97 protein-coding genes and 4 tRNA genes (1 of these 101 running past the window's edge) are annotated in these 115,343 nt (G+C 46.8%); 58 read left to right on the forward strand and 43 right to left on the reverse strand.

Translation table 11 applies throughout. The annotated features are described in order from the left end of the window. Nucleotides 1-128: 128 nt before the first annotated feature. Nucleotides 129-2,426 carry a ribonuclease R gene (gene rnr, locus DW657_RS01345; RefSeq protein ID WP_118311132.1) on the reverse strand — a complete coding sequence of 766 codons (2,298 nt, stop codon included), beginning with the start codon at nucleotides 2,424-2,426 and terminating at the stop codon, nucleotides 129-131. 343 nt (nucleotides 2,427-2,769) lie between these two features. On the opposite strand from rnr, the gene DW657_RS01350 reads away from it, so the two are divergent. Then, nucleotides 2,770-4,479, forward strand: a complete 1,710-nt coding sequence (locus DW657_RS01350) for a Na/Pi cotransporter family protein (RefSeq protein ID WP_118311133.1) — start codon at nucleotides 2,770-2,772, stop codon at nucleotides 4,477-4,479. Between the two features lie 199 nt (nucleotides 4,480-4,678). On the opposite strand, the gene DW657_RS01355 is transcribed toward DW657_RS01350, so the two are convergent. After that, nucleotides 4,679-5,377 carry an NAD-dependent deacylase gene (locus tag DW657_RS01355; protein ID WP_117663817.1) on the reverse strand — a complete coding sequence of 233 codons (699 nt, stop codon included), beginning with the start codon at nucleotides 5,375-5,377 and terminating at the stop codon, nucleotides 4,679-4,681. A 175-nt stretch (nucleotides 5,378-5,552) separates the two neighbouring features. On the opposite strand from DW657_RS01355, the gene DW657_RS01360 reads away from it, so the two are divergent. The 8 genes from DW657_RS01360 to DW657_RS01395 all read left to right on the forward strand — a co-directional run bounded on the left by DW657_RS01360 (nucleotide 5,553) and on the right by DW657_RS01395 (nucleotide 13,905). Continuing rightward, on the forward strand, nucleotides 5,553-6,155 hold the full coding sequence (locus tag DW657_RS01360; RefSeq protein WP_089544774.1) for an FKBP-type peptidyl-prolyl cis-trans isomerase: 603 nt from the start codon (nucleotides 5,553-5,555) through the stop codon (nucleotides 6,153-6,155). Nucleotides 6,156-6,193: 38 nt separating this feature from the next. Beyond that, a complete protein-coding gene (locus tag DW657_RS01365) occupies nucleotides 6,194-7,069 on the forward strand; it encodes an FKBP-type peptidyl-prolyl cis-trans isomerase (RefSeq protein WP_089544773.1) in 876 nt (291 codons plus the stop codon). A gap of 40 nt (nucleotides 7,070-7,109) precedes the next feature. Then, nucleotides 7,110-8,084 carry an FKBP-type peptidyl-prolyl cis-trans isomerase gene (locus DW657_RS01370; protein ID WP_117663816.1) on the forward strand — a complete coding sequence of 325 codons (975 nt, stop codon included), beginning with the start codon at nucleotides 7,110-7,112 and terminating at the stop codon, nucleotides 8,082-8,084. Nucleotides 8,085-8,259: 175 nt separating this feature from the next. After that, on the forward strand, nucleotides 8,260-8,727 hold the full coding sequence (locus tag DW657_RS01375; RefSeq protein WP_089544771.1) for an Lrp/AsnC family transcriptional regulator: 468 nt from the start codon (nucleotides 8,260-8,262) through the stop codon (nucleotides 8,725-8,727). A gap of 25 nt (nucleotides 8,728-8,752) precedes the next feature. Next, nucleotides 8,753-10,501 carry a membrane dipeptidase gene (locus DW657_RS01380; RefSeq protein ID WP_118311134.1) on the forward strand — a complete coding sequence of 583 codons (1,749 nt, stop codon included), beginning with the start codon at nucleotides 8,753-8,755 and terminating at the stop codon, nucleotides 10,499-10,501. Nucleotides 10,502-10,505: 4 nt separating this feature from the next. After that, nucleotides 10,506-11,537, forward strand: a complete 1,032-nt coding sequence (locus DW657_RS01385; protein WP_118311135.1) for a M28 family peptidase — start codon at nucleotides 10,506-10,508, stop codon at nucleotides 11,535-11,537. 8 nt (nucleotides 11,538-11,545) lie between these two features. After that, nucleotides 11,546-13,291: a hypothetical protein gene (locus tag DW657_RS01390; protein ID WP_118311136.1), complete on the forward strand. Its 1,746-nt coding sequence runs from the start codon at nucleotides 11,546-11,548 to the stop codon at nucleotides 13,289-13,291. Nucleotides 13,292-13,476: 185 nt separating this feature from the next. Beyond that, complete coding sequence (locus DW657_RS01395; RefSeq protein WP_117663812.1) at nucleotides 13,477-13,905, forward strand: hypothetical protein; 429 nt, start codon at nucleotides 13,477-13,479, stop codon at nucleotides 13,903-13,905. Nucleotides 13,906-15,212: 1,307 nt separating this feature from the next. Here the strand turns inward: DW657_RS01395 and DW657_RS01405 are convergent. After that, nucleotides 15,213-15,851 (reverse strand): DUF4294 domain-containing protein, encoded by a 639-nt coding sequence (locus DW657_RS01405; protein ID WP_117663810.1) that lies wholly within the window; start codon nucleotides 15,849-15,851, stop codon nucleotides 15,213-15,215. A gap of 208 nt (nucleotides 15,852-16,059) precedes the next feature. Here DW657_RS01405 and DW657_RS01410 point away from each other — a divergent pair, with 208 nt between their 5' ends. Then, nucleotides 16,060-18,132: a helix-hairpin-helix domain-containing protein gene (locus DW657_RS01410; RefSeq protein ID WP_118311137.1), complete on the forward strand. Its 2,073-nt coding sequence runs from the start codon at nucleotides 16,060-16,062 to the stop codon at nucleotides 18,130-18,132. Between the two features lie 166 nt (nucleotides 18,133-18,298). Then, the gene (locus tag DW657_RS01415; RefSeq protein ID WP_118311138.1) at nucleotides 18,299-19,228 is read left to right on the forward strand and encodes a glycosyltransferase family 2 protein; all 930 of its coding nucleotides are present in this window, start codon (nucleotides 18,299-18,301) and stop codon (nucleotides 19,226-19,228) included. A 95-nt stretch (nucleotides 19,229-19,323) separates the two neighbouring features. On the opposite strand, the gene DW657_RS01420 is transcribed toward DW657_RS01415, so the two are convergent. Next, the gene (locus DW657_RS01420; RefSeq protein ID WP_118311139.1) at nucleotides 19,324-21,030 is read right to left on the reverse strand and encodes a glycosyltransferase family 39 protein; all 1,707 of its coding nucleotides are present in this window, start codon (nucleotides 21,028-21,030) and stop codon (nucleotides 19,324-19,326) included. A gap of 141 nt (nucleotides 21,031-21,171) precedes the next feature. Between DW657_RS01420 and DW657_RS01425 the strand changes: the two genes are divergently transcribed. After that, on the forward strand, nucleotides 21,172-23,112 hold the full coding sequence (locus DW657_RS01425; protein ID WP_118311140.1) for an LTA synthase family protein: 1,941 nt from the start codon (nucleotides 21,172-21,174) through the stop codon (nucleotides 23,110-23,112). Nucleotides 23,113-23,197: 85 nt separating this feature from the next. Here the strand turns inward: DW657_RS01425 and DW657_RS18265 are convergent, their stop codons facing one another. Then, nucleotides 23,198-23,641, reverse strand: coding sequence for a hypothetical protein (locus DW657_RS18265; RefSeq protein ID WP_233546583.1), 444 nt, complete (start codon nucleotides 23,639-23,641; stop codon nucleotides 23,198-23,200). A gap of 373 nt (nucleotides 23,642-24,014) precedes the next feature. Here DW657_RS18265 and DW657_RS01435 point away from each other — a divergent pair, with 373 nt between their 5' ends. Both DW657_RS01435 and DW657_RS01440 read left to right on the forward strand, forming a co-directional pair. Then, the gene (locus DW657_RS01435) at nucleotides 24,015-24,563 is read left to right on the forward strand and encodes a hypothetical protein (RefSeq protein WP_233546584.1); all 549 of its coding nucleotides are present in this window, start codon (nucleotides 24,015-24,017) and stop codon (nucleotides 24,561-24,563) included. A 55-nt stretch (nucleotides 24,564-24,618) separates the two neighbouring features. Beyond that, a complete protein-coding gene (locus DW657_RS01440) occupies nucleotides 24,619-25,371 on the forward strand; it encodes a lipopolysaccharide kinase InaA family protein (protein ID WP_118311141.1) in 753 nt (250 codons plus the stop codon). Nucleotides 25,372-25,518: 147 nt separating this feature from the next. Here the strand turns inward: DW657_RS01440 and DW657_RS01445 are convergent, their stop codons facing one another. Beyond that, on the reverse strand, nucleotides 25,519-27,084 hold the full coding sequence (locus tag DW657_RS01445; protein WP_118311142.1) for a DUF6056 family protein: 1,566 nt from the start codon (nucleotides 27,082-27,084) through the stop codon (nucleotides 25,519-25,521). 243 nt (nucleotides 27,085-27,327) lie between these two features. Here DW657_RS01445 and DW657_RS01450 point away from each other — a divergent pair, with 243 nt between their 5' ends. Beyond that, on the forward strand, nucleotides 27,328-28,281 hold the full coding sequence (locus DW657_RS01450; RefSeq protein WP_118311143.1) for a glycosyltransferase family 8 protein: 954 nt from the start codon (nucleotides 27,328-27,330) through the stop codon (nucleotides 28,279-28,281). Nucleotides 28,282-28,299: 18 nt separating this feature from the next. Further along, the gene (locus DW657_RS01455) at nucleotides 28,300-29,001 is read left to right on the forward strand and encodes a glycosyltransferase family 32 protein (protein ID WP_118311144.1); all 702 of its coding nucleotides are present in this window, start codon (nucleotides 28,300-28,302) and stop codon (nucleotides 28,999-29,001) included. A gap of 43 nt (nucleotides 29,002-29,044) precedes the next feature. Here the strand turns inward: DW657_RS01455 and DW657_RS01460 are convergent, their stop codons facing one another. From DW657_RS01460 to DW657_RS01485, 6 genes are all read right to left on the reverse strand, one after another. Then, nucleotides 29,045-30,079, reverse strand: a complete 1,035-nt coding sequence (locus DW657_RS01460) for a galactofuranosyltransferase (RefSeq protein WP_118311145.1) — start codon at nucleotides 30,077-30,079, stop codon at nucleotides 29,045-29,047. 36 nt (nucleotides 30,080-30,115) lie between these two features. After that, nucleotides 30,116-31,042 (reverse strand): lysophospholipid acyltransferase family protein, encoded by a 927-nt coding sequence (locus DW657_RS01465; RefSeq protein WP_118311146.1) that lies wholly within the window; start codon nucleotides 31,040-31,042, stop codon nucleotides 30,116-30,118. 41 nt (nucleotides 31,043-31,083) lie between these two features. Next, a complete protein-coding gene (locus DW657_RS01470) occupies nucleotides 31,084-32,937 on the reverse strand; it encodes an ABC transporter ATP-binding protein (protein WP_118311147.1) in 1,854 nt (617 codons plus the stop codon). Between the two features lie 125 nt (nucleotides 32,938-33,062). Continuing rightward, entirely contained in the window at nucleotides 33,063-34,397 is a 1,335-nt protein-coding gene (gene miaB, locus DW657_RS01475; RefSeq protein ID WP_118311148.1) for a tRNA (N6-isopentenyl adenosine(37)-C2)-methylthiotransferase MiaB, read from the reverse strand. Nucleotides 34,398-34,471: 74 nt separating this feature from the next. Further along, a complete protein-coding gene (locus tag DW657_RS01480; RefSeq protein ID WP_233546585.1) occupies nucleotides 34,472-35,425 on the reverse strand; it encodes a phosphatase PAP2 family protein in 954 nt (317 codons plus the stop codon). A gap of 50 nt (nucleotides 35,426-35,475) precedes the next feature. Beyond that, the gene (locus DW657_RS01485; RefSeq protein ID WP_117663798.1) at nucleotides 35,476-36,471 is read right to left on the reverse strand and encodes an NAD(P)-dependent oxidoreductase; all 996 of its coding nucleotides are present in this window, start codon (nucleotides 36,469-36,471) and stop codon (nucleotides 35,476-35,478) included. A gap of 199 nt (nucleotides 36,472-36,670) precedes the next feature. On the opposite strand from DW657_RS01485, the gene DW657_RS01490 reads away from it, so the two are divergent. Beyond that, on the forward strand, nucleotides 36,671-37,870 hold the full coding sequence (locus DW657_RS01490; RefSeq protein ID WP_158577297.1) for a serine/threonine-protein kinase: 1,200 nt from the start codon (nucleotides 36,671-36,673) through the stop codon (nucleotides 37,868-37,870). A 55-nt stretch (nucleotides 37,871-37,925) separates the two neighbouring features. Here the strand turns inward: DW657_RS01490 and DW657_RS01495 are convergent, their stop codons facing one another. Continuing rightward, entirely contained in the window at nucleotides 37,926-39,641 is a 1,716-nt protein-coding gene (locus DW657_RS01495) for a hypothetical protein (RefSeq protein ID WP_118311151.1), read from the reverse strand. A gap of 194 nt (nucleotides 39,642-39,835) precedes the next feature. Here DW657_RS01495 and DW657_RS17550 point away from each other — a divergent pair, with 194 nt between their 5' ends. After that, nucleotides 39,836-40,033 (forward strand): hypothetical protein, encoded by a 198-nt coding sequence (locus tag DW657_RS17550; RefSeq protein WP_147381865.1) that lies wholly within the window; start codon nucleotides 39,836-39,838, stop codon nucleotides 40,031-40,033. Further along, a complete protein-coding gene (locus DW657_RS01500; RefSeq protein WP_118311152.1) occupies nucleotides 40,017-40,601 on the forward strand; it encodes a hypothetical protein in 585 nt (194 codons plus the stop codon). The genes DW657_RS17550 and DW657_RS01500 overlap by 17 nt, the downstream gene beginning before the upstream one ends. A gap of 105 nt (nucleotides 40,602-40,706) precedes the next feature. Here the strand turns inward: DW657_RS01500 and DW657_RS01505 are convergent, their stop codons facing one another. Further along, entirely contained in the window at nucleotides 40,707-42,416 is a 1,710-nt protein-coding gene (locus tag DW657_RS01505) for a Na/Pi cotransporter family protein (protein WP_117662605.1), read from the reverse strand. A 171-nt stretch (nucleotides 42,417-42,587) separates the two neighbouring features. Between DW657_RS01505 and DW657_RS01510 the strand changes: the two genes are divergently transcribed. After that, entirely contained in the window at nucleotides 42,588-44,249 is a 1,662-nt protein-coding gene (locus tag DW657_RS01510; protein ID WP_118311153.1) for a nucleoside kinase, read from the forward strand. A gap of 542 nt (nucleotides 44,250-44,791) precedes the next feature. Here DW657_RS01510 and upp read toward each other — a convergent pair. Beyond that, nucleotides 44,792-45,451, reverse strand: coding sequence for a uracil phosphoribosyltransferase (gene upp, locus DW657_RS01515; protein ID WP_089544740.1), 660 nt, complete (start codon nucleotides 45,449-45,451; stop codon nucleotides 44,792-44,794). Nucleotides 45,452-45,920: 469 nt separating this feature from the next. Between upp and pckA the strand changes: the two genes are divergently transcribed. From pckA to DW657_RS01570, 11 genes are all read left to right on the forward strand, one after another. Then, the gene (gene pckA / locus DW657_RS01520; protein WP_117662613.1) at nucleotides 45,921-47,522 is read left to right on the forward strand and encodes a phosphoenolpyruvate carboxykinase (ATP); all 1,602 of its coding nucleotides are present in this window, start codon (nucleotides 45,921-45,923) and stop codon (nucleotides 47,520-47,522) included. Nucleotides 47,523-47,723: 201 nt separating this feature from the next. Beyond that, nucleotides 47,724-49,109: a DUF6242 domain-containing protein gene (locus DW657_RS01525; protein ID WP_147381866.1), complete on the forward strand. Its 1,386-nt coding sequence runs from the start codon at nucleotides 47,724-47,726 to the stop codon at nucleotides 49,107-49,109. A gap of 43 nt (nucleotides 49,110-49,152) precedes the next feature. Beyond that, nucleotides 49,153-49,848: a DUF6089 family protein gene (locus DW657_RS01530; RefSeq protein WP_118311155.1), complete on the forward strand. Its 696-nt coding sequence runs from the start codon at nucleotides 49,153-49,155 to the stop codon at nucleotides 49,846-49,848. 24 nt (nucleotides 49,849-49,872) lie between these two features. Beyond that, complete coding sequence (locus tag DW657_RS01535) at nucleotides 49,873-50,625, forward strand: isoprenyl transferase (protein WP_118311156.1); 753 nt, start codon at nucleotides 49,873-49,875, stop codon at nucleotides 50,623-50,625. A gap of 50 nt (nucleotides 50,626-50,675) precedes the next feature. Next, nucleotides 50,676-53,312 carry an outer membrane protein assembly factor gene (locus DW657_RS01540; RefSeq protein WP_118311157.1) on the forward strand — a complete coding sequence of 879 codons (2,637 nt, stop codon included), beginning with the start codon at nucleotides 50,676-50,678 and terminating at the stop codon, nucleotides 53,310-53,312. An 11-nt stretch (nucleotides 53,313-53,323) separates the two neighbouring features. Then, nucleotides 53,324-53,839 carry an OmpH family outer membrane protein gene (locus tag DW657_RS01545; RefSeq protein ID WP_089544735.1) on the forward strand — a complete coding sequence of 172 codons (516 nt, stop codon included), beginning with the start codon at nucleotides 53,324-53,326 and terminating at the stop codon, nucleotides 53,837-53,839. 139 nt (nucleotides 53,840-53,978) lie between these two features. Continuing rightward, nucleotides 53,979-54,464: an OmpH family outer membrane protein gene (locus tag DW657_RS01550; protein WP_089544734.1), complete on the forward strand. Its 486-nt coding sequence runs from the start codon at nucleotides 53,979-53,981 to the stop codon at nucleotides 54,462-54,464. Nucleotides 54,465-54,568: 104 nt separating this feature from the next. Continuing rightward, the gene (locus tag DW657_RS01555; RefSeq protein WP_118311158.1) at nucleotides 54,569-55,120 is read left to right on the forward strand and encodes an OmpH family outer membrane protein; all 552 of its coding nucleotides are present in this window, start codon (nucleotides 54,569-54,571) and stop codon (nucleotides 55,118-55,120) included. Beyond that, nucleotides 55,117-55,953: a glutamate racemase gene (gene murI / locus DW657_RS01560; RefSeq protein WP_089544732.1), complete on the forward strand. Its 837-nt coding sequence runs from the start codon at nucleotides 55,117-55,119 to the stop codon at nucleotides 55,951-55,953. The genes DW657_RS01555 and murI overlap by 4 nt, the downstream gene beginning before the upstream one ends. Nucleotides 55,954-55,983: 30 nt before the next feature. Beyond that, complete coding sequence (gene rbfA, locus DW657_RS01565) at nucleotides 55,984-56,319, forward strand: 30S ribosome-binding factor RbfA (protein ID WP_089544731.1); 336 nt, start codon at nucleotides 55,984-55,986, stop codon at nucleotides 56,317-56,319. Between the two features lie 16 nt (nucleotides 56,320-56,335). After that, nucleotides 56,336-57,565, forward strand: a complete 1,230-nt coding sequence (locus tag DW657_RS01570; protein ID WP_117662622.1) for an FtsX-like permease family protein — start codon at nucleotides 56,336-56,338, stop codon at nucleotides 57,563-57,565. Between the two features lie 79 nt (nucleotides 57,566-57,644). On the opposite strand, the gene DW657_RS01575 is transcribed toward DW657_RS01570, so the two are convergent. From DW657_RS01575 to aroQ, 3 genes are read right to left on the reverse strand one after another with little or no spacing between them, the layout of a single operon-like run. Beyond that, nucleotides 57,645-57,824: a hypothetical protein gene (locus tag DW657_RS01575; RefSeq protein ID WP_118311159.1), complete on the reverse strand. Its 180-nt coding sequence runs from the start codon at nucleotides 57,822-57,824 to the stop codon at nucleotides 57,645-57,647. 28 nt (nucleotides 57,825-57,852) lie between these two features. After that, nucleotides 57,853-58,491 carry an O-methyltransferase gene (locus tag DW657_RS01580; protein ID WP_089545331.1) on the reverse strand — a complete coding sequence of 213 codons (639 nt, stop codon included), beginning with the start codon at nucleotides 58,489-58,491 and terminating at the stop codon, nucleotides 57,853-57,855. A gap of 1 nt (nucleotide 58,492) precedes the next feature. After that, a complete protein-coding gene (gene aroQ, locus DW657_RS01585; protein WP_118311160.1) occupies nucleotides 58,493-58,927 on the reverse strand; it encodes a type II 3-dehydroquinate dehydratase in 435 nt (144 codons plus the stop codon). A 133-nt stretch (nucleotides 58,928-59,060) separates the two neighbouring features. Between aroQ and DW657_RS01590 the strand changes: the two genes are divergently transcribed. From DW657_RS01590 to DW657_RS01650, 13 genes are all read left to right on the forward strand, one after another. Continuing rightward, a complete protein-coding gene (locus tag DW657_RS01590) occupies nucleotides 59,061-59,966 on the forward strand; it encodes a tyrosine recombinase (RefSeq protein WP_118311205.1) in 906 nt (301 codons plus the stop codon). Nucleotides 59,967-60,114: 148 nt separating this feature from the next. Further along, entirely contained in the window at nucleotides 60,115-61,389 is a 1,275-nt protein-coding gene (gene metK, locus DW657_RS01595) for a methionine adenosyltransferase (protein WP_118311161.1), read from the forward strand. A 50-nt stretch (nucleotides 61,390-61,439) separates the two neighbouring features. Continuing rightward, nucleotides 61,440-62,471 (forward strand): DUF4271 domain-containing protein, encoded by a 1,032-nt coding sequence (locus tag DW657_RS01600; RefSeq protein ID WP_118311162.1) that lies wholly within the window; start codon nucleotides 61,440-61,442, stop codon nucleotides 62,469-62,471. 6 nt (nucleotides 62,472-62,477) lie between these two features. Next, a complete protein-coding gene (locus tag DW657_RS01605; RefSeq protein WP_089545326.1) occupies nucleotides 62,478-63,227 on the forward strand; it encodes a uroporphyrinogen-III synthase in 750 nt (249 codons plus the stop codon). A gap of 8 nt (nucleotides 63,228-63,235) precedes the next feature. After that, nucleotides 63,236-63,640 (forward strand): ribonuclease P protein component, encoded by a 405-nt coding sequence (gene rnpA / locus DW657_RS01610; protein ID WP_233546586.1) that lies wholly within the window; start codon nucleotides 63,236-63,238, stop codon nucleotides 63,638-63,640. Then, the gene (yidD, locus tag DW657_RS01615) at nucleotides 63,637-63,888 is read left to right on the forward strand and encodes a membrane protein insertion efficiency factor YidD (protein ID WP_118311163.1); all 252 of its coding nucleotides are present in this window, start codon (nucleotides 63,637-63,639) and stop codon (nucleotides 63,886-63,888) included. The genes rnpA and yidD overlap by 4 nt, the downstream gene beginning before the upstream one ends. Before the next feature lie 63 nt (nucleotides 63,889-63,951). Beyond that, a complete protein-coding gene (gene tyrS, locus DW657_RS01620; RefSeq protein ID WP_118311164.1) occupies nucleotides 63,952-65,253 on the forward strand; it encodes a tyrosine--tRNA ligase in 1,302 nt (433 codons plus the stop codon). Nucleotides 65,254-65,319: 66 nt separating this feature from the next. Next, a tRNA-Gln gene (locus tag DW657_RS01625) sits at nucleotides 65,320-65,390 on the forward strand. A gap of 97 nt (nucleotides 65,391-65,487) precedes the next feature. Beyond that, nucleotides 65,488-66,009 carry an RNA polymerase sigma-70 factor gene (locus tag DW657_RS01630; RefSeq protein WP_118311165.1) on the forward strand — a complete coding sequence of 174 codons (522 nt, stop codon included), beginning with the start codon at nucleotides 65,488-65,490 and terminating at the stop codon, nucleotides 66,007-66,009. Nucleotides 66,010-66,033: 24 nt separating this feature from the next. Beyond that, nucleotides 66,034-68,784 (forward strand): TonB-dependent receptor, encoded by a 2,751-nt coding sequence (locus tag DW657_RS01635; protein ID WP_233546587.1) that lies wholly within the window; start codon nucleotides 66,034-66,036, stop codon nucleotides 68,782-68,784. Nucleotides 68,785-68,806: 22 nt separating this feature from the next. After that, complete coding sequence (locus DW657_RS01640; protein ID WP_118311166.1) at nucleotides 68,807-70,024, forward strand: DUF4249 domain-containing protein; 1,218 nt, start codon at nucleotides 68,807-68,809, stop codon at nucleotides 70,022-70,024. A 13-nt stretch (nucleotides 70,025-70,037) separates the two neighbouring features. Further along, complete coding sequence (locus tag DW657_RS01645; protein ID WP_118311167.1) at nucleotides 70,038-70,871, forward strand: hypothetical protein; 834 nt, start codon at nucleotides 70,038-70,040, stop codon at nucleotides 70,869-70,871. A 17-nt stretch (nucleotides 70,872-70,888) separates the two neighbouring features. Next, the gene (locus tag DW657_RS01650) at nucleotides 70,889-71,704 is read left to right on the forward strand and encodes a FecR family protein (protein ID WP_118311168.1); all 816 of its coding nucleotides are present in this window, start codon (nucleotides 70,889-70,891) and stop codon (nucleotides 71,702-71,704) included. A 103-nt stretch (nucleotides 71,705-71,807) separates the two neighbouring features. Here the strand turns inward: DW657_RS01650 and DW657_RS01655 are convergent, their stop codons facing one another. Continuing rightward, nucleotides 71,808-72,083 (reverse strand): HU family DNA-binding protein, encoded by a 276-nt coding sequence (locus tag DW657_RS01655; RefSeq protein ID WP_089545318.1) that lies wholly within the window; start codon nucleotides 72,081-72,083, stop codon nucleotides 71,808-71,810. A 227-nt stretch (nucleotides 72,084-72,310) separates the two neighbouring features. On the opposite strand from DW657_RS01655, the gene DW657_RS01660 reads away from it, so the two are divergent. The 3 genes from DW657_RS01660 (at nucleotide 72,311) to secDF (ending at nucleotide 77,521) form a co-directional block, all read left to right on the forward strand. Beyond that, the gene (locus tag DW657_RS01660) at nucleotides 72,311-73,285 is read left to right on the forward strand and encodes a rhomboid family intramembrane serine protease (protein WP_118311169.1); all 975 of its coding nucleotides are present in this window, start codon (nucleotides 72,311-72,313) and stop codon (nucleotides 73,283-73,285) included. Nucleotides 73,286-73,289: 4 nt separating this feature from the next. Continuing rightward, a complete protein-coding gene (locus DW657_RS01665; RefSeq protein WP_118311170.1) occupies nucleotides 73,290-74,387 on the forward strand; it encodes an endonuclease/exonuclease/phosphatase family protein in 1,098 nt (365 codons plus the stop codon). Nucleotides 74,388-74,497: 110 nt separating this feature from the next. Beyond that, nucleotides 74,498-77,521, forward strand: coding sequence for a protein translocase subunit SecDF (gene secDF, locus DW657_RS01670; RefSeq protein ID WP_118311171.1), 3,024 nt, complete (start codon nucleotides 74,498-74,500; stop codon nucleotides 77,519-77,521). Between the two features lie 129 nt (nucleotides 77,522-77,650). Here secDF and DW657_RS01675 read toward each other — a convergent pair. Further along, a tRNA-Arg gene (locus tag DW657_RS01675) sits at nucleotides 77,651-77,722 on the reverse strand. A gap of 56 nt (nucleotides 77,723-77,778) precedes the next feature. On the opposite strand from DW657_RS01675, the gene DW657_RS01680 reads away from it, so the two are divergent. The 3 genes from DW657_RS01680 to DW657_RS01690 all read left to right on the forward strand — a co-directional run bounded on the left by DW657_RS01680 (nucleotide 77,779) and on the right by DW657_RS01690 (nucleotide 80,923). Then, nucleotides 77,779-78,735, forward strand: a complete 957-nt coding sequence (locus DW657_RS01680) for an endonuclease/exonuclease/phosphatase family protein (protein WP_118311172.1) — start codon at nucleotides 77,779-77,781, stop codon at nucleotides 78,733-78,735. 129 nt (nucleotides 78,736-78,864) lie between these two features. Then, on the forward strand, nucleotides 78,865-79,722 hold the full coding sequence (locus DW657_RS01685) for an enoyl-ACP reductase (protein WP_118311173.1): 858 nt from the start codon (nucleotides 78,865-78,867) through the stop codon (nucleotides 79,720-79,722). Between the two features lie 469 nt (nucleotides 79,723-80,191). Continuing rightward, entirely contained in the window at nucleotides 80,192-80,923 is a 732-nt protein-coding gene (locus DW657_RS01690) for a porin family protein (protein ID WP_118311174.1), read from the forward strand. 86 nt (nucleotides 80,924-81,009) lie between these two features. Here DW657_RS01690 and metG read toward each other — a convergent pair whose 3' ends face one another. The 12 genes from metG to prmC all read right to left on the reverse strand — a co-directional run bounded on the left by metG (nucleotide 81,010) and on the right by prmC (nucleotide 92,109). After that, nucleotides 81,010-83,076 carry a methionine--tRNA ligase gene (gene metG / locus DW657_RS01695; RefSeq protein ID WP_118311175.1) on the reverse strand — a complete coding sequence of 689 codons (2,067 nt, stop codon included), beginning with the start codon at nucleotides 83,074-83,076 and terminating at the stop codon, nucleotides 81,010-81,012. Nucleotides 83,077-83,416: 340 nt separating this feature from the next. Then, nucleotides 83,417-84,967, reverse strand: a complete 1,551-nt coding sequence (locus tag DW657_RS01700; RefSeq protein ID WP_118311176.1) for a YifB family Mg chelatase-like AAA ATPase — start codon at nucleotides 84,965-84,967, stop codon at nucleotides 83,417-83,419. 33 nt (nucleotides 84,968-85,000) lie between these two features. Next, nucleotides 85,001-86,008, reverse strand: a complete 1,008-nt coding sequence (locus tag DW657_RS01705; RefSeq protein WP_118311177.1) for a DUF4369 domain-containing protein — start codon at nucleotides 86,006-86,008, stop codon at nucleotides 85,001-85,003. A gap of 22 nt (nucleotides 86,009-86,030) precedes the next feature. After that, nucleotides 86,031-86,116: transfer RNA gene (locus DW657_RS01710), tRNA-Leu, on the reverse strand. A gap of 20 nt (nucleotides 86,117-86,136) precedes the next feature. Further along, nucleotides 86,137-86,209: transfer RNA gene (locus DW657_RS01715), tRNA-Gly, on the reverse strand. A gap of 119 nt (nucleotides 86,210-86,328) precedes the next feature. Then, complete coding sequence (locus tag DW657_RS01720; RefSeq protein WP_158577298.1) at nucleotides 86,329-86,943, reverse strand: hypothetical protein; 615 nt, start codon at nucleotides 86,941-86,943, stop codon at nucleotides 86,329-86,331. A 132-nt stretch (nucleotides 86,944-87,075) separates the two neighbouring features. After that, a complete protein-coding gene (gene argH, locus DW657_RS01725) occupies nucleotides 87,076-88,413 on the reverse strand; it encodes an argininosuccinate lyase (RefSeq protein WP_118311179.1) in 1,338 nt (445 codons plus the stop codon). A 13-nt stretch (nucleotides 88,414-88,426) separates the two neighbouring features. After that, nucleotides 88,427-88,888 (reverse strand): polyketide cyclase, encoded by a 462-nt coding sequence (locus DW657_RS01730; protein ID WP_089543321.1) that lies wholly within the window; start codon nucleotides 88,886-88,888, stop codon nucleotides 88,427-88,429. A 17-nt stretch (nucleotides 88,889-88,905) separates the two neighbouring features. Further along, nucleotides 88,906-89,538 carry an orotate phosphoribosyltransferase gene (gene pyrE / locus DW657_RS01735; protein ID WP_089543320.1) on the reverse strand — a complete coding sequence of 211 codons (633 nt, stop codon included), beginning with the start codon at nucleotides 89,536-89,538 and terminating at the stop codon, nucleotides 88,906-88,908. 94 nt (nucleotides 89,539-89,632) lie between these two features. Beyond that, entirely contained in the window at nucleotides 89,633-90,361 is a 729-nt protein-coding gene (locus DW657_RS01740) for a ComF family protein (RefSeq protein ID WP_118311180.1), read from the reverse strand. A gap of 76 nt (nucleotides 90,362-90,437) precedes the next feature. Then, nucleotides 90,438-90,968 carry a regulatory protein RecX gene (locus tag DW657_RS01745; protein WP_118311181.1) on the reverse strand — a complete coding sequence of 177 codons (531 nt, stop codon included), beginning with the start codon at nucleotides 90,966-90,968 and terminating at the stop codon, nucleotides 90,438-90,440. Nucleotides 90,969-91,206: 238 nt separating this feature from the next. Further along, nucleotides 91,207-92,109, reverse strand: a complete 903-nt coding sequence (gene prmC, locus DW657_RS01750) for a peptide chain release factor N(5)-glutamine methyltransferase (RefSeq protein ID WP_118311182.1) — start codon at nucleotides 92,107-92,109, stop codon at nucleotides 91,207-91,209. An 87-nt stretch (nucleotides 92,110-92,196) separates the two neighbouring features. On the opposite strand from prmC, the gene ribD reads away from it, so the two are divergent. Further along, nucleotides 92,197-93,234: a bifunctional diaminohydroxyphosphoribosylaminopyrimidine deaminase/5-amino-6-(5-phosphoribosylamino)uracil reductase RibD gene (ribD, locus tag DW657_RS01755; protein WP_118311183.1), complete on the forward strand. Its 1,038-nt coding sequence runs from the start codon at nucleotides 92,197-92,199 to the stop codon at nucleotides 93,232-93,234. Nucleotides 93,235-93,300: 66 nt separating this feature from the next. Continuing rightward, a complete protein-coding gene (locus DW657_RS18110) occupies nucleotides 93,301-93,459 on the forward strand; it encodes a hypothetical protein (RefSeq protein ID WP_187360455.1) in 159 nt (52 codons plus the stop codon). A 240-nt stretch (nucleotides 93,460-93,699) separates the two neighbouring features. Here DW657_RS18110 and DW657_RS01760 read toward each other — a convergent pair whose 3' ends face one another. From DW657_RS01760 to DW657_RS01785, 6 genes are all read right to left on the reverse strand, one after another. After that, nucleotides 93,700-96,993, reverse strand: a complete 3,294-nt coding sequence (locus DW657_RS01760) for a glycoside hydrolase family 2 TIM barrel-domain containing protein (RefSeq protein WP_118311184.1) — start codon at nucleotides 96,991-96,993, stop codon at nucleotides 93,700-93,702. 498 nt (nucleotides 96,994-97,491) lie between these two features. Beyond that, nucleotides 97,492-97,965 (reverse strand): RNase H family protein, encoded by a 474-nt coding sequence (locus tag DW657_RS01765; protein WP_118311185.1) that lies wholly within the window; start codon nucleotides 97,963-97,965, stop codon nucleotides 97,492-97,494. Between the two features lie 238 nt (nucleotides 97,966-98,203). Continuing rightward, nucleotides 98,204-100,024 carry an arginine--tRNA ligase gene (gene argS / locus DW657_RS01770; protein WP_089543314.1) on the reverse strand — a complete coding sequence of 607 codons (1,821 nt, stop codon included), beginning with the start codon at nucleotides 100,022-100,024 and terminating at the stop codon, nucleotides 98,204-98,206. A 149-nt stretch (nucleotides 100,025-100,173) separates the two neighbouring features. Next, a complete protein-coding gene (locus tag DW657_RS01775) occupies nucleotides 100,174-100,365 on the reverse strand; it encodes a hypothetical protein (protein ID WP_117664046.1) in 192 nt (63 codons plus the stop codon). Between the two features lie 151 nt (nucleotides 100,366-100,516). Continuing rightward, nucleotides 100,517-101,392 carry a PAS domain-containing sensor histidine kinase gene (locus DW657_RS01780; protein ID WP_118311186.1) on the reverse strand — a complete coding sequence of 292 codons (876 nt, stop codon included), beginning with the start codon at nucleotides 101,390-101,392 and terminating at the stop codon, nucleotides 100,517-100,519. Between the two features lie 13 nt (nucleotides 101,393-101,405). Further along, a complete protein-coding gene (locus tag DW657_RS01785; protein WP_118311187.1) occupies nucleotides 101,406-101,924 on the reverse strand; it encodes a DNA-binding response regulator in 519 nt (172 codons plus the stop codon). A gap of 240 nt (nucleotides 101,925-102,164) precedes the next feature. On the opposite strand from DW657_RS01785, the gene DW657_RS01790 reads away from it, so the two are divergent. The 6 genes from DW657_RS01790 (at nucleotide 102,165) to DW657_RS01815 (ending at nucleotide 111,155) form a co-directional block, all read left to right on the forward strand. After that, nucleotides 102,165-104,507 (forward strand): ABC transporter permease, encoded by a 2,343-nt coding sequence (locus tag DW657_RS01790; RefSeq protein WP_158577299.1) that lies wholly within the window; start codon nucleotides 102,165-102,167, stop codon nucleotides 104,505-104,507. Between the two features lie 31 nt (nucleotides 104,508-104,538). Further along, nucleotides 104,539-105,219: an ABC transporter ATP-binding protein gene (locus tag DW657_RS01795; RefSeq protein ID WP_118311189.1), complete on the forward strand. Its 681-nt coding sequence runs from the start codon at nucleotides 104,539-104,541 to the stop codon at nucleotides 105,217-105,219. Between the two features lie 175 nt (nucleotides 105,220-105,394). After that, complete coding sequence (locus DW657_RS01800; RefSeq protein ID WP_118311208.1) at nucleotides 105,395-106,738, forward strand: TolC family protein; 1,344 nt, start codon at nucleotides 105,395-105,397, stop codon at nucleotides 106,736-106,738. Nucleotides 106,739-106,741: 3 nt separating this feature from the next. Further along, nucleotides 106,742-107,995 carry an efflux RND transporter periplasmic adaptor subunit gene (locus tag DW657_RS01805; protein ID WP_118311190.1) on the forward strand — a complete coding sequence of 418 codons (1,254 nt, stop codon included), beginning with the start codon at nucleotides 106,742-106,744 and terminating at the stop codon, nucleotides 107,993-107,995. Between the two features lie 50 nt (nucleotides 107,996-108,045). Next, nucleotides 108,046-110,442 carry an ABC transporter permease gene (locus tag DW657_RS01810; protein ID WP_117664040.1) on the forward strand — a complete coding sequence of 799 codons (2,397 nt, stop codon included), beginning with the start codon at nucleotides 108,046-108,048 and terminating at the stop codon, nucleotides 110,440-110,442. A gap of 32 nt (nucleotides 110,443-110,474) precedes the next feature. Then, complete coding sequence (locus tag DW657_RS01815; protein WP_118311191.1) at nucleotides 110,475-111,155, forward strand: ABC transporter ATP-binding protein; 681 nt, start codon at nucleotides 110,475-110,477, stop codon at nucleotides 111,153-111,155. A 36-nt stretch (nucleotides 111,156-111,191) separates the two neighbouring features. On the opposite strand, the gene DW657_RS01820 is transcribed toward DW657_RS01815, so the two are convergent. The 5 genes from DW657_RS01820 to DW657_RS01840 all read right to left on the reverse strand — a co-directional run. Beyond that, nucleotides 111,192-111,983, reverse strand: coding sequence for a Fic family protein (locus DW657_RS01820; protein ID WP_118311192.1), 792 nt, complete (start codon nucleotides 111,981-111,983; stop codon nucleotides 111,192-111,194). A 16-nt stretch (nucleotides 111,984-111,999) separates the two neighbouring features. Next, nucleotides 112,000-112,389, reverse strand: a complete 390-nt coding sequence (locus DW657_RS01825) for a HEPN domain-containing protein (RefSeq protein ID WP_089543306.1) — start codon at nucleotides 112,387-112,389, stop codon at nucleotides 112,000-112,002. A 5-nt stretch (nucleotides 112,390-112,394) separates the two neighbouring features. Next, a complete protein-coding gene (locus DW657_RS01830) occupies nucleotides 112,395-112,715 on the reverse strand; it encodes a nucleotidyltransferase domain-containing protein (RefSeq protein WP_118311193.1) in 321 nt (106 codons plus the stop codon). Nucleotides 112,716-112,793: 78 nt separating this feature from the next. Then, nucleotides 112,794-114,026 carry a PAS domain-containing sensor histidine kinase gene (locus tag DW657_RS01835; protein ID WP_118311194.1) on the reverse strand — a complete coding sequence of 411 codons (1,233 nt, stop codon included), beginning with the start codon at nucleotides 114,024-114,026 and terminating at the stop codon, nucleotides 112,794-112,796. 47 nt (nucleotides 114,027-114,073) lie between these two features. Beyond that, nucleotides 114,074-115,343 carry the 3' portion of a sigma-54 dependent transcriptional regulator gene (locus DW657_RS01840; protein WP_118311195.1) on the reverse strand. 95 nt of this gene lie beyond the right edge of the window, so only the last 1,270 of its 1,365 coding nucleotides appear in the window; its start codon lies beyond the right edge, outside the window; it ends in the stop codon at nucleotides 114,074-114,076.

Raw genomic sequence — 115,343 nt, forward strand, 5'->3', positions numbered from 1 at the left:
TGTACACAGATTTTAGACCTGTTCGGTCTGGAATGATGCAGATCTTTTTCTCTGCTTTTCCTTTTTCACAGAATCAAAATAAAAAACTGGACCAACCTTAAAGGTCAGCCCAGTTTGATATGGAGAGTTTATTTGTTTCTACGATGATTACGTGTCTTCTGCTTCGACTTCTTTGTTTTCTTGGAAGAAGTACTAGTTGCAGGTTTTTCCTTGCGTACAGGAGCAGAATCGCCGGCTAGGGCGAAATCCAACTGCTTCTTCTCCAGGTTGGCTTGCGCCACCTTGATGCGGATAGCATCACCTAATTGGTACTTGTTGTGATGACGACGACCAATCAGACAGAAGTTCTTTTCATCGAAGTCGTAGTAATCGTCTGCGATGTCTCGCATCGGAATCATACCTTCACAATGGTTCTCATCAATGGTTGCATAGATGCCGTAAGAAGTGATACCGCTGATGTGGGCATCGAATTCCTCACCTAGCTTATCGCCCATGAATTCTACCATCTTATATTTGATACTGTCTCGTTCTGCATTCTGTGCAATCTGCTCCATGTCGGAGCAATGCTCACAGAGTTCCTCGTAATGCTTCTCGTTGGCACTTCTGCCGCCTTGTGCATACTTGGTGAGCAAGCGGTGTACCATTGTATCCGGATAACGGCGGATCGGCGAGGTGAAGTGAGTGTAGTATTCGAATGCCAGGCCGAAGTGACCGATGTTGTGGACGGAATACTTTGCCTTCATCATTGCACGGAGAGCTACCATCTGGATGAGGTTGTTCTCAGGCTTGCCTTCGCAGTCAGCCATCAACTTGTTCAGGCTTCTGGCTGTGGCGCCCTTGGTGCCCTCAGTTTTCATCTTATAGCCGAACTTCACAACGAATTCACGCAGGGTCTCCAGCTTCTGTGGGTCTGGATTGTCGTGAATACGGTAAGGAAGCGTCTTTGGCTTCTTTCCCTTTTTCACCTTTCCGATACTTTCAGCCACCGTACGGTTGGCTAGGAGCATGAATTCCTCCACGAGTTTGTTGGCATCCTTGGAGCGCTTGTAGTAGCAGCTGATAGGCTTGCCTTTCTCGTCAATATCGAAATGCAGTTCCTCTCGGTCGAACTTCACGGCTCCATTCTTGAATCTTGCAGCACGAAGTTTCTTTGCCAGTCTATCAAGGGTGATAAGCTGGAGGGCATTTTCACCCTGGTATGGATGCTCTTTGGTTTCTGCCGGTGCAGGTTCGCCGGTACCATCAATCACGCCATTTGCTTCTAGGAGTTCCTGTACCTCTTCATATTTATATCGGCGGTCGCTCTCGATGACGGTATGCACGATGCGGTAGTTCTTGACCTCGGCATTGTTGTCGAGTTCAAAGATGACGCTGTATGCCAGTTTTTCCTCGTTAGGGCGAAGCGAACAGATGAAGTTGCAGAGACGCTCAGGGAGCATCGGGATGGTGCGATCTACGAGATAGACAGAAGTGGCACGCTTCACGGCTTCCTTGTCGATGATGCTGCCCTCCGTGACGTAGTGTGAAACATCAGCGATGTGGACACCCACCTGCCAGTTGCCGTTCTCCAATCTCTGAATACTCAAGGCATCGTCGAAGTCTTTGGCGTCTTTCGGGTCGATGGTGCAGGTGAAAACCTTTCTGAAGTCTTCTCGCTCCTTGTAGTCCTGCTCTGTGATTTCTCCTGAAATCTTGTTGGCAGCATCCTCTACGTTCTTCGGATACTTGTAAGGCAATCCATATTGGGCGAGGATAGAGTTCATCTCTACATCGTTGTCACCCTTCTGTCCGAGGATATCCACAACCTCACCGATAGGACTCTTGTTTTCTCCATCCGGCCATTCTATGATTCGTACCACCGCCTTGTCGTCGGTCTTTCCACCCTTCACCTTTCTTCTTGGAATGATGATGTTGTGAGCGAAGACATCGCTTGGTGTAACAAGGTAAGCCAGATCCTTGTCCACTTTCAATCTACCAACGAAGGTATCTTTTGCACGTTCCAGGATCTTGTTTACCTGTGCTTCCTTGATGTGGTTCTTTCGGCGTGCGAGGAAGGTGAATTCCACGCGGTCACCATTGAGCGCTCCCATAGAGTTGCGCTCAGAAACGAAGATAGGATTTTCTTCGCCGTCAGGAATGACGGAGTTCTTGCCATTTGCCTTTCTAACAAACTTACCCTCCATCACCTGCACGCTTTGGTTCAGGCGATACGAATTATCACTTACCTTTGCCAGATAGTCATCCCATGCCATTTCCTCCATGATGTCGATAGCCAGCATCTTGAGCGGATGCGTGGTGAGATGGAGGGAACGGAATATTTCTTTAAAGCTGAGCGTTTCGCCCGGCCTTTCGGCAAAGAATTGCTGCAGAATCTCAGTGAGCTGCGCCTTGTTCATTCTTTTGCCGCCTTTTTTACCTTTTCCCATAATTACGACTGTTATATGACTGTTTATAGTTTTATAAGGCAAAGAAACAAAAAAAATCGGAGAATACAAAGTTTCTTGGCATCTTTTTTTGTTTTTTATTAAATATGTAACAAAATAGGCCACTAATTTCTCCTTTCCTTCTATATCAAGAGTAGAAAAACGGTATATAATAAATAGTAGATAGAAAAGAGCGCTTTGTTTCTTTTTAAAGATGTTCATTGGTTTAGGATGTTACAATGCTGTTACAATTTGAAATATCCTTGCTTAATATTTCGTAATAAGCGGATTTCTTATTATATTTGCAATCGAAACGTAACAAACATTTCCACAAAAACAATTAATTATGGATACAAGTCAATATCTTGTGATTTTTTTTCAGATTCTCGGTTCTCTGGCATTGCTCATCTATGGTATGAAGGTGATGAGTGAGGCTTTGCAGAAGATGGCAGGATCCCAGTTGCGCCACATTTTAGGAGCGATGACTACCAACCGATTTACGGGAATGCTTACAGGTACCTTTATTACCTGTGCCGTTCAGAGTTCCTCTGCAACCACCGTGATGACGGTTTCTTTTGTGAATGCAGGTCTGCTCACCCTGGCCCAAGCCATTTCCGTGATTATGGGTGCCAACATCGGTACCACTTTTACGGCATGGATTATGTCGCTGGGTTATAATGTAGATTTAACCATCGTGGTTTTCCCTGCGTTCTTCCTCGGCATTATGCTGATATATAGCAAGAAACGCCGGTATTTTGGAGATTTTCTTTTCGGTATCGCCTTTCTCTTCTTCTCGCTCGTTCTGTTGAGCAGTGCAGGCAAGGCTCTCGATCTGGAGCATAATCCGGCAGTTATCGACTTCTTCGGTTCCTTCGATACGAAGAGTCATTTCACCATTGTCGTCTTCCTTTTGATAGGTACGCTTATTACCTGCATCGTACAGAGTTCTGCTGCGGTGATGGCGATTACCATCCTGCTCTGTTCTACGGGAGTGCTTCCTATCTATCTGGGTATTGCGCTGGTGATGGGTGAGAATATCGGAACCACTGCTACTGCCAACCTTGCTGCTTTGGGTGCCAATGCCCAGGCTCGTCGTGCGGCTTTGGCTCATCTGGTGTTCAATGTGTTTGGTGTCATCTGGGTTCTCTGCCTGTTTTATCCTTTCGTGGATTTCGTCTGCTCTATTGTGGGCTACGATCCTGATGGCGGTATGTCGGCTGCTCAGAAGGCGAAGTTGTTGCCTATCGTCCTGGCGATGTTCCACACCTGCTTCAATGTCTGCAATACGGGCGTACTCATCTGGTTTATTCCACAGTTGGAAAAGGTGGTCTGCAAGCTTATCAAGCCTAAGGCAGACAAGGAGGAGGAGGATTTCCGCCTGCGCTTTATCCAGGCTGGTATCATGAAGACACCGGAGCTTTCAGTTTTCGAGGCACAGCAGGAAATCGGCAGTTTCGGCGAGCGCATTCATCGTATGTTTGGTATGGTGAGAGAGTTGATGGATACCCAGGATGCCAAGACTTTCGATAAGCTCTATGAGCGCATCGAGAAGTATGAGGGCATATCGGATAATATGGAGATTGAGATAGCCAAGTATCTGGATCAGGTGAGCGATGCCCATCTGAGTGATGATACCAAGGCGAAGATTCGTTCGATGCTGCGTGCGATTTCCGAGATAGAGAGTATTGGTGACAGCTGTTACAACCTCGCCCGCACCATCAAGCGCAAGGGAGAGAACAAGGAGGAGTTCACTGCCAAGCAGAATGAGAATATCCATCAGATGTTCAAGCTGGTAGATGAGTCGCTTACTCAGATGAACTTCATGTTTGCTCACGACCGCCAGACGATCAATATGAACCATACCTATAATATAGAGACGGAAATCAACAACTTCCGTACTCAGTTGAGAAACCAGAACCTGGATGATGTGGACAACCATCTCTATACCTATGGTGTAGGAACCCTGTATATGGATATCATTCAGGAGTGCGAGAAGCTCGGCGATTATGTGGTAAACGTAGCCGAGGCACGTATGGGAACGAGAGCATCGGCATAATCAGCATTTCGATATAAAACAAAGTCGCCCTGTAAGGGCAAAAGCTTCTCTTTTTTAAAGCTTTTGCCCTTACAGGGCGACTTCCTTGCTTATACGTAACCCAGGGCGCAGCCCTGGGCTAGGAGCTTCTGCCCTTTCAGGGCGTGTGGAGCTTACTTGTGAAAGTTTAGCGTCTTATAATTATATCCTCTTCTGCGTTTTATTTCTCCAGGATCTCCTTCAGCTGCTTCATTCCTTCAGAAGCCCCCTTCATGATATGCTCAATCTTGTAGTAGCCGTTGGTGTTTACGGCACCTGGGTCTATCAGATAGATAGGAATGTTCGGCTTGGTGTATGCTATCAGGCCAGCGGCAGGATACACGTTGAGCGAAGTGCCGATGATGACGAAGATGTCGGCTTGCTGTACCGCCTCGGCAGCAGGCTCTATCATCGGAACACTCTCGCCGAAGAAGACGATGAATGGTCGCAGCAAGCTGCCATCGCCCGCCTTGGTTCCAGGTTCCACCTCACAGTCATTCTCCGGCAACTCCTTGATGTATCGATAGTCGTAAGGGTCGCGCGAAGAGCAGACCTTGGAGAGTTCTCCATGCAGGTGGATCACGTTCTTGGATCCCGCCTTCTCGTGCAGGTTATCCACATTCTGTGTAATCACCGTTACGTCGAAATCCTTCTCCAGATCCTTGATAAGTTTATGTCCCTCGTTAGGTTGAGCGGCATAGAGCTTATGGCGCAACATATTATAGAAGTTAGTTACTAGGGTAGGGTCAGCTTCCCATCCCTCGTGGGTAGCTATCTGTTCTACAGGATAGTTCTCCCACAAGCCATCATTTCCACGGAAAGTTTTGAAACCACTCTCCACAGACATTCCAGCGCCGGTTAAAAATACGAGTTTCTTCATCTTATCGCGTTTTATTTATTCATATTTTCTTAATCTTCTTATTAAGAATGCACAAATTTACACTTTTTTCTTTAAATATCATCGTTATCAGCGAGAAAAATGTTATCTTTGCACTCGTTTTAAGGACAATAAGTACAAAATAAAGAATATTAATACAAAGTTATAAGATAAATTTATGGATAAAGTAAGTTATGCTTTAGGCATTGGCATCGGTCGCCAGTTGGCTTCTATGGGTGCAGAGAGTTTGAACATTGATGATTTTGCACAGGCTGTAAAGGATGCGATTGCAGGCAAGCTTCAGCTTGATGAGCAGGAAGCACAGGAGTTGGTACAGAACTTCTTCGCAGAGCAGGAGGCTAAGGCTCAGGCTGCAGCTGCAGAGAAGGGCAAGGTTGCCAAGGAGGCTGGTGAGCAGTTCCTCGCAGAGAACGCTAAGAAGGATGGTATCATCACTACCAAGAGCGGTTTGCAGTATCAGATCCTGCGCGAGGGTAACGGCAAGGCTCCTAAGGCTACAGATCAGGTAGAGTGCCACTACGAGGGTACACTCATCGATGGTACTAAGTTTGATAGCTCTTACGACCGTGGTCAGACAGCTACCTTCCCATTGAACCAGGTAATCGCTGGTTGGACAGAGGGTCTTCAGTTGATGACCGAGGGTGCTAAGTACCGTTTCTTCATCCCTTATCAGCTGGGTTACGGCGAGCGTGGCGCAGGTGCAGCCATTCCTCCATTCTCAGCATTGATCTTCGATGTAGAGCTTGTTGCGGTAAAGTAATATATAGAGAGAACAAAGAATAAAACATAAAGTAAAAAATGAAAAAGTTATTTTTCGGAGCCCTCGTGGCTTGTGTTGCCGCTACATTCGTAGCTTGTGGCAATTCTACTCCAAAGGCAGATCTCAAGAATGATGTAGATACAATGAGCTATGCCATGGGTATGTCTCAGACTCAGGGTCTGAAGGAGTTTATGGTAGAGCGCATGGGCGTGGATACCGCTTACATGGATGATTTCATCAAGGGTCTCAACGATGGTGCCAACGCTGGTGATGACAAGAAGAAGGCTGCTTACTATGCAGGTATTCAGATTGGTCAGCAGATTTCTAACCAGATGGTTAAGGGTATCAACCACGAGGTATTCGGTGACGATTCTACCAAGACTATCTCTTTGAAGAACTTCATGGCAGGTTTCATCACAGGTACTACCGGCAAGAAGGGTTTGATGACTGTAGAGCAGGCTGCTCAGGTGGCACAGACCAAGATGATGGCCATCAAGGCAAAGAACATGGAGAAGGAATATGGTCCTAACAAGGTGGCTGGTGAGAAGTTCCTCGCTGCCAACAAGAAGAAGCCAGGAGTGGTAACTCTTCCTTCAGGTGTTCAGTACAAGGTAATCAAGGAGGGTAACGGTCCTATGCCAAAGGATACATCTATGGTAAAGGTTAACTACGAGGGTAAGACAATCGACGGCAAGGTATTCGATTCTTCTTTCAAGCGTGGTCAGGCTGTAGATCTCCGTGCTAACCAGGTTATCAAGGGTTGGACTGAGGCTTTGGTTCACATGCCAGCCGGTTCTGTATGGGAGGTTTACATCCCTCAGCAGTTGGCTTACGGTGAGCGCGAGCAGGGTCAGATCAAGCCATTCTCTGTATTGATCTTCAAGATTGAGTTGATCTCTGTAGGTGGCAAGTAATTTTTGTGGGAACTCATTTTGAGTAGAGGACTTATAAGAAATGAAGAAATATTTAATGACAGCACTCGTCCTCGTGGCGAGTGCTTCTTTGTTTACAGCCAGTGCTGCAAGCAAGAAGAAGAATGTGAAGAAGGTAACTCCAGTGGTTCTTGCCAGCGAGGGTGATTCCTTGAGTTATGCGGCTGGTGTCTATGCCACCCGTGGTCTGGTTCCATTCATCCAGCAGAGTTATCAGGTGGATACTGCTTATATGGCAGACTTCATCCGTGGTTACGAGGAGGCTATCCAGCAGGCAAATACTCCTAAGGGTACTGCCTATATCGTAGGTATGCAGATTGCCCAGATGGTAAATCAGCGCATCCTGCCTGGAACCCGCGAGGAGCTGAAGAGCACCAAGGATTCTATCAATGCCGAACTCTTCAGCCGTGGTTTCGTGGCAGCTCTTGCCAATGATACCACTATCTTTACCGAGCACAAGGCTGGCGAGTTCAAGAAGGAAGCCTTGGCTGGTGCTGGCGAGAAATATCTGGCTGCCAATGCCAAGAAGCCAGGTGTCAAGGTTTTGCCTAGCGGTTTGCAGTATAAGGTAATCAAGGAAGGTCAGGGCGAGATTCCTCAGGCTTCTGATGAGGTAGAGGTTATCTACGAGGGCCGTCTCATTGATGGAACCGTATTCGATGCAACTTCCAAGCATGGTGGTGCTGCCACAGACAAGTTCCGTGCCGGCAGCCTGATCAAGGGTTGGACAGAGGCTCTCACCATGATGCCTGTAGGCAGCAAGTGGCAGCTTTACATCCCTTATGAGTTGGCATACGGCGAGCGTCAGGCTGGTCAGATTCCTCCATATTCTACATTGGTATTCGACCTGGAGCTCGTGAGCATCGTGAAGCCAGAGGTAAAGCCTGAGGCAGACAGCAAGCAGAAGGATGATGTAGCTGTAGGAGCAGAGAAGAAGGTGGCTAAGACTCCAGCTAAGTCTGCTGGCAGAAAGTCTGCTTCCAGAAAGAGAAAGTAACGACCAAATAGCAGGAAAAATCTGAAATTTTGGTTAAAATCAGTATAAAAAACAACAAAATGCACGGATATTGCAAAATATTCGTGCATTTTGTTGTCTGTTTCGATAGTTTTTATTAATTTTGCTATCTGGTATAGAAGAATACCTTAAAATAGAACATAATAATAGAGAAGAAATGGAGAAAATAGACAATCTTGACAGAAAGATTCTCGGCATCCTTTCCAAGAATGCCCGTATTCCTTTCAAGGACGTAGCTGCAGAATGCGGCGTGTCTCGTGCAGCCATCCATCAGCGTGTCCAGCACTTGATGGAGGATGGATTCATCACCGGTAGCGGCTTTGATGTAAACCCTAAGAGTCTGGGTTATTCTACATGTACATACGTAGGACTTAACCTGGAGCGTGGTAATATGTACAAGAAGGTGGTAGAGCGCCTTCAGAACATTCCTGAGATTGTGGAGTGCCACTTCACAACCGGTTCTTATACCATGCTTTTGAAGTTGTATGCCCGTGATAACGAGCAGTTGATGGACTTGCTGAACAACAAGCTCCAGGCTATTCCGGGTGTAGTATCTACCGAGACACTCATCTCGCTTGAGCAGAGCATCAAGCGCGAGGTTCCAGTCCTTTTGGAGGAAGAGTAATTTTTTTGTATTTAGAAATAAACAAATGGAAACATTTGACTTGGAGTCGCATCTCAAGGGTGCGTACTCTTCTTTTCCCGAAGCGAAGCATCAGCCCGTAATCGGTCTTACTGCCAATTACGAGAACATTGATGCTACGCTTCGTGACCGTTATTACAAGCAGGTGATTGCGGCAGGTGGAACGCCTGTCATCATCCCGCCAGTTGCCGACAGTACTGTCATCATCAATACCCTGGAGCATCTAGATGGTTTGATCCTGACGGGTGGGGGCGACCATAACCCTTTGTGGATGGGCGAGGAGCCGTCTCCCCGTCTTCACAATATCAATCAGGAGCGTGATGCTGCAGAACTGATGCTTGTCCGTCTGGCTTTCAACCGCCAGATACCGATGCTCGGCATCTGCCGAGGCATCCAGACCCTGGCGATAGCCTTGGGCGGAAAAGTGTATCAGGACATCAAGCAGATGGTGAAGCACAGTCAGGATGCCGACCGCTCCGAACCAACCCATAGTGTAGAAATCAAGAAGGATTCCACCTTATATCATATATATAATTCGGAAAAGATTCTCGTCAACTCGTTCCACCATCAGGCTGTGAGCGAGCCGGGCAAGCACATGCGCATCATCGCCAAATCTACCGATGGCATCATCGAGGCGATAGAGAGCAACGAGTATAAGCAGATACTCGGCGTGCAGTGGCATCCTGAGTGGCTGGGTGAGGAAGGCGGAAAGATCTTCCAGTGGCTGGTGAACCAGGCTGGCAATTTCCATGCTGCCAAGCAGTTGCACAAGCGTATCCTAACACTCGATACCCATTGCGATACCCCGATGTTCTTCCCACAGGGCGTGAAGTTCGATCATCGCGACTCCCGCATTCTCGTAGATCTGCACAAGATGACCGACGGACATCAGGATGCTACCACCATGGTGGCTTACCTGCCGCAGCCTAAGATAGGCGAGAGCTTCAGCAGCAAGGTGCCCTTCGATGTACAGGGGCCTCTGCAGTATGCCGATCTCATCTTCGACAAGATTGAGGAAATCGTGAGCAAGAACCGCGACTACCTGAGTATCGCCCGAACTCCTGCCGATCTTTACAGCGACAAGCGAAAGGGCAGAAAGAGCATCATGCTCGGTATTGAGAATGGTCTTGCCCTGGAGCACGATTTGAGCAATGTGAAGTACTTTGCCCAGCGAGGTGTGGTATATATCACCCTCTGCCATAACGGCGATAATGACATCTGCGACAGTGCACGTGGCTGCAATACCCACAATGGCGTGAGCAGTTTCGGAGCCAAGGTGATTCAGGAGATGAACCGCCACGGCATCATGGTGGACTTGAGCCATGCAGGCGAAAAGAGTTTCTATGATGCTTTGGAAATCAGTCAGACTCCTATCGTATGCAGCCATAGCAGCAGCCGTGCGCTCTGCGATGTGCCCCGTAATCTTACCGATGATCAGATGCGTGCCCTGGCAGCCCGTGGAGGTGTGGCTCATACTACGCTCTATCATGGATTCCTGCGCAAGGAGGGCGAGGCAGACATCATGGATGCCATTGCCCATCTGGAGCATGCCATCGAGGTGATGGGCATCGACCACGTAGGTCTGGGTACCGATTTCGATGGAGATGGAGGCATCCGCGGACTTGCTGACTCTTCCGAGCTGATTAATTTCACACTCCAGCTGTTGCGCCGCAAGTACAGCGAGCAGGATATCGCCAAGATCTGGGGAGGCAACTGGCTCAGAGTGATGACGCAGGTGCAGAACTTTAAACAATAATGTTATGACGAAAAAAATGAAGATTATATTAGGTGTGGTGGTAGCTGCCGGACTGGTGGCTGGTACCATCAGCTATAAGAATGCCAGCAGCGCAAGCTCGCCAGATGTTCAGGAGGTAGAGGAAGCGGAGAAGCTGAATCCCGTAGGTCCGGCTTTCAATGCCGATTCGGCATTGGCTTATTGTGCAGCGCAATGCGATTTCGGACCTCGCGTGATGAACAGCGAGGCGCACGATAAGTGCGGCGAATGGATTGTGAGCAAGTTCAAGCAGTTTGGCTGTGAGGTAGAGACCCAGAAGGCAGACCTGAAGGGCTATGATGGCACGATATTGAAGAATACCAATATCATTGCCCGTTACAACCCGAAGGCTGAAACCCGTATCTTGCTCTGTGCCCATTGGGACAGTCGCCCTTGGGCGGATAACGATCCCGACAGTACCAATTGGCGCAAGCCTGTAATGGCTGCCAACGATGGTGCCAGCGGAGTAGCCGTCATGTTGGAAATTGCACGCCAGTTGCAGGCAGACAAGAAGTTGAATCCAAGTATCGGCGTAGATTTCGTATGTTTCGATACCGAGGATTGGGGCGTACCTCAATGGTCTGATGCACAGGATGATGGCAACAGCTGGGCTTTGGGTGCGCAGTATTGGAGCGAGAACAAGCCAGAGGGTTACAATCCTCGCTATGGCATCCTCCTGGATATGGTAGGCGGTCAGGGAGCCCGCTTCTACCGCGAAGGAATGTCTATGCAGTATGCTGGTGGCATCGTGAAGCGAGTATGGGCTGCTGCCCGTCAGGCAGGTTACGGCAGTTTCTTCCCTAAGAGTGATGGCGGTATGATTACGGATGATCATATCCCGGTAAACGAGAAGGCGAAGATTCCTACTATCGACGTGATAGCCTACTATCCTGATTGCCAGCAGAGCAGTTTCGGTCCTACCTGGCATACCGTGAACGATGATATGGCTCATCTGGATAAGAACGTATTGAAGGCAGTGGGTCAGACTATGATCCAGGTGCTTTATACTGAAGAATAATTAGGTCAATGAAGAAAAGCAGTTTTTTAACTTTGTTAGTCCTTCTTATCTTGTTGTATTTTGGGATAAGCTGTACTGACAATCATATACAGTTAAGAAAATTACAGCGAATAGACAGCTTGATGGAGAAAGCTCCACAAGCTGCCTATGATAGTTTATGCCAACATCAAATGGAATTCACTCAGGGGCATGAACAAAGGGTAAAAATGCGCTATCAATTGTTGAAGGCTAAGGCTGAAAATAAATTATATCTCCCAATGCCATCAGACTCTTCGTTTCAAGATGTTGTAGATTATTACGATAGCAAAGGAACATCTAATGAAAAAATGGAAGCTTGTTATCTTATGGGGTGTATTTTTCGTGATCGAAAGGAAGCTCCTAAGGCAATGATGTGGTATAACAAGGCGATTGAATGTGCTGATACCTTGAGCAAAAAATGTGACTATGTTACTTTGTTTAGCATATATGGGCAAAAGGCAGAAGTTTATAGCCGTCAATATCTTCATCGAGAAGCGATAAATGCATATTTTTATTATAGTAATTATGCAGCTCGTATCAATGACAAGGAAAACTATATTCTGGGTTTTGCTAATAGAATTCCTGAATATTATGCTTTAGGAGATACTCTGCAAGCTATTAATTTAGTGAAAAAATGTTATGCTTTAAATAATAAATATGGATTTACCCAAAATGCAGCACAAGTTCTTCCTCTGCTTATTTATACATTGCTTTTTCGTGGACAATATCAGCAAGCTCATTTTTATATGAATGTTTTCGAAACCCAATCAGGGTTAATTGATAGAGATGGAAATATGCTGTGTGGATATGAGCATTATTATAAAGCTAAAGGGATGTATTATCTAGGGACAAATCAAATTAGTAAGGCAGAATTATATTTTCGAAAACTTGGAAATTATGGCTTTAAATATGAAGCGGCCCAAGGTTTATTGTCTTTATATCGCATTTGTCAAAACAATGATTCTATTAAGAAATATTCTAGTTTGTGCGAAAAAGAGATGGATAGTATATTGAATGGTACGCAAGCTAATGCTGTCATCCTTGCAAATTCATTGTACAATTATAAAAAATTACAGCAGGTGGTTGATGCAAAAAAAATGCAACAGGAAAGAAATGAATATATAATTACAATTATAACCCTAATAGCGATATTTGGTGTCATTTGTCTTTGCAATCATTACAAGCAAGTACGTAAAAGAATGAAGACGGAACTCCAAAAAGTAAGTAATAACTATATTCAAACATATAAAGAAATGCAGAAAGCTAATGAAGAATTAAATATTTTGCAAAAAAATGCAGATATTTTAATAAAGAAAAAAGAAAAAGAGATTAAGTCTTTGCAAGCAAGCTTTCAAATATACAAAGATAAATATAACGATTTGAATTTTGTTGAGAAAAAACAAGCATTAATTAATAGTAATATAGTACAAAACTTTAAGGCTCTGTCTGTGCCTCATAAGAGACGTAAGCAACCTCAACAAGAAGATTGGGAAGAATTATTTGCTATTTTCCAACAATGTCAGCCTCTTTTGTATGAAAATGCTAAGCGAAACAAGTTAAGTGAGCAAGAATTTCGAGTATGCATACTATCTTTTCTAGGCATGGATAATACAGAGATTGCCATGCTCGTAAATACAACTTCAAAAGCAGTCTGTAATGCAAAACAAAAGGCTAATAAAAAAATGTATAATGAAAATACGGCCTCTTCCCTATATGCTAATTTAAATAAAAAGTAATATTCATTCACCATAAATATGTATTAGTGTATTTATGGTGGATAAATGTTGCTACTGATTGTATAACAGAAAGTTATGGCAGATAAATCTTTCTGCGATGTATATTTGGTGGACGTTTCCTCTTCTTAAAATTTGATTATCTGCTTAACTATTTATAATTTTGCCAACCGAAAAATTTCAAAGTTATGAATAGAAAAATATGTTCAATTATTGTAATTAGGTTTATAGTTATGAAAAAAATATTATTGATATTTGTATGTTTGTGCAGCATGTTTATTTCTTGTAGTAAAGATGATTCTGTGCAGGAACCAGTATTTGTGGAGAACGAGTTGGTACAAACAACTTGGAGTGGTTGCCAGTATTTTTATAATGACAAGGATGAGATAAAAGAAACCATCGAAGACTTTAAAGTTGATTTTCAAAATGCAAATGAAGCAATTTATATTGATTCTGTAGGTTATTCATATTTCGATTACAAGCTGGTCAATCGGCGAATATGGTGTTCAGGAGGAATACCTGGATATTGGACACTTGTTGAAAAAACACGAAATAGAATGGTATTGCAAATCTATGCTCCAGAAAAGAGTACCTTAATTTTAACAAGGCTCCTATAATGTATTGGACACAATATACATTTTCCAATTAAGGGTATGAGGCTTGCTCTTAGCTGTTATGTAAGCCATCAGTAAACCCTGTCTTGCATAATCTCTGAAAACCTTGTGAAATTTTAAAAAGTTCTACAAGGTTTTCAGAGTTTTTCAAAGTTGTCTTGCAAAACTTTCCTAGTTTTTCAAAAAATATCAGACTAAGCCCTTCTTCTTCAAAATGTGAGGGAAAAAGTCCGTAAGGTCTTTTGAGTAGTCGTCATCATACTCATGGATGTGTTGTAAAAAGTACGTAGTACATTTGCGGAAGTCAACGTCAGCCAACTTGCAGCAGCCCATCATTGTGTACATGATCGCCTCCTCCTCTGCTGCGTTGTGATTTTCGCAGAACATGTAGTTCTTTCGTCCTATAGCTAAAGGTCGCACGCAATTCTCTATAGGATTATCCAAAAGTTGTGATAATTCTATGGACGATGCCGCAAAAGCTCTTTCTCATATCCGTAGGATAAGGGTTGGGGTAAAACGTATTGGAATCGCTGAGTGTGAACATAGGTTAATTAAAATTCATCAATAATACAAAATAATTCTGTAACTTTGTCCTTGGTATTCTCCATAATGATATCTTTTTATGTTTGTAACTAATTGAATTTCAACTATAAAGATACAAAAAATATCGGAGATCACCAACCTTTTTAGGCACTATTTCTTATCCCGAACAGAGGTGTTGAAGGCTAAGACTGAAAACAAACGACCTGCACGGTTGAAATTCCTCAATTCGCCTTGAACTAACGGTCACAGGCCGAAGGAAAAGGTAAAGGGCAGAAGCTCCTAGCCCAGGACGATGCCCTGGGCTAGGAGCTTTTGGATTTTCAGCCCGTTTCAACCGTACAGTTAGAAATCATTTTCGTTTTGTAGAGGAAAGATAGGCAAAAGTTTCATGCCTCACAATACGGGGTTAGCCGATGGTTTACTTTACACCGAGGAATAAAAAGGAATGTCCCTAGAGGAAAAAGCAGTTACCTCTAGGGGCATTTCTTTTTTTCATTAGGAGAAATCTCCGTTCAGCGTCGTTGAACGTATGTTCAACACTTTTGAACGTACATTCAACGACGCTGAACGCACATTCAACACTTATGAACGGAGATTTCTCCTAATAGTATAGACTTTTTCTTCTAATAGTATAGACAAATACTCCTAATAGTATCCACAACTTTCCCTTGTTTCATCAAAAAATACCCTTAGGAATGGAAGTCGTTTCCTGTTATCAGGAATGCTTCTTTCCCTAAGGGTATTGGTTTTCTTAATAAGGAGTATGATTATATCTGCCCTGATTCTACCTGTCTCACCACTCTTTCCGTGAGCCTATCCACTCCGTTCGGATCATATTTCTTGTTGAGGCTGGCACCGAAGAGGGCGGCGAAAGCCTGATAGAAGCCGGCACGGATAGGACCGAGGAATGCCTGGATAAGGTGATAGGAGGATGAATTGCACTCACGATACACCAGTTTGATGCAGAGCTTGCCCTGTGCATAGGTGAGTTTCTTCATTCTCGGTGTATATTCCTGCTTGATGCTTTTCTCCACCAGCTTCATGTGCGCATCCTTCGCCTTCTTGTTGGGCAGGGTTTCCAGATAGTCACCCGTTTCGATGATGATCTTTCTCACCTCCTTGGCTATCGGCAGAACTTTCTTGATGTTATATACCAGACGGTTGTACGCCATTCTTTCCTTGGCGTTCTTGAACACCGGCTGTGGATAAACATACACGTTGTTCACCTGTACATACTGTATGCTGTCGTGGTCCAGCAGCACCTTTCCCACCTTCACCATCGGTTCGAAGGTTGGAGCATCCATATCGACTTCCTTGTTTTCAGGCTTGTCGTCATCCGTCTGTGCCATTGTCTGCAGCGTGATGCAGAAGAGCATTGCCAGCAAAAAGAATATCTTCTGTTTCATAAAAATCTTCTTGATCCAATTTAAATAATCCGCTCCCTGTCCGGAGCATCTCTTATATATATAAAGAGGTGTAATCCTCTTCTATTCCTAATTATGCCGCAAAATTACAGATAATTTCCCATTTAGAGAAAGAAAGTTACTCTTTTCTTACTCATTTTCAGAATTTCGCAGTATCTTTGTGGAAATTTAATAATTCTTTTGCCTGTCTATGAAGTATTGGCAACCTATCATCCGCTTTTTGCTGAAACTGTTTCTCATAGGCAGCTCCCAGTTATTTTATGTCCCTACTGTTTGTGCCCAGGACTCCTCTTCCCTGCCGGAAGAAGATAGGGAGAAGCATGCCCCTTCGCAACCTTGGCAGGAATATCTGATGGAACTCTCGGAGATGGAGGATTTCGAACAGACTGCCTGGGAGGATTATGAGGAGGAACTGGAAGAGCTGGCGCAGCATCCGCTGAATCTGAACACGGCTACCCGCGAAGAGATGGAGCATCTGCCTTTCCTCACCCCTTCGCAGGTAGAGGATATCCAGGCATATCTCCATCGCTATCATGGGATGAAGACGATGGCAGAACTGGCTCTCATCCCCAGTATCAGCTGGTATCAGCGGCAGTTGATGAACAGCTTCTTCTATGTAGCCGACGAGACTCCCCGCCAGCAGTTCCCGAGCCTGAAGAATATCCTGAAGTATGGCAAGCATGAAGTGATGGGAATGGTGAAAGTGCCTTTCTATGAGCGCAAGGGCGATGGCAAGGGAGCCGATGGATACCTGGGATATAAGTATAAGCACGGGGTGCGCTATCAGTTCAGGTATGGCGACTATGTGAAGATGGGATTCGTTGGCGCCCAGGATGCGGGCGAACCTTTCGGAAGCGGCAGGAACAAGCTGGGATATGATTTCTATTCCTTCTATCTGCAAGTCAGGAAATTAGGCAGATGGAAGAATGTCACCCTGGGCAGGTATCGGCTGCACGAGGGAATGGGACTGATTCTCAACAACGACTTCAGCTTCGGCAAACTCTCGGTACTGTCCTCGCTGGGCAGAACCACCAGTCAGGTCAAAGTTCATTCCTCCCGCTCTTCTGCCAACTATCTGCAGGGAGCTGCAGCCACCTATACCTTGTTGAAGGGACTTGACCTTACCGGATTCCTCTCTTATCGCAAGATAGATGCCACACTGAGTGATGAAGGGGGCATCAAGACCATACTCAAGACCGGTCTGCACCGTACACGCAGGGAGATAGCCAGGCAGGATATAGCCTCCAATACGCTGGTGGGTGGCAACATCAACTATCGCCATCAGGGCTGGCATATCGGAGCCACCGGTTTCTATACCTCTTTCTCCCTTCCGCTGATGCCAGAAAAGGTGCAGTTGTACAAGCGGTTTGCTCCCGAAGGTGATGCCTTCTGGAATGTGAGTGTAGATTATGGCTATATTTCCCATCGCTGGACGATAGGGGGCGAAACGGCGACGGGTGATTGTGGAGCCGTCGCCACGCTCAATGCGGCATCTTATCTGGTTTCCGATCATTTCTCGCTCACGGCTGTGCAGCGGTTCTATTCTGCCAGATACTATTCCCTGTTCAGCAACAGTTTTGCCGAGGGAAGCAGCGTGCAGGATGAAAATGGTGTGTATGTGGGGGCTACGTGGTCGCCAGGCAGTCGTTGGACCCTTACCGCCTATAGCGACTTTACCTATTTTGCCTGGCCTAAGTATCATACCCGCCAGAGTACGCAGAGCTGGGATCATCTGCTGAATATCCTCTATCTTCCTGCCCGTTCCTGGACACTGGGAGCCCGGGTCCGCTATAAGGAAAAGGCGGGAAACGCTACCGGGCGTCTCCGTTTCTATGCCAGTGTTACCACGAAAAACTGGAGTTCCAAGACGAGTGTGGATTATACGAAGTACCGGAAAGGGAATGCGGGCAGCGGCACCCAGAATGCTTCCAGTAGTGGTTATCTGCTGAATGAAAACATCGGATATCATTGGCGGTGGCTGAGGCTGCAGGGCAGTTTCGGCTATTTTCATACCCAGGATTTCGCCAGTCGCATCTATGCCTATGAGCCGGGCTTGCTCTATCAGATGAGTTTTGGCAGTTACTTTGGCGAGGGCATCCGCTATGCCCTGGTGGCGCGTTCGGAGATCAGCCATCATCTGCTGGTTATAGCAAAGCTGGGCAGCACCGATTATTTCGACCGCACCCACATCTCTTCCGGCTTGCAGGAAATCGCCGGTTCTCATCAGATGGATCTAGAGGTACAGGTGAAGTGGAAGTGGTGAGGTGAAAGTGGTAAAATCTGGGGTTTATCCTGCTTTCCTAGTCCTTCTTTTCAGGAATATGATGCAAGATTATAAAAAAACTGGCGTTTTATTTGTGTATGTAAGAAAATCGGGGTATTTTTGCAATTGATAAGTATCCATGCTAACGACGAAAAAAAGAAAAGTGATGAAGATATTCATAGTGATTCCTTGCTATAACGAGGAAGCGGTATTGCCGAAGACCCTGGAGGTGCTTGGCAATCTGATCAAGAACATCAAGGTAAAAACAGATGCCGACACGGAGTTACTCCTTGTTGACGATGGTAGTCGTGACCGTACCTGGCAGATGATTTCCGATGCTGCCAAGGAGCACAAGTATGTACACGGCATCAAGTTATCTCATAACCGGGGACATCAGAATGCGCTCTGGGCAGGAATGGAAGCGGCGGTAGATCATTGTGATGCGATGGTAAGTATCGATGCCGACCTGCAGGATGATGAGAATGTCATCATCGATATGGCTCAGCAGGTGCAGGAAGGCAAGGATATCATCTATGGTGTGCGCAAGGAGCGTAAGACCGATACCTTCTTCAAGCGATTCACCGCCCAGGCTTTCTATAAGCTGATGCAGAGCGTGGATAAGGATACGGTGTATAACCATGCCGACTTCCGCATGATGACCAACCGCACCCTGAAGGCGCTGATGCAGTACTCCGAGCGCAATCTCTTTCTCAGAGCCATTGTCCGACAGTTGGGCTTCCGTGAAGGATTTGTCTATTACGACCGCAAGGCCCGTGAGGCAGGCGAGAGCAAGTATCCGCTCACCAAGATGCTGAGCTTCAGTATCGATGGCATCACTTCGTTCTCCGTGGCACCATTGAAGTTTATTACCTTCCTGGGTCTGGTGATGACTTTAGTAGCAATCATCATGATTATCTTTGCCTTGGTGGAGCATTTCCAGGGCAAGACCATCCAGGGCTGGACCTCCATGCTCGTTTCCATGTGGTTTATCGGTGGCATCATCACCACGGGTGTGGGTATCACAGGTGTCTATATCGGCAAAATCTATACCGAGGTGAAGCGCCGCCCACGATACTTTATCGAAGAAAGAGTATAATTTGAAGAAAGAAAATAAATTTGTTAGATACAAAAATAGCATCGGGTTGATGAATCCCGATGCTATTTTTGTATCTGATTATTTGTTTAGTGCGATTATCTGTTCTGTGCGATGTTGGCACTTGTCTTTACAAACCGATAGAAGCCTACCGGATGGTGACATTCTACGAGTTTCCTTACTTCCCAAACCTTCTGTAAGGTATAGTCCTTGCCGAATTTCTCCTTGAAGTCTGGCATATCTCCTTCCGGAATCATCAGCACGCCATCCTGCGGCAATACCTTGTCAAACTGCTGGATCTTATCGCCCAGATAGAAGTTGAGGCTGAAGAAATGCATCATCTCTATCGACATATAGGAGTAAAGCTTACCTGTATCAAACTTCTTTTCGATAACCGGCGCCAGATGCTTATCTGCCTTCGTGTTGAGCACGGCAGGCTGCAGGGTGGAGTCGAGAGTGATGAAAAGTGCAATAATCATTACCAATGTATATTTCATCATTTGGCTTGCCTCTTTTTTCTTGAGAGCCTTGAATATATGATAAGCCCCTATTATAAGAAACATATAGCATACATAGAATAGGATACCATGAGTAGATTCCCTTATGGCATGGAGCATGGCGATGTTGTCGGCAGCATGCTTGCTATGGAAAATGGTATCTGGTATGCCGCCTGCTCGTATAACAAGCGTAGCAATCACGAGGATAACTGCCAGCGAGGCAATCACCCCTGCATATACCTTGATGGCTCCCACCTTCTCCTTCATCATCCAGACGATGTATTCAGCTATGAGATAAGCCATGAACGGATAGCATGGCAGTAGATAGACGCTGCGCTTGCTCTTTGGGATGCAGTAGAAGAAGAGCACCAGGAGGAAGGCGAGCCAGGTGAACACCTGCAGCGGAGTAGCCTTCTTCGCATTCTCCAGGAATTGGGTCTTGGAGAACTTCTTCCAAGGCAGGATAAAGAGCGAGAACAGTAATAATAAGGTATAAGGAGCCCAACCCATCACGAGTGTGAGCAGGTTGTACCACGCCGGGTTCTCGTGCGATTCGTATGCCATCTTGCCCATGAATCGGTCGATGTTCTCTTCCTTCACCAGTCGCAGGAACTCGTCGCCACCTTGCAGATAGGCTGCATAGTACCAGCAGAACGGGATGATGAGCGAGAGCAGGGCAGTTAAAGCCATGCGCCATACGATGCCCCAGAAGTTCTCGCGCTGGGTAAGCATGAATACGCCCATCACGAAGCAAGGCAGGATGATGCCCACAGGACCCTTGGTCAGCGTGGCACCGCTCATGCAGAGGATGGCGAGCCAAGGCAGCTGGTGCTTTCCCTTCTCCCACCAGCGGTAGAGCAGATACATAGCTCCTACCATCAGGGCAGAGTTCACCATATCCACACGGCAGTTCATTCCGGCACGGTGCACCTCGAAGGCGGTGAGCGTGAGGATGGCAGCGATGAGGCTGGTCTGTGTATCCTTGCGCTTGGCATAGAATACGAAGCCGCCAATGGTCATCAAAACCAACGATACGGCGGATGGAAGACGTGAGGTATATTCATTTACGTGGCCGGCGATGAGGCTGAAGAATGCGATGCACCAGTGAAAGAAAGGTGGCTTGTAAGGGATGTCGCCACCATTGTTGATGGGCAGAATCCAATTGCCGTGTTCCAGCATGGTGTAGGCAACCACAGCTTCGCGAGGTTCTCCCTTGGTATTGAAATCAGAGAGTCCGAGGAATGGAATCATCATCACGATAGCCAGGATGATGATGAGCCATAGGGCTTTGTTGTACTTGATGTTCATGTCTTATCGAAGTCTTATTATGTTATTTTGGCTGCAAAGTTACATATAATTATTTGTTTATAGATAGAATAAGGTGGGAATTTTTGCTTTTATTGGGATATAATTATTAACTTTGCACCCGATTTCTAAAGTAGAATAAAGATGAAACGATATTTTAAGGCTTTGGGGTATCTCCTTTCGGTGCATGTATTGGCATTGCTGGTGATGACTCTTTTCAGATTGGTAGAATTCATAGCCCTGCATGGTATGATAGTAGATGCAGGGGCGAGTAGGGTGATGGCGTTTGTCAAGGGTGTATGGTTCGACAATGTCATTGCTTGTTATATTTCGGTATTGCCTGTGGCTGTGCTCCTTGTTGCTGCCAGCCTGGGGTGGTGTCATCGCCGTTTGCTGCGTGGCATCAACATCTGGTATGCGGCATGGTTTGCCATCGCCTTCATGCCTTCGGCAGCCAATACCCCTTATTTCCAGTATTTCTTCAAGAACATCAATTCCAGCATCTTCGGGTGGTTCGGCTATGTGGCCACTACATCGGGCATGCTCCTGCAGGAGTCTTCCTATTGGCTCTATATCGCCCTCTATTTCGTGTTCACGGGGGCATTTATCTATGCGCTCGTCCGTCTGCGCCGCTATTTCGAGGGGTTCTTCCAGTTGCCAAAGGACAATATGCACTTGGTGCTGGTGGTAAGCCGTTTCCTTATTTCTGCGGTGATGATTGGTGCCTGCCTTTTCGGCATCCGTGGCAGAATGGGCTATAATCCTATCAAGGTGAGCCAGGCTTACTATTGCGAGGATTCCTTCCTCAACCAGCTCGGCATCAATCCGGCATTCAATCTCCTTACTTCTGCGCTCGACGATATGCGCAAGGAGAACAAGGAGCTGCATCTCATGCCATACGCTGAGGCTATCACGAATACCCGCCAGTGGCTGGGTATCGCGGGAAAGGTGGATAGCACGAATATTCTGAAGCGTGAGGTGGTGAACGATTCCCTGATGATGAAGAAGAATCATCCTAATGTGGTGGTGATACTGATGGAGTCGATGTCGGCAAACCTGCTGGGCACTTTCGGCAATCAGCAGCCGCTCACCCCAACGCTCGATTCGCTCTATCATCATTCCTTGGCGTTCACCCACTTTTATAGTGCCGGCATCCATACCAACCACGGTATGACGGCTACGCTCTATAGTTTCCCTGCCCTTATGTTCCGCAACCTGATGAAGGGAACGGTAACTCCGCGCCGCAAGGGTATCGCCACGGTGTTGAAGCAGTATGGCTACGAGAATATGTTCTTCATGACCCACGAGGCGCAGTATGACAACATGAAGGCTTTCTTCCAGACCAATGGCTACGATGACATCTTCTCTCAGGAGAACTATCCTAAGAGTGAGGTGGTGAACAGCTTTGGCGTGAGCGACCATTTCGAGATGGGCTATGCCCTCAACACCATCAACCAGAAGGCAAAGACGGGCAAGCCTTTCATGGCTACCATCCTCACCGTGAGCAATCATCCGCCATATATCATTCCTGATTTCTTCAAGCCGAAGACCAAGGAGAAGGAAACGCAGATTGTGGAGTATGCCGACTGGGCGATAGGCGATTTCCTGAAGAAGGCAAGCCGGGAGCCTTGGTATAAGAACACGATATTCGTGATTCAGGCAGATCATGGCAAACTGGTGGGTAAGAGCGAGGGCGAGTTGCCTCAGTCGTACAACCACATTCCGCTCATCATCTTCGGTCCGGGTGTTCCGCAGCAGCAGTATGCGGGCTTGGGCATGCAGGTGGATGTAATGCCTACGCTTTTCGGCCTGATGAATCTGAATTATGAGTACGAGGGCTTCGGTGTGGATTTGCTCAAGCAGCAGCGCCCGATGGTATTCTATTCGGCTGATAACCAGATTGTGGCAAGAGATCATCAACGTTGCTTTGTTTATAATCCATCAATGAACCGCAGTTTCTGCTATGATGTGTTGCCGAATGGCAATCTGAAGGAAACCAAGCAGGAGTCTAAGTTCCAGGATTTGAAGAACTATGTCTTCTCGAATATCCAGGCGGCGGAGTATATCGAGCGACATCAGCAATAAAAAAACGATATTATCAGAAACAGTAATCCCTCACCACGCTATGGCTGCGTGATGGGGGATTAACTGTTTATATAGTTTTCTATTTTTATTGAGGTAAGATATTGCAGTATTCCCGTTTGAACCACAGTTCGAAGACGGGGTCAACCATTTTGAAGCCATCGCCCGATTTCTCAATGAAGTCTCTTTCTACAAGAGTCTTTTTGTTCTTGGTGATGGTGCGTGGAGCACCGAGTCCATATTCTGCTACAACCTGTTGGGCATTGAAATGAGTCTCTCCCATACAGACGGCACGCAGGAATGCTATTTGTGAGGCAGGCATTCCATCAATATCGGTAATGAACATATCGGCATTGGTATCCAGAAGCTTGGTGAGCTGTGACTGATAGATTTCCTCTGTCACCTCTGTTGCCGTACGAGTCCAGATGAGAAAGCAGAATTGCTGCATATACCAGGAATGGCATTGCATGGTATTGCAGATTCGCTCTATCATTTCATCGCTAGAACCATATTCGAATGGTATCTTGTTCATATACTTAAAGTCTTGATTCTCTGCAAAGTTACAAAATTATACCCAAAGGTATTATACCCTAGGGTATAATTTATGAAACTTTATGTTTTTATCAGACGAAGAATCGCTGTTTCTGCAAAAAAAGATGGCTTTAAACAACATTGTTTTAAACAACCTTGTTTAATTTGTTTTTTTTTGCTATCTTTGCAGAAGAAAAGCTGCACTCGGCAATTTGAAAGCCAGCTTTCATTGCGCTCGTTTGCATTTTCTTTGCAGAAGAAAAGCTGTATAGTATAAAATAAGGTGGTAATTATGAGAAAAAGTAAAGAAGCTCCGTAGCGTATGGCAATTACAGAGCCATGTATCTTACTGCCTTTATGGAAGCAAGAAACACATGATGGAACAAATGTTCCAGAATGCCAGTTACCCATTTTATCGCTTTGGAGATTTCTTCTATCTGAACAAGATAAGCGAGAAAGACTGGGTGGAGTATATCTGTCAGCGATTCGAATCTACCGGCAAGCATATCTCGGAAGAGTTGGCTCGTGAAATCTGTCAGGTAACAGATAGGTATTCTTCTTATGTACAACAGTTGGCATGGTTTGTATGGTTGCGTGTACTGGATGATTCTGTAGCTACAGAAGAGGACTTGAAATATGGAATAGACCGGTTGCTGGATGCCAGCGAGCCTTTGTTTATCCAGCAGACCGAAGACCTTTCTGCCTATCAGATGAATTTCCTGCATGCCATCACCAATGGAGTACATACCGGTTTCACCCAGACGGCAATATTGGAAACCTATCGCCTAGGTACTGCTGCCAATGTAACTCGCCTTAAGAAGTCCTTGATGGTGAAAGATCAGATTACGATATCAGCCCCTAAGCATCTGGAAATGAGTGTCCCCATCTTGGCGTTGTGGCTCAAGAGAAGAGTTCGGAAATGATGTTCCCTGGAGTTCAAAAGCGTCCTAGGCAAAAATATAAAAGTATAGTAAACAAATGAAGATAAAGATAAACCCAAAATACGAAGAGATGAGAAGTTTCATCGAACGCATCCCGGATGTGTTCGAGAAGGAAGGACGTGTGATTTACACGGGTCGCAATCTCATTAAGGTGATGGAGGCTCCTGATGGAACCATTATTAATGTAAAGCGCTATCATGTGCCAAAGGGACCTAACAGTCTGGTTTATTCCCTAGGCATCAGAAAGCCTAAGGGGGAGCGTGCCTTTGAATATCCGATGATATTGGAGAAGAAAGGCATCGGAACCCCTGCGCCTATTGCGCTCATTGAAGAGCGTAATGCCATCGGACTCCTGGGATATACCTATCTCATCACCCTGCAGTGTGACAACCTGCATACCCTTTACGAAGTGGGTGATGCAGCCCCTGGTACCTACGAAAAGCTGGCTAAGGCGTTGGCACGTTTTGCCGCAGATATGCACAACAAGAAAATTCTGCATAAGGATTTTACGCCAGGCAACGTATTGTGGAAACAGGATGATGAAGGCTTCCATTTCATCATCGTGGATATCAACCGCATGAAGTTTGGAGAAATCAGCGTCAAGGAAGGACTCTATAATCTCCGAAAGTTCTGGGGACCTAAGGAATTTATCCGAATCCTGGTCTCTGAATATGCCAAGGTAAGAGATTACAACGTGGATGAGGCTGTGGATTATGTGATGAAGGAACGCGCCAAGTTCTGGACCCGCTATGGCAAGAAGCATCCTATCAAGTTTAAGCTGGAGTTATAGGAAACGAATTAAGTTTAAGCCATAAGCAACTTCTCAAGTTTAAGCCTGAGCTATAAGTAGCTAAACTCTTGCAAGTAAATTCCATACGCCCTGGGCTAGGAGCTTCTGCCCTTTCAGGGCGTGTGGAGCTTACATGCGAAAGTTCAATTATTTTATATATACAAATTTCAAATTACCTGGTCCTACGTCTCTTTTGCAACGTGCAAGAAGCATGGTTGGAGATTCCTGCATGTTTGCGGCAGGTGAGGCAACAATCTTATCTTTGCCGTAGTATCGGGCCATTCCCTGATTGATCCAATATCCTGGATAAATCATGATGTCATTGAATGCATCCGAAGGCATTTTTACCGTAAGAGGCTTCAATGTTATGGCACTTTGGGTATTCGTCTTCAGTGCCAGTTCACGCTCGTTCATTTCCTTGTCAAATTTCACGGCAGTTCCTTTCAGCATAAGTGAAACGGTTCTGTTGGTTGTCCTTTCCTTGAGACTTACGGATAATATCAAGATGACAATGGCACAATATGGCGCATACTGCAGCGAGTTGGCATATTTCTTCTTAGATACCGTTACGAAATCTATAATGGCAGAGCTTAATGGCGCTTTTGCCTCAGCCTTTCTCAGAACAGCTCCAGAAAGATAATAAATGTTGATGCAGATGAACCACAGGTGTATATACGAATAGATATTCTGTACTCTGCCCGGTCCTCTTGTTCCCATGGCATAGCTGTGGGCGAAGAAGAATGAACTGTAAAGCGTAACGGTAATCAGGATGCATAGCCAGGGGTGAGAGAACTTGAATCTCGAGCTACTTGCCGCCTTAACAAGGGTAGGGCTAAGAAGCATCAACATCAGAATTTGAGCGATATTGATGGATTCTGATAAGAACTCGAAGCTCTTTCCTATTGCCATGAAGAATGCAACGACAACATTTGGCTTGCTTTCTATGGTAACTTGTCTGAACGCATTACCAGGAGCCAACACGCTGAAAAGGAAGGCGATGCCATAGATGGCGAGAATAGTAATATATAAACGTGGCCATCTTCTTTGTTCTATCTTCATGATGAGAATGGCTGCAAACAGAATCGCTCCCATGCCAAGTCCTGACACGAAGTTTCCGCCGGCAATGATGATGGATAGAACGATGGAAGCCCCTCCGATAAGGACTTTCTTGAACTTGGAACTACTTAATTGATATCCTATGAGCAGAGATGCTAAAAACAGAGACATGCTATAGAATAAAGTGTAGTACATCGCCCCGTTATACCAATAGAATGCATCGTAGTATGACCATGTAAACTGGATGGTCATCAGAACGAAGAGGGTAGATACGAAGAGATATTCCAATCTGGACGAATGGAGTAATTTTCGCATAACCATATATAATAAGGTGTAAGTGGAGGTCATCAAACTGGAAATCAAGATGAATGTTCCAAGCCAATATTGGCCGAATACTCCTGGTTGTAGAGCCATGAGAAAGCAGGCGGAATAGGTGCCCTGCCATGTATGATACATCGTCATAGCTACATTCCAGGCTGTCTGAACGCAAGCCGGAAATGAATGGGTCTCATTCCAAATCTTATATACTTCTGCACCGAAAACATAATCATCCGCAAATGGATGAAGATACTGGCTTATCCATAACATGGGAATGATGGATACGATAAGAACCGCAATAGCTACCCCTGTTACAATTTTCAACTGCTTTTTATTCATAATTGTTTTTATCCTTTTATATTACTTTCTTTTGACTTCTTGTTTTTTCTTTACTTCTTGCTTTCTATATGTTATAACATCCTTGTTGCCATAATCTTGCATGCAAGATAAACAATAAATGTTAAAGCCTTTATCGTGTAATGTTGCAAAGGTACTAAACATAATTGAGTATCACAAATATTTCTTGTATTTTTTGCTGTTTTACTGTTTTTTTCGTACCTTTGTGCAACAAATAAATTGCAAATGATACATATTGCGCTTACCATAGATGAAAATTATGTACGTTATTGTACTGTAGTGATGGCTTCTATTTTGGAAAATAACAAAATGGATGATATCACATTCCATATTGTAGCTAATGATTTAACGAGTAATAGTAAAACAATTATATCTGATCAGGTTAAAAACAGTAAAGCTTTGGTGAGTTTTTATACTGTGCCATCGCTTTTGCTCGAAGCTTATGAACTTAAATGGGGGCATAAGCGTCTTTCTATGACAGTCTTTTATAGATGTTTGTTAGCTACCATATTACCGGAAACTATAGAAAAAGTAGTCTATATGGATTGTGATGTGTTGGTGTTGCAATCATTAAGAGATTTGTGGAATACGCCAATGGAAAATATTGCAGTGGCAGGTGTACAAGACTTATTGGAAACTCCTAAGGAATATTTCAGTCGTTTAGAATATGATAGTAAATATGGATATTTTAATGGTGGTATGTTGTTAATCAATTTAGATTACTGGCGTAAACATAATGTAGAAAATCGTCTTAAAGAATATTTTAGAGCCAATTTAGATAAAGTTGTTCGTAACGATCAAGACATTATGAATGCGGTTTTATATAAAGAAAAACAGATGTTGGATATGAAATGGAATGTCCAGATTGATGTGTTCTTGACAAAACATTATTCAGATATAAACTTGAGGAATAAATGTCTTGCAGTTGCTGGTGATATCGGTATATTGCACTATTGCTACCGTAAAAAGCCATGGCATTATAATTGTATTCATCCGATGAGAGAATTATTTTTCAAATATCAGAACTTGACTCCATTCGATGATTATTCACGTTTGCAGAAACCATTATCTAAAATGCATCGTTTCTTGCATAATTTGCCTTATACTTTAGGTATTAAGGAGGCTAAAATCTTAGACAAGAAAAAGTTTGAGAGATATTTGGACGAAAAGAATAATTAGATATAAGCATAAAAAAATATGATACCAAAGGTAATACATTTGTGTTGGTTCAGTGATGACCCTTATCCTGTAGAGATAAAGGTTTGTTTGGATACATGGAAGCGCCTGATGCCCGATTATGTAGTTAAAGTTTGGGATTATGCTGCGGCAAAGTCTATTGGCAGTGCCTTTATTGATGAGGCTCTGGAGGCTCGAAAGTGGGCGTTTGCAGCCGATGTGGTGCGATTCTATGCCGTATATAAGGAAGGCGGCATCTATATGGATAGCGACATCTATCTGCTTCGCCGTTTCGACGAGATTCTTCCTGAGGATGGGTTTGTTACTTTTAGTGAGAAGGATAAGGAGGAGTTTGGCTTGCAGGCAGCCTTCTTTATGGGGACAGCTGGCAATGCGTTCTGCAAGAAGATGTTTAAGTATTATCAGAGTCGTCATTTCAAGAATCCTGACGGTTCTTTCAATGTTACGATTTCGCCTTATACGATGTCGGCTGTAGCGAAGTCCTTCGGCTGGCAGGTGAAGGATGAAAAGCAGGTGGTGCCTGGGTTGACGGTTTATCCTACGCATTTTGTTGCTCCCAACAATCATTATCCTGTGGATAGCGAGACGATTGGAGTGCATCGCGTAGCGGGTAGCTGGCGAAAGAGAAAATTGGGACGATTCATCGAGATTAAGGTCAAGCATTTATGGCATGTAGTAAAATATGCCCTTTTCAAAAAGTGAGAAGGGCATATCTTACTATGTGCAATTATTTGGAGAGTATAAACTATACTATTGAACATTCCTGAATAGCGTTTTTTAGATTCTCGCCATTGTTAATATCTATCGCCATCTGCTTTGTTTGGGCAAGCATACCGGCATATTCTTCTTCCGAAATGCCGGCTAGGCGCCCTGGAAGTTCTTTCAGGGAGTTGATGGCAAATCCCACTCCCCTCTCTTCTACAAGCGGAGCAATGGCAGATTCTTTCCATACGATGATAGGTAATCCGGCACGCAGGTAGAAGGATGCCTTGTGCGGGGTGTTGTATTTCAGATAGCTTCCGAAGTCGCCATGGCATTCTTCTAGGGAATCTCCATCCCATACCAAACCGAAGTTTCCATGCACTTGCTTGATGAAATCGTCGGCATTCATAAAGCCGTGCCATACGATGTTCTTGTCTTTTGCCACGGCATCATAATCTTCCATGTTTCCATAAAGATGAAACTTAAACTGGTAATCCAGTTCCTGCATCTTCAGGATAAAGGCGTTTTTGCGCAGGTTGAGTGAGCCAGCATATACGATATCCCAGGCCTCGTTGTTTTTGTGCTTTTGATCTGTAGCTATAGATGGTGACAGATAATCATGGAAGCCTAAAGCTCCAATAGGCTTCTTAAAGCCTTGCTGTTCAAGCCATCCCTTCATCGCTTGATTGGTGGCGATGACATAATCAGTGTGGCTCAGGCGCTTCAACTCCTGCTCAATAGTTAATTTCTTTCGTCTGAAGCTACCTAAATCATGAATCAGGGAAATGGTCTTGGCTCCTTTGAGGTGTGCCATCTTGCAGATGAAGGAAAAATATTTCTTTACAGGATATTGCAGTACGATGACATCTCCTTTCTGAATGCGAGAGCAGGCGATGAGGGTACTCGCCAGGTTATAGAAGAAGGCCAGGAATTTATTGTTGTCGATTTTGCAAGGCAAGCCGATGCTTGCTGCCCCCATCGAGTGCAGCACCTTTTCGTAATCTGTCTTTGCCTTGTTGCCAGCACTTGTCTGATTGTAATAAGTGCGGCTGATATAACATAATCTTCTTTCCTTCATATAGCCTATTGATTAGTTCCTTGTGATAGTATCGAATTACATCTCTTTCGGTACAACCTTCCCCTTCACCACTTCATATCGCTTGTCAAACTCCTCCCTGGTTCGCTTCCATCTGTTATGCGTCCATAAATAATAAGGTGGATTCTTGCGGATGGTTTCTTCCAACATCTGGAAGAAGCGACGGGTAATCTCGTGCTCCGGCAGAGTGTTTGGCTCACGGGTGATGAGCTTGTAGGTTGCCGTATAGTAGCCTCGCTTCGGGCGCGACATCTCTACATAGAACACGGCATCGTTCATCTTTTTCATGATTCTCTCGCCGCCAGTAAACACTGGGGTTTCGGGATGGTTGAGGAAAGGAAGCCACAGGTGGATGTTCTCCCACTTGGGTCCCTGGTCGCTGATGTAGCCGAAGATGCTCATGATGCCCTTGCGCTTGTAATCCACCAGATAGCGGAGGATTTCTTTCTTGGGCACCACCACGCCATTCTCCTCGTGAGAACGGATGCGCTTGAAGAGTTCGTCGAAGGCATGGTTACGCAGAGGGTGATAGATGAGGCCTATCTTGCGTGACTTGGGCAGTTCGATACCCACGCATGAGAGCCACTCCCAGTTGCAGTAATGGCCCAGGATAGCTGCCACGTTCTGACCTTCCAGGAAACATTGCTCCACTTCCTCACTGTTGATGACCTGGAATCGCTGGTGCAACTCCTTGTCACTGATGCTGAGCAGTTTGACAGCCTCGAAGAAGTAATCGCTGAACCAGCGATAGAACTTCTTCTCGATGTCGATAATCTCTTCTTCTGATTTCTCAGGAAAAGAGCTGGTGAGATTCTTACGCACAATACCCCTGCGGTACTTGATGACGCGATACATCATGAAGTACTCGAAATCGGCAATGCAGTAGAGCAGCCTGAATGGCAGCAGCGATATCGCATAAAAGAATGCATAAACAATCTTAACCATCTGTAAAACTATAAATTCTTAACTATTAACTCTTTACTCAATTACACCTGCTGCATGTCGTGCAACTTCTTGTAATATCCGTCTTTTCTAATCAGTTCATCGTGGGTACCACGCTCCACAATCCTGCCCTCGTGCAGTACGCAGATTTCATCGGCATGCTTGATGGTACTCAGTCGGTGGGCCACTGCCACGGTGGTACGGGTCTTCATCAATCTCTCCAGGGCATCCTGTACCAGACGCTCGCTCTCTGTATCAAGAGCCGATGTTGCCTCGTCGAGGATAAGGATAGGAGGATTCTTGAGGATGGCACGGGCGATGCTCACACGCTGGCGCTGACCGCCGGAGAGTCTGCCGCCACGATCACCGATTCCGGTATCGAAACCATGTTCCGACTTGGTAATGAACTCGTAGGCATTGGCTATCTTTGCCGCATTGGCGATATCTTCATCGGTAGCATCGGTCTTGCCGAAGCGGATATTATCCTTGAAGCTGGCATTGAAGAGGATTGCCTCCTGGTTTACATTACCTATCAGCTGGCGGAGATCGTGTACGGCAAGGTCTTTCACATTGATGCCGTCGATGAGCACCTCGCCCTCCTGTACATCGTAGTAGCGAGGAATTAGGTCGAGCATCGTACTCTTTCCGCTACCGCTCTGTCCCACCAGTGCGATGGTCTTTCCCTTAGGAATCACCAGGTTGATATCCTTCAATACATAAACCAGCTCATCGTTCTGATGATCGGTATAGGCGAAAGATACGTGGCGGAACTCTATCTGATGCTCGAAGCTGCTGATATGCTTCGGGTTCTCCTTGTCCTTGATTTCAATCTCTGCCTGTAGAATCTTGTCGATACGTTCCATGCTTGCCAATCCCTTTGGGATATTGTAACTCGCCTTGGAGAATTCCTTCAGCGGGTTGATGATGCTGTAGAGCATCACGAGGTAGAAGATGATGGTAGGACCATCGATTCTGCCGTAATCCAGAACCAGGATACCGCCAAACCACAATACTACCACGATGAGGATGGTTCCCAGGAACTCACTCATCGGGTGAGCCATTTGCTGACGGATGTTCACGCGCATGATGTTGTCGCGATAACTGCTATTCACCTGGTTGAAGCGCCAGTTCATCTTATCTTCAGCACAAAAAGCCTTGATGATGCGCAATCCGCCCAAGGTCTCCTCTACCATACTCATCGTATCACTCCAGAGCGACTGTGCCTCGGTACTTTGTGCCTTCAGTTTCTTTCCCACAACACCCATGAACCAGCCGAATGGTGGCACAAAGAGGATGGTGAAGAGGGTGAGCTGCCAGCTGATGCAGATGAGCGTAATGAAATAGAAGAGAATGAGGATAGGATTCTTGAAGAGCATATCGAGCGACGACATGATGCTGTTCTCCACTTCCTGCACGTCACCGCTCATTCGGGCGATGATATCGCCCTTGCGCTCTTCGCTGAAGAAGCCCAGCGAAAGCGAGGTAATCTTCTGGTAGAGCTGGTTGCGGATATCGCGAACAATACCCGTACGGATAGGGATGATGGTGGCTGAAGACAGGAAATAGGCTCCCGTCTTGAGGAATGTCATGAAGGCAAGGAACAAGCCGATAACCAGCAGAGCCAGTGATGCACTGTGCGCAACGATGAACTCCTGGATGTAATAATACAGGTTGTTGGTTGCCACTTCCTTGATGCTGCCCAGCGTTCCGTCCCATTCCATATAGTCGTTGGCACGGATTCCGCCATCTACCTGGAAGAGAATCTGCAGGATTGGTATCAAGGCTGCAAACGAAAAGATGTTCAATACCGCTGACAGGATATTGAACAGAACAGAGAGCCCCAGATATTTCTTGTAGGGAGGGACGAATCGTCGTAAGATTTGCAAAAATTCCTTCATAGGTGCAAATATAGTGTTTTTAAGGAAGACCGCCAAACTTTTGGCGGTCTTTCTTTTCTTTTATTCAGTTTTTTCTTATCGGAGAGTCTTTTTTGCTCCGTTTTTCTTCTTTTAAAGAGCAATTGTTATTCTTTAACTTCCTCTCCGAAGAGGGTAGCAGAGGTAGAACCGGTGATGCGGACCTTTACGAACTCTCCGATGTGGTGGTTACCCTTGTCGATGACCACTGCCTTGTTCTGCTCGGTGCGACCCATCATCTGCTCACGGCTGCGCTTGCTGAAGTTCTCGATGAGGATGGTGAATTCCTTGCCCTCGTCCTTCTTGTTCTGCTCGGCACTCACCTCGGTCTGCAGCTTGATGAGCTCGTTGAGGCGGGCTATCTTGGTTTCCTCAGAAACGTTGTCTGGCAGATGCTTGGCAGCGTAGGTGCCAGGGCGCTCTGAATACTTGAACATGAAGGCGCTGTCGAAGCCTACTTCCTTCACCAGCGAGAGGGTTTCCTGATGGTCTTCCTCGGTTTCGTCGTGATAACCCACGAAGATGTCGGTGGTGATGCCGCAGCCCGGGATGATGCGCTTGATGTCAGCGATGCGCTGCAGATATTCCTCACGGGTGTATTTGCGGTTCATCAGCTTCAAAATCTTGTTGCTTCCGCTCTGTGCAGGGAAGTGGATGTGCTTGCAGAGGTTTGGCTCTTCGGCAATGGCGTGGAGAATGTCCTCGGTCATATCCTCTGGGTTAGAGGTGGTGAAGCGTACACGCATATCCGGCACAGCCTGGGCTACCATGTGCAGGAGCTCGGCGAAGGAAAGGCTGCCTTCCTCGCGCTTGCCCGATGGAGAGAGACCGTAGCTGTTAACGTTCTGTCCCAGCAGGGTAACCTCCTTGAAGCCACGCTCGTGCAGGTCGCGCACCTCACGCAGGATGCTTTCGGCATCACGGCTGCGTTCACGTCCACGGGTATAAGGCACGATGCAGTAGTGGCAGAAGTTGTTGCAACCACGCATGATGCTTACGAAACCGCTCACTCTGTTGCCACCGATGCGCTGAGGCACGATGTCACGGTAGGTCTCTGTCTTTGAAAGTTCTATGTTGATGGCGTTTGTACCCATCTCGCACTGCGCAATCATATCCGGCAGATTGAGATAGCTGTCTGGTCCACAGACCAGGTTGGCATAGTGGTTCTGGATGAGGTCATCCTTTACTCGCTCTGCCATACAGCCCAATACGCCGAGAATCACCTTTCTTCCCTTCTTCTGCTCAGCATGGAGGGTGTCGAGGCGATGGTAAATCTTGTTTTCCGCATTCTCGCGGATACTGCAGGTGTTCAGGAAGATGGCATCAGCCTCTTCTTCTTTCTCACAAATCTCGTAGCCTGCCATCTGCATTACAGAGGCAACTACCTCACTGTCTGCCACGTTCATCTGGCAGCCATAAGTTTCAATAAACAGTTTCTTCATTGTTCTAGATGAATTCTAATTTATGTTTGATGTATTAATTAATATGATTTCTTTCCTGTATCTTCCATGCCGTATCATTTCATGTTCTTTGATACTGCCATCAGCAGGAAGTAGATGACTACGGCAGAAATCCATCCGGCGATGGCATCGATGAGATAATGTGCTTGGATATACACGGTAGCCATACACAGGAAGATGTAGAATGGCAGCATGGTGAAGAGCAGCTTGCGGTTTCTGCTGTGCCAGGCAAGGAGCATGCAGATGGTACTTACGCCCACGTGCGAACTCGGGAAGGCGGCGGTAGGTCGCTCTCCTGCTTCCTTGGCATCCTCTACGAGCTGGTAGAAGATTCCGTCGGTATAGCCTGGGGTTGTCAGACAGTTGGTATGGGTGCTGAAGTAATCGCCCATTGCCGGGAAGATGCCCTTGGCAATATCCTGCACTCCCACGGCGTCGAAGTAGAACGTTGGCCCTACTACCGGCACGTAAATGTAGATGAGATAGTAGATGAAGAAGCTGGCAAGCAGTACAAAGCTAACCCGTTCTGCCTCATAGTATCTGCAGAAGAAATAGTAGAGTACTACCGCTGCTATCATCGGATAATACATGAAGTATCCCATCGACATCAGTTCGCTCACCACCGCCCAGGGCAGTGCCTTGGCAAAGAGCAGGGCGGGCTGGCATCCGAAGAGATCCTGTTCCCATCCCGCAAAGAGATGGTCTAGGTTGGGGAACATGCGGTTGATCTCGTAAGTATCTGGATACCACCAGGCAAGCAGGGCAATCTGCGCCATGATGCGCACCATCTTCGTTATCCTGCATGGAATCATGCGATATACGCCCCAAAGGGCGAGGGTCATGACCAGAATTCTCAATCTGCCCCAAAGCATCGACTCCGGATTCACTACCTTGGTAAAGGTAAAGAGCATGGTGAAGATTGTTATCGCCATATAGCCCAGCATCACCCATTCCAGTGGCAGGAGTCCCTTCTTGGGGTTCTTTTCTATCTTAAAATAATCTTTTATCACGGTGTTACTTTGAACTTTGAGATTTGAACATTGAACTTTATGATATGCTTTTACAGCCATCCGTTATCCTTGTACCACTTGATGGCAAGCTTTACACCTCTTGACAGAGGGTAGTGGGGATGATAGCCCAGCTCATCCATGGCTGGCTCGATGTCACAACGCCAGTTGCGCTGTTTCAGGATGTTATACTTGTCATTGTTCAGTGCCGACATCCTACCGGTCATTCTGCCGAGATACTCGCCGAAGAAGGTTACGATGCGGAGCACCCAGATAGGAGCCTTGATGCGCAACATCCATGGATTGCCCAATTCCTTATGAATCAGGTCGCTGAAAGCTTCCGACTGGTAAACTTCGCCATCGCTGAGGAAGTATTTCCTGCCGTTCATACCATGGTCTAGGGCAAGGAAAACTGCCTGCACCACATCCTGAACATACACGAAGGTGATGTCCTGACGCTTGAATCCTACAGCAAAATCCACGTGCTGCCTGATGCTCTGCGCCATGAGGAAATAGTCTTTTTCTCTTGGACCATATACGCCGGTAGGGCGCAGGATGATATAAGGGAAGTTGTTGCCGATGCTGTCGAGATAGCGCTCTGCGGCAAGCTTGCTCTTGCCGTATGCCGTATTAGGCTTAGGCACATCGTTCTCGCAGATTTCCTGATAAGGCTGCTCCTCGCGGATGGCTCCGAAGATACTGAGCGAGCTGACGAAGACAAATCGCTTGATAGGCATTCCCAGATGCAGGATGGCATTCACCAGGTGCTTGGTGCCCTCGGTGTTTACCTTATAGAAATCCTCTGCATGCAAACACTTGGTAGCGCCAGCTGCATGCACAATATAGTCGAACTCGTGCGGAGCGAGTTCCTTCTCCAACTCTTCCTCTGAAGAAAGATTGAGATTGATGAAATGGATGCGCTCGTCTTGCAGGTATTTTCTGGAACTGGTAGGGCGTACTGCCGCCCAGGTTTCCATGCCTTGTCGCAAGGCTTCTTCTACGATGTAACTGCCGATAAAGCCCGACGCACCCGTTACTAGAATCTTCATGAATTATATATAAAATTGCAATTTCGGCTGCAAAGATACGACTTTTTGATGATTTATCACCATGATTCTGTTCAAAAAGGAGATAAAATTTGAAAAAATAGTGTGGGTTTCTATAAAATGTTGTATCTTTGCATGCATGGAGCAAGTATCGGGTTTTTATTTCCCTCCCTCAGAAACGACTTCTGCGCAGTTCTGCAACATGACAGAAATCTCGGCTAGTGGCTTTAATATCCTTATCCGTGCCAAGCGTGATGGCAGGTGGTGGATCTTGAAGGCGCTCGCTCCCGCTGTGCGCAATAGCGAGGTGTATCAGAGCTTGCTTCAGAAGGAATTCGATATCATGAAGCATGTCCAGCATCCCGGAGTTGCCGAGGTAATGGGTATCGAAGAAGTGGACGGATATGGCAAATGCCTTGTGATGGAATGGATAGATGGAGTGACTCTGGAAGAGTGGCTCCAGCAACATCATTCCAAGGCGGAAAGGGTGCATATCGCCAACCAGCTGCTCGTGGTGCTTGAGTTTGTACACGATATGCAGGTGGTGCATCGCGACCTGAAACCTTCCAACATGATGGTTACCCGTAATGGAAGCGTGCTGAAGCTGATAGATTTCGGATTGGCTGATGCCGACAGCTATGCCGTACTGAAGGAACCGGCGGGAACAGATGGATATGTTTCTCCCGAACAGCAGAAGGGCGGACCTACCGATGTACGCAATGATATCTACAGCGTGGGCGTTATCCTAGATAAGATGAGGCTGAATTTCTCTTATCGCCTGGGATTGAAGCGTTGCCTCCGTCCGTTGGAGGAACGATATCCCAACATGACCGCCATGCGCCAGCATATTCATTCTCTGCATCGCAACCTGCTTGCCTTCTGGATTTCTTCGGGAATATTGGCGGCATGTACTACGGGTGTGGTTATATATAATAAGGTGAACGAGCCTCCTCGTGGATACGATGTGGTGGCAGAGTTTAAGATAGGAAACCTGGCTTATAAGTCGTGGGGTGGTGGAGTCGTGTCGGTTAGGGCTGCCAATTCCAAGGATTCCTGCATCGAGGTACCTAAGACGGTGAACTTCCAGGGAATGACCTATAAGATAGATGAAATCGAAAAGAAGGCGTTTGCCGATCAGCCCGATCTGAGGAAACTGGTGTTTCCGGATACCAAGTTCCATGTGATGAAGCAGATGGTGGAGAACAGTCCGAATCTGCACAGCATCTGTTTCCGAAGCGCCTTGCCGCCAGTCATCGGCAATGCCATCTGGAAGACCAGGATTCAGGATGTCTTCAGTGAATCTGATTTCAAGCGTGTCATCCTGTATGTTCCAAAAGGCAGCTTCGATGCTTATCGCAATTCTGCATGGAATCAGTTTGAGAATATCATTGAATATGAATAATAATGCAAATAGCCGCATCTCATGTGAGATGCGGCTATTTGCATTATTATATGTATCAATACCATACTTCTATCTGTGGTGATTCCTTGGCATAGCTAGGCATGCACTTACCGATCTTGGCTCCGATGTAGGTAGGGTCGCAGATGTAGAACTTCTTGCCCTTGTACTCGTATGAGGTTCCGTTCTCTACCGGCTCGTGGAAGGCTACGGCTGTACATTCGTGTCCTGGGAACTGGATGAGATGTACATCGAGTCCGAGTATCTCGTGTACCAGATAGGCATAGAAGATGGCGCGGTCTTCGCAGTCGTTCTTAGGATAGTAGAGACTTTCCTCGAAGTAGAAATACTTCTCGCGATGGAACTGCTCATCATCGGTAGCGTATGGGAATCCCTTCTGTATGAATCGCAGGATGCGGTTGGCTGCTTCCTGTTCGCCGAGATCCTGTACCTGTGCTCTGATCTGCTTCACCACATCGTCGCGCAGACTCTTATCTACTACAGATGCGGCTACGGTAGGAATATCTATGATAGGATATTCATCGAGCAGCGGCATGACGCCGGTTGGTACTTCGCCCTGCAGGGTGATGCCCGCAGCTTCGTATCTGAACGGCTTGGCTTCATCGCCAATCACGGTCTTGCCGGTGAATCTCAGTCCCATATCCTTACCCAGCTCTGCGCCCTTAGGCAGTTCGCAGGAACGGAAGGATCCTTCATCCTCTACGTTCGGATAGATGTAGTAGCGCTTGCCGTCAATATTGAGGTACGACTTCTCGAATACGTGCTCCACGTAAGGGATGAGCATCACCACGTGGTTGCCGCACAGGGCAAGGCGTACGTTGTAGCCGCAGTTGGCAAGCACATACTGCGAAGCGATGATCTTCTCATTCTGGCTGGCGTTTGGCATGGCGGTATCGATGTATTTCTCTACGAGCATGGCAGAACCCCAGTCGCTGAGTCCCATCTTGCGTGATTCGGTGGCGAAAGCCTGGGTTACTTCCTTGAGGTCTGATTGCTTGAGATTCTTCCAGTAGTTCACCACATCATCGGTAGAGCTGATGCTCATGGAAGCGAGTCGGGTTGCCTTTTGCATCTGCAGGTTTGCACCATAGAAGTTGACGTCGATGGTCTGCTTGCTTGCCGGAATGCTGACGTGAGGCACGTTTGGCAGGGCAGGCATGACTGGCACGGCTGCTACGGCAGGCATCAGCGGCAGTTCGATACCCGAACCGGTGTATTCGATGTCTGGAATATCAGGCTTTACCTCTGGCAGTTTCGGCTTCTTCACCGGTTCTATTTTTGGACGGATGGTAGGAGCCTTTGGATCTGGCTTCTTCGGAGTTTCCGGAGTTACCGGAACGGCAGGAACCTTAGCCAGCGGATCGTCTGGCAGGGCTGGTACCTTCGAGAGGTCGGGTCTGTTTACGAGATCTCCGAATCCGCCTTCCGGAATCAGGATTGGGCTTACCGGCATCTTTGGCTTCACGGTAACCGGTTTCTCCGGCTGTTTCGGAGCTGTATATGTTGGTGGCGTCTTAGGCTTAGGCACCTGCGAGCGCACATCTCCCTTAAACTTCTTGTATTCTTTCCATACGCCTTGCATATACTTATCGTAGTCGGTAAGTATGGTGTTGCGGAACTTGTTGTAATCATCCAGCATCGCCTGTCTTGACTGCTGGAACTGTTTCACAAAGTCATCGTTCTGCGAAAAGCTTGGTGTTGCATGCAAACCGAGCAGCAATATGAAACTGAGAGTAGGATAAATTCTATTCATAATCTGTAATTTTAAGATTTCTACTTTCTGTGTTGATAGATTCGGGGCAAAGATACGATTTTTTTCTTAATCGCCCAACTTTTTTAAGGAAAAAGGCTCTCCTACCTTAAAATATTGGGAGGAGAGCCTATCTATGTACCGTTCTTAGCGAAGATTCTGTCCCGGAATAGGAGTTGTTTCCTATTTGGTTATGTTTGATAGATGGATTGTCATATCCTAGTTTTTCTATTTGTGCTGCAAAATTACGAAAAACTTTTGAGATAGCATTGGTTCAAATTGGTTCATTTTCAAAGACTGATGAAGAAAATGAAAAAAGAATGATTGAGAGTGGGAAAAAATGTGTATCTTTGCTGCAAAAAAAGAAAGGAATAGAAAATGATAGATACTTATAATCCTGAAGATTTCGAGCGCTTGAAGCAGGAAGTGGAAACCTTGGTGGGAAGATCCGTCAAGACACCTAAAGACTTTGAATTTCTCTCCCGCCAGATAGAGGGCTATACCAACGAGACCATCTCGGTGAGTACCCTGAAGCGTATGTGGGGATATGTGGCTTCGCCATGTAAACCGAGCAAGTATAATCTTAATTTGCTTTCCCGTATGATAGGTTATTCCGACTGGGAGGCTTTTTCGGGTGGAAACGAAGTTATGTCTTCCAGCCGCTTCTTCGTGAAGAGTAAGCTTATAGCGGATGCCTTGCAGAAGGGGGAACTGGTGAGATTGACCTGGTGCCCGGGCAGAGTGCTTTCCATCATGTACCGGGGCAATGATACCTTTGAGGTTGTGGATAGCATCAACAGCAAGCTGGCAAAGGGGGATACCTTCACCTGCCCGCAGTTTGTTGAGGATCAGCCGCTTTATCTTTCCAACCTCAGCCATCCCGGCATCCCGCTCTGTAACTATGTAGCAGGTCAGAATGGAGGAATCAAGTGGAATCTGGGGGGTGATTCTGGACCTTCCTGAAACATAAAGACAAAAAACAAAAAGCTTGGAATCACGAATGCGATTCCAAGCTTTTTTCATTAATTTCATTGGGGGTGAGCCTCATGCAGCTAATTTCATTGAGGGTTAAGCCTCATGCTGTCTTACACCCATACGAGCCTCTACTACGTTTACCACGTAGTCGCCGAGCTTCTCGCATTCCTGGATGATATCCATATACATGGTACCGATGGCATAGGTGTAGAGATGGTTGTTTACATCGTTGATGTTCTGACTCTTCAACTGGTTGCGATAGTTGTTGATCTCGTTCTCGATGTTGAAAGAGAGGTTGGCATCATTATCTACCTTATGCCCCACCAGGGTGATGTTCATCTGGGTGAGGGCATTATCTGTAAGCTCCATCATCTGGTGCATGTGCTCATACTGAGAAGGAATGAAGTCTTCCTTGCCACGGATGCGGCGGTTGAGGGTGCGGGCAATGTTGAAACAGCTGTCACCGATACTCTCAATCTCTGAAATCTCACGCAGCATGGCGCGGATCTTCGCCTTGGTCTCATCAGAAAGATGAGAATCGCTCACCTGGTCGAGATACTTCGCAATCTCAATCTCCATGTTGTCGGAGATTCCCTCGTATTTCTCGATGCGGGTATAGAGCTTGATGAACTTGTCGTCGTTGGTCTCGCCCAGGAGTTCCTTCACCATACCGAACATACGCTGGATGCGCTCGGCGAAACAGTGGATCTCCTTCTGAGCCTCCAATACTGAGATTTCCGGAGTCTTCATGATACCACTCTGGATGAAACGCAGACGGAAATCATCTTCGTCGGCATTCTTCTTAGGACGGATAATCTTGCATACCAGCTTCTCTATCTGTGGGATAAACCATACCAGGATAAAGGTGTTGGAGAGGTTGAACGTGGTATGGAAGGCGGCGAGCACGAACGACAGCTTGGCTGCATTGGCAACGAAGTGAGGATCGCTCTTCTCCATGGCATCGTCGAAACCTACCCAGCCGCAAACCAGATGGATGAACGGACGGAATACGCAGAGTATCCACAGCACACCGAAGATGTTGAATACCATGTGCGCCATCGCCGCTCTTCGCGCCTGCGTGTTGGCGGTGAGTGCTGCCACGTTGGAAGTTACGGTGGTACCGATGTTCTCACCCATTACGAGCGCAATACCCTGATAGATAGGCAGTACGCCGGTAGAACAGAGAATCATCGTAATCGCCATAACGGCTGCCGAACTCTGCACACACATGGTCAGGATACTACCAATGATCAGAAAGGTGATGGTAGTCTGGAAGCTGTGAGGGTCGAAGCTGGAGAAGAACTCCAGAACCGGCTGGTTATGAGCCAGATCCATGTCGATACCGGTTTGGCGAAGTGTACCCAAGCCGAGGAACATAAAGGAGATACCGAAGATGAAGTCGCCTATGATTTTGCGCTTCTTGCTATAGATGAGGATGATGGCGATGAAGAACGCCAGCCACACAAAGTCGGTGATGTTGAATGAGAATCCTGCACTCATGATCCAGGCGGTGAGCGTGGTACCGATATTGGCACCCATGATAACCGAAATAGCCTGGGCAAGGGTGAGGAGACCGGCATTTACGAATGATACCGTCATCACTGTCGTAGCAGTAGAAGACTGTACGGCAGCCGTGATGAGCGTACCCGAGAGTATGCCCGTCAAACGATTGGTGGTCATAGTTCCTAACACATGGCGGAGCTGTGGTCCGGCCATCTTCTGCAAACTGTCGCTCATGGTCTTCATACCAAACATCAGTAAGGCGAGTGCTCCGATAAGCCTAAAAAATATCCAAATCGACATATTATAACTTAATTAATGTTGTCAAAATCATCAAGTTTACGTTTTTTTTCGTAACTTTACGCTCTGTAAGCAATGCTCCGCTTGAGGGCTTGCTCAGGCCCGGTGAACGTCCTCCTGGGAGGTCTTCGTTAGGCTGTAGATTATTAACTTTGTAACATAGTTTTAACGCAAATGAAACAGAAGATACAAATCCGTTGCAAAAATAATAAAAAATCTCAGAAAGTCGAAATCGGAAGCACACTTTTTGATGTTTTTTCTTCATTTGACCTTAAAATGACCCATGGACCGGTGTCTGCGAGGGTAAATAACAAGGTGGAAGGCATGCATTACCGTGTTTATAACTCCAAGGATGTAGAATTCCTGGATATGAACTCTGCGTCGGGTTCACGTGCCTATACCCGGACGCTTTTCTTTGTACTGTGCAAGGCAGTGCAGGATATTTATCCGAATACGGATGTGGTCATCGATATTCCGGTATCCAACGGATTCTATGTGGATATCCGTCTGGGGCGCCCGGTAGTAGATGAGGATGTGAACATCCTCCGCCGCCGCATGCAGGAGATCATCGACTCCAAGATGCCGATACGCCGCTTCACGGTGCCTACCGAGGAGGCTATCGCCCTCTTCCAGGAAAAGGGCGATGTGGAGAAGGTGAAGCTTCTCAGAACTTCGGGTTCCATCTATACCACTTATTATAAAATAGGTGAATATGTGGATTATTATTATGGCACCCTACTCACCAATACCTCCCAGCTCTATCTCTTCGGGTTGGAGAAGTACTATGATGGCATGTTGCTGCGCATTCCTTCGGTCAGCAACCCGGATGAGCTGGGCGAAATGACCCGGCAGGACAAGATGTTTGATATCTTCAAGGAGCATCATCGCTGGCAGGAAATCCTGGGTATCAGAACCGTGGGTGACTTCAACCAGGCTATCGACGCGGGACATGCTACGGATATCATCAATATCAGCGAAGCGCTGCAGGAGAAGAAGCTGGCGAAGATTGCCGAGGAGATTGCCAGCCGCAAAGGGGTGAAGCTGGTGCTGCTGGCGGGTCCGTCTTCTTCGGGCAAGACTACTTCCTGCAAGCGTCTGAGCATCCAGCTTGCCGTAAACGGACTGAAGCCTCTGCAGATTTCGCTCGATGATTACTTCGTGGATAGGGATAAGACACCGAAGGATGAGAATGGTGAATTTGATTTTGAGAGTATCTATGCCCTGAACCTCGATTTGCTCAACGAGCAGTTTAATGCGCTCTTCCGTGGCGAGGAGGTGGAACTGCCGAAATACGATTTTCCTTCGGGCAAAAGTGTGAAGAGTGGTAAGAAGTTGAAGCTGGAGCCTAACAATGTTCTGGTGGTAGAGGGAATCCACGCCCTGAATCCGGAGCTTACGGCGCATGTTCCCGAAGAGCAGATCTTCCGTGTGTATGCTTCTGCGCTGACCACCATTCTGCTGGATAATCACAATTACATCCCTACAACGGATAATCGTCTGCTGCGCCGCATCATTCGCGACTATAAATATAGAGGTGTATCTGCCCAGGAAACCATCCGCCGCTGGCCATCGGTAAGATCCGGAGAGAACAAGTGGATTTTCCCATTCCAGGAGAATGCCGATGCCATGCTGAATACGGCGATGCTCTATGAGTTGTCGGTTCTCAAGATGCAGGCTGAACCGTTGCTCCAGCAGGTGCCGGAGAATTGTGAGGAATTTGCTGAGGCTTACCGCCTGCTGAAGTTCCTGAAGTATTTCAAGGGAATACCTTATAATAATCTGCCTCCAACCTCCCTCTTGCGAGAGTTCCTGGGCGGCAGTTCATTCCATTATTAGGAGTTAGTGTTTTTTGCCTCACTATGGCACAATATTGCCCTTTACCAGGGCAATATCTTGCCGTGGTGAGGCAAGATTCGTTATGTCGTGAAGGAGTTTTGAAGATAAGCGCTACTGCTTCATTTTCTTGCGTATCAAGCGCCACTCTCGCTTTTACTCTTCACTCTTCACATTTTGAGCGTAAGTTACTGATGTTCAATGAGTATTGTGGGTGAAGAGTAGGGGCTGACTCTTCACCACTCTTCACCACTCTTCACCCTGACTTTTTTTTGAGGGCGAAATCATTTCAGGAACAACGTCTGGTCTTCAATGATGACCAGCTCCGGGCTTCAATGATGACCACCTTCTGTCTTCAATGATGACCAGCTCCAGGCTTCAATGATGGCTGAGCTTCGTGATAAGGTGAAGAGAGGTGAAGAGTGGTGAAGAGTGAAGCTTGACTCTTCACCTGTTTAATGTATTGATAATTAATGGATTAATGCCAAAGCGTGAAGAGTGAAGAGTAAAAGCGAAAGTGGCTTTCTATACAGCCGTTTTTCGCTTTAGAGCTTGCTTCCGTAGCAGAGGTCTCCGGCATCGCCGAAGCCAGGAATGATGTATTTGTGCTCGTTCAGTCCCTCATCGATGGATGCACACCAGATGGTAGTCTTATCCTCCGGGAAAGTCTTCTTGACGTGCTCGATGCCCTGTGGAGCGGCAAGCACGCAGGCTACATGGATGTGCTTAGGGGTTCCCTTGGTAAGGAGCGCCTTCATACCCATCTCCATGCTGATGCCTGTGGCAAGCATAGGGTCTGCGATGATGAGCGTCTTGCCGGTAAGGTCTGGAGTAGCCAGATACTCGATATGAACCCCCACCTCGGTATGCTCCTTGTTGGTATATTCGCGATAGGCACTCACGAAAGCATTGCCGGAGTGGTCGAAGATATTGAGGAAACCCTCATGGAAAGGCAGGCCTGCACGGAAAATCGTACCGATGACTATCTTGTCGGTAGGGAAATTTACCTGGGCTACACCAAGAGGGGTAGTCACGTCTCTGTTCTCGTAATTGAGGGTCTTTGAAATTTCAAAAGCCTCATACTCGCCGATTCTCTTGATGTTGTTGCGGAAGAGGAGTCGGTTCTTTTGATACTCGCAGTCGCGCATCTCAGCCAGATAGCGGTTGATGATGCAGTTATGCTCGCTCAGATTATTAATTTTCATAAGTCGTAGTATTTATATTCTTGTTATTTCAATTGATGTTTATTCCTGCTGAAATCATCTGTCAAGATGCAGCAAAGGTGATGCAAAGATAAGGCAAAATCCGGAAACCGCAAAATGTTTTCCGTTATTTTTTCCATCCGGCTTCTTCTGGTGTCATCCATGGGCTTTTATGTGTCTTCTGAACCCCTATATATATAATAGGTGGAAAATGAATTTGGATGAAGCAGATTTGCGGCGAATATTTGCAAAGTCAATATGGCAAATTATAGATGAATGGGTCGATTTTTTAATTCTTTAACCTAAAAAGGTTTTAAAAAGCAAGAATATTATCTAAGAATCTTTGCCATAAAACATATTTTTTGTAACTTTGCGGCGGTTTTAGGAAAAAAGGGTTTTGGAAATCCCATTTTGAATATTAGGATAAAGTTTCAGAAAAAAATATTTCACAACTTAAATACATTTAGAAAAAATGGCAAAGTTAGATTTGACAAAGTACGGCATTACTGGTGCTACAGTAATCGCTCACAATCCTTCTTACGAGCAGTTGTTCGAGGAGGAGACAAAGGCTGGTCTCGAGGGTTACGAGAAGGGTCAGCAGACAGAGTTAGGTGCAGTTAACGTTATGACAGGTATCTACACTGGTCGCTCACCTAAGGATAAGTACATCGTAATGGACGAGAACTCTAAGGACACTGTATGGTGGACAACAGAGGAGTACAAGAACGATAACCACCCAATGTCTGAGCAGGTTTGGGGTACTGTTAAGGATCTCGCTGTTAAGGAGCTCTGCAACAAGAACCTCTATGTAGTAGATGGTTTCTGCGGTGCTAACAAGGATACACGTATGGCTGTTCGTTTCATCGTTGAGGTTGCTTGGCAGGCTCACTTCGTAACAAACATGTTCATCCGTCCTACAGCTGAGGAGCTTGAGGCATTCGAGCCAGACTTCGTTGTTTACAACGCTTCTAAGGCTAAGGTAGAGAACTACAAGGAGCTCGGCTTGAACTCAGAGACTTGCGTTGCTTTCAACGTAACATCTAAGGAGCAGGTTATCATCAACACATGGTATGGTGGTGAGATGAAGAAGGGTATGTTCTCTATGATGAACTACTTCTTGCCATTGAAGGGTATGGCTTCTATGCACTGCTCTGCTAACTGCGATATGAACGGTGAGAATACAGCTATCTTCTTCGGTCTTTCTGGTACAGGTAAGACTACATTGTCAACAGACCCTAAGCGTAAGTTGATCGGTGACGATGAGCACGGATGGGATGACAATGGTGTATTCAACTTCGAAGGTGGTTGCTACGCTAAGGTTATCAACCTTGACAAGGAGTCTGAGCCAGACATCTACAACGCTATCAAGCGCAACGCTCTCCTCGAGAACGTAACTGTAGCTGCTGATGGTAAGATTGATTTCGCTGATAAGAGCGTAACTGAGAACACTCGTGTTTCTTACCCAATCTTCCACATCAACAACATCCAGCCAGGTTCTTCTGCTCCAGCTGCTAAGCAGGTTATCTTCCTGTCAGCTGATGCATTCGGTGTATTGCCTCCAGTATCTATCCTGACTCCAGAGCAGACTCAGTACTACTTCCTCTCTGGCTTCACAGCTAAGTTGGCTGGTACAGAGCGCGGTATCACAGAGCCTACTCCAACATTCTCTGCTTGCTTCGGTCAGGCATTCTTGGAGTTGCACCCAACAAAGTACGCTCAGGAGTTGGTTAAGAAGATGAACAAGAACAATGCTAAGGCATACCTCGTTAACACAGGTTGGAACGGTACAGGCAAGCGTATCTCTATCCGCGATACACGTGGTATCATCGACGCTATCCTGAACGGTGACATCGACAAGGCTCCAACAAAGCAGATTCCTATGTTCGACTTCAAGGTTCCAACAGAGTTGCCAGGTGTAGCTACTGAGATTTTGGATCCACGCGATACATACGCTGATGCTTCTCAGTGGGAGGAGAAGGCTAAGGATTTGGCTGCTCGTTTCATCAAGAACTTCGCTAAGTACACAAACAACGAGGCTGGTAAGGCTCTCGTTGCTGCTGGTCCACAGCTCTAATTCGACATTTCGAATTTATACTAAATATGGAATCCCGTTTCTCGCAAGAGAGGCGGGATTTCTTCGTTTTTACGCCTCGAAATCACTAAAAAACTTAAAAAATGCGCCTAAAATGAATAATTTGCATAATAATAAGGAGAAAAGGTCGAGTTTTTAAAGAATTCTCAGTAAATTTGCAGCTAAAAAGAAAAATTGGATAGAATGAAAAGTAAATTTTTAGCTTTTATAGCACTTGTTGCAGCTACTTTGTCGCTCTCTTCATGCTTGAACAGCGACGAGACGGTAGTAGAATATACAAATGATACAGCCATCACGAGTTTCTCTTTGGGAAAGCTCGGTAGATACACGAAGACTACTGCAGGCAAGGATACTCTGATCGCTGATAAAGTGAATGGAGCTAACTATAAATTTTATATAGATCAGGTTAACCGCCAGATCTATAACGTAGATTCCTTGCCTACCAAGACAAGGACCGCTGCCGTATTGGCTACCATCAGTAGCAAGAACAGCAGCCCTATCTTCATCATGCACAAGAATTGCCCTGAGAAGATCGACTCGGCAAAGTATTATTCCAGCACCGATTCCATCGACTTCTCTCAGCCACGAATGGTTCGTGTATATAACAACTCGCTCAATGCCTACGTTACTTACACTGTAAAGGTGAACGTGCATCAGCAGGAAGGCAATGAGTTCAACTGGCAAGCCAAGGCTCAACTCAATGAGCAGCTCGCAGCACTCAGCGACTTGAAGGTGCTTGCCCTGGGAAGCCATATCTATGTATTCGGCAAGACCCTCGGGGGAATGAAGATATACAAGAGTGCTGCAAGCGACGGTAACAACTGGGCTGAGGTAACAGCCAACCAGACTTTCGCAGCTGCCGATTATCAGAACGCGGTGCAGATGGGCGATCAGCTCTACATCCTCTCTGATGGCAAGGTGTATGCTTCTGCCGATGCTGCAACCTGGAGTCTGGTAGGCGAGGATAGCCAGCTCAAGCAGTTGGTAGGTGCCAGCAGCAAGTATCTCTATGCCTTCACCGCTACAGGCATCGCCGTGTCTAAGGACAATGGCGCAACTTGGGCTGCCCAGAAGATGGATGCTGACCTCTCACTCCTGCCTACCCAGAACCTGAGCATGAATGTTTCTACCATCGCTTCTGTGAAGAATGTAGAGAATGTTCTCCTGCTCGGTACCCGTGATGCAAGCTATGGCGATACCATCGCTACACTCTGGAATCATGTGGCTGATTACTCTGCCAATGCTTCAGAAAGCGCATGGAACTATATAGAATATGATGCTTACCAGAGTGGCAAGATGCCAATGATGGATCAGGTGCTCGTCTGTGGTGCTGATTCTGGCTTCGTAGCTCTCGGCAGCAACGGCAAATGGTATAAGAGCAAGAACAACGGACTGACATGGGGTGTAGATACACTCGTAACTATGCCAGCCGGATTCTCTGCTGCCACCCAGCGCTTCGGCTTCTGCCGCGACAAGGACAACTTCTACTGGGTAGTAAGAAACGGCAGCGTATGGAAGGGCCGCTTCAACAAGGATGGCTGGATCAAGGATCAGACTATCTTCGAATAAGACCGTCGTCGGGAATCATATTCATATCGCGGAAGGTATAGACATGAGGAGAAACTTGTGTAAATGCTTGTTGCTGCCGGTCTTGTTCCTCTTGCCGTTGCAGGTGATGAGGGCACAGGACGATTACCAGTATCGTCTGGAGATGGGTGCCGGCGTGGGACTGGTTGCCTATGAGGGCGACCTGAACGGCAATATTCTTGCCCACCAGCAGCCGATGGCAGCCATCGTGGGAAGATACAACTTCGACCCCTACAAGGATCTGCGGTTCAACCTGGGGCTGGGCAAGCTGAAAGGCTCTAACGACAAGGTGAAGACCGATTATCCCGACCTGGATGGGAAAGCCTACTCCTTCAGCAATACCCTGGTGGATATGAGCTTCGTCTTCGAGTACAATTTCTGGCCTTACGGCACAGGCAGGGACTACAGAGGAGCCAGGAGGCTGGTGCCTTTCATCTTCGGAGGTCTGGGAGCCACCTTTGTGAAAGGAGAACAGAAGAATGTCTTTACCGCCAACGTGCCTTTGGGCATCGGGGCGAAATACAAGATAAACGAACGGATGAACGTAGGCGTAGATTGGAGCATCCATTTCTCGCTGAGCGATGAACTGGATGGGGTAAAAGACCCTTATGGCATCAAGAGCAGCGGACTCTGGAAAAACCAGGACTGCTACTCCATGCTGCAAGTCTCGTTCACCTACAGCTTCAGCGCAAAGTGTAAAACGTGTAATAAAGAAGAATAAGAACTCTTAATTAAAGAATAAGATATGAACAACTTGGATATGAACAGAATACCTGAGCACATCGCCATCATCATGGATGGCAATGGACGCTGGGCAACAGAAAGAGGTAAGGATCGCAGCTACGGCCATCAGGCTGGAGTTGACGCAGTGCGTTGCATTACATCAGAATGTACTCGCCTCGGTGTGAAGTACCTTACTCTCTATACTTTCTCTACTGAAAACTGGAATCGTCCTGCCGACGAGATTTCTGCCCTGATGGGACTGGTGCTGACTTCTCTGGAGGATGAAATCTTCATGAAGAACAATGTGCGATTCCGTGTCATCGGCGACTTGAAGCGTCTGCCACAGGCTGTGCAGGACAAGTTGCAGGAGACCATGGACCATACCGCCAAGAACGATGCCATGACCATGGTGGTAGCCCTGAGCTACTCTTCGCGCTGGGAAATCATGAATGCGATGAAGAAAACCGTGAAGGAGGCAATGGAGAATGGTGCCAGCTATGAGGAGGTTGAGAAGATGCTTACCGAGGAAAACTTCGAGAAGCACCTGGAGACCAACTTCATGCCAGACCCTGAGCTCCTGATCCGTACAGGTGGCGAGTTGCGTATCAGCAACTACCTGTTGTGGCAGATTGCCTATTCTGAGTTGTATTTCTGCGATACCTATTGGCCAGACTTCAACGAGGAGTGCCTGCACAAGGCTATCGAGAGCTACCAGTCGCGCCAGCGCCGTTTTGGCAAGACCGAGGCTCAGGTAGAAGCAGAGGAAGAGAAGTAAAAGGGGGAAAAAGGACGAAAAATAGATACTATATATATAATAAGGTATAAATGAACAAGCTAAGAAAGATTTTCATCCTGCTATTCGGCATCATGGCGAGTGTGCAGGTTATGGCACAAGACAAGATAGTACATCCAGATATCTCGTATGCCGGAACCCCTCGCACCTTGACCCTTGGAGGTATCAATGTGTCGGGTGTGGAAGGATACGAAGACTATGTGCTCACTGGTATCTCGGGCCTGACAGTGGGAGAAGAGATTGAAGTGCCAGGCGACGCTATTACCAATGCCGTCAAGCGCTATTGGAAACATGGACTTTTCTCTAAAGTCGCTATCGCTGCCGACTCTATCGTGGGTGAAAAACTTTATCTTCACATCTATCTCGCAGTAAGACCTCGTATCTCTGACATCCATTATGTGGGTTTGAAGAAGAGCGAGCGTGAGGATATGGAGCAGAAACTCGGTATGGTCAAGGGTACTCAGGTAACACCTAATATGCTCGACCGTGCCAAGATCCTTGCCAAGAAATACTTCGATGACAAGGGCTTCAAGAATGCTGAAATCCAGATCAACCAGCGCGACGATGTGGCTAACAAGGGCCAGGTAATCCTGGACGTGATCGTAGATAAGAAACAGAAAATCAAGGTTCACCAGATTACCATCGATGGTAACGAGAAACTCTCGGACAGAAAGATCAAGGGTGGACTCTTTTCGAAGGGTGCCTTTGCCAAGACCCACGAGGCTGGCAAGTTTGCTACTTTCTTTAAATCGAAGAAGTTTACTCCTGAGAGATGGAAGGAAGACAAGCAGAAACTCATCGACAAATACTACGAGTATGGTTATCGTGATGCGCAGATCCTGGAAGACAGCGTAAGCAACTTCGACGAGAAGCACGTCAACGTATATGTCAAGGTAGATGAGGGTAAGCGCTACTTTACCCGCAATATCAACTGGGTGGGCAACACCGTATATGCTACCGACTATCTGAATGCCGTGCTCGGCATGAAGAAGGGCGATGTGTATAACCAGAAACTCCTGGGCAAGCGATTGCAGGAAGATGAAGATGCTGTGGGCAACCTCTATTACAACAATGGTTACGTGTTCTCTAACATCAATCCTGCCGAAGTGAACATCGACGGCGATTCCATCGATCTGGAGATGCGCGTGACAGAGGGACCTCAGGCTTACCTGAGCCACGTACGTATCAATGGTAATACCCGTCTCTATGAGAACGTAGTACGCCGTGAGCTCCGTACCAAGCCAGGCGACCTCTTCTCTAAGGATGCCCTGATGCGTTCGGCTCGTGAGTTGGCTTCCATGGGTCACTTCGATGCTGAGAAGGTTTCACCAGATGTAAAGCCTAACTACGAGGACGGTACTGTGGATGTAAACTGGAACTTGGAGCAGAAGAGTAACGACCAGATTGAGTTCTCGCTCGGTTGGGGTCAGACCGGTGTCATCGGACGTGTGGGCTTGAAGCTCAATAACTTCTCTATGGCAAACCTCTTCAACAAGAACAAGGAACACCGTGGTATCATGCCTATCGGTGATGGTGAGGTGCTGAGCATCGGTGCACAGACCAATGGTACCTACTACCAGAGCTACAACGTAAGCTACTCTACCAACTGGTTTGGCGGCAAGCGCCCTATCCAGTTCAGCGTAGGTGCATACTACAGCAAGAGTACAGACGTGTCAAGTAACTATTACAATAATGCAGCCATGTACAACTATCAGAGTTATTTATATGGCTATGGTTCTAGTTACTATAACAACTACGAGAATTATTACGATCCAGACAAGTACATCCAGATGGTGGGTGTGAGCCTCGGTTGGGGTAAGCGCCTCCGTTGGCCGGATGATTACTTCACCTTGTCTGTGCAGTTGGCTTACCAGCGCTACATGATGAAGAACTGGAGCTATATGCTGATGACCAACGGTAATGCGAACAACTTGAACTTGACCATCGCATTGAACCGTACGTCAACCGACAACCAGCTCTTCCCACGTCGTGGTTCAGAGTTTGAGGCAAGTGTCAACCTTACTCCACCATGGAGTGCGTTCGACAACAAGGACTACAAGAACCTCGCCAACAGCTCCAAGTCTCCAACCTACTCTGCAGAGCAGCAGGAGAAATACCGCTGGATTGAGTATCACAAGTGGAAGTTCAAGGCAAAGACCTATACCGCACTTACAGAGGGTCAGAAGTGCTTCGTATTGATGACCCGTGTAGAACTCGGTTTGCTCGGTGCTTACAACAAGTACAAGAAGAGTCCATTCGAGACCTACTATGTGGGTGGTGACGGTATGAGCGGTTATTCATCCTATTATGGTGAGGAGACCATCGGACTCCGCGGTTATGAGAATGGTTCTGTATCTTACAGTCCTACAACCGGTTACTATGCTTATGCATACGACCGCTTCTCATTGGAGCTCCGTTATCCATTCCTCCTGGGCAATACCACTATCTATGGTTTGACCTTCGTAGAGGCAGGTAACGCCTGGTATGATACCAAGGACTTCAACCCATTCAGCATGAAGCGCAGTGCCGGTGTCGGTGTGCGTATCTTCCTGCCAATGGTGGGTCTGATGGGTATTGACTGGGCTTACGGTTTCGACAAGGTATGGAACGGTAGCCAGTATAAGAAGGGTGGAAGTCAGTTCCACTTCATCTTAGGTCAGGAATTCTAAAGACGGATTTTATGAAGAAAATAGTATTGATGCTGATGATGGCTGTAGCAGCCATCTCAGCACATGCACAGAAATATGCATTGGTGGATATGGAGTACATCCTGCGCAATATCCCAGCTTATGAGCGTGCCAACGAACAGTTGAACCAGGTGAGCCGCAAGTGGCAGGCCGAGGTTGAGGCGCTCAATCTGGAAGCAAGCACCATGTACAAGAACTATCAGAACGAGGTAGTATTCCTCTCACAGGAGCAGAAGAAGGCCAAGCAGGACTCCATTATGCAGAAGGAGAAGGAAGCCAGCGACCTGAAGAAGAAATACTTCGGTGCCGAGGGAGAGCTTTACAAGAAGCGCGAGGCACTGATGGGACCTATCCAGGAGGAGATTTACAATGCCGTGAAGGAGATTTCCAACCTGCGCGGCTACTCGCTTGTTCTTGATAGAGCCAGCAACAATGGCATCATTTTTGGTTCGCCAAAAATAGACATCAGCAACGAGGTACTCCAGAAATTAGGCTATTCTAACAAATAATAAGTGTTATTCCAGGAAATAATCTAGGTTATTTCAAGAAATAATTGTATATTTGCAGCCGATAAGAGAGGATGCGGCAGGAAAATACCGCCCTCGGCATAACCAATTAAGAATAATAATTAAAAAAGAATAAACAGAAATGAAAAAGCTTATTTTAATGTTGATGCTTTGCGCACCAATGACAATGATGGCACAGAAGTTCGGTAAGGTAAATACTCAGCAGATCATGCAGTCTTTGCCAGACGTAGCTAAGGCCAACGGCGAGTTGGAAGCTCTCCAGAAGCAGAAGGAGAACGACCTCAAGTCTATGCAGGATGAGTTCCAGCGCAAGGCAGACGAGTACCAGAAGGGCGCAAGCACAATGAATGCTACTGCCAAGCAGCAGAAGGAAACAGAATTGCAGGGTCTTCAGCAGAAGATTCAGCAGGCTTACCAGGATGGTCAGCAGGAGTTGCAGAAGAAGAGCAGTGAGCTCATGCAGCCTATCATCGCTAAGGTACGTACAGCTATCGAGGCTGTAGGTAAGGCTGGTAACTATACATACATCATGGAGGAAGGCACAGCTATCTATACTGGCGCCAACGTGGTAGATGTTACCAAGGAAGTACAGGCTAAGATCAAGTAATCAAACGTAAGTATTTCTATAAAAAAGCTAAGGGCAGGCACAAGTGCCTGCCCTTATTTATCATCTAGTATATTCATATCATATATAATAAGGTATCACGCATTATGAAAAAGAATCTCCTATTTTTGGCGCTCGCTCTTGTTGCCCTCTCGGCTTCTGCACAGCAGAACCAGACTCCGGCGGAACAACCAGCAGCCATCGTTGCACAGCCAGCATTGCGATTTGGCTACTTCAGCTTTGAGCAGGTTTTTCATACCATGCCTGGTTATGCAATAGCCAAGCATAATATGGATGAACTCCGCGCAAAGTATGATGAGGAAACCAAGCGCGTGGAAACTGAGTTTAATACCAAGTATGAGGAATTCCTTGACGGTCAGCGCTCGTATGCCAAGACTATCCTGGAGAAGCGCCAGGCTGAACTGCGTGAATTGATGGAGAAGAACATCGCCTTCAAGGCTGAGGCTGCCAAACTCCTGAATCAGGCAGAGACCGATGCGTATGCTCCTCTCAAGACCCAGATCAACGAGGCTGCCAAGCAGATTGGCAAGGAGAAGGGATTTGCCTTCATCATCAATACCGACAACAACGCCACACCTTATCTGAGTGAAGAAATGGGTGAGGATATTACAGCAGTGCTGGAGGAGAAACTGAAATGATTCTGCCATCCAATCCCGGACCTATCGGAATCTTTGATTCCGGATATGGTGGCTTGACCATCCTGCATGGCTTGCGCCAGATGTTGCCGCAGTATGACTATATGTATCTGGGCGACAATGCCCGTGCACCATACGGTTCGCGCTCCTTCGAGGTGGTGTATAAGTTTACGCGCCAGGCTGTGCTGAAGCTTTTTTCCATGGGTTGCCATCTGGTAATCCTGGGTTGCAATACGGCTTCGGCAAAGGCGCTGCGCTCTATCCAGCAGAGAGACATCCCGGAACTGGACCCTGACCGCCGCGTGCTGGGCATCATCCGTCCTACTGCCGAGGTGATAGGTACGCTGACCAAGAGTCGCCACGTGGGTATTCTTGCCACCGAGGGAACCATCAAGAGCGAGAGCTACAAGATGGAGATTGGCAAGCTCTGGCCGGATATCCAGGTAAGCGGAGTGGCTTGTCCACTCTGGGCTGCTATCGTAGAGGCTAACGAGGCAGATAGTCCTGGTGCTGATTATTTCGTCAAGAAGCGCATCGACCAATTGATGCGTATGGATGAGGACATCGATACCATCATCCTGGGTTGCACCCATTATCCACTGCTCATGAGCAGCATCGTGAAGAATCTTCCCGACGGCGTGAGAGTGGTGCCACAGGGACAGTATGTGGCCAACAGTCTGCAGGATTATCTGCAGCGACATCCGAATATGGAACAGATGGTGACAAAGGGTGGTAGCTGCAAGTATCTGACTACAGAAAGTGAGGAGAAATTCAAGGAGTCGGCGTTGATATTCCTGCATGAGCAGGTGGACGTTACACACGTGGACCTTGAATAGTTTATAATTAATAGTTTATAGTTAATAGTTATGCAAGAAACAAGACAAAACCGTATATCAAGACTGCTCCAGAAGGAGTTGAGTCTTATCTTCCAGTCACAGACCCGCATGATGCATGGTGTGATGGTAAGTGTTACTAAGGTAAGAGTAAGCCCGGATCTTAGCATCTGCACTGCTTACCTCAGCGTGTTCCCATCTGAAAAGGGTGAGGAGATTCTGAAGAATATCAATGCCAACGAGAAGACTATCCGCTTCGACTTGGGCAGAAAGGTGAGAAATCAGTTGCGCATCATTCCTGAGCTCCGTTTCTTCCTGGACGACAGCCTGGATTATCTGGAGCGCATTGATGAACTCTTGAAGAAGTAAAAAAGTAAAAAGACAAATGAATTTTCCATTCTTTATTGCTCGCAGGTATCTCTTTTCCAAGAAGAGTACACACGTTATCAATGTGATCAGCTCCATCTCTGTGATTGGTGTGGCTGTGGCAACGATGGCACTCGTCATCGTGCTGAGCGTATTTAATGGTTTCCACGACCTGGTGGCTACGCTCTTTACGAGCTTCGACCCGCAGTTGAAGGTGGTGCCGATGGAGGGAAAGACGGCGCCTGCCGATGACCCGATATTGACGCAGATACGTATGCTGCCACAGGTAGATGTGGCTACTGAAACTGTGGAAGACCAGGCGCTGGCAATCTATGACGACCGTCAGGCTATGGTGAGAATCAAGGGCGTGGACGACAACTTCTCTGAGTTGTCACATATCAACGACATCCTTTATGGTGATGGCAGTTTCTCGCTCCATGCTGCCAATCTGCAGTATGGAACCGTGGGTATTCGTCTGGCGCAGACCTTGGGTATCGGGGCAAAATGGGATGGTTTTATGAAGATTTATGCTCCACAGAAGGAAGGACAGTTGGATATGATGAATCCGGATGCCGGCTTCGTGGTTGATTCGCTGAATTCTCCGGGTGTGCTCTTCGCCGTCAAGCAGTCGAAATACGACAAGAATTATATCATCACCTCCATTGCCTTTGCGCGCAACCTCTTCGGGCAGCAGGGTATGCTCTCTGATTTGGAGATCCGCCTGAAGGAGGGTAGTGACCTGCAGGCAGTAAAGGCTGAGATGCAGAAGATTGCCGGCACCAAATATAAGGTGTTGGATAGATTTGAGCAGCAGGAAGATACTTTCAAGATCATGTCGATAGAGAAGCTGATGGCTTACATCTTCCTGACCTTTATCCTCGTAGTGGCATGTTTCAATATCATCGGTTCGCTCTCGATGCTCATCATCGACAAGAAGAACGATGTGGTGACGTTGCGGAATCTGGGTGCCAATGACAAGCAGATTACGCGTGTCTTCCTCTTCGAGGGAAGAATGATTGCAGTGATTGGTGCGGTGATTGGTATCGGACTGGGCCTGTTGCTCTGCTGGCTGCAGCAGCAGTATGGCTTCGTAAGACTGGGCGACTCCGAGGGTTCCTTCATCGTAAATGCCTATCCGGTAAGCGTTCACTATTCTGATGTAGCCATTATCTTTGTAACGGTTATCGCCGTAGGCTGGCTTGCCGTATGGTATCCGGTGAGAGCTTTGAGCAAAAGACTTTTGAGTTAGTACTGAACTTTCTTTTATTAAGGAGTTAAGAGGGTGTGTCATAAGCCACATCCCATACGCCCTGAAAGGGCAGAAGCTCTTAGCCCAGGGCATCGCCCTGGGTTTTAGAATAAATACAACAAAGTCGCCCTGAAAGGGCAAAAGCTTTCAAATTCAAAGCTTTTGCCCTTTCAGGGCGACCTTGTTTTTTGCCAACATTACCCAGGGCGCTGCCCTGGGCTAGGAGCTTTTGGGCTTTCAGCCCGTCCTCGTCTGCCATTATTTAGACTTGTGACACACCCTCTTATTTATTTCTTTCTGATGAGTGTCAAGCCATCGCGCAGCGGCAGGATGACTACTTCTACCCTAGGGTCGTTGGCAATCAGGTCATTGAATGCACGGATGCCCTTGGTCTGATGGTCACGGTCGTAGGCTGGGTCGATGACGTGCCCGTCCCACAGCGTATTGTCTGCCAGAATATATCCGCCAGGATTCAGAATCTTCATCACCATCTCGTATGTCTCGATATAGGTGCGCTTGTCGCCATCCACGAAAGCCAGGTCAAACATCACCCCCAGTTTGGGTGCTTCTTCGTTGGCATCGCCAATACGGAAATCAATCTTGTCGGCAACATCCGAACCCTCAATCCAGGGACGGGTGAAATCTTCCATCTCGTCATTGATTTCGAAAGTATAGAGCTTGCCTCCTTCCTGCAATCCCTGAGCCAGACAGATGGCGCTGTAGCCACTGAAGGTTCCCACCTCAAGAATATTCTTGGGGCGAATCATCTGAACCAGCATCTTGAGTAATCTGCCCTGGATGTGACCACTCGCCATACGTCCGTGAATGGTATGGATATTGGTGGCACGGTAGAGACGATAGAGGTAATCTCCCTCTGGCTCAATATGTTGGCAGATGTATTTGTCTATCAATTCTGTTTCGGTCATCTTACTCCCCGTTTTCCTTTTGTGATAAGATTCCTGCGACGGCAAGGTCGTAGGAAGCCAGACCGAATCCACAGATGACTCCCAGGCAGGCGCAGGAGATGTAAGAGTGATGGCGGAACTCCTCGCGCTTGTGCACATTGGAGATATGTACCTCTACGCAAGGGCATTTCATGCTGCGGATGCAATCCTGCAAGGCAATGCTGGTGTGGGTGTAGGCACCCGCATTGAGCACTACGCCATCGTAGGTGAAGCCTACTTCCTGCAACTTGTTGATAAGCTCGCCCTCGATGTTGCTCTGATAGTATTCTATCTCTACATCAGGGTATTTAGCCTTCAACTTAGGCAGATAGCTCTCGAAAGAATTGCTGCCATAAATGCCTGGCTCGCGAACGCCCAGGAGGTTCAAATTAGGACCATTGATAATCTGTATCTTCATAATCACATGATTTTTTAAGTCTGTATCATTAATTTTTTGTATCTTTGCAGATGCATAGGTTATCTATCTCATAGCTAACCCTGATGCAAAGGTAATAATAAAATTGGAAACTGACAAGAAATTAGATAAGAAAATGGCAAATGACATCATCAGGAATTATATGAGGTACCTCAAGCTGGAGCGAAACTATACGTATAATACGCTTGAGGCCTATCGCCACGACCTGGAATATCTCATAGAATATGCCCGCCAGAACGATGTGGCACTGGTGGATATGAAGCTGGAAAATCTGGAGAACTTCTCGGCAAGTCTTCACGACAAAGGCATCGTTGCCCGCTCGCAGGCTCGTATCCTCTGTGGTGTGCGCTCCTTCTACCGTTACCTGGTGACCGACGGCTATATCAAGGATGATCCTACCGAACTGTTGCCTTCACCGCAGATAGGCGAACATCTGCCGGAATATCTCTCCGTAGAGGAGGTGGATATGCTGGAGGCTGCCATTGATCTCTCGAAATGGGAAGGGCAGCGCAACAAGGCTATCATCGAAACCCTTTTCTCCTGCGGACTGCGTGTTACGGAACTGGTGAATCTCAAGATCAGTCAGATCTTTGAGGAGGATAAGTTTATCAGAGTTCTGGGAAAGGGAAGAAAGGAGAGGCTGGTGCCTATCTCTGACAGGGCATTGAAGGAAATTCACCTGTGGTACATCGATCGCAATCTCATGAAGATCAAGCCCGGAGAGGAAGATTATGTCTTTCTGAACCGCAGAGGTGCCCATCTTACCCGTGTAATGATTCTCATCATGATCAAGAATGCGGCACAGGATGCGGGTATCAAGAAAACCATTTCGCCCCATACGCTGAGACATAGTTTTGCCACCGCTCTGCTCAAGGGTGGAGCCGACCTGAGAGTGATTCAGGCACTGCTGGGACACGAGGACATCGGAACCACGGAAATCTATACGCATATCGAAACTTCCGACCTCAGGGATGCCATCTTATACCATCATCCACGCAATATCAGGCACAGGGAAGAGTAAATGGTTATGATTCAGCAACAAAAGGAGGATTATTCGGCTGTATTTGCTCTATTTTTCGGCTGAATATGGCAGAATCTGAAAAAAAATGTGTAACTTTGCAGCCGCAAAATAAAGAACATCAATTAATAACAGAAAATAAAGGAAAAATATGGCATATTTGTTTTCATCAGAATCAGTTTCTGAAGGACATCCAGATAAGGTGGCCGACCAGATTTCAGATGCTTTGCTCGATCAGTTCCTGGCATACGATGACCATGCTCACTGCGCTATCGAGAGCTTCTGTACTACTGGTCAGGTAGTAATCATGGGCGAGGTTCGCTCTAATGTATATGTTGACTTGCAGACTATCGCCCGCAAGACCATCAAGAAGATCGGTTATACCAAGAGCGAGTATCAGTTTGACGGTGACTCTTGTGGTGTGCTCACTGCCATCCACGAGCAGAGTGATGACATCAACCGCGGTGTAAGCCGTGAGGAGGATGAGAATCAGGGTGCTGGCGACCAGGGTATGATGTTCGGTTACGCTACAAACGAAACCGCTAACTACATGCCTGTATCACTCGACCTGGCACAGCTCATCATGCGTGTGCTTGCTGATATCCGCAAGGAGGGTAAGGTGATGACTTATCTCCGTCCAGACTCTAAGAGTCAGGTTACCATCGAGTACTCAGACGATAATATCCCACAGCGCATCGATACCATCGTGGTTTCTACCCAGCACGATGACTTCATCAAGAAGTCAAATGGCGAGGACGATGATGATGCCATGTTGGCAAAGATTCGTGAGGATGTGATCAATATCCTGATTCCAAGAGTAAAGACTCACTTGAGCGACAAGGTATTGGCTCTTTTCAACGACGACATCAAGTACTTCGTAAACCCTACCGGTAAGTTCGTGATTGGTGGTCCTCATGGAGATACAGGTCTTACCGGCCGTAAGATCATCGTAGATACATACGGTGGCAAGGGTGCTCACGGTGGTGGTGCCTTCTCTGGCAAGGATTCTAGTAAGGTGGACCGTTCTGCAGCTTATGCAACCCGTTACATCGCCAAGAACATGGTAGCTGCCGGCGTGGCAGACGAGATGTTGGTTCAGGTAAGTTACGCTATCGGCGTGGCAGAGCCTGTAAGCATCTACGTAAATACCTATGGCAGAAGCCATGTGAATATGGCCGACAGCGAGATTGCCAAGAAGATTGCCGAGACGTTTGATCTCCGTCCAAAGGCTATCGAGCGCCAGTTGAAGTTGCGTCAGCCAATGTTCTTTGAAACTGCAGCATACGGACACATGGGACGTAAGAACGAGGTTGTGGAGAAGACCTTCACTAGCCGTTATCACGAAGCAAAGACCATGAAGGTAGAGCTCTTCACATGGGAGAAGCTCGATAAGGTAGATGAAATCAAGAAGGCTTTCGGTCTTTAAGGAACGAATAACAATAAGAGAGCGGTTTCTTAGGAAATCGATAGAAAAGAATGGTGCAGCAAGCAGATTCGATACATACAGGTCTGGAGATTGAAGCTGAATTACAGCAGCAATCTGTCCAGCAAAAACATAGCAGCCAACTCACACCTAAACTGGTGCTGAGTTGGCTGCCTAAGAATGCGACCCCTGCCCAACAGGATTCCATGATCAGGGCGCACATCAAACCCTGTGAGATTACTCACTGGAGCAGGATGCCCGATACCCTGCATCTGCCCGGACATAAGGCCGGCAAGAGTTTCAGAGATGTGAGCTTGCCGCAATACTATCGTGAGTCGTTCTTCTCGAAAGACTCGCTCTTCCATCCTGAGCTAAGAGGTGGAAGACTGGGCGTGGCGGGTGACCCGGTGCCTTATACGGTGGCGGGCGATAACTTCATCACCTCGTTGCTGCTTTTGTGCTTTGTGTTGGCATGTATTGCATTCTCCAAGTCGAAGCATTTCGTTTTCCGCCAGGCAAAGGCCTTCTTCCGCGTTCAGCGAGAGGGTACTACGGTGATTACGGAGACGAGTTCGGAGGTTCGCTTCCAGTTCTTCTTTGTATTGCAGACCTGCCTGCTGGTGGCACTCGGATACTTCTTCTACTCGAAGGCATCCATCAGCGATACGTTTACCATCGAGCAGAATTGGGTAATCTGTATCTATGCCGGATATGTGATGAGCTATTGCCTGATCAAGGCTTTGCTCTATACCATAGCGGGTCTGGTATTCTTCGATAAGAAAAAAAATGAACAATGGCTCAAGGCGTATCTCTTCCTGTTATCCTGTGAGGGAGTACTGCTGTTCCCGGTAGTTATGCTCCTGTCTTACTTCGACTTATCGCTCCAGGTAGCAGTGATATATACCATTATAGTACTCGTATTGGTGAAAATGTTGTCATTTTATAAGAGTTATCTTATCTTTTTTAAAAGAAATGGCTTGTTTTTGCAGATAATTTTGTACTTTTGTGCCCTTGAAGTAGTACCTCTGTCTGCCCTTTGGGGTGGACTCGTATTAATCAGTCATTATTTGAAAATAAACTTTTAAGACAAGATGATTAAAAAAATTTTAGTTTCTCAGCCAAAACCGGCAAGTGAGAAATCTCCTTACTATGATATCGAGAAGGAGTACGGCGTAGAATGTGTGTTCCGCCCATTCTTTAAGGTTGAGGGACTTACAGCGAAAGAATTCCGTCAGCAGAAGATTAATCTGTTAGACTACACTGCAGTCGTTTTTACATCTCGCCATGCAGTGGACAATTACTTCAAATTAGCCAAGGAGATGCGTATTACCATTCCTGAGGATATGAAGTATTTCTGTGTTATTGAGACCATCGCACTCTATATCCAGAAGTATGTACAGTATCGTAAGCGCAAGGTCTTCTTCGGTGATACTGGTAAGATCGACGGATTGATGGCACAGATGAGTCGTCATAAAGGAGAGAAATATCTCGTTCCACTGAGTAGTGTGCACAATGATGATGTGAAGAACCTTCTCGACGAGAAGAAGCTGAATCATACTGAGTGCGTGATGTATCGCACGGTAAGCAATGACTTCACAGAGGAAGAAATCAAGTCGTTCGACTATGATATGATGATTTTCTTCAGTCCTACAGGAGTAAAAGCCCTGAAGAAGAACTTCCCTAAGTTTGAGCAGGGCAAGATTGCTCTCGGTGCTTTCGGTCCGGCAACCATGAAGACTGTAACTGACGAAGGTCTTCGCATTGACTTGGAGGCTCCTACCAAGGAGTTCCCATCCATGACTGGAGCGCTGAAGGATTATCTGAAGCGAAACAATAAATAAGAAACTATATGATGTTGACAGAAACAGATAACACTTTCGGAAAGAGAGAGCACCTATGCAAGCAGACGCTCATAGACCAGCTCTTTAGCGGTAAAGCCCATGCTATGACGGCTTGGCCCTTGAAGATGGTGTATCTTGTTGTTGACAAGACTGATGAGCAGAGTGCTTCTGTAGAACTGATGGTAAGCGTGTCGAAGCGATTCTTCAAGAGAGCCGTGAAGCGCAATCGGGTGAAAAGACAGATCCGTGAGGCTTACCGCACCCAGAAGCATGAGCTGATGGAGCGTATGGCACAGATGCCCGACAAGCAGCTGCTGCTTGCCGTCATCTGGCAGGATGGCAAACTGCACGATTCGGCTGAGCTGAATGCCAGGATGAACAAGAACCTGCAACGATTGGTAGAGAAACTATGAAGTATCTGCTTATCGTCTGGCATGGATTCGTAAAAGCACTGACCTGGCTGTTGTTGCTTCCTATCCTGTTCTATCAGAAGTGCATCACTCCCTATACACCGCCATCATGCCGCTTTCAGCCAACCTGCTCAGAATATGCCAGGCAAGCCATACGGAAGCATGGACCTTTCAAGGGGCTGGCTTTGGCAATATGGCGTATCTTGAGATGCAACCCTTGGGGTGGTTCGGGCTATGATCCCGTGCCGTAAGTTTCCGGCTGTTTTGCTGGGCCCCTTATACATATTATATAATATATAAAGAAATCACATTCGATGGCAAAAAATTTTGTTGAAGAATTGAAATGGCGTGGTATGCTGGCACAGATTATGCCAGGTACTGAGGAATACCTTAACACCCACATGGTGTCTGCCTATCTCGGAACAGACCCTACTGCAGACTCTCTGCACATCGGTCACCTTTGCGGTATCATGATGTTGCGTCACTTGCAGCGTTGTGGCCATAAGCCTTATCTCCTCGTGGGAGGTGCTACAGGTATGATTGGCGACCCTTCTGGCAAGAGCCAGGAGCGTAATCTGCTCGACTCTGAGACTCTCTATCATAATCAGGAAGCTATCAAGAAGCAGGTATCTAAGTTCCTCGACTTCGATGGCAATGAGCCTAACAAGGCTGAGTTGGTTAACAACTACGACTGGATGAAGGACTTCACCTTCCTCGACTTTGCTCGTGTGGTAGGTAAGCACATCACAGTTAACTATATGATGGCGAAGGATAGCGTGCAGAAGCGCTTGAACGGTGAGGCTCGTGACGGTTTGTCTTTCACAGAGTTCACCTATCAGTTGCTCCAGGGCTACGACTTCCTCTATCAGTATGAGAAGTATGGTGTCCGCCTCCAGTTGGGTGGTAATGACCAGTGGGGTAATATGACTACCGGTACTGAGTTGATTCACCGCACATTGGGTAACGACGCTGAGTGCTTCTGCCTCACTTGTCCTTTGATTACCAAGGCAGACGGCAAGAAGTTCGGTAAGACAGAGAGCGGTAACATCTGGTTGGATCGCAACCGCACAACTCCTTATGCTTTCTACCAGTTCTGGTTGAACGTAAGCGATGATGATGCTGAGAAGTATATCAAGATCTTCACAGACCTTGACAAGGAGACTATCGATGCCCTCGTAGAGGAGCACAAGCAGGATCCAGGTCGCCGTGTACTCCAGAAGCGTCTGGCTGAGGAGGTTACCGTGATGGTTCACTCTCAGGAGGATTTGGATATGGCTATCGCAGCCAGCAATATCCTCTTCGGTAAGGCTACTAAGGAGAATTTGGCACAGCTCGATGAGGCTACATTGAACGATGTATTCGCCAATGTTCCTCACTACGACCTCGACAAGAACCTGCTCGGTGGTACAGCCGTAGATCTCTTCAATCAGGAGGGTATGCAGATCTTCCCAAGTAAGAGCGAGATGCGCAAGCTCGTTAAGGGTGGTGGCGTTTCTCTCAACAAGGAGAAACTCGCTGCTTTCGACCAGGTTGTAACTGCTGGTGACCTGATTGACGGCAAGTATCTTTTGGTTCAGAAAGGTAAGAAGAACTACTTCTTGATTACCGTTAAGTAATCGTTAAAAGTATTGAAAATATTTGGTAGTGGAGAAAAAATCCACTACCTTTGCATCCGATTTGCTTGTCCTATGGTGTAATGGTAGCACTACAGTTTTTGGTTCTGTCAGTGGTGGTTCGAATCCGCCTGGGACAACAGATTATGAAATAACCCTTCAGGTCTTTGCGGATTTGGAGGGTTATTTTGTTATATGAGAGTTTATATAAGAGTTTAGTTTAGGTAGAGAAGGTTTATGCAAGAGATAGACTTGATATTTCAGCACTATTATCGTCCGCTATGTCTTTATGCCACTCATTATCTGCATGATATCGATGAGGCTGAAGACGTGGTGCAGGATTGTTTTGTGAAATTGATAAGTAGGAGCATCATGCCGGAAAACATCAAGGCTTTCTTATATACCTCTGTGCGCAATGCCTGCATCGACCGGTTGCGCCGCCAGTCTCCGATAGATACGGAGATTTCTCCTTCTGACTTGAGCGGCACAATCTCTGATAATCAGGCGCAGGAAAGTTCTTTCCAGGAGGCGGAGCTGTGGACGGCTATCGAGCTATTGCCCGAACGATGCAGGGAAATCTTCCTGATGAGCAAGCGTGACGGTATGACTTATCGGGAGATTGCCGAAGAACTCAACCTGTCGGAAAAGACCGTAGAACATCAGATTTCCAAGGCTTTAAAGACCTTACGAGGCAAGAAAGATGATTTTCTTGCAGATTTTTTCTATATTTTACCTTTCATCCATGGGGGTATTCTGTAATTCTTGCGTTATAGCAATAAAAGAATGAATAAAAGTACAGTTATGAAAGGTAAAGAGATTATTTTTGCGCTCTCAATTCTAGCCTTGCCAGCTCCAACGTTGGCAGGCACGCCGAAGATGATGGTGGAGGCTCAGACTTCTACCACCATCCGTCAGCAGATGGATTGGCTGCACCGTATCAGGAAAATCAACTTCGTCTATGATTCATCGCTTGATGGGGAATTGAACATCAAGTATTATGGACCAGACATTCAGCATCTTTCGGTGAAGAAGGCACTGAAGGCGCTTTTCGAGAAAACTCATATTCTATATAATATCAATGCGAACTATGTGATATTGAAGCGAAAACCCGTACAACAAATATCAACATCTTACACGAATATCAATCACAAAGTTCAGCAGGTTCAGCGTCGCCATACTCTCAGCGGATACGTCCGTGACGAGAGTGGCGAATCGCTGATTAATGCCACCATCTATGATCTGACGGATGGCATCGGCACAACCACCAATGAGTATGGTTTCTTTTCGCTTACCCTGCCAGAAGGCGAGCACCAGCTTCGCTTTTCGTATGTGGGCTATGCCGACAAGGTGGAAAAATTGAATCTCTCGAAAGATATGCATCATAATATGGCACTCCGTGTTGATGGTAAACTGCCTGAGGTGGTGGTAGATGGCGACTTGAACTCTCCGCTTCTGACCACGCAAACCGGCAAGCGTTCCTTTTCGAACAAGGATATCAAGACTGAGTTTGCCCTGATGTCTTCGCCGGATGTGGTGAAGACCCTGCAGCGTGTGAGTGGTGTGGCAGAAGGACAGGAGTTGGCAAGTGGACTCTATGTGCATGGCGGCAATGGTGATGAGAACCTTTATCTGATAGATGGTACTCCGCTTTATGATACGAATCATGCGCTGGGGCTTTTCTCCAGTTTCAATGCCGATGTGGTGAAAAACGTGGATTTCTACAAGAGCGGCTTTCCTGCACGATATGGTGGAAGATTGTCGTCGGTGGTGGATGTGCGTACTGCTGATGGAAACATGAATCAGTTTCATGGTGCCTATCGCATCGGACTGCTCGATGCCAGTGTGCAGTTTGAAGGACCTATCCAGAAAGGCAAGACCTCTTATAATATAGGTATGCGCCGTTCCTGGATGGATCTGCTGTCCCGTCCCTTGACCAAGGCTTTCTCTGATCCAGACGATAAACTCTCGATAGGTTATTACTTCATGGACCTGAATGCCAAGGTAACCCATCGTTTCAACGACCGTTCGAAGATAGACTTGAGTCTCTATCACGGAAAAGACAGCTGGGATGTGAAGGATGATTTTGATCAAAGTAAGGCAGATGGGTATCAACCCAACCAAAGCTATGACAAGGACTTGACGAAGTCGCAGCTGGATTGGGGAAACTTTAATGTAGCACTCAACTGGAACTACCTGTTCTCTCCGAAGCTCTTCTCAAACTTTACAGCGGTGTATTCCCATAATCGTTCCAAGTTGTATTCCTTGGATGATGATCGCTACATCAATCCTTCGGGAGAGAATGACACTTCTGTCACTCACTTGGAGCATGGTTATACCTCAACGATTTATGATGCGGGCTATCGTCTGGCATTCGATTACCGTCCGAACCCTCGTCATCATTTCCGTTTTGGAAGCGACTATACGATGCATCTCTTTCGCCCCCAGACAGCTATGCAATTGGATTATACTGGATATGAGGGAAATGCATCAGCCCAAGTTGATACCATCCGAATGAATAGTAGTAATCGTCATGTGGCGCATGAGTGGACGGTATACGCAGAGGATGAAATCAATATCAACCGCAACTGGAGTATGAATGTTGGCTTCAATATGGGCCTTTTTCATATCAGTAACAAGAACTTCTTGAATATCGACCCACGTTTTGCCCTGAAATATCAACTGAGCAATGAGGTGTCGCTGAAGGCTTCCTTTACTCAGATGACCCAGTATGTGCATAAGGTCTCTAACAGCTACTTGTCCTTGCCTACGGATTATTGGGTACCGACTACCCGAAATCTGAAGCCAATGCGTTCTTATCAGTTTGCGGCAGGAATCTATGCCCAGCCCAACCGCCATTGGCTTCTGTCGCTCGAAGGGTATTGCAAGTTGTCCAAGCATCTGCTTCAATACAGCAGTTGGGTAGGCATAGAGCCGCCTGCTGAGCATTGGGATTCGCAAGTGATGGATGGCAAGGGGCTCTTCTATGGCGTTGAGGCTGATGCCACTTATCGCACCAATCATCTGACTTTGAGTGGTTCTTATACGCTCTCTTGGAACAAGCGAAAGTATGATGACTTCTATCAGGATTGGTATTACGACAAGTATGACAACCGCCATAAGCTGAATCTGTCCTTGCGGTATGCGTTTAACAAGAAGGTGAGTTGCTTTGCGGTCTGGAACTGTCACACGGGCAATCATGCCACGGTGCCAACCCAGTTGGCGGCATTGCCAAGCTTGCCAGATCAAGAAGGCAAGTATTACGGGAAGTGGTGGAATTCCGCCTCTTATGTCTATGCCATCCCCAATAATTTGACGCTTCCAGCTTATCATCGCTTGGACTTGGGATTCGATTTCCGTCATGTCACCAAGCATGGACATGAGCGCATTTGGAATTTGAGCATCTATAATGCTTATTGCCATCTCAACTCGATGTACGTCAAGGTGGACTATAATGAGGGTACGCAGCAGTTTGAGGCGAAAAACAAGGGATTTATTCCAATAATACCTTCATTTAGCTATACTATCAAGTTTTAAAACAAAAGAAATTTCATTGGATATGAATACAAATCATAGAAGAATAAAAATCAATGTAAGTTGGAGATGGGGACTGTTCTTCTTTTTGATGAGCGTGGTCTTTTCTTCTTGTATAGATGATTTTGATGTAAAGAAGCTGCAAGATACTCCCCGATTGGTACTTTATTGTTTTCCAACGGAGGGAGATACCACACTTATCGTTGTAACGAAAAGCTTGCCCGTTTCTTCTTTCAAAGGAGATATAGATACCCAATCACGTTTAACCGTGGATGCAAGTGTCGTATATAAGGTAAATGGAATGCCACAGGAGGTGAAACGTATCGAAAACATAAAGGAAGCGCAGTCCTTTTCTCAAGTTTCCGATAGTTGGTCTCTTTCTACCCTAATAGGACAGTATTATGCCGTAGGAAAGCAGAAGGCTGGAGATAAGATTGAGGTCCAGGTATCGGCAGATGGTCTCTCCGAGGTTTCTGCTTCGACTTCCATTCCCGAGAAGGTTGATGTAAATATAGGTGACATCCATTTGAAAGAGAAATCGTCGGATCATGATGTTTATTTCTCGGTAGATAAGTTGGAAGCGACTTTTAGTGACCCTGCTTCAACCACGGATTATTATTCTGTGAAGGTAACTCGCAAGCAGAAATATGGAAACTTGAAAGGTGTTCCCAAAGAAGGCAATAGATGGCAACATGATGTTTATGCTAATAATTACCAAGATTACCTTAATTATTTGGGTAGGGAGGATGAATATGAATGGTGTTTTGATAGTTTGGCATCAAATATCGATTGGCCTGAGATGGTGACCACCAGTGAGCCATTGATTAACAAGAATTCAGAGTTGGATAATGATTTCGGCTTTGACGAATACAAATACTTTGATGATGTTTATATCTTCAATGACCGGACGATAAATGGACAGACCTATACGATGCATTTGGAAGTGCGCAGTAATGATTCTTATTGGCACACGTATGATGGTTGGGACCGTTTGTTTGGCTTTACTTATAATGTACAACTTTGCAAGGTTACTCCAGAGTACTATCGCTTCTTGAAGAGCATTAACGATGCGCAGAGCAATAGTTGGGCGGACGCTGGATTGATGCAGGTGACACCTACTTATTCGAACGTAAAAGGTGGTTTCGGTGTAGTTGCAGGATTTAATGTCTGTGAAGCTTCGAAGTATATCGCCCCATTGCCATCGGCACCATCGGATAATCAAGGCGGAATATATACCAAATAAAAAAGTGAGGAGTATGAAAAGAAGTCTTTTTATCATTTTAGGTGCCTTGTGCTTTGCCATTGCCGGCAAGGCACAAGGTTCTGATGTTTCTGTTCAAAAGAAGAATACGGGTTATAGTTTTTTGAATGATACCGTGGAAGCGGTGAAGGATTCTATGACTTTTGAACAGCGTGTAGAGATGATCAATCGCATGAAGCGAAAGCAGGATACCAAACTGCTGCGCTATGTGGCAGGTATTACGGGCGGACTTTGTGATGCCAATGAATGTAGCTACATGGTTGAGTTGACATTTTCCTATTATCCCCTGACCTATGCAGGCATCTCCTGTGGAATAGAATGGAACGACAACCATGGGGATAGACCCTTGATAGAACGTTATGAGGATGATGAATATGATCCGAAGAGGGTGATAAAAATCAACCTGACACCAGGTTTGGCTTTTCGTACTCCTACCTTGTGGTTGAGCAAGCGTCGTACTGCGGGCTTGATGCTGCATTGCGAGCCGGGACTCTGCATCACGCCATTTTATAATGATAGGGTATCTTTTACCGAAATCAAGGACGCACAAGGTGTGGGGCATCCTGCATCTTATGAAGATGAGCTTTATGGTAATGCAACTATCCGAACCGTCAGTAATTATGGCGGAAAATGGCTGGCTTGGCGTATCAAGTCGGCTTTGACCTTCCGCTCGGGCGATGTATTTCTGTCTTTGGGATGGCTGACCAGCAACTTCAATATCGAAAATTGTAGAAACAATATCCGCTATACGAAGGGTAAGCGATATAATGGCATCGAGAAGTATAAGCATACCAATACGCTTTTTGCATCTATTACAGGACAATTTTAAACGAAGAAAGGAATTCTATGATGAAGATCAACAAGAATGAACAGGATTTTGTGCTGAAGTATTTTCAGCCGGGCAAGCTGGATACCCGGAAGGCCTTGCAGAAGGTGAAGGCTCGGGTTGGCATTGCTGATGAAGAGGTTTCGCATGCTGCAACTGTATCTTTACGAAAGCGTCGCATCCGTTGGATAGCTGTAGCTGCATCTATTCTGGTGCTTTTCACCATAGGAGCCTATACGCTTTTGCAGCCAAAGACAGTGACGCTTTCTGCCGAATCAGAAGTAGTGGCGTATCATCTGCCTGATGGAACGAAGGTGTCGTTGATGCCTCATTCTTCTCTTTCCTATCAGGAAGATGATTGCAGAAAGGTGGAGATGAAGGGCTGCATCTATTATCAGGTGAAGCATGATGAACAGCATTCTTTCGATGTGGTAGGAGAGCATGGACACGTAAGAGTGCTCGGTACCCAGTTTATGGTGGATGAAAGAACAGATGTTCCCGAAGTGATGGTAACCGGCGGAAAGGTGCTTTTTACGGCTCGCCATTCTGCTGAAGGCGTTTTCCTGACCAAGGGCAAGCGAGCCCGTTTACTGAAAGGTGCTGCCCAGCCGGAGTTGTTGGCAGATTATGATATCAACGATGTGGCATGGGCTACGCATCGTCTGCATTTCGACAAAACTCCATTATCCGAAGTATTGGAAGAACTATCTAAATTGTCAGGCACAAGATATACGGCTTCTGATGAGAGCAAGCGTCTGACGGGTGATTTTGAAACAGATTCCATCCCGCAGGTTATCCAGGTGATAGAAGAGACATTGGGTGTTCAGATACGATAAGTGTGTGAATAAAGCATCGTAAAAAGGCCAGCCAAAATAATATTATACAATAAAAGGGCATTCCGAGAGGAATGCCCTTTTATGTCGAAAATAATCTTAACAATTATTTGTTGAGTGCATCAGCGAGCTCAGCGCCAGCCTTAAACTTAGCCACCTTCTTAGCTGCAATCTGGATCTTCTCCTTGGTTGCTGGGTTGATACCCTCGCGAGCAGGACGCTCGTTTACGCTGAAGGTACCGAAGCCTACCAACTGGATTTTGTCACCTGCGATGAGAGCCTCCTTCAACGCATTAGTTGTTGCATCGAGAGCAGCCTTAGCCTGTGCCTTTGTGATCTCTGCACCTGCTGCAATCTTGTCGATCAATTCTGTCTTGTTCATAATTATACGTTATTAAATGATTAGTAATTTCTATCAATTATCGATTTTGCTTACAAATATAGTCTTTTCCTTTGAAAGTTCAAATAAAAAAAGCAGAAAAGTGATGAAAATAGTGAAATTTTATTGTAATCTACTCATTTTTTGGTGATTTCACGGATATTTTTAGTAATTTTGCCACCAAATTTCAAATTTTAATAAGATCATTAATAGTTAAGGCAAAAATTGTTATGCGCAATATTCCAATAGTTACAAAGAATCTGCTGATAGTGAATGTGGTGGCCTTTCTGGCCTGCCTGGTCATGGGAAAGAACGGAACCGATGGGTATGTTCTCAATGATATCTTGGGACTTCATTTCTTCCTGGCTTCCGATTTCCATTTTTATCAGCTGTTTACGTATATGTTCATGCATGGTGGTTTCGAGCATATTCTCTTCAATATGTTCGCCCTTTGGATGTTCGGATGTGTCGTAGAGAGAGTCTGGGGACCGAAGAAGTTCCTTTTTTATTACATAGCCTGCGGCGTAGGTGCCGGCCTCTTTCAGGAAGCAGCTCAGTATGTTACCTATATCGTCAAGGATATGTCTGCCTATGAGTTTGTAGTAAGTGGCGAGGGTGCCCGTATGGCTATGGGCGATTATCTCAACATGTGGACTACCGTAGGTGCATCGGGTGCCATCTATGCCATCCTGCTTGCATTCGGAATGATTTATCCTAATGAGCGAATATTCATCTTCCCGTTGCCTGTACCTATCAAGGCGAAGTATTTCGTGATTGGCTATGCTGCCATCGAGCTCTTCTCTGCCTTGGCTACCCGTGGCGATGGTGTGGCACATATTGCCCATCTCGGTGGTATGGTATTCGGTTTCTTCATGATCCGTTACTGGCGTAAGCAGATGGATGGAGGTTATCATAACTCTTCTGCTGCCGATTCTTTCGATAAGTTGCGTAATATGTTTGGGGGTAGAAACAAGAAGACCAAGCAACGTTTCGATTATACCCGCAATGAGAACTATACCCGCAACGATAATTATACCCGTAATGATACCTATACCACAGATTTCCAGCGTACAGATGAAGCCGAAGAGCGCAAGAAGGCTGCACAGAAGGAGATTGACCGTATCTTGGATAAGATACGCAAGAGTGGTTATGACAGTCTGACCCGAGAAGAGAAACAGACCCTTTTTGACCAGAGTAACAGATAGAGTCATGTTGAATGGATTAAGGGATTTTACGGTCAAGATGGTGGCAGGAGCCAATGTGGCTACTGTTGCCTTTATGTTATTGGTGGGATATTCCGATCTGCTGAATCCGGAACGTTTTCCCGCATTCTGCAATGCAGGACTGCTCTTTCCGGTCTTTCTTTCCCTCAATCTTGGCTTTCTGATATTCTGGGTCGTCTTCCGTGCCAGGTATGTTCTCATTCCTTTGTTGGGTTTTCTGGTCAGCTTCGTACCTGTCCGGCAGTATATGCCGGTCAATATGAAGGGAGATGCTCCGAAGGGAAGCATCAAGGTTCTCTCGTACAATACCTGGGGATTCGGAAATCAAACGGAAGATGAGGATGGTGTGAATATCTGCCTGTCTTATCTGTTGGAACAGAATGCTGATATTGTCTGTTTGCAGGAAGCACAGCCTACCGGCAGGAATGCAGAGCTGATAGACAGTATGCTGAAGCCGATTTATGCTTATCAGGACGTTACGGTTCATCCCCATGGCGGAAACGCCTTGATGCTGCTGAGTAAATATCCTATCCTTTCCAAGGAACTGATTCCCTATGAATCACAGGGGAATATGAGTGTGGCCTACCGTTTGAACATCAATGGAAAGCCTGTTCTGCTTATCAATAATCATCTGGAGACAACGGGTTTGAGTAAGGAAGACCGGCAGCAGTTCAAGAAACTTGTCGTAGGAAAACTGCAGGTAGATACTGCCGAGCAGACCTCCAAGCTCCTGGTGGTGAAGTTGGCAGAGGCAACGAAGAAGCGTGCGCCCCAAGCCGAAGCGGTGGCGAGATACATCAGGGAGCATCGGGGGATGAGCACAATCCTCTGCGGTGATTTCAATGACGGACCGATCTCTTACGTGCATCGCACGATAGCTAAGAATCTGGTAGATTGCTATGTAGAAAGCGGCAACGGACCGGGAATCAGCTATCATCGTGGTGGATTTTTCGTACGAATAGACAATATCATGTGTTCTGAGGATTGGGAGCCTTATGAGTGTAAAGTAGATGATAAAATAGCGGTTTCAGACCATTATCCTATCATCTGTAAGCTAAAAATGCACCCAAAAAAGCAAAAATAAGGCAATTTATTCTTATATAAGAAAAAAAATGCGTATTTTTGCACGTCATTATATATGTAATGATGAATTATAAAGCTGAAAATAAATAAATTAATAACAATAAAATAGAAATGCAAAACAAAGGAATTGTAATTTGTGTAGCCGTCTTACTGACTCTCGCAAGTATCTTCTATTTGTCATTCTCGTTTGCCACACGTTACTATGACAGCGAGGCTGCAAAGATCAAAGACCCTATTGCTCAGCAGGATTATAAGGATTCTGTAAAGTACCTGGGTGTTTATTCTTACCAGAACTGCTTGGAGACCCAGATTGGTCTTGGACTTGACCTGAAGGGCGGTATGAATGTAATTCTTGAGATTTCTGTACCTGAGGTAATTGAAAACCTTGCCGATCACAAGACCGACGCTGGTTTTACCAATGCCATGAAGGAAGCCAGAGCTCAGGAAGAAGCTAACGGTGGTGACTTCGTGTCACTTTTCATTAACGCTTATCACAAGAGCGCACCTGGTCATAAACTCGCAGAGGTATTTGCTACCCAGCAGTTGCAGGGCAAGGTTTCTCCTCAGAGCAGCGATGCAGAGGTAGAGAAGGCTATCCGCGCTTCTGTACAGGATGCTATCGACAACTCTTTCAACGTTGTCCGCACCCGTATCGATAAGTTCGGTGTTGTTCAGCCTAATATCCAGAAGTTGGAAGGTCAGCAGGGCCGTATCATGGTAGAAATGCCTGGTATCAGCCAGCCAGAGCGTATGCGTAAGATGCTTCAGGGTAGTGCTAACCTTGAGTTCTGGGAGACATATAACTCTGAGGAAATCGCTCCTTATCTCCAGCAGCTTGATACTCGTATTGCCAATGGCGATAACGGTGAGGAGAAGAATGATACTGTAGCTGCAGATTCTGCTGCCGCTAAGAAGGAAGTAGCTAAGGCCGAGCCTAAGAAGGCAGAAACTAAGTTCTCTATCAAGAAGAAGGACGATGCTGCTGCCAAGGTAGGCGAGGATGCTCAGAATGCTGCTGCCATCAAGGCTCACCCACTGTTGGCTCGCTTGCAGCTTGGTGGTGGTTTGAGTACTGTTGGTTACGCCAGCGTTCGCGATACTGCTGCTATCAACAAGATTATCTATTCTGCAGTGGCTAAGCGCCTGTTGCCTTCAGACTTGCGTTTGCTCTGGAGTGCTCAGCCTGCTGACAATATCAAGATGAAGAACATCTATGAGCTTCACGCTTTGAAGGTGACTACTACTACAGGTCGTGCTCCATTGGAGGGTGATGTTATCACAGACGCTAAGGATGAGTTCGACCAGATGGGTTCTCCTGTTGTAAGCATGAAGATGAATACAGAGGGTGCCCGCAAGTGGGCTCAGATGACCAAGGCTAACGTGGGCAAGGCTATTGCTATCGTTCTGGATGGTGTAGTTTACTCTGCTCCTCGTGTAAACGGTGAGATTGATGGTGGTAACTCACAGATTTCCGGTAACTTCACTATCGAAATGACCAAGGACTTGGCTAATACATTGAAGTCTGGTCGTATGCCAGCTCCTGCACGTATCGTTCAGGAGGAGGTTGTAGGTCCTACTCTCGGTGCACAGTCTATCCAGATGGGTATCATCTCATTCGTTGTAGCTTTCGTACTCTTGATGGTTTACATGGTGATGATGTACAACATCGTTCCTGGTATGATGGCTAACTTGGCATTGCTCGTCAATGTATTCTTCACACTCGGTATTCTGACGTCATTCCAGGCAGCCTTGACATTGCCAGGTCTTGCCGGTATGGTCTTGTCTCTGGGTACTGCCGTGGATGCCAACGTGCTTATCTATGAGCGTATCAAGGAGGAGCTTCGCTCTGGCAAGGGTATGAAGCAGGCTGTAGCTGCCGGTTATGGTAATGCTTTCTCAGCTATCTTCGACTCTAACTTGACTTCATTGATTACAGGTGTCATCCTGTTGACTACCGGTACAGGTCCTATCCGTGGTTTCGCTACTACTTGGATCATCGGTATCATCGTTTCATTCTTCACAGCCGTATTCTTGACTCGTCTGGTTTACGACTACAAGTTGAATCACGACAAGTGGATGCACTGCAAGTTTGATACTCCAGTTTCTCACAACCTGATGCAGGGTAAGAAGTACAAGTTCATGTCTATGTACAAGACTACCTTCACCGTAGCTATCGTTGCTGCTGTGGTATTCATCGGTAGCTTCTTTGTTCGTGGCTTGAGCAAGAGTATCGACTTCACTGGTGGTCGTAACTATGTAGTACAGTTCGAGAATCCTGTAGAGCCTGAGCAGATCCGTACCGTTCTTGGTGGTGCTTTCGTCAATGCAGATGGTACTAAGGCTACTACAAGTGCTATCGCTATCGGTACAGATGGTAAGACTATCCGTGTATCTACCAACTATATGATTGAGAGCAACAGTCCAACTGTTGACGATGAGGCTGAGACTATCCTTTACAACGCCTTGAAGAAGGCCAACCTGGTATCTCAGAAGAGTGTTGAGGCATTCAAGAACCCAGACGTTCGTCAGGGTGGTTCTATCATCAGTAGTACTAAGGTAGGTCCTTCTGTAGCTAAGGATATCACTATGGGTGCTATCTATAGTGTGCTCTTCGCTCTGATTGCCATCTTCCTCTACATCCTGATACGTTTCCGCAACGTTGCCTTCTCTGTAGGTTCTACTGTTGCGTTGGCATTCGATGCCTTGACAGTAATCGGTTTCTACTCACTCCTGTGGGGTCTCGTTCCATTCTCATTGGAGATTGACCAGACCTTCATCGGTGCTATCCTGACCGTGGTAGGTTACTCTATCAACGATAAGGTGGTAGTATTCGACCGTATCCGTGAGAACTTGAAGTTGCATCCAAAGGGCGACCGTCAGCAGCTCTTCAATGCATCTATCAATGAGACATTGGCTCGTACCATCAATACATCTACATCTACATTGATCGTGTTGCTCTGTATCTTCATCCTCGGTGGTGACAGCATCCGCAGCTTCTCATTCGCAATGATTCTGGGTGTTGTATTCGGTACTTTGTCTTCTATCTTCATCGCATCTCCAATGGCATACATCGTTCTTGGTCGTAAGATCAAGGAAGAGCCAGCAGAAGAGACTGCTGTTGCAGAGGTTAAGTAAAACGTAAACAATAAGAGATTCTTCTGTTTCTGTCCGGTGAATGCCGGATGGAAATAGGGAATCATCAAGACTATAAAACGATAAAAGGTCGCTTCCTAGTTAAATAGGAGCGACCTTTTATCGTTTACGTGGTCCCACCGAGAATCGAACTCGGATCAAAGGTTTAGGAAACCTCCGTTCTATCCGTTAAACTATGGGACCTTCGAAAACTGACTGCAAAGATACATTAAAACATTGACAATACAAAATAAATGACTATGTTTTTAACACTCATCCTATCAAGTTTGCTCACTTTTGTGGAGTTAAACTGCGAAAATCTCTTTGATACACGGCATGATTCGCTTAAGAATGATGTCGAGTTCCTGCCTGAAGGTAGTTATCACTGGACTCCCTACCGCTATTGGCATAAGGTGAACCATCTGGGGCAGGAGATTGTGGGGCTGGGGTATGAGGAGGCTTCCGGAGATGTGCAGCTTCCCGATCTGGTGGCTCTCTGTGAGGTGGAAAACGACAGTGTATTGTTTGACCTGACCAAGCGTTCAGTCATCCGTACGGCTGGTTATGAGTATGTGATGACCAATTCGCCCGATGAGCGAGGCATCGATGTAGCCTTGATGTATCAGCCGTTTTCCTTTTCATTGATACATTCCTGGTCTATCCGGGTGAAGCGTCTGCCGGATACCCGTCCTACAAGAGACATTCTCTATGTTTCAGGACGTATCATCACGGGCGATACGCTGCATGTGTTTGTGGTACATGCACCTAGTAGAAGAGGAGGAGAGCGTGAATCCCGTCCTTATCGTCTGCAGGTGGCGAGCCAGTTGGCAGAAGCTGTGGATTCCATTTATGCGCTTCAAAGTAGGGCAAAGATTATTGTGGCAGGAGATTTCAATGATTATCACGACTCTCCCGCTCTGGAATATCTCTATCAGCACCACCTTATTAATATATCTGCCGGAGCACAGGGTAGCCATGGGGCAAAGGCTACTTACCGTTGGCATGGAGAATGGCGCAGTCTTGACCAGATACTGCTGAGCGAATCGATGCAACATCAGGAAAATGCCTGCAGAATAGGAGATTTGCCTTTCCTGCTCGAAGATGATGAGAAATATGGCGGTAAAAAACCATATCGCACCTACCTGGGTCCGAGGTATTTAGGAGGTTACAGCGATCATCTTCCATTGGTGGCCCGCATCCGGATAGATGATAAATAAGGCACGATTTACTTGACTTTTCGCAAAAAAGGTGGTATAAACAGCACTTTTTTGCGAAAAAGCTTGCATATATTGCACAAATTTCGTAATTTTGCGCACGATTTACAAACATATAGTATTAAGATAACAATGACTCACAATTTGTTAAAAGGCAAGCGTGGCATCATCTTCGGTGCACTCAATGAGGAATCAATCGCTTGGAAAGTAGCCGTTAAGGCTGCTGAAGAGGGTGCTACCATCGCACTCAGTAACACAGCTATGGCTTTGCGTATGGGTACGCTGGATAAGCTCGCTGAACAGATCAACGCTCCTATCATCGCAGCGGATGCGACCAGCGTTGAGGATTTGGAAAAGGTATTCACTGAGGCTCAGGAGAAGCTCGGTGGCAAGATTGACTTCGTGCTCCACTCTGTTGCTATGAGCCCTAATGTTCGTAAGCATCGTACATACGATGATCTCGACTACAATTTCTTGAACAAGACTTTGGATATTTCTGCTATCTCTTTCCACAAGATGTTGCAGGTAGCCAAGAAGTTGGATGCTATCAATGAGTGGGGTTCTGTAGTAGCTCTCACTTACGTAGCTTCTCAGCGTACTTTCTTCGGTTACAACGATATGGCTGATGCCAAGAGCATGCTCGAGAGCATCGCACGCAGCTTCGGCTACATCTATGGTCGCGAGAAGCATGTCCGCATCAATACCATCTCTCAGAGCCCTACAGCTACAACAGCAGGTAAGGGTATCAAGGATATCGCGAATATGATGGACTTTGCTGACAAGATGTCTCCACTCGGAAATGCTGTAGCAGAGGATTGCGCTAACTATTGCGTAATGATGTTCTCTGACTTCACCCGCAAGGTAACTATGCAGAACCTCTTCCACGATGGTGGTTTCTCATCTATGGGTATGAGCCTCCGCGCCATGAACCAGTATGCTAAGGATATGGCTCCTTACGAGGATGAGAATGGTAAGGTTATCTACGGATAATAGAAAAACAAGGAAAGGATGATGTTATATACGTCATCATAGCTTATAATAATAGGCAATACAGGCTGATTCCTATAGGAAAAGCGGTGTATTGCCTATTTGTTTTTTGTCTCACACCGAACGGCGTGAACACGTGCGTCGAACGATGTGAGTGCGTGCGACGTTCGATGCACGTGCTTACACCGTTCGGTGCACGGCATATAATATACTTACTTTGCGCTATAAGAATACTTATCTTGCGCTGTTAGAATACACGTTTTACACAGTTCTTGCAGTATGATACATTAAAAAGCCCTATATCCGAGCAGGGATATAGAGCTTTACAATTTTCATTTATTAAAACGTATTATCTATAGAAATCTAACCTTATTCTGTATGGATGCAATATTCTTCGTGTTTTTGAGTTTATCTATATATAGAATTGAATTTGTCTCTCTATATATAATAAGGTGTAATTCAAAAAAAGAATATGATGAAAAAGAATATTGCTATCGTGATGATGCTGTTGCTTTCTGCTATGGGGGCAATGGCGCAAGGTGGGGAGAATCCTGTAGGTAAATTCTCGGTGATACCCCGAGTAGGTGTGGCTATTGCCAATCTGAGTGATAATTCCATCTATCTGCCAACGGAAAACAACCGGGAGGTGAAATCCAAGAGTAAGGCGGGATTCCTGGGTGGACTCGATGTGGAGTATCGTGCCACAGATTACCTGGGTGTTTCTCTGGGTGCTTATTATGTCCGTCAGGGTGCCCGCTGGGGTGATTATGAGATGGCAGTGAATGGGGATACGGGTAATAATGGAATCAAGAAATATACTGGCGTGAAGGATCATCGCCTGAATCTTGACTATGTTCAGGTGCCTTTGATGCTGAAGGCATACGTGGCTCCTCAGTTTGCCATTATGGCTGGTGCACAGGTGGGGTTCTTGTGTGGAGATGGCAAGATGCTGTCGGAAGAAACTGATTTGGAGAAGGATAGTAAGACGGGTTCAACTCTTTACAAGGAAAGCCGGGATGTGGAAAGCACATACGCAGCCAAGAAGGTGAATGTGTCTATTCCTGTAGGTTTATCGTATGAGTATATGAATGTGATTCTGGATGCCCGCTATCATATCGGCTTGACCAAGGTGAATAAGACTGATGCCGGCGATTCCAAGAACAAGGTATTTACCTTTACGGTAGGCTATCGCTTTGCGCTTTAGTTGATTATATCACTTTTACTCCTTTAGCTGAAAAGAAAAAGCTCTATATCCTCAGTGTTGAAGATATAGAGCTTTTTTCGAAACGATTATCCTACCTGGCTTCCTGGCTTAACCTGACCCAGGAGAGAGGTAACATTGAGTGAGCCGTCGAAGTTAACGGCAGAGAGAATCATACCCTGACTCTCAATACCCATCATCTTGCGAGGAGCAAAGTTGGCAACGAAGAGTACATCCTTGCCGATCAGCTGCTCAGGCTCATAGTATGCAGCGATTCCTGAACAGATAGTACGCTCTACGCCTGAACCATCATCGATGGTGAACTTCAGGAGCTTCTTAGACTTCTTCACCTTCTCGCAGTTCAGGATGTGACCTACGCGGATATCGAGCTTCTCGAAATCATCGAAGCTAACCTCAGGCTTGATAGGAGCTGCCTTGTAAGAAGCTTCCTCGTTAGCCTTCTTGGTGTCAGCGAGCTTCTGGAGCTGCTTCTCGATCACCTCATCCTCTATCTTTTCGAAGAGCAATTCTGGCTCACCAAGCTGTGTACCAGGCTTGAGGAGGTCTGTACTGCCAAGCTGAGTCCACTCGAAGGTTGGCATATTGATCATCTTGCGGAGCTTCTCTGATGAGAATGGCAGGAATGGCTCAAAGGCGATGGCAAGGTTGGCAACCAACTGGAGGGAGATGTTCAAGATGGTCTCCACACGCTTAGGATCGGTCTTCCAAACCTTCCAAGGCTCGCACTCTGTGATGTACTTGTTACCGATGCGTGCCAGGTTCATAGCCTCCTTCTGAGCCTCACGGAACTTGAATACGTCGAGATACTGCTCAACCTTCTCCTTCACATCCTTGAATTCAGCGATAGCCTTCTGGTCAACCTCCTGCAATTCGCCGCAGGCAGGAACCACGCCGCCCCAGTACTTCTTGGTGAGCTGGAGAGCACGGTTTACGAAGTTACCATAAACGGCAACCAACTCAGAGTTATTGCGCTCCTGGAAATCCTTCCAGGTAAAGTTGTTGTCCTTGGTCTCTGGAGCGTTGGCTGTCAATACATAGCGCAAGACATCCTGCTTGCCAGGGAGATCTACGAGATACTCGTGCAACCAAACTGCCCAGTTGCGAGAGGTAGAAATCTTATCATCCTCAAGATTCAGGAACTCATTGGCTGGTACGTTGTCCGGCAGGATATAGTCGCCGTGAGCCTTCAGCATGGTAGGGAAGATGATGCAGTGGAACACGATGTTGTCCTTTCCGATGAAGTGAACGAGACGTGTCTCTGGATCCTGCCACCACTTCTGCCATGTACCCCATTTCTCTGGCTGTGCATCGCAAAGCTCCTTGGTGTTGGAGATGTAGCCGATAGGAGCATCAAACCAAACATAGAGCACCTTGCCTTCTGCTCCCTCTACAGGAACAGGAATACCCCAATCCAGGTCGCGGGTCATTGCACGAGGCTGCAGGTCCATATCCAACCAGCTCTTGCACTGTCCGTAAACATTGGAACGCCACTCCTTGTGACCTTCCAGGATCCACTGCTTCAACCAGTCCTGATACTTGCCCAGTGGGAGATACCAGTTCTTGGTAGGCTTCTTGACGAGGCCATGACCAGGGTTGTTCTTATTGGTAGGGTTGATCAACTCTTCTGGAGAGAGGGTCGCACCACACTTCTCGCACTGGTCGCCGTATGCACCTTCTGCACCGCAGCGAGGGCAGGTACCCACGATGTTACGGTCGGTAAGGAACTCGCCGGTAACCTCATCGCAGAACTGCTCTTCTACTTTCTCTTCCAAAACACCCTTATCGTAAAGAGTACGGAAGAAATCAGAAGCAAACTTATTGTGAACCTTAGAAGTTGTGCGGCTGTAAACATCAAAGGAGATGCCGAAATCCTCGAAGCTCTTCTTGATGAGGTTGTGATAGCGATCCACTACTTCCTGTACGGTAATGCCTTCCTTCTTGGCACGGATGGTAACAGGTACACCATGCTCGTCGCTACCGCCGATGAAAACAACGTCTTGCTTTTTAAGGCGAAGATAGCGTACGTAGATATCGGCTGGCACATAAACACCTGCCAGGTGGCCGATATGCACACCACCATTAGCGTAAGGCAATGCTGCCGTAACAGTGGTACGTTTGAAATTCTTTTGTTCCATATTAGCTAATATATTTTTGTTATTTGGGTGCAAAATTACAAAAAAATGTTGGAAATGCGGAATAATTAGGTGTCCTTTTTCTCCTTTATATATATAATAAGGTGTAATTTGATAGTTTTAGATAGGAGGATTCTAAAACTCAGATACTAAAAAAGGCTCTAGCTTTCCAGCCCGAGCCTTTTTGTGCTTGCCCTTCAGGTCTTTCTGATAAGGGTAGCACAATCATTATCATTTACTATTGTATTGAGTATTGCTGTTTTAATAATCAATCTTCTTACTGTGCAATAAAGAATACCCCTTCTTTGGACGAAATTCTTATATGTTTTGGCTGATAATTGTCTTAGAAATGTCCTCTTTCTGCCCAATCTCCCCTATCTAGTGTCCGATATCCGATAGCTTCTGCCAGGTGTTGAGGTTCTATCTGCTGGCTTCCGGCAAGGTCGGCAATGGTGCGGGCAACTTTTAAGATACGGTTGTAGGCACGTGCAGAAAGGGATAGTTTCTCCATTGCCATTCTGAGGAGATTGATTCCTTCCTCTGTTGGTTCCGCAAATTGATGAATCATACGTTCCGTCATCTGGGCATTACAGTGTATTCCCTTGAAATCCTTGAATCTTTCTGCCTGAATCTCTCGGGCTCTGATTACTCTTTCCCTGATTTTGGCACTTGGTTCGCCAGGGGCTGCCTTGGAAATGTCCTTGAAAGGTACAGGACTGATTTCGCACTGGATATCGATGCGGTCGAGTAACGGACCGGAAATCTTGTTCATGTAGCGCTGTATCTGTCCCGGGGTACAGACACAATGATGCGTAGGGTCACCATAGTAGCCGCAAGGACATGGGTTCATGCTTGCTACAAACATGAACGAGCAAGGGTAATCAATGGCGTATTTGGCTCTGCTGATGTTGATGTGGCGGTCTTCCAGAGGTTGGCGCAAAACTTCCAAGGTGGTTTTGTTGAACTCTGGCAATTCGTCGCAGAAGAGCACACCATTATGGGCAAGAGATATTTCGCCGGGTTGTGGAGAGGTTCCTCCACCTACCAGTGCTACTTGTGAGATGGTATGATGAGGTGCTCTGAAAGGGCGCTGGGCAATGAGGGATACGTTCTTGCCTAATTTGCCAGCTATAGAATGTATCTGGGTAGTTTCCAGACTTTCTGAGAGGGTAAGGGGTGGAAGAATGGAGGGGAGTCGTTTTGCCATCATGGATTTTCCCGAGCCGGGAGGACCTACCATAATGAGATTATGACCGCCGGCTGCAGCTACCTCCAAGGCACGCTTCACGTTTTCCTGGCCCTTTACGTCTGCATAATCATAGTCGCAATGAACCTGGTTCTCGTAAAACTCCTTGCGAGTATCTACAATAGTTGGGGTGGGGGATGATTTATCACCAAGAAACTGGATAACATCAAAGAGGTTTTTCATTCCATAAACCTCCAGATTGTTCACAACGGCAGCTTCCCGGGCGTTTTGTTCTGGTACAATCAGACCTTTGTAGTGTTCAGATCTTGCCTTGATGGCGATAGGCAGGGCTCCCTTGATAGGCTGCAATGTGCCATCAAGGCTCAATTCGCCCACCATCATGTATTCTTTGAGATGATCTTCGGGGATGTTGCCATTGGCACCTAAAATGCCGATGGCTAGAGGAAGGTCGAAACTGCTGCCCTCCTTGCGCAGGTTGGCGGGTGCCAGGTTGATGGTAATGTCGGCTATCGGAAATTTATAGCCGCTATACTGCATGGCTGCTGCGATGCGGTCACGGCTTTCCCTGACCGCCTCGTCGCCTAAGCCTGTAAGGTGATACATTACGCCTTTGTTGAGGCTGACTTCTACAGTTACAGTCGTGACTTCCAGTCCGTTGACTGCTGCGCAATAGGTTTTTACTAACATAAGCTCTTTTTTAGGAGGTTAGAGCTCGCGGTATTATTTCAGCAGTTGGTCTAGTTTATTGTATAGATCTTGCTTGTTAAGGCCTCGGGCTGTTATTTTTCCATTTTGAAGTATGATGTTGTCGGGCATCGAAGTGAGTCCCAACTTCTTCAAAGTCTTGTCTTCCAGCATTTCTCCATTGCATACTACAGCCCAGTTGATAGAGTCGCGCTTCATGTTTTCCTCGCAGTTGTTCTTGCTTGCATCCAGGCAGAAGCCCATCAGCTTGAGTTTGCCTCGTGATGAGCGTTGGCGCTTCTTCAACTCTCTCTGTATGTCCTGGCTGTCATAATTGAATGTAGCCCAGGTATAGATGACTGCAACAGGTGAACTGGTCAGTTCTGTGCTGGAGATGAGCTTTCCTTTTGTGTCGTATGACGTGAAAGTTGGTAATTTGGCACCAACTCCTGCGTCTTTCATTGCAGAAATCTGCTGCTTCAGTTTACCTACCTGAATATTCTTAGGCTGTCCTTTCTCCAGCAGAGTAAGGAGAGAGAGGGCTTTCTTGTAATCTGGTTGAGAGGTGGCAATGAAGTATTTCTTGATGAGAAAGAGGCTTACTACCGACTTTGCGTTGTCTTCGATGAAGAGTTCTGCCTGTTTCTTTTCCTGTGGCGGAGTATTGCCAAGAATTGATTTGCGGAATTTGGTCATCAACTCATTGTTCTTGGTGCCCTTTACCTCCATTTCCTTCAAGTGGGAAGCATCGCCTTTCAGCTCCACAGATTCTCCTGATTCTGCGAAGATAGGTTGCTCAGAGAAATTCGGGAAAACGATCATCAGCGTACAATCGTCATGGCAGGGCATCTCGTATGTGAATCTACCGCCTACAACTTTGATGGTATCCATGCCTTCCATGCCGCCATCTGTGCTATAAACATAAAATTCACCTTGATTCATATTTAAAAATTTGCCCTCAAGTTTAAAGTGACCACTACTGACACCACACGATGTTAGTAAAATCGATGAAATAAGAAATATGATGTATGCAAATTTTTTCATAAGAAAAATTTTAAGGGAGGAGTGCCGCGAGCGGGACTCGAACCCGCACAGCCATTACTGGCCAAGGGATTTTAAGTCCCTCGTGTCTACCAATTCCACCATTGCGGCATGGTAAACGTTAGAGTTAGAGCGGAAAACGGGACTCGGACCCGCGACCCCAACCTTGGCAAGGTTGTGCTCTACCAACTGAGCTATTTCCGCGTTACTTAATTGCGAGTGCAAAGGTAATATAAATTGCTGGTTCCACCAAATGGATTTACAACTTTTAAGAAAAAATACGCCATTTTTCTTCAAAAAGGTGCATTTTTTCTCGTAGAAACCTAATTTCCTACTGTCAGCACGCTGCCAATACCTGTGTAGGTTACCCGATATTGCATCAGCATCTTGTCTTCTTTTCCCTGTCCACCGCTTGTGATGGTACCATTTTCAAGGCTATATACTCTTTTACACTTGTTGCAGATCACCGATTGTCTGTTGCCTGTCCACTCCAGCGGATAGTTGGTACCGCCATATTGCAGGATGCAGTTCAGGCATTGCCTGTCCCATGCTACATAGCCATTGAAGTTGGTTGTGCCGAGGATGAAACCATTCTTGGTGGCATCCTTCTGGTCGTTTCCTGCTCCTAGATAGCTATAGTTGGCATAGTTTTCCTTGGCTGTAGAGAGGACGATGGTTTCAGTATGGTTCTTGCCATCGTTCAGGGTGGAGTAGATATTCCAGGCACTATTTACCTTTTTGGCACTAATCATGGTGTAGGTGCCGGCTCCTTGGAGAGCAGTCTCTATGCTGCTTCCCGGATGGTAGATGGTTCGGAAGATAAACTGGCATGGGTATCGGGTGCTGATGCTGTTGTCTGCATCGCAGGATGCCAGAAGTGAGGAGGAAAGAATGAGACAGATACACAAAAAGGTGAAGAGCACAGCTTTTGCTGCCATTCTCTTCACCTTATTATATATATACACCTTATTATATATAGATGTTTTTTTCTTCATTGAGTTCAAAAAGATTCTAATGTATTAAGAGATTTCTTTGATTTCAAGATTCTCTTTGATTTCAAGGGATATCCTTTATTTCAAGAGATTCTTTTCTGCATTCTCCATGCGCTCGAAGTGGAACTCAGAGAGAGTCTGTTCCATAAGTGCCTGGATCTTGTCGTTGCAGAGATTGCCGATACTTCCCTCATGGGTATGATGGATATCCTTGTTTGGCTTGAATTCACCAGCTTCAATCTCCAGTCCCACAGTCTTGTAGGCATCACGGAATGGCATTCCGTTAGCGGCAAGCTGATTTACTTCCTCAACAGAGAACATCGGATCATAACGAGGATCATCGAGGATGTGCTCGTTAACCTCCATCTTGTTGATGATGTAGGCAGCCATCTGCAGACAGTCTTTCAACTCGTTGAAAGCTGGGAGGAATACTTCCTTGATAATCTGAAGATCACGGAAATAACCTACAGGCAGGTTGTTCATGATGAGCATAATCTGCTGTGGCAAGCTCTGGAGCTTGTTGCTCTTGGCACGAATCAGCTCGAATACGTCTGGGTTCTTCTTGTGAGGCATGATGCTTGAACCGGTGGTACACTCCTTAGGCAACTTCACGAAGCCGAAGTTCTGACAGTTGAACATGCAGGCATCGAAAGCCATCTTTGCCAGGGTTCCTGCCACGCTAGCCATTGCGAAAGCTACGTTGCGCTCCATCTTTCCTCTACCCATCTGGGCATAGACTACATTATAGTCCATGCTGTCGAAACCAAGCAGTTCGGTTGTCATGGTGCGGTTCAGAGGGAAAGAGCTGCCGTAGCCTGCTGCGCTACCCAATGGGTTGCGGTTGGTCATGCGATAGGCAGCCTGAAGGAAGAGCATATCGTCAGCAAGTCCTTCTGCATAAGCGCCAAACCAGAGTCCGAAAGATGAAGGCATAGCCACCTGCAGGTGGGTATAGCCAGGCATCAATACGTTCTTATATTGGTTGCTCTTCTGAATCAACTCATCGAAGAGAATCTTGACCGCATCAACAATCTCTTTCAACTCATGACGGGTGAAGAGCTTGAGATCTACCAAAACCTGGTCATTGCGTGAGCGTCCTGAATGAATCTTTTTGCCCATATCGCCCAGTTTCTGGGTGAGCATCAATTCTACTTGGGAATGAACATCCTCCACGCCGTCTTCGATGATAAACTCGCCTTTCTCGGCGATGGCGTAGATATTCTTCAATTCTGCGAGGAGCTGGGTAAGCTCATCCTTTTCCAAAAGTCCGATGCTTTCGAGCATGGTGATGTGTGCCATACTGCCAAGCACGTCGTATTTGGCGAGATAGAGGTCGAGCTCACGGTCTCTACCTACGGTGAATCGTTCGATTTCCTTGTTTACTTCAAAGTTCTTTTCCCAAAGTTTATGTGCCATAATTTCTTTATTTTTAATCCTGGTAAGGAATCATCGCCAGTGCATCTGCAATCTTCTCGATGCCTTCCTGCAATGGCTTCTTCACCATACCCTTGATAAACATATTGAGCTCAGCCTTGATGGTGAGCTTCATCTTGCAAGAGAATTCTCCTGTAGGGAGTAGCTGAATCCAGAAATTGAATGGGATAGGGCTGTTCTCTGTTTCAAACTTGATGGTTTTTGGAAAATCTCTGTCGATGATGCGCATCTTGAGGTCGCCCACCATAGGAGCGTTGATAGTGATGCTGTCGCTGTCGAATCTCAGGTCCTTGAGTTTCTCCATTTCCTTTCTCTTGTCCTCAGGAATCTGGTCTTTCACCTGCTCGAAGCGGTCTTTGAGCACCTGCAGGTTGTTGAGGTCGCTCAAAGTATTAAAAACAGATTCCTGCTTGTGAGGAATCTGTTTGATATTACTTTCGAATGTACTTGTACTCATTATTGATGGGTAAAAAATTACTTCTTCCAGTTAGCTGGGTCCTTGCGCCACTCGTGGAGCAACTCTACGTCTTCCTGCTTGATGTAACCAGTCTCGAGAGCCTCTTCTACCACGTGCTCGTAGTCTGTAAGAGTAACCAGCTTCACGTTAGCATCAGCGAAGGCCTTCTCTGCTACTGGGAAACCATAAGTGTAGCTAGCTACCATACCTACAATCTCGTTGCCGTTCTTGCGAAGAGCCTCTACAGCCTTGAGTGAGCTGCCGCCTGTAGAAATCAAATCCTCTACAACAACAACCTTAGCCTTAGGATCGAGCTCACCTTCGATGAGGTTCTGCATACCATGATCCTTTGGTTTAGAACGAACGTAAACGAAAGGCAAGTTCAATTCGTCAGCCACCAATGCACCCTGTGCGATAGCGCCAGTAGCTACACCTGCAACAGCGTCAGCCTCTGGGAACTGCTCCAGAATAGCGTGTACGAGTTCGAGCTTCACATAGTTGCGGAGTTCTGGGAAAGAGAGGGTCTTGCGGTTGTCACAATAGAAAGGAGACTTCCAACCAGAAGCCCAAGTGAAAGGATCGTTAGGCTGCAATTTGATAGCCTTAACCTTCAATAACTTAGATGCGAATTCTTTCTTTAGCTTGTCCATAATCATATAAGGATTAAATAATTATAATTTATATCTGCAAAGGTACGACAAAAAAATGATTAATCATCATAAATGGCTTATTAATTATAGATTTTTAATCGTGTGTCCATCCGATGGTGGTGATGCTGAATTTCATCTTGCCTGCCTTCTGTAGTTCTTCGCAGCAGGAGATGAGGGTGGCGCCTGTGGTGCAGACGTCATCGACGATAAGCAGATGCTTGCCGGCAAGATCGGTGATGGGATGTTTGCCGTCTTTGTCGTGATAGGTATCTGATAGCTGGAATACATGCTTTACGTTTTCCAGTCGCTGCCATCTGTCCTTTTGGGTTTGACTTTCGGTGAAGGTTACTCGTCGGATGGCATCTGTGATAATGGGGAGATGGGTTCTTTCCTGTATTCCCCTGGCTATTTCCTCGCTCTGATTATAGCCGCGGCTCTTCCTTCTTGACTTCGTGATGGGGATAGGGATGATGGCGTCTATATCCTTGAAGAAGTCTGATTCGATACCTTTGCTGGCGATGAGTCTTCCCAGATAGTTTCCGGTATCGGGACGATGATGGTATTTCAGTTTGTAGATGATGTAACTTGGATTGGAGTGGCTGTGATAATAGAAGAGGGCGGCGCATTTTTCGATAGGAATGCGCCCCCAGAACATCTTAGCCATATTGTTCTCATAGGGAGCTTCCCAGGTTGGGGTAATCGGGAGATCCTGGAGACAGGTGGCGCATAGCATCTCCTCTGTGCCCAGCAGTCGCTCATCGCAGATGGCACAGTAACGGGGAAAGAGAAAATCTATGATGTTTCCTAACAGGCTGAGCTTCATATTGTTACTTTGAACTTTGAGTTTTGAACATTGAACTTTATGATTAGCTTCTAATGTTTACTTTGAATTTAAACCTTTAGAAGTCGTCTTCGAAATCGATGTCTCCCAGATCTTCTTCTTTCATTTTGTCGATGCATTTGTGAATCACCTCCATACCATAGCCTCTGCCGAGGGCGAAGCGGATGAGTTTCATCGAGCGTTCGTAGTCGTTTTTGGCTTTGATGTTTTTGTATTTGTTTTTTAGGAGAGGGAGGAGGGTTTCCAAATACATGTCGTCCTCGATTTCTTCGAAGATTGGGTCGGAGATTTCCTTCGGGATGTGCTTCATCCAGAGAGCCTGTTCCACTTTCCTGCGGCCCCATTTGTTGTATTTTATCTTGTCGTTGATAAAGAAGCGAGTGAATCGCTCGTCATCAATGAATTTCTTCTGGGTCAGGAATTCCATATTTCGGGCGATGGCATCCTCTGGGAGTTCCCACTTCTTCATCTTGTCGAGCATTTCCTGCGAGCAATGTTCGGCTTGTGTGCAGAGAGTGGTGAGCTTCAGGAGTGCCTTCTGCTCTGTCATCGGCTTCTTGGGGCGCTTGGAGTTGTTATAATATTCCATAATGCATTTATGTTTTATTGGGAGGATTACAAATCCTCCGGTTTTGATAGGTCGAACCTTTTTTTACTGCGGATTGCAAATCCGCAGGGACGCCTGGCGGTGGACTTTCTGGAATCACCAGGTGTTGTCTTCCGTTAGGCGTTGTCTTCCGTTAGGCGTTCCGCCGGATTTGCAATCCGGCGTCAAAAAATGTTCGACCCTATTATTTTGCGGATTTGCAATCCGCTTATCTAATAGACTATTTTATAGCTCGCATCATTCTCTTCTTTCCGAAAGCATCTTCCTTGGTTTCTATATCCTTGAAATCAAGTTTTAGCAGCATTTCCCGGGTCTCCTTTTCGTAGATAGGATTAATCTCGAAGTATAATGCTCCTCCGGATTTGAGTGCTGAAGATGCATATTCGGCGATGGCTCTGTAGAATTTTAGCGGGTCTTCATCGGGAACGAAGAGGGCGAGGCTCGGTTCGTGCTCCAGCACATTCTTTTCCATATCCGCTTTCTCCTTTTCGCAGATATAAGGAGGATTGCTCACGATGAGGTCTGCTGCTTCTGCTGCTTTTGGCAAAGCCAATGCATCCTGATGTTCTATTCTGACATTTCCGGCTTTCATCATTTCCACATTTCCTTGTGCTATTCGGAGGGCATCTTCCGAAATATCCCATCCTGTAACCTCAGAATTAGGAATGTTGAGTCCTAATGTGATGGCAATGCAGCCGGATCCTGTGCAAATATCAAGAATCCGCCTGGCGTCGTCTGTCGCCTGAGGAGAATTTCCCGAAGAATCTTCTGGAGAATCTTCCGAAGAAACGATTGATTTTTCGATCATATCCTTCTCTATCCATTGGCAGAGTTCTGCGGTTTCCGGTCTCGGAATCAGCACGCCTGGCTCCACATGAAAGGTCCTGCCGGCAAAGTCGGCTTCGCCCAAAACATACTGCACAGGTTCTCCTTTTTGCAGTCTTATGATAATTTCTTCCAGTTTTCTTTCCTCGTCTGCAGATATTTCATTAACTTTGCCGCAGATTATGTCGGTCAGAGTCATTCCGTACTTCACATCAAGCACGGTGCGGACGATAGCCTGTGCTTCGCCAGCATCATAAAGTGGGGTGAGGGATTGCCAAAGTTGCTGATACGTTTTCATCTTGATATTGCTTGTTGCGATTTGATTTGAGAGCAAAGGTACGACATTTTATCGAAAATGAGTAAGAAAATCGAAAAAAAATAGGATATGGAGCAAAATAAAGTATCTTTTCAGAATCCGCTGACGGGCGAACCGCTTAGCCAGCAGGAGATAGATGAAATGTTCATGCGCCGCTGCCTGCAGTTGGCTAAGAACGGTAGGCAGAATGCGAAGCCTAATCCGATGGTGGGCGCCGTCATCGTGAGCGAGGAGGGCAGAATCATCGGCGAGGGCTATCATGTAAGATGTGGCGAGGGGCACGCTGAAGTCAATGCCTTTGCTTCAGTTAAGCCTGAAGATGAGCATCTGTTAAGCCAAGCCACCATCTATGTGAGTCTCGAACCGTGTTCCCATTATGGCAAGACGCCTCCTTGTGCCGACCTTATCGTAAGAAAAGGTGTAAGGAGATGCGTCTGTGGCTGCGTGGATCCTTTTGCCAAGGTGCAGGGTCGGGGAATCCAGAAGATTCGAGAGGCAGGCATCGAGGTAACGGTGGGTGTTCTAGAGGCGGAATGCCTCGAACTGAACAAGCGTTTCATCACCTTCAATACCCATCAGCGACCATACATCATCCTGAAATGGGCGCAGACTGCGAATGGTTTTCTGGATAATAATTATCAGGGAATGGCGATTTCGTCGCCTTTTACCAAGATGCTTTCGCATAAGCTTCGTGCCGAGAACGATGCCATCCTGGTGGGTAGAATCACCGATGAGCGTGACCATAGCCAGCTCAACGTGAGAGACTGGAGCGGCAAGGATCCGATGCGACTGGTCATCGACCGCCATCATCCTTGTTTCGAGGGTTTGGATTTCTCCAAGGGAAAGGAAGAGGTGTTGAAGCAGATGATGCAGTACCTGTATAATAATAAGGTGCAATCGCTGATAGTAGAAGGTGGCGCCATCACCCATCAGGCTTTCCTTGATGCCGGATTATGGGATGAAATCAGGATAGAAACATCTTTATCCACATCTGTGGAAAACGTGGTAACTGCCGGAACTGAAGCGCCAAAGCTTCCTCATAACATCCGGTTAGTGAGCCATGAAGCGTATGATGGAAACATCATCAATACCTATGAGCGCCAATAGTTTCATAGGAGCAATAAAGCTAATCATAAAGTTCAAAGTTCAACATTCAAAGTTCAAAGTAAAAAAATGAGCAATAGATTTACATCGCGCCTGAGCGATAACGATGATTTCAAGAGAGACGAGTTGATTCGCAAGATAGAGCACGCCGTGGAGCACATGACGCTCGCTGAACTGGAAGCCCTGTCGTATGACATGTTTACCAAGGGCTACATCCAGGATTACTAAAAGCTATTTCGCAGCACGCCCTGAAAGGGCAGAAGCTCCTAGCCCAGGGCAGCGCCCTGGGTTTAAAGTGATATAATAAAATCGCCCTGAAAGGGCAAAAGCTTTGGAAATGAAAGCTTTTGCCCTTTCAGGGCGACTTTTTTGTGTTTATCCTAAAACCCAGGGTGTTACCCTGGGCTAGGAGCTTCTGCCCTTTCAGGGCGTGTGGGTATGATCTATAATACCCATATTTCTATTTCCTTATTTCGCCATCGGAGTGAAGCGCAAAGTGAACTCATGAGCTCCTGTCGGAGTCATGTACTGTGGCAGACAAGAGTCGCCACCACAGCTGCGGTTACCGATGCCACGCTGCCAGAAATCGAAGTGAGCGAAAATCTGGTTAGAGCGTACCAGGTCGTAAGGATGCTTGCCACCATAGAATACGTCGTAGTTGAACTGGGCATCATCGAAGTGAGACAACGAGAAGGCTACCATGCCCTCGGTGGTAATCTGCAGCTTCGTGCTGTTGGTGTCGAGTGTCAACTGGCGCAGGCCCTGGCGGTCGCCCATGGTCTGAGGAGCACTCTGCTCTTCGAACATGCCATCCACGGTGGTCTTGTACAAACCTAACAACGAACCTCTCTGGCGATCGATGTAGTTGCTCCAAGGACCCTTGGCATAATACTCCACATTCTCGAAACCAGGAGCAAACTGCATGGCAATACCAATTTTTCGGGTTTCCTCAGAAGAATTGTTGGTAGTCACCTTCATATCCACGGTTCCGTTAGGATAGATGATGTAAGCAATCTGGTGAGTATCCTTACCGTTGGTAACGGCAGTCTCCACAACCACGTTCTTGCCCTGCTTCTTAGGAGCCTTCACCATCATCTTCTTACCGGTGAGTGCACCCTCTTCCTTGTTCTCGTTCTTGGCAACACCACCTGTAGCACCCAGGTTTACGTTGTCGTTGGCGATGCGGCGGAAGCCGTTGAAGTCAGGACCAGCATTAGGCTGAACGAGCTGAGTATTGCGATAAGTCCAGTTGGCAATGGTTCCATCCTCAGCGAATGTGATGCTGAAGTCGTTGCCGGTGATGGTGTTATCCTTCACCTTCAGCTTGCCCTTCTCCTGGATTGCTGGCAACTTGCCATGATCTTTCTGTACGAAGGTTGGGTCGGCAACAGATGTGCTACCTGCGTTCTCTGCAGAAAGCTTGAACTGCTGCTGAGCCATCTCATAACCCTTCTTGCTCCATGAAGTAGCCTTCTTCAGGATGAGGCTGAAGGTGATGACGTATTCTGCCTTATCATCTACAGCGGTGGTGTATGGGATGTTGATATCGCATGTCTTGCCTGGCAATACAGATGGGATAGCCACCTGGTTTTTCTCTACAGAAACGCCATTGCGGAGCACCTCGTAGCTGAGATCATAGATGTCGGCAAGGTTGGTGAATGCGCACTTGTTCTTCAAGGTGAGTACGCGGCTGTAGAAAGATTCGAAGTTCACGTCTCTATAAACATACTTCACCTCGGTGAGCTTAGCCGTCCACTCTCTGCCTGGAGTAATGATACCATTGCTCATGAAGTCGCCCTGGAATCCTCTGTAACCGTTGTTCATCTTGGTATAGTCGTAACCGGATGTGTAGTAGTGGAGTCCGGTCTTTGGATCCTTCAGAGGAAGACCCTTGCGGATGCGGCGTGTATCGTAGATTCCCTGGTCAACCCAGTCCCAGATGCAGCCACCGGTAATACCTGTACTTGCCTCGATGAGATCCCAGTATTCCTGCAGGTTACCCACAGCCTGACCCATTGCGTGAGCATACTCACAGATGAAGTAAGGCTTGTCGTTGAGGCCGTTCATCTGCTTCTTCACTACCTCGATTCTTGGATACATGTCTGAACCGAAGTCAGAGTACTTGGCACCGTGATTGTAGCCCTCATAGTGAACCCACGCGTCGCGACCAGGCAAAAGCTCCTTCACCTTATCGTAGGTAGCCTGGAAGTTGTCGCCACCGCCCGACTCGTTACCGAGTGACCAGAATACCACGCTAGGATGGTTGCGGTCTCTCAATACCATGCGCTCTGTGCGGTCAACATAAGCAGCGCGCCAGGTAGGGTTGTTGGAAAGTGAGTGGTTGTTGTGGCACTCTACGTCAGCCTCGTTCATACAGTACAATCCGTAGTAGTCGAACATCGCATACATCTTAGCCTGACGAGGATAGTGGCTGGTACGAACGGTGTTCACGTTAGCCTGCTTCATTAGGATTACGTCGCGAAGCATGGTTTCCACGTCGATGGCGTGACCATAGAGTGGATGAATATCCTGGGTGTTGACACCCTTGAAGAATACTCGCTTGCCGTTTACATAAACCAGTTTATCCTTGATGGTCACCTCTCTGAAACCGTATTTGGTAGAGAATACCATCTCTTCCTGGTTGCCAGCCTTCTGGCGAACGATAACGGTATAGAGATTAGGCTGCTCTGAGGTCCAAGCCTTCAGACCGGTGAGGTTGTCGATGCTAAGGCGACAGTTCTTCTGAGCATCCTTGGCAGTCATCGCTACCTGAGCAGACTGCTTGGCAACAGACTTACCCTGTGGATCGAGGAGCTCGATCTCCAGCGTCTTCTCAGATTTCTCCTTGGCAGCATTATTGATAGTCAGGTCAACATTCAGGTTGCCTGATGTATAGTCGCTGTTCAGGGCAGATGTGATGTAATGGTCTGCCACGAAGGTCTTTGGAGTAGCTACGAGATAAACATCGCGGTGGATACCCCCTAGATGCCACATGTCCTGTCCCTCCAGGTAAGAACCGTCGCTCCAGCGGTAAACGCGAACCGATACGTTGTTGTCGCCCTTGCGGACGAGGTTGGTAACATCAAAGTCAGCATCAGTATTGGCACCCTGTGAATAACCGGCATACTTACCATTTACCCAAACCACGATGGCGCTGCAGGCACCGTCGAAGTGCAGGAACACGCGCTTTCCTGTTTCCCAACCCTCAGGCAGGTTGAAGTTACGGCGATAAGAACCTACCGGATTCTTGTCGAAATTATCCTTGAAGGCTGTGATGAACGGCGGTTTGTTCTCGAAAGGATAGCCCACATTATTATATACAGGCACATCGTATCCAGCCATCTCCCAGTTGAGAGGTACCTGGAGTTCCTTCCAGGAAGAAACGTCTGCGTTGTCAGCCCAGAAATCATCCTTTTCTGGCTTGCCCTGCTTCCAGTCGGCTGTGTAGTGAAATTTCCACTTTCCGTTGAGCAGGAGATAGTTGGCGTGCTTAGGAGTAAGCCATGGGAATTTGAAGTAATCGTCCTTCTGCATGGTGGCAGTAGAAGAATAAGGCACGAAAGTAGCGTGCGCCTTTTCCTTGCGATCCTCAAACTTAGTCTCGTCTTCTACCCATTTGTCGGTAAACGGACAAACGTCAACTTTGGTCTCCACCACCTTCTTCACCTTTTTCTTGGTGTGTCTAGGTTGTGCAATAGCTGATGCGCTGAAGAGGAAGGTCAATGCAACCGCAGCTCCCCAAAATAAATGTTTTTGTTTCATTGTCTGGTTGAATTATTAATAATTACAAGTTAGCTAGTTATGAATCTGTTTAGATTTGGTGCAAATTTACGATTAATTCCTGAAACCTCCAAATTATTTTTGTATTTTCGTATCCTGGAGGATAAAATAAACCGACCTGTATGGTTGAAATTATCCAATACGCCCTGAAAGGGCAGAAGCTCCTAGCCCAGGGCATCGCCCTGGGTAATTATGAACGCAACCCCGTCGCCCTGTAAGGGCAAAAGCTTTCAAAGAACCAAGCAGTAAACAAAGCTTTTGCCCTTACAGGGCGTCTTATTGATTGCTATTATACCCAGGGCGATGCCCTGGGCTAAGAGCTTTTGGGCTTTCAGCCCGTTTCAACCGTACTGTTAGAAATAAACAGCCCTAGTCCTTTTGGGGGCTTCATTGATGACCGGTGCCTGCTTGCGCCTTGTAAGTATTATCGCTGTTGCTTGTAAGTACTGTCGCAGTTACATCGGTTTTATGTAAAAAGTCTTATCCTTTTCTTCCGAAATCGGCAGGAATCTCGCCCCACTTCTTCGTTTCCCATTTAAAGATAGGGACGGTTACGGGGTGGGTGCGGAGCCAATTTTCGGCACGGGCGATGATCTGATAGAGTTGCTCGGTTTGAGGAGTACGCTCCAGTTTGGTCTTGCATTGCTTCTTGTTTACCCAGAGTTGGGCATTCACGCTGTCGCTGTAGATTACCTTGTCGGTAATGCCTTTCTGGGCCATCAGAGCGAGGGCGTGGACGATGGCGAGGAACTCGCCGATGTTGTTGGTGCCGTGGATAGGACCATAGTGGAAAACCTGTGCACCAGTCTGAAGATCAATGCATTGGTATTCCATTGGACCGGGATTTCCGGAGCAGGCTGCATCCACAGCCCAGGCGTTCGCCTTCACCTCATTGGGCAAAGGCAAGACTGTATCGTTTCTCCATGAAGGAGGATTTACGGGCATGTTACTCATTTGCGTTTCTTTTATTGGATAAATGATTTGTGTTTTTACTGAACCGCATAACGAGAGTTCAGTTTTTGGGTAATACTGACCTATATAAAAAAGAAATGAGCAAGCCCCAAAGTCTGGCTCTGGGGATGCTCATTATTTGTCAATAGTCAATATTCATTTTTTAAATTGTAGGTTAATTATATCTTGAGAAGTTTTTCAGGAGTGCTATACTCCTGATAACTTCTAATTACCTAAAATTTTACATTCTTTCAGGAACCTCGATGCCGAGCAGAGCCATACCATTCTTCAGAATCTTGGCAACATTGGCTGCGAGAACCAGACGGGTAATCTTCTCTGCCTCGCTCTCAGCATTCAGGATGCTGTAATCGTGGTAGAACTGGTTGAACTCCTTGGTCAGCTCGTAGCAGTAGTTGGCAATACCACCAGGGTTGTAGTTGTTGCCGGCATCGGCTACAGCTGCAGCGAAGTCGTTCATCTTCTGGATGAGGTCAATCTCCTTCTCGTTGATAGGAGCATCAGCGCCCAACTCTGCAGGAATCTCAATGCCCTCGGCAGCAGCCTTACGCATGATGCTGCGGATACGAGCGTAGGTGTATTGGATGAAAGGACCTGTGTTACCGTTGAAGTCGATACTCTCCTCTGGGTTGAAGAGCATATTCTTGCGGGCATCTACCTTGAGGATGAAGTACTTCAACGCTCCGAGACCCACGATGCGTGAAATCTCCTGGCGTTCTTCCTCGCTCATGTCCTTGAACTTGCCAAGCTCATCGCTTGTCTGGCGAGCATCCTTGATCATCTCTGCCATCAGGTCATCAGCATCTACTACGGTTCCCTCGCGGCTCTTCATCTTTCCGTTAGGCAACTCTACCATTCCGTAAGAGAAGTGAACCAAGTCCTTACCCCACTTGAAGCCGAGGCGGTCGAGCAGGATAGAGAGCACCTGGAAGTGGTAGTTCTGCTCGTTACCTACTACGTAGATCATCTTGTCGATAGGGAAATCCTTGAAACGGAGGTCGGCAGTACCGATGTCCTGAGTCATATAAACAGAAGTACCGTCAGAACGGAGCAGGAGCTTCTGGTCGAGGCCCTCGTTGGTGAGGTCTGCCCATACAGAGTTATCGTCCTTGCGGAAGAAGAGACCCTTCTCCAATCCTTCCTCTACCTTCTTCTTACCCTCGAGGTAAGTGTTTGACTCATAATATATCTTGTCGAAACCTACGCCCATCATCTTGTAGGTCTCGTCGAAGCCAGCGTAAACCCAGCTGTTCATCTTCTGCCAGAGAGCGCGAACCTCAGGGTCGTTGTTTTCCCACTTCACGAGCATCTCGTGAGCCTCCTTGATCAATGGAGCCTCTGCCTTTGCTTTCTCTGTGGCAGCTTCTTCTTCCATGCCCTCCTTCATGTACTGAGCCTTGAGCTCTGCGATTTCCTCACGATAGTGCTTGTCGAAGGCTACATAGTAGTCGCCGATGAGGTGGTCGCCCTTCTTGCCGGAAGTCTCAGGAGTTTCGCCATTGCCCCACTTGAGCCAAGCGAGCATTGACTTACAGATGTGAATACCACGGTCGTTAACGATGTTTGTCTTGATTACCTTGTTGCCGTTGGCCTCCATGATCTGGGCCAGAGACCAGCCGAGGAGGTTGTTGCGCACGTGACCGAGATGGAGAGGCTTGTTGGTGTTAGGAGAAGAGTACTCGATCATGACGAGCGGGCTATTCTCAGTAACAGGCTTCTCGCCGAACTTAGGGTCAGCGTTGATGGTGTTCAGGAGTCCTACCCAAGCGGCAGGAGCGATAGAAAGGTTGAGGAAACCCTTTACTACATTGAAGTCTGCGATAACGTTAGCGCAGTTCTCCTTCAGGTAGTCACCAATCTCGAGTGCAGTTCTCTCAGGAGTCTTCTTCGACATTTTGAGGAATGGGAATACGACGAGGGTAAGGTTACCTTCGAAATTACTCTTGGTCTTCTGCAGGGCTACCATCTTTTCAGGTACGTCCTGACCATAAAGCTCCTTCACCGCCGCGATGACAGAGCTGATGATTTCGTTTTCTATCTTCATTATCTTTATATCTTTTTTTACCGGTAAAAAATCTTTTTCTTTATTCAAATGCCTGGTAAGTGAGGGGGCTTGCAAGTACCCCCTTTTACTTAAGCGCCTGCAAAATTACAAATAATAATTGGAATGAGCAAAGAAAAACGATGTTTTCTTTATCCTTCAAGGATAATATCGGCCACGTCCTGTGGAGAGTTCCATAAGATGCCGTCCTGCAATTCATCGTCGGTAAAACCATTGAGAGCCTCCTGTGCTTCCTTTGGTGTAATTGCTGGAGTACCATCCTCATTCTTTGCTTCGAGCAAAGCCTGCAAGACTTCTGCTCTGTATTCTTCAATTGTCATCATGTATTTAATGTCGTTATGTTGTTTATTTTATGGTGACAAAGGTAATGTTTTTTTTCGAAAGCACCAAGCTTTTCTGTCATTTTCTTTTCTTGACAACTTAAAATTATGATAATTTTAATGTAGATGAAACCAGGAAACTACGAAATTGATGTCAATCTTTTTGTTTTTCCAGGTAGAATGTTACATGGTAGCCGGAGATGGAAGTATCGGCAAGTCCCAGTTCGATGTTCTGCATCATCAGCATCTGGCGGGAGAGGGAAAGTCCGATACCTGTGCCGGATGATTTGGTGGTAAAGAATGGGATGAAGATTTCCCGTGCCACATCGGCAGGAATCGGTTCGCCATTGTTGCTGAACAGCAGGATAGGACGCTCATTTTGGCTCATGCGGACGTCGATGTCGGTGGCGTGGGCTTCGATGGCATTCTTGGTAAGATTGATGAATACCTGGCGCAGCATGTTGCGGTCGGCCTCCAGCGTGACATTCTGGGGGAGGAAAATGTGCCAATTGAGGTCGGGATAGAGCGCCCGGATGCTTTCCAGGAAAGAGGCAAGCGTGAGGGGTTCTACGACGGGAGCCTGAAGCTGAGTGAGTTTGCGGTAACTATCTACAAAGTTGGTGAGCGACTTGCTGGTGTCGTGAATCGCCTGAATGCCTTCCTCGTATTCGCTTCCCTTGATCTGTGGGGTGCTGAGGTAAGCCTGGCAGATGCTGGAGATAGGAGCCGTGGCGTTCATGATTTCGTGGGTAAGCACACGGGTCAGCTTTTGCCATGATTCCACTTCGTGTCTGGCTACGAGGCGGGCAATGTCGCCCTGCATGTCGTTGAGTGCCTGCTGCAAGGCTCTTTCGCCCGGCAGCAAGCCCGAAGTGGGGAGGCGGAAGGCGTAATCGCCATTTCTTACAGCCTCACGCATCAGAAAAGCACGAGCCTTCAGCCTTCGCTGATGGCGAAAGAACAGATAGATGAGGCCGCCCAGGATGAGGCAGATTCCACCTATTAAATATATAATCTTGATAATAACCATAAAAATAGTATGTTTATCTCTTCAGTTTTGCGTAAAGGGTTTGTCGGGTAATTCCGAGCATTTCGGCTGCACGCGAGATGTTGCCGTGGCATTTATCCACGACCTTCCGGATGTAATCGTTCTCGAAATTTTCCAAGGTTGCCACTTCCGTATTATTGTCGATGGCATCCTTGAGCACCCTTATCAGTTCGTCATTATCCCAGGGCTTGGTGACGAAATCGGCGGCTCCGCTTTTCAATCCCTTGATGGCAAGCTGCACGTCGGCAAAGGCGGTGATGAGTACCACGGGGATGTGGGCGTGGAGCCGGCGGAAGGTGCGGAGCCAGAGTAAACCGTCCTGTCCGCTGTTTACGCCGAGCGAGAAGTTCATGTCGAGTAGGATGAGATCTACCTGCTCCTGTTGCAGCAGCGTGGGGGCGGTATCGGGGCGAGGCAGGGTGAGAATCCGTTCGAACGTATTGCCCAGACAGATTTTCAGCGCCGTGAGTATCGACGGATTATCGTCGATGACAAGAAGGGTTCCATATTTCATATCTTTAATTTTTTTGTTTGCAAAAGTACGCTTTTTTTCCGAAACGGCAAACAAAAACGGGATTGTTGTGTGATAATCATACAATAGAGTGTATGAATTTCATACAATCCGCCTTTCGGGCTGCCGGAATCCTTGGCAGAAAACGGGAGAAGCCGTAACTTTGCAGCAGCTAACGAAAACAGGGAGATGGTATTCTTCCTTTATCGTTTGATTTTAGTGAAACAAAAAATAAATGAGTATATGATGAAAAGTTATGTGAAATTCTTATCACGCAACAAGCTTTATGCCACCATAGAGGCCTTGGGTCTCTCGGTGGCACTGGCTTTTGTGCTGATTCTCGTTTCCTACGCTACTGCAGAGTATCGTGTGGGAACGAATCAGAAACTGGCGAAGGAGCTCTATGTTGCAGGTTCCGGCGATTATCTCGGAATGACCTGGGGCATAGCCAAGGAGTTCTTTCCTTCCATCCCGGAAATCAAGGGATGGACAAGATTTGGTGAATATTATGCTCCGCAGGGAGCCATGATAGATGGACAGTATTATGAGGCAAAATATCTGGCTATCGACCCGAACTTTTCCCAGTTTATGGGTTACAAATGCCGTGGTTGTGCGCCAGATCATCTCCTTTCGGATGCTCATCAGGCAATGGTTTCGGAATCTTTTGCCAAGAAAGCCTTCGGCAACGCCAATCCTATCGGCCGTACCATCCAATGCGGTAAGCTGCAACTCAAGGTGGTGGGAATCATGGAGGATTTCGACCGTGAGGACCTTCTTAACCCATACGATATTTTCGTGTCGATGAAACTGATAGAAGCTGAGGCTCAGGCGATGGATCAGTTTGGCTCCTGCATTACGGTGGCGCGACTGGCAAAGGATGCTTACCCGGAAAAAGTGAGACAGACCTTGCTCGGCAAATACATGAACTACTGGAAGGGATGGAAGAAGGATTCGGATGGAGTCACCTTTATGTGGGGTTGCCGGTTTGTGAGATGGGACCAGATTCATTTTACGGCTGATAGTGTCGATATTTTCAAGCATGGCAATCGTACTCTCGTGAATATCCTCCTGGTAGTGGCGCTGGTTCTGCTGCTCTCAGCCTTGTTCAATTACATCAATCTTACGGTGGCTCAGATTGGCAACCGTGCGAAGGAGATGGCTACCCGAAGACTGCTGGGCGAATCGGTAGGGGGCGTGATGCTTCGCTATCTCAAGGAGTCGGCGCTCTTCACGGCAGTCTGCTTCCTGCTGGGCTTGTTGATTTCCTGGGCATTTATCCCGTTGTTCAATTCTATGTTGGATACGAAAATCGACCTGTTCCATTCCTTCGACCTTCTGTGGTTCCTGCCGTTGGCTTACGTCATCATTTCCATCTTTGCGGGAATCCTTCCTGCCATCGTGGTTTCTCGTTTCAATCCGATAGATGTGGTGAAGGGAACCATCCGCATGCGCAGCAAGATGTGGTTCAGCAAGATATTTATCGTAGCCCAGAACGTCATCAGTATCACGCTGGTAGTCATGGCGATAACGATGATGCTCCAGATGAAGCATCTTGCCGATTTGCCGTTGGGTTATCAGACGAAGGATATTGTTTCCATCTTTTCTTCCTTGGATGGTTCGCCGGAGAAGATGTCTATCCTCAGGAACCGTCTGAAAGCGCTTCCTGAGGTGGAAGAGGCAACTTACGGCAACGCCAATCCTATCAGCAGCTGGGGAAACGGCGTGCATGGTGACAACGAAAAACTGATAGGAATGCTCCGTATGTTCTTGGCTGATTCCACGGCGATGAAGATGCTGGGAATCAGGGTGATTGAACAGTATTGCGAGCCAGCCTATGGCAAGATTTGGGTAACGGAAGATGCGAAGCGAGCCTATGGTGTTTCTGCCCACAAGCCGTGGTTTGGAATGAGACTGGAAAACGGAAAACACGAATATGAGGTGTGCGGCGTGATTGCCGATTATCATAGTGGAGATGCGCTGAGCGAGAATGAGAAAACGGAGCATAATGCCATTGGAGTCATTACTCCGCAGCAGGGTGGATGGGTTGTTCTGGTGAAAACCCGTGGCGATCATGCCCAGGCGCTGCAGGCTATCCGGAATACCTGCAAGCAGGTGGCTAAGGAACTGATAGGTGTTCCTACGGAAATGGAGGCGGAGTATATGGATGATACTTTGAAGAATAATCTCAAGGACAAGCATAATATGATGGTGCTCATCATCACCTTCATGAGCATCTCTATCCTGATTTCTGCCCTGGGCCTCTTCGGAATGTCGGTTTATTACGGCAACCAGCAGAAGCGCCAGATTGCCCTGCGCAAGGTGATGGGTGCTTCGATTGGGGATGCGGCTTGGCAACTGGCTAAGAGATTCCTCGTCAGTTCGCTGGTGGCTGTGGTCATCGCCATCCCTATCTGCGTGAAGCTGATGCAGACTTATCTCATGGATTTCGTCCATCGCATTTCCTTCCCTTGGTGGGTGTTGCTGGCTGGCGCCATCTTTACCTTATTGATAGCCTTTGTTTCGGTTATCGGCTGCACCCTGCGTACGGCGATGTCGAATCCGATAGACAGCATCAAGGCTGAATAATGAGTCATAAACTTTAAAAAGATTTCTAACGATGATACGAACAGAGAATTTAACTAGAATATTCCGCACGGAAGAGGTGGAAACCATCGCCCTGAACGGTGTGAACATAGAAGTAGAAGATGGTGAGTTTATCGCCATCATGGGTCCTTCGGGATGCGGCAAGTCAACCTTGCTGAACATCCTGGGCTTACTGGATAGTCCTACGGAGGGCAAGTATTGGTTGAATAATGAGGAAGTGGGCCATCTGAAGGAGCGTGAGCGCACCGCCTATCGCAAGGGTCGCATCGGCTTCGTGTTCCAGAACTTCAACCTTATCGACGAACTTACCGTTGAGGAGAATGTGGATTTACAGCTGAAATACCTCGGAGTGGGAAAGGCGGAGCGCAAGGAGCGTGTGCTCGAGATATTGAGAAAGGTGAAGCTGAGCCATCGTGCCAAGCATTATCCTCATCAGCTTTCGGGCGGTCAGCAGCAGAGGGTTGCCATCGCCCGTGCCGTGGTGGGCAAGCCTAGCATCATCCTTGCCGATGAGCCTACGGGTAACCTCGATTCCAAGAATGGTATGGAGGTGATGCAGTTGCTCAGCGAGCTGAACGAGGAGGGAACCACCATCGTGATGGTTACGCACTCCAAGCACGATGCTACCTACGCCAGTCGCATCATCAATCTGTTTGATGGACAAGTGGTGGATGCGATGAATGATCAGCTTTGATCTTTGGTTTCGAATGATCAGCTTTAAGCTGCGGTTTACTGTCCAACAATTAGACGGTGGTGTCTAATTGTTGGACAGTTTGTTTAATGAGGGCTTTTATTTAATGGCTTGATTATCAGGAGAAATGTTGTTTTGGCACGGCTCTTGTCCTTATCATGCCAAAATGAAGAAGATTATGAAAAGAATAGGAATATTGATAGGATGGTTGGTCTGGGTGGCTGGTGCCTCGGCACAGAGCTGGAGCCTTGACGACTGCATGAAATACGCCGTGGAGCACGCTACGGAGGTGAAGCGGGAGGTGGTAAACGCCCGCCAACGCAAGCAGGATTACCAGCATGCTGTGGCAGGATTCCTGCCTACCGTTACGGGCGGCGTGCAAGGACAGTATGCCTGGGGACGAAACATCGACCCGGAAACCAATACTTATAATAATGTAACGACATTCAACAACTATTATCAGCTTTATGCCGAACTGAATGTCTTCGATGGTTTCGCCACCATCAACGCCTTGAAGCAGGCTAAGCTGAGCCGGGATTATTCAGCCACGGCGATGCAGAAGATTCAGGACGATAGAGCCATCGACGTGATGCAGAAATATGTGGATGCTGCCTATGCTGAGGCAAGCATTCAGATAGCAAGCGAGAAACTGAACGAAAGCAAGCGGATGCTGGCTAAGATGAAGCGACTGTATGAACTGGGCGAGAAAGGGCGCCCGGATGTGGTACAGATGGAATCGCAGGTGGCGGAAGATGAATACAATCTTACGCATCAGGAGAATGTGGCAAAACAGAGTCTGCTCGCCTTGAAATCCGCGATGAATTTTCCGGTGGATGAAGAGCTGAAAATTCTGATTAATGAGGAGCAGAATTTGAAGTTAACGTCTGATAAAAAAGAGGTTTCTGAATCTGGAGTAAACTACGAAACCATTTACCAGGGCTTCCTGCATATTTCTCCCGATTTGAAGTCGGCAGAATACGAAGTGGAGCGGGCACGGTATGATTACAAGATAGCAAAAGGCAGATTGCTGCCATCACTCTCTCTCGGTGGCGGCATTTCTACCAACTATTACAAGAATCTCTCTCAGAAAGGACAATACGATGGGTTTGCCTCGCAGTTTCACAACAACCAGGGCGAATACCTCGCGTTGACCCTTTCTATACCTATTTATAATAGCGACCGATGGCACAGCGTGAAGAAGGCACGCAACGACTGGCAACTGGCACAGGTGAACCTGGAGGAAACCAGGCGCAAGCTTCACGACCAGATAGCCCAGGCGGTGATGGATGCAGAGGGTTACGCCAAGGAGTTGCATCAGATGCAGAAGAAGGTGGCCTCTGATTCGCTCGCCTATCACATGTCGAGCCGGAAGTTTGAAGAAGGAATGCTTTCCACCTTCGATCTTCATACCGCAGCCCAGACGCTTCTGGAAAGCAGAATCAAGGAACTCCAGATGCAGATGCTGCTCATCATCAAACAGAGATTGGTTGCTTATTATCAGGGAGAAAATTTAATAAGATAAATTATGGATATAAAAATAGAAAAGAAAAAATATCTCGTGCCTCGCAAGTATTGGGCATGGATTGGCGGAGGAGCGGTTTTGATCGCAGTCCTCATTTGGTTGGGATTGAGCAATTTCTCTTCCACCCTGAAGGTGGATAGGAAGGGATTGAGCATCGGAACCGTAGAGAAGGCGCAGTTCAACGATTATGTTTCGGTGGATGGACAGGTGGTTCCTATCTCCGTGGTACAGATCAGTTCCGAGGAAGGCGGTATCGTTCTGGAGAAAGTGGTGGATGAAGGTGCCCACGTAAACAAGGGCGATGTGATCGTGAAACTGAGCAATTCGAATCTCGACCTGGAGATTCTGAATGCCGAAAGCGAACTTGCCGAAAAGCAGGACATGCTTCGCAACACCCAGATTTCGATGGAGCAGGACCGCCTGAACAATAGCAACGAGGAACTGTCGCTTTCGCAGGATGTCATTACCAAGCGCCGCTCCTATCAGCATCAGGAGGCGTTGCACAAGGAAGAACTCAATTCGCGCGAGGAGTATCTGAAGGCTAAGGAAGATTACGACCTTGCCGTCAAGAAGCATGCGCTCATCAGCAAGCGATTGAAGAAGGATGCACAGCTCCGCCGTTCGCAGATGGATCAGATGGGCGATAATCTGGAAGCCATGCAGAAGAATGTGCAGCTGGTTCGCCAGCGCAAGGAGAAGCTGAACATCCGCAGCACCATATCGGGTGAAATCGGCTTGCTCGATGTGGAACTGGGACAGAGCATCCAGGCTGGACAGAAGATAGGAGTCATCAACGATCTCAGCGATTTCAAGGTGCAGGCGCAGGTGGATGAGCATTACATCGACCGGGTAAAACCCGGACTTACTGCTACCTTCGACCAGAATGGCAAGCATTATCTCCTGCAGGTCCGCAAGGTTTATCCCGAGGTAAGAGACGGCAGGTTTCGCATCGACTTCATCTTCAAAGGTGTTCGCCCTGGCAATATCCGAACCGGTCAGACCTATTATGTAGATTTGCAGCTCGGCCAGTCTAAGCAGGCAATAATCATCCCTAAAGGCACGTTTTATAGTGTAACGGGCGGTCAATGGATTTTTGTTTTAGACAAGAGTGGCAAGAAGGCTTATCGCCGAAAGATTACCATCGGTCGCCAGAATCCTCAATATTATGAGGTGATTGAAGGCTTGGAGCCGGGCGAGCAGGTTATCGTTAGCGGCTATGAGGCCTATAAGGATAATGATGTATTAGTTTTTAATTAGTAGTGATTAGTGATAAATTGGGCTAACGCCCTTGAAACAGGATATTTGATATGAATCATATTATTAACGCATTCAAGAATCTGCCCCGAAGAGGCCAGCACAATTTCGTGAAGATCTTGTGTCTGGCGCTCGGACTGGCAATCAGTTCGGTAATTATTGCCGAGATTTATTTCGAGCAGACTTACGATACGTATTTCCCTGGATGGGAGAGGACGTATCAGATATTTGAAGTGAGCAGCAATCAGGGTAAGACCATGACGTTCAACCAGACTTCAGGAGCCATCGCCCAAGGTGTGAAGCAATACGCACCGATGGTGGAAATGGCCACTAGTACCCACTGGTTCTATAACGACGCCCAATGCAAGTTGGACGACCAGCACGTTGTGTCTGCCAATATCTTGATGGCAGACAGTTGTTTCTTCGATGTCTTTCCGCAGAAGATGTTGGTAGGCAAGGCTCGCCAGATATTATCACAGCCCTTGTCTTGCATCATCGACTCGAAGACGGCAGCCACTATAGGCGGCAATGTGGTGGGCAAGCATTTCACGCTTCCCGATTATCCTGGTACTACTTTTACCATTAATGGCGTTTTCGAGGCTTTTCCTTGGGGGGCGTCCTTGCATGGCACGCAGATGATTCTGTCTATGTCCAGTGTTCCATACGTATATTCTTACGATGGCAGAAACAATTGGATAGGAAATGATAGCTATATTTCCTACATTCGGTTGGCAAGGGGACATCGTGTCGACGAACTCAAGCCTTACGTCGACAAGATGCGCCAAGACCATTTCCCATTGAAGGAACTGAAGAAGATGGGAACAGACCTTACCTTTGATTTCACGGTGTTGAGCGATGTCTATACCCATGACCCATATATCAAGATGATGAGCTGGATATTGAGCATCGTGGCCTTCGTGCTGCTCTTCACGTCGGTAATGAACTATCTGCTTATCATAGTGGGCAATCTGGTAAGCCGCTCGCGTGAGATGGCAGTTCGCAAGTGCTATGGAGCCGAACCCAAGAATATTCATGCCATCATCTTCTCTGAGGCATTGGTGCATGTAGGCTTGGCGGTGATTTTGGCTGCCATACTCGTATTCCTTTGCAAGGGAACTATCGAGAATTTCCTTTCTGCTCCGGTTAGTGCGCTGATTCTGAACAGGGGCAGTTGGATATTGGTGATGATCTGCCTGCTGGTGTTGCTGGTAGGCGGTCTGGTTCCGGGCTGGCTATACAACAAGATTCCGGTGGCAAGTGCCTTCCGTGGTTATAACGAGAATCGCAACCGCTGGAAACTGACGTTGCTGGGCATACAGTTTGCTATCTCTGGACTGCTGTTCAGTCTGCTCTACATCATCAACAGTCAGTATCAGCTGATGCTTGGCACCAATCCTGGTTACGATTATGATAATGTTGCCATCGTCTCGGTAGATGGCATCAATCGCGACCAGCGCAACCAGTGTCTTGCCGAAATCAAGCGAATGCCGAATGTCAAGGAGTGCTGTTCCACTTATCATATTCCGCTCTATGGATACGGCAGAAGCGGAAACATGGTACAAAAGCCTGGTGATGATACTAATACCTTCAACATCATAGATATGGAAGGTGTGGACGACAATTTCTTCAAGATGATGAACATCCCGATAGTACAGGGCTCGTTCTTTACGGAGTGCAATGACAGTTGCCGTCAGGTGATTATTGACGAACGGGGTGCTGAAAAACTCATCAATATCTGGCATTGGAAGGATGGCGTTGTAGGCAAGCAGATTACTTGTTCGGGACATGATGACGGTGTAAATCCACTCAAGCTGACGGTTTGTGGCGTGTGCAAGAATATCCGCTGGGGTGACATGTCGGCCGATGGCGACGATATGAAGGAGTTTCCTGTACTGTATTTCTATGCAGCCAAGACGGCTTATTACATGCTTGTAAAGTATAAGGATATGCAGGACGAATCGTTGGCGGAGTTGCAGCAGAAGGTGCAGTCGATGTATCCTAACAATAAGGTCATCGTGAAGAGTTATGCCTCTGAATTGGCTAACCAGTATGCCTCACAGCTCAATTTCCGCAATGGCATCCTTGTAGCAGGCATCGTGACGATGATTATCGCCCTCTTCGGATTGGTGGGTTATACGAGCGATGAGGTGAACCGCCGCCGCAAGGAGATTGCGATAAGGAAGGTGAACGGAGCGAAGGTGAAGGATATTCTTCGCATCTTCCTGAAGGACATTATGAAGATTGCCTTGCCTTGCATCATCGTGGGCGACTTGGGGGCTTGGCTGATAGCCCGACAATGGCTGATGTCGTTTAGCGAGAAGATTACGATGACGCCTTTGCTGTTTATCGGCGTTACCATCATCTTGCTCGTCATCATCGGGCTTTCCGTCGTCATCAACTGCTACAAGGTGGCGAATAGTAATCCGGTGAAGTATCTTAAGGATGAATAAAATTAAAAGTAAAAAAGTAAAAAGATAAGAAAATGCTTAAAATAGAGAATCTTTGCAAGTCATTCCGCACAGAAGATGTGGAGACGATTGCTTTAAATAACGTATCTTTCACAGTAGAAGACGGCGAGTTTGTCGCCATTATGGGACCATCCGGTTGTGGCAAATCCACTTTACTCAATATCCTTGGATTATTGGATAACCCAACTTCTGGAAAATATTTCCTGGGTAATCACGAGGTGGCAAACCTGAAGGAAAAAGAGCGTACGGATGTGAGAAAGGGAGAAATCGGTTTTGTGTTCCAGAGCTTCAATCTGATAGATGAATTGAATGTAGAGGAGAACATCGAGCTTCCTCTTACCTACCTCAACATTCCGAAGGCGGAGCGCAAGGCTAAGGTGCAGGCGATTATGAAGCGAATGGCCATCAGCCATCGTGCCAAGCATTTCCCTCACCAACTGTCAGGTGGTCAGCAGCAGAGGGTTGCCATCGCCCGTGCCGTGGTCTTCGGTCCGAAACTTATCCTTGCCGATGAGCCTACGGGTAACCTCGATTCCAAGAATGGTGCCGAGGTGATGCATCTGCTTACTGAGCTGAACCACGAGGGCACCACCATCGTCATGGTAACGCATAATGAGCATGATGCCAAGATAGCCCATCGCACCATCCGCCTGTTTGATGGACAGATTGTGGAAACGGAGGGCAATCAGCTTTAGTGTTTCTGTTTCTTCTGAGGGGCACCCTATGCTTTGTTAGAAGAGGAATGTCATAAATCGCTTGGTGTTAGCCTCTTTCTGCTTCAGCTCTTCTTCCATTCTCTGTATTGCCATCTTGAAGAAGAAGCGGACGAGGTGCTCGTCGGTTGCTTCTGTGCGAATCATACGAAGAGCAGAAATATATTCCTGACGGGCTTCGGATGGGATGATGAGGAGAGGATGATTCAATCTTAAGAGAATGTAGTTGCTGATGAGTCGGCCTGTTCTTCCATTCCCATCACGGAAGGGATGAAGATATTCGTAGAAGCCATGGAAGCGGGCGGCAAGAATCATGGGATGAACGGCTGCCGAAACGATGGCTTTTTCGGTAGATTCCAACAGCTTGGGAACTCTGGCGATGAGTTCTTCGTGGTCGCCAAATACCGTATCGCCTGCAGCCATGTCCGTGGTGGTGTATTCGCCCGGAATAGCTTCTGGGGAACGGTAGGAAAGCGTATGGCTGGTAACCCGTCTGTTGATTTCTTTCAGAAGATTCTCGTCGAGTGGATGTTGCGTGTTTTGCATCATGTACTCAAAGGCTTCGAAGTGGTCGAGCATTTCGAAAGCTTCGAAAAGAGTCTTTCCGGCAGGAATCATCCCTAATCCTTTCTCCTTCAGTTCCCGGGTATCATCTACGGAGAATGAGTTGCCTTCAATGGCGCACGAATGGGTAGAGAAGAGTACTTCGTTATATTTGATGTACTCTTCTCTATCCATTTTATTGATGATAAGGGTTTGATATTTTCCTCTCAAATCCTCGTATTCCTTGATTTCCTTTTCGAATGCCATAATCTTCTGTAAGTAATTATTTGACTAAGTTTAATATGGCTTTTATAAAATCGTGTGATAAGCCAATAATTTCCAGGATGTCATTTTCGGAAATTTCGTAGGCGCAGTTGTAATCGGCTTTTTGCCTTAATTGGAACATACGGGCGAGGAAACTGCCATAAGAGATATCTACGATACCAGTCTTTACGAAGTGTAAACTGAATTGGGTATTAATGCCGGCATGAGTGTGGGCATTAACACCTTTTGCTATGAATAGAGCTTGTACGGCATGGAAGCAGGCATAATAATAGCGATTGGCTGCTAAATCCCAATGCTTTAGTTCAACCATTTCATCTGCTTGAGTTAAAAAGCGCTTGGCTTTTTCTACTTGCAGACTGATTAATGTGTCTTTGTTTACTTGATCCATAACTTTTATATTAAACTAATGCCGTCTCGATTTACATTCTCGTAAAAAGGGGTGAAGTTATACGATTCCCATTCTTTCTTTGTGTAAAGAATGGGATTGATTTCTGTGCCGAGGTCGCAACCTAACAAGACAAACGGGTAACTTACTTTGTCATAGTCTGTTTGCTCCAGTTTGGCTTTATCTAAAAGGATAAGAATGTCCCAGTCTGAATCGTTGCGAGCATCACCTCTCGCTCTTGATCCATACAATATAGCCTTGCTGCCTAAAGGAATAGCAGATTTGGCTATTTCTTTTATCTTTAATATGGTCTTATCGTCTGTTGACATAAGCTTAATCTTTTATAATGGCAAAGATATGGTAAAAAAGTGAAAGTGCCAAACTTTCTTCCTCAAAATTATACTTTTTTATGGGATGATGATGCGGAAGGTGGTGATTCCCTGTGCCTTGTCCTGATGGAGCGAGAGGCTGCCGCCGCTTACTCGCATGATTTGGCGGGAGAGGGAGAGACCGATTCCGCTTCCTTCCGGCTTCGTGGTGAAGAACGGGATGAAAATGTGGGAGGCTACATCTTCGGGGATGAGACCGGCGTTGTTGCTCACGTTGATGATGATGGATTCCTGGGCATTGGCGTAGGCTTGGAGATGGATAAATGCCTTCTTGCTAGCCGCGGATTGCAAATCCGCGGAGCGGCATTCCTGCTTGTTCCTACCCTGCACATTTCCATCTTGCTTGTTTCTTTCTGCAGATAACTTTTCCTGCCCGTTGAAAGCTTCTACGGCATTCTTCAGAAGATTCGTTACTACGTGAGAGAGGAGGCTCTCATCGGCATAAACCAGCAAATCCTTGGGAGAAACTTCTATCTCTACTTCGTGGTTGCAGAGCAGCGCCATTCTTTCCAGGAATGGTTCCACATAGAAAAGAGCAGGCTGAGGCTGGGGAACATGGGTGAAACGGCGATAGTTGTTGACGAAAGCCAACAGTTCGGTTCCTGTTTTGTGGATGGTTTCCAAGCCTTGCTTCAGGTCTTTATCCTCTGTAACTCGGGTAAGCAGAGTCTCGCTCAACGAAGTAACCGGCGTGATGGTATTCATGATTTCATGGGTCAGCACACGAATCAGCTTGATCCAAGAATCCACTTCCTGGTTGCTCAGCTCGTGGCTCACGTCGCTCAGGGCGATGATGCGCACGTGCTTGTCTTTCAGCATAGCTTGCGTCTCATGTTTTGCCAGGTGCTCATCCTTCAGTTTCCCTTTTACCTGGTTCATGTGGGTAAGCACATCCGTATCGAGCAATCGGAGGGCAGCCTGGTTGTGCTGCAGGATGTTGTCGTGGTCATCCACCACCAGGATGCCCGTATCCACCGCATTCAGAATCTGCTCGTAATATTTCTCCCGATCCATCTGCTCCTCTCTCGTATATTGCAGGAAGAGTTTGATTCGGTTGAGGGATTTGTGCAGGATCTTATCCTCCTTAAACCCCTTCTCCGTAGGAAAGTTGAAGGAGAAATCCCCATTATCTATCGCATCAAAAAGGAAGGTTACCTTCTTGATGTTGCGGCGATAGTGGCGGTAAAGGCGAATGTAACCCACTACAGCAACGAGCAAAAGCACAATAATAATCACCTTATTAATATCCATACCTCAAAAACTATAGAATTCTTCACTCTTCACTTTTTGTTTTTCACTTAAATTCCGTATCGCTTAATCTTATTGTAAAGCGTCTGGCGGGAAATGCCCAGTCTTGCGGCTACCACCGACAGGTTTCCTTCACATTCCCTGATGGTTTTCTCTATCATTCGGCTCTCCATCTCGTCGAGCGTCTGAACCTCTTCCAGGGGCTTCTCTCTTCTCTGCTGGTTTCCGCCGTCAATATCTTCGGCAGAAATCATTCCGCCGTCAGATAGAATCACGGCTTTCTCGATGGCGTGCTGAAGTTCACGGATGTTGCCGTACCAAGGCAAACTGATAAGTTTTTTCTCTGCTTCTTCCGAAAGACGGAGATTCACCTTATTATATAAATCGCCATATTGACGGAGGAATCTTTCTGCCAATGGAACGATGTCTGATTTTCTTTGTCTCAGGGCAGGCAATTCCAGATGGATGGTGTTGATGCGGTAGAGCAGATCTTCTCTGAATTCGCCATCGTTTACCATCTGCTGCAGATTGCGGTTGGTGGCGCAAACCAGTCGTACGTTGATGGGAATCTGCGTACTTCCGCCCACTCTTACGATGCTTCTGCGTTGCAGGGCGGTAAGGAGTTTTGCCTGAAGACCATAGGATAGGTTTCCTATCTCGTCCAGGAAGATGGTACTGCCGTCGGCAAGTTCAAACTTGCCCGGTTTATCCACCTTGGCATCAGTAAAAGCACCCTTCACATGACCGAAGAGTTCGCTCTCGAAAAGGGTTTCCGTAATGGCTCCCATATCCACAGGCAGCATCTTTTTCCCACATCTTGTGGATAAACGGTGTATTTCGTTGGCTAACACCTCTTTACCTGTTCCGTTTTCGCCTGTAATCAGGATGTTAGCATCGGTTGCGGCAACTTTTTCCACAATGCTTCTCAAATTGTTCATAACTTCGCTATCTCCCCAATACATAGCACTTTGTGCATCTTTTCCACAAAGTTTTCCACCTTTTTTGCCAATAGCGTTATCCACAGCCTTGTTCTTATCCCTAGCCTCTACCAGCGTGCGGATCATCTTCTCGTTTTCAAAAGGCTTCACGATGAAGTCGGCGGCACCTTCCTTGATGCCTGTTACGGCAAGTTGGATGTCGGCATAGGCAGTAAAGAGCACCACTTCGGTTTTCGGGCTGAGGCTCTTGATTTCCCTGAGCCAGTACAGTCCCTCGTTTCCCGAATTGATTCCGCTGGAGAAGTTCATGTCGAGGAGCACCACGTCGGGATGCTCCTCTCTCAGCTTGGCTGGGATGGAGTTAGGGTTGGCGATGGTGATA

The organism is Prevotella sp. AM23-5, from assembly GCF_003473645.1.
Classification (GTDB): domain Bacteria; phylum Bacteroidota; class Bacteroidia; order Bacteroidales; family Bacteroidaceae; genus Prevotella; species Prevotella copri_A.

Coding starts and splice junctions, on each gene's coding strand:
- argH (WP_118311179.1), bottom strand. CDS start 88,413: ATGGCACATAAACTTTGGGAAAAGAACTTTGAAGTAAACAAGGAAATC.
- DW657_RS01375 (WP_089544771.1), top strand. CDS start 8,260: ATGGAGAAAATAGACAATCTTGACAGAAAGATTCTCGGCATCCTTTCC.
- DW657_RS01365 (WP_089544773.1), top strand. CDS start 6,194: ATGAAAAAGTTATTTTTCGGAGCCCTCGTGGCTTGTGTTGCCGCTACA.
- DW657_RS01380 (WP_118311134.1), top strand. CDS start 8,753: ATGGAAACATTTGACTTGGAGTCGCATCTCAAGGGTGCGTACTCTTCT.
- DW657_RS01525 (WP_147381866.1), top strand. CDS start 47,724: ATGAAAAGTAAATTTTTAGCTTTTATAGCACTTGTTGCAGCTACTTTG.
- prmC (WP_118311182.1), bottom strand. CDS start 92,109: ATGAAAACGTATCAGCAACTTTGGCAATCCCTCACCCCACTTTATGAT.
- ribD (WP_118311183.1), top strand. CDS start 92,197: ATGGAGCAAAATAAAGTATCTTTTCAGAATCCGCTGACGGGCGAACCG.
- DW657_RS01835 (WP_118311194.1), bottom strand. CDS start 114,026: ATGGATATTAATAAGGTGATTATTATTGTGCTTTTGCTCGTTGCTGTA.
- DW657_RS01530 (WP_118311155.1), top strand. CDS start 49,153: ATGAGGAGAAACTTGTGTAAATGCTTGTTGCTGCCGGTCTTGTTCCTC.
- yidD (WP_118311163.1), top strand. CDS start 63,637: ATGAAGTATCTGCTTATCGTCTGGCATGGATTCGTAAAAGCACTGACC.
- DW657_RS01740 (WP_118311180.1), bottom strand. CDS start 90,361: ATGAAGCTCAGCCTGTTAGGAAACATCATAGATTTTCTCTTTCCCCGT.
- pckA (WP_117662613.1), top strand. CDS start 45,921: ATGGCAAAGTTAGATTTGACAAAGTACGGCATTACTGGTGCTACAGTA.
- DW657_RS01450 (WP_118311143.1), top strand. CDS start 27,328: ATGATACATATTGCGCTTACCATAGATGAAAATTATGTACGTTATTGT.
- DW657_RS01540 (WP_118311157.1), top strand. CDS start 50,676: ATGAACAAGCTAAGAAAGATTTTCATCCTGCTATTCGGCATCATGGCG.
- rnr (WP_118311132.1), bottom strand. CDS start 2,426: ATGGGAAAAGGTAAAAAAGGCGGCAAAAGAATGAACAAGGCGCAGCTC.
- DW657_RS01660 (WP_118311169.1), top strand. CDS start 72,311: ATGCGCAATATTCCAATAGTTACAAAGAATCTGCTGATAGTGAATGTG.
- DW657_RS01425 (WP_118311140.1), top strand. CDS start 21,172: ATGAAACGATATTTTAAGGCTTTGGGGTATCTCCTTTCGGTGCATGTA.
- metG (WP_118311175.1), bottom strand. CDS start 83,076: ATGGAACAAAAGAATTTCAAACGTACCACTGTTACGGCAGCATTGCCT.
- murI (WP_089544732.1), top strand. CDS start 55,117: ATGATTCTGCCATCCAATCCCGGACCTATCGGAATCTTTGATTCCGGA.
- DW657_RS01545 (WP_089544735.1), top strand. CDS start 53,324: ATGAAGAAAATAGTATTGATGCTGATGATGGCTGTAGCAGCCATCTCA.
- DW657_RS01705 (WP_118311177.1), bottom strand. CDS start 86,008: ATGAAAAAATTTGCATACATCATATTTCTTATTTCATCGATTTTACTA.
- DW657_RS01505 (WP_117662605.1), bottom strand. CDS start 42,416: ATGTCGATTTGGATATTTTTTAGGCTTATCGGAGCACTCGCCTTACTG.
- DW657_RS18265 (WP_233546583.1), bottom strand. CDS start 23,641: ATGAACAAGATACCATTCGAATATGGTTCTAGCGATGAAATGATAGAG.
- DW657_RS01690 (WP_118311174.1), top strand. CDS start 80,192: ATGATGAAAAAGAATATTGCTATCGTGATGATGCTGTTGCTTTCTGCT.
- argS (WP_089543314.1), bottom strand. CDS start 100,024: ATGAAGATAGAAAACGAAATCATCAGCTCTGTCATCGCGGCGGTGAAG.
- secDF (WP_118311171.1), top strand. CDS start 74,498: ATGCAAAACAAAGGAATTGTAATTTGTGTAGCCGTCTTACTGACTCTC.
- aroQ (WP_118311160.1), bottom strand. CDS start 58,927: ATGAAGATACAGATTATCAATGGTCCTAATTTGAACCTCCTGGGCGTT.
- DW657_RS01635 (WP_233546587.1), top strand. CDS start 66,034: ATGAATAAAAGTACAGTTATGAAAGGTAAAGAGATTATTTTTGCGCTC.
- miaB (WP_118311148.1), bottom strand. CDS start 34,397: ATGAAGAAACTGTTTATTGAAACTTATGGCTGCCAGATGAACGTGGCA.
- DW657_RS01575 (WP_118311159.1), bottom strand. CDS start 57,824: ATGGCAGACGAGGACGGGCTGAAAGCCCAAAAGCTCCTAGCCCAGGGC.
- DW657_RS01825 (WP_089543306.1), bottom strand. CDS start 112,389: ATGGATCAAGTAAACAAAGACACATTAATCAGTCTGCAAGTAGAAAAA.
- DW657_RS01370 (WP_117663816.1), top strand. CDS start 7,110: ATGAAGAAATATTTAATGACAGCACTCGTCCTCGTGGCGAGTGCTTCT.
- DW657_RS01760 (WP_118311184.1), bottom strand. CDS start 96,993: ATGAAACAAAAACATTTATTTTGGGGAGCTGCGGTTGCATTGACCTTC.
- DW657_RS01630 (WP_118311165.1), top strand. CDS start 65,488: ATGCAAGAGATAGACTTGATATTTCAGCACTATTATCGTCCGCTATGT.
- DW657_RS01420 (WP_118311139.1), bottom strand. CDS start 21,030: ATGAACATCAAGTACAACAAAGCCCTATGGCTCATCATCATCCTGGCT.
- DW657_RS01815 (WP_118311191.1), top strand. CDS start 110,475: ATGCTTAAAATAGAGAATCTTTGCAAGTCATTCCGCACAGAAGATGTG.
- DW657_RS01410 (WP_118311137.1), top strand. CDS start 16,060: ATGAAGTATTGGCAACCTATCATCCGCTTTTTGCTGAAACTGTTTCTC.
- DW657_RS01665 (WP_118311170.1), top strand. CDS start 73,290: ATGTTGAATGGATTAAGGGATTTTACGGTCAAGATGGTGGCAGGAGCC.
- DW657_RS01415 (WP_118311138.1), top strand. CDS start 18,299: ATGAAGATATTCATAGTGATTCCTTGCTATAACGAGGAAGCGGTATTG.
- DW657_RS01765 (WP_118311185.1), bottom strand. CDS start 97,965: ATGAGTAACATGCCCGTAAATCCTCCTTCATGGAGAAACGATACAGTC.
- DW657_RS01790 (WP_158577299.1), top strand. CDS start 102,165: ATGATGAAAAGTTATGTGAAATTCTTATCACGCAACAAGCTTTATGCC.
- DW657_RS01500 (WP_118311152.1), top strand. CDS start 40,017: ATGATAGATACTTATAATCCTGAAGATTTCGAGCGCTTGAAGCAGGAA.
- DW657_RS01355 (WP_117663817.1), bottom strand. CDS start 5,377: ATGAAGAAACTCGTATTTTTAACCGGCGCTGGAATGTCTGTGGAGAGT.
- DW657_RS01830 (WP_118311193.1), bottom strand. CDS start 112,715: ATGTCAACAGACGATAAGACCATATTAAAGATAAAAGAAATAGCCAAA.
- DW657_RS01605 (WP_089545326.1), top strand. CDS start 62,478: ATGATTAAAAAAATTTTAGTTTCTCAGCCAAAACCGGCAAGTGAGAAA.
- DW657_RS01795 (WP_118311189.1), top strand. CDS start 104,539: ATGATACGAACAGAGAATTTAACTAGAATATTCCGCACGGAAGAGGTG.
- DW657_RS01360 (WP_089544774.1), top strand. CDS start 5,553: ATGGATAAAGTAAGTTATGCTTTAGGCATTGGCATCGGTCGCCAGTTG.
- DW657_RS01720 (WP_158577298.1), bottom strand. CDS start 86,943: ATGGCAGCAAAAGCTGTGCTCTTCACCTTTTTGTGTATCTGTCTCATT.
- DW657_RS01680 (WP_118311172.1), top strand. CDS start 77,779: ATGTTTTTAACACTCATCCTATCAAGTTTGCTCACTTTTGTGGAGTTA.
- DW657_RS01640 (WP_118311166.1), top strand. CDS start 68,807: ATGAATACAAATCATAGAAGAATAAAAATCAATGTAAGTTGGAGATGG.
- DW657_RS01700 (WP_118311176.1), bottom strand. CDS start 84,967: ATGTTAGTAAAAACCTATTGCGCAGCAGTCAACGGACTGGAAGTCACG.
- DW657_RS01580 (WP_089545331.1), bottom strand. CDS start 58,491: ATGACCGAAACAGAATTGATAGACAAATACATCTGCCAACATATTGAG.
- DW657_RS01650 (WP_118311168.1), top strand. CDS start 70,889: ATGATGAAGATCAACAAGAATGAACAGGATTTTGTGCTGAAGTATTTT.
- DW657_RS01405 (WP_117663810.1), bottom strand. CDS start 15,851: ATGAAACAGAAGATATTCTTTTTGCTGGCAATGCTCTTCTGCATCACG.
- rbfA (WP_089544731.1), top strand. CDS start 55,984: ATGCAAGAAACAAGACAAAACCGTATATCAAGACTGCTCCAGAAGGAG.
- DW657_RS01555 (WP_118311158.1), top strand. CDS start 54,569: ATGAAAAAGAATCTCCTATTTTTGGCGCTCGCTCTTGTTGCCCTCTCG.
- DW657_RS01800 (WP_118311208.1), top strand. CDS start 105,395: ATGAAAAGAATAGGAATATTGATAGGATGGTTGGTCTGGGTGGCTGGT.
- DW657_RS01455 (WP_118311144.1), top strand. CDS start 28,300: ATGATACCAAAGGTAATACATTTGTGTTGGTTCAGTGATGACCCTTAT.
- DW657_RS01785 (WP_118311187.1), bottom strand. CDS start 101,924: ATGAAATATGGAACCCTTCTTGTCATCGACGATAATCCGTCGATACTC.
- DW657_RS01600 (WP_118311162.1), top strand. CDS start 61,440: ATGGTGCAGCAAGCAGATTCGATACATACAGGTCTGGAGATTGAAGCT.
- DW657_RS01590 (WP_118311205.1), top strand. CDS start 59,061: ATGGCAAATGACATCATCAGGAATTATATGAGGTACCTCAAGCTGGAG.
- DW657_RS01470 (WP_118311147.1), bottom strand. CDS start 32,937: ATGAAGGAATTTTTGCAAATCTTACGACGATTCGTCCCTCCCTACAAG.
- DW657_RS01780 (WP_118311186.1), bottom strand. CDS start 101,392: ATGGTTATTATCAAGATTATATATTTAATAGGTGGAATCTGCCTCATC.
- DW657_RS01730 (WP_089543321.1), bottom strand. CDS start 88,888: ATGAGTACAAGTACATTCGAAAGTAATATCAAACAGATTCCTCACAAG.
- DW657_RS01390 (WP_118311136.1), top strand. CDS start 11,546: ATGAAGAAAAGCAGTTTTTTAACTTTGTTAGTCCTTCTTATCTTGTTG.
- DW657_RS01745 (WP_118311181.1), bottom strand. CDS start 90,968: ATGGAATATTATAACAACTCCAAGCGCCCCAAGAAGCCGATGACAGAG.
- DW657_RS01350 (WP_118311133.1), top strand. CDS start 2,770: ATGGATACAAGTCAATATCTTGTGATTTTTTTTCAGATTCTCGGTTCT.
- DW657_RS18110 (WP_187360455.1), top strand. CDS start 93,301: ATGAGCAATAGATTTACATCGCGCCTGAGCGATAACGATGATTTCAAG.
- DW657_RS01465 (WP_118311146.1), bottom strand. CDS start 31,042: ATGGTTAAGATTGTTTATGCATTCTTTTATGCGATATCGCTGCTGCCA.
- DW657_RS01445 (WP_118311142.1), bottom strand. CDS start 27,084: ATGAATAAAAAGCAGTTGAAAATTGTAACAGGGGTAGCTATTGCGGTT.
- DW657_RS01435 (WP_233546584.1), top strand. CDS start 24,015: ATGATGGAACAAATGTTCCAGAATGCCAGTTACCCATTTTATCGCTTT.
- rnpA (WP_233546586.1), top strand. CDS start 63,236: ATGATGTTGACAGAAACAGATAACACTTTCGGAAAGAGAGAGCACCTA.
- DW657_RS01440 (WP_118311141.1), top strand. CDS start 24,619: ATGAAGATAAAGATAAACCCAAAATACGAAGAGATGAGAAGTTTCATC.
- DW657_RS01495 (WP_118311151.1), bottom strand. CDS start 39,641: ATGAATAGAATTTATCCTACTCTCAGTTTCATATTGCTGCTCGGTTTG.
- DW657_RS01510 (WP_118311153.1), top strand. CDS start 42,588: ATGAAACAGAAGATACAAATCCGTTGCAAAAATAATAAAAAATCTCAG.
- DW657_RS01685 (WP_118311173.1), top strand. CDS start 78,865: ATGACTCACAATTTGTTAAAAGGCAAGCGTGGCATCATCTTCGGTGCA.
- DW657_RS01385 (WP_118311135.1), top strand. CDS start 10,506: ATGACGAAAAAAATGAAGATTATATTAGGTGTGGTGGTAGCTGCCGGA.
- DW657_RS01810 (WP_117664040.1), top strand. CDS start 108,046: ATGAATCATATTATTAACGCATTCAAGAATCTGCCCCGAAGAGGCCAG.
- DW657_RS01535 (WP_118311156.1), top strand. CDS start 49,873: ATGAACAACTTGGATATGAACAGAATACCTGAGCACATCGCCATCATC.
- pyrE (WP_089543320.1), bottom strand. CDS start 89,538: ATGGACAAGCTAAAGAAAGAATTCGCATCTAAGTTATTGAAGGTTAAG.
- DW657_RS01490 (WP_158577297.1), top strand. CDS start 36,671: ATGACAGAAATCTCGGCTAGTGGCTTTAATATCCTTATCCGTGCCAAG.
- upp (WP_089544740.1), bottom strand. CDS start 45,451: ATGAAAATTAATAATCTGAGCGAGCATAACTGCATCATCAACCGCTAT.
- DW657_RS01395 (WP_117663812.1), top strand. CDS start 13,477: ATGAATAGAAAAATATGTTCAATTATTGTAATTAGGTTTATAGTTATG.
- DW657_RS01820 (WP_118311192.1), bottom strand. CDS start 111,983: ATGGCATTCGAAAAGGAAATCAAGGAATACGAGGATTTGAGAGGAAAA.
- DW657_RS01460 (WP_118311145.1), bottom strand. CDS start 30,079: ATGAAGGAAAGAAGATTATGTTATATCAGCCGCACTTATTACAATCAG.
- metK (WP_118311161.1), top strand. CDS start 60,115: ATGGCATATTTGTTTTCATCAGAATCAGTTTCTGAAGGACATCCAGAT.
- DW657_RS01570 (WP_117662622.1), top strand. CDS start 56,336: ATGAATTTTCCATTCTTTATTGCTCGCAGGTATCTCTTTTCCAAGAAG.
- DW657_RS01645 (WP_118311167.1), top strand. CDS start 70,038: ATGAAAAGAAGTCTTTTTATCATTTTAGGTGCCTTGTGCTTTGCCATT.
- DW657_RS01485 (WP_117663798.1), bottom strand. CDS start 36,471: ATGAAGATTCTAGTAACGGGTGCGTCGGGCTTTATCGGCAGTTACATC.
- tyrS (WP_118311164.1), top strand. CDS start 63,952: ATGGCAAAAAATTTTGTTGAAGAATTGAAATGGCGTGGTATGCTGGCA.
- DW657_RS01550 (WP_089544734.1), top strand. CDS start 53,979: ATGAAAAAGCTTATTTTAATGTTGATGCTTTGCGCACCAATGACAATG.
- DW657_RS01805 (WP_118311190.1), top strand. CDS start 106,742: ATGGATATAAAAATAGAAAAGAAAAAATATCTCGTGCCTCGCAAGTAT.
- DW657_RS01655 (WP_089545318.1), bottom strand. CDS start 72,083: ATGAACAAGACAGAATTGATCGACAAGATTGCAGCAGGTGCAGAGATC.
- DW657_RS01775 (WP_117664046.1), bottom strand. CDS start 100,365: ATGATGACAATTGAAGAATACAGAGCAGAAGTCTTGCAGGCTTTGCTC.